The sequence below is a fragment of the Flavobacterium sp. 38 genome, assembly GCF_057799715.1.
On the sequence record NZ_JBYNWZ010000001.1, the window covers coordinates 403700 to 519042 of the forward strand.

100 protein-coding genes (2 of these 100 running past the window's edge) are annotated in these 115343 nt (G+C 34.8%); 58 read left to right on the forward strand and 42 right to left on the reverse strand.

Translation table 11 applies throughout. The features are described 5' to 3' along the window. The 12 genes from AC3E9W_RS01710 to AC3E9W_RS01765 form a co-directional block, all read left to right on the forward strand. Positions 1 to 1326, forward strand: the 3' portion of a protein-coding gene (locus AC3E9W_RS01710) for a flotillin family protein (protein ID WP_456891801.1). It extends 186 nt beyond the left edge of the window; the window shows 1326 of its 1512 coding nt (coding positions 187–1512); its start codon lies off the left edge, out of view; it ends in the stop codon at positions 1324 to 1326. Between the two features lie 152 nt (positions 1327 to 1478). Then, the gene (locus tag AC3E9W_RS01715; RefSeq protein WP_456891799.1) at positions 1479 to 2930 is read left to right on the forward strand and encodes a hypothetical protein; all 1452 of its coding nucleotides are present in this window, start codon (positions 1479 to 1481) and stop codon (positions 2928 to 2930) included. 206 nt (positions 2931 to 3136) lie between these two features. After that, positions 3137 to 4546: a hypothetical protein gene (locus AC3E9W_RS01720; RefSeq protein ID WP_488766493.1), complete on the forward strand. Its 1410-nt coding sequence runs from the start codon at positions 3137 to 3139 to the stop codon at positions 4544 to 4546. Between the two features lie 123 nt (positions 4547 to 4669). Continuing rightward, a complete protein-coding gene (locus tag AC3E9W_RS01725; RefSeq protein ID WP_488766494.1) occupies positions 4670 to 5557 on the forward strand; it encodes a DMT family transporter in 888 nt (295 codons plus the stop codon). 295 nt (positions 5558 to 5852) lie between these two features. Next, positions 5853 to 6560, forward strand: coding sequence for an HAD family hydrolase (locus AC3E9W_RS01730; RefSeq protein ID WP_111284918.1), 708 nt, complete (start codon positions 5853 to 5855; stop codon positions 6558 to 6560). Beyond that, complete coding sequence (locus tag AC3E9W_RS01735) at positions 6560 to 7189, forward strand: CatA-like O-acetyltransferase (protein ID WP_488766496.1); 630 nt, start codon at positions 6560 to 6562, stop codon at positions 7187 to 7189. The genes AC3E9W_RS01730 and AC3E9W_RS01735 overlap by 1 nt, the downstream gene beginning before the upstream one ends. A 32-nt stretch (positions 7190 to 7221) precedes the next feature. After that, positions 7222 to 8610, forward strand: coding sequence for a hypothetical protein (locus AC3E9W_RS01740; RefSeq protein ID WP_488766498.1), 1389 nt, complete (start codon positions 7222 to 7224; stop codon positions 8608 to 8610). Between the two features lie 174 nt (positions 8611 to 8784). After that, positions 8785 to 9918, forward strand: coding sequence for an OmpA family protein (locus AC3E9W_RS01745; protein ID WP_488766500.1), 1134 nt, complete (start codon positions 8785 to 8787; stop codon positions 9916 to 9918). A gap of 130 nt (positions 9919 to 10048) precedes the next feature. Continuing rightward, positions 10049 to 11500: a hypothetical protein gene (locus tag AC3E9W_RS01750; RefSeq protein WP_488766501.1), complete on the forward strand. Its 1452-nt coding sequence runs from the start codon at positions 10049 to 10051 to the stop codon at positions 11498 to 11500. A gap of 91 nt (positions 11501 to 11591) precedes the next feature. Further along, on the forward strand, positions 11592 to 12110 hold the full coding sequence (locus AC3E9W_RS01755) for a ferritin (protein ID WP_306153784.1): 519 nt from the start codon (positions 11592 to 11594) through the stop codon (positions 12108 to 12110). An 81-nt stretch (positions 12111 to 12191) separates the two neighbouring features. Continuing rightward, on the forward strand, positions 12192 to 12377 hold the full coding sequence (locus AC3E9W_RS01760) for a hypothetical protein (protein ID WP_306153786.1): 186 nt from the start codon (positions 12192 to 12194) through the stop codon (positions 12375 to 12377). 84 nt (positions 12378 to 12461) lie between these two features. Beyond that, complete coding sequence (locus tag AC3E9W_RS01765) at positions 12462 to 13154, forward strand: DUF2461 domain-containing protein (RefSeq protein ID WP_488766503.1); 693 nt, start codon at positions 12462 to 12464, stop codon at positions 13152 to 13154. A 306-nt stretch (positions 13155 to 13460) separates the two neighbouring features. Here AC3E9W_RS01765 and AC3E9W_RS01770 read toward each other — a convergent pair whose 3' ends face one another. Next, positions 13461 to 13784, reverse strand: a complete 324-nt coding sequence (locus tag AC3E9W_RS01770; RefSeq protein ID WP_488766505.1) for a single-stranded DNA-binding protein — start codon at positions 13782 to 13784, stop codon at positions 13461 to 13463. Positions 13785 to 13961: 177 nt separating this feature from the next. Here AC3E9W_RS01770 and AC3E9W_RS01775 point away from each other — a divergent pair, with 177 nt between their 5' ends. The 11 genes from AC3E9W_RS01775 (at position 13962) to AC3E9W_RS01825 (ending at position 27528) form a co-directional block, all read left to right on the forward strand. Next, positions 13962 to 15491 (forward strand): bifunctional GNAT family N-acetyltransferase/carbon-nitrogen hydrolase family protein, encoded by a 1530-nt coding sequence (locus AC3E9W_RS01775; RefSeq protein WP_306153790.1) that lies wholly within the window; start codon positions 13962 to 13964, stop codon positions 15489 to 15491. Further along, the gene (locus tag AC3E9W_RS01780) at positions 15488 to 15835 is read left to right on the forward strand and encodes a hypothetical protein (protein ID WP_306153792.1); all 348 of its coding nucleotides are present in this window, start codon (positions 15488 to 15490) and stop codon (positions 15833 to 15835) included. The genes AC3E9W_RS01775 and AC3E9W_RS01780 overlap by 4 nt, the downstream gene beginning before the upstream one ends. A 16-nt stretch (positions 15836 to 15851) precedes the next feature. Further along, the gene (locus AC3E9W_RS01785) at positions 15852 to 18242 is read left to right on the forward strand and encodes a M28 family peptidase (protein ID WP_488766506.1); all 2391 of its coding nucleotides are present in this window, start codon (positions 15852 to 15854) and stop codon (positions 18240 to 18242) included. A gap of 370 nt (positions 18243 to 18612) precedes the next feature. After that, complete coding sequence (locus AC3E9W_RS01790; RefSeq protein WP_488766508.1) at positions 18613 to 19428, forward strand: SDR family oxidoreductase; 816 nt, start codon at positions 18613 to 18615, stop codon at positions 19426 to 19428. A gap of 90 nt (positions 19429 to 19518) precedes the next feature. Continuing rightward, complete coding sequence (locus tag AC3E9W_RS01795; protein ID WP_488766510.1) at positions 19519 to 19995, forward strand: methylated-DNA--[protein]-cysteine S-methyltransferase; 477 nt, start codon at positions 19519 to 19521, stop codon at positions 19993 to 19995. A 221-nt stretch (positions 19996 to 20216) separates the two neighbouring features. Then, the gene (locus AC3E9W_RS01800; RefSeq protein ID WP_488766511.1) at positions 20217 to 20930 is read left to right on the forward strand and encodes a 3'-5' exonuclease; all 714 of its coding nucleotides are present in this window, start codon (positions 20217 to 20219) and stop codon (positions 20928 to 20930) included. A gap of 492 nt (positions 20931 to 21422) precedes the next feature. Further along, positions 21423 to 22496, forward strand: coding sequence for a winged helix DNA-binding domain-containing protein (locus tag AC3E9W_RS01805; protein WP_488766513.1), 1074 nt, complete (start codon positions 21423 to 21425; stop codon positions 22494 to 22496). 292 nt (positions 22497 to 22788) lie between these two features. Further along, entirely contained in the window at positions 22789 to 24228 is a 1440-nt protein-coding gene (locus AC3E9W_RS01810) for a nucleoside recognition domain-containing protein (protein WP_488766515.1), read from the forward strand. 411 nt (positions 24229 to 24639) lie between these two features. Further along, positions 24640 to 25101 carry an IS200/IS605 family transposase gene (gene tnpA / locus AC3E9W_RS01815; RefSeq protein WP_488766516.1) on the forward strand — a complete coding sequence of 154 codons (462 nt, stop codon included), beginning with the start codon at positions 24640 to 24642 and terminating at the stop codon, positions 25099 to 25101. A 5-nt stretch (positions 25102 to 25106) separates the two neighbouring features. After that, on the forward strand, positions 25107 to 25850 hold the full coding sequence (locus tag AC3E9W_RS01820) for a hypothetical protein (RefSeq protein ID WP_306153809.1): 744 nt from the start codon (positions 25107 to 25109) through the stop codon (positions 25848 to 25850). Positions 25851 to 25923: 73 nt separating this feature from the next. After that, positions 25924 to 27528: a fumarate hydratase gene (locus tag AC3E9W_RS01825; RefSeq protein WP_306153811.1), complete on the forward strand. Its 1605-nt coding sequence runs from the start codon at positions 25924 to 25926 to the stop codon at positions 27526 to 27528. Positions 27529 to 27657: 129 nt separating this feature from the next. On the opposite strand, the gene AC3E9W_RS01830 is transcribed toward AC3E9W_RS01825, so the two are convergent. Both AC3E9W_RS01830 and dinB read right to left on the reverse strand, forming a co-directional pair. Further along, positions 27658 to 28158, reverse strand: coding sequence for a PAS domain-containing protein (locus AC3E9W_RS01830; RefSeq protein ID WP_306153813.1), 501 nt, complete (start codon positions 28156 to 28158; stop codon positions 27658 to 27660). A 98-nt stretch (positions 28159 to 28256) separates the two neighbouring features. Continuing rightward, positions 28257 to 29339 (reverse strand): DNA polymerase IV, encoded by a 1083-nt coding sequence (dinB, locus tag AC3E9W_RS01835; protein ID WP_488766519.1) that lies wholly within the window; start codon positions 29337 to 29339, stop codon positions 28257 to 28259. A gap of 140 nt (positions 29340 to 29479) precedes the next feature. On the opposite strand from dinB, the gene AC3E9W_RS01840 reads away from it, so the two are divergent. Next, the gene (locus AC3E9W_RS01840; RefSeq protein ID WP_306153817.1) at positions 29480 to 30214 is read left to right on the forward strand and encodes a metallophosphoesterase family protein; all 735 of its coding nucleotides are present in this window, start codon (positions 29480 to 29482) and stop codon (positions 30212 to 30214) included. 49 nt (positions 30215 to 30263) lie between these two features. After that, positions 30264 to 30794 carry a DUF6646 family protein gene (locus AC3E9W_RS01845; RefSeq protein ID WP_488766521.1) on the forward strand — a complete coding sequence of 177 codons (531 nt, stop codon included), beginning with the start codon at positions 30264 to 30266 and terminating at the stop codon, positions 30792 to 30794. Between the two features lie 133 nt (positions 30795 to 30927). Here the strand turns inward: AC3E9W_RS01845 and AC3E9W_RS01850 are convergent, their stop codons facing one another. The 6 genes from AC3E9W_RS01850 to AC3E9W_RS01875 form a co-directional block, all read right to left on the reverse strand. Beyond that, a complete protein-coding gene (locus tag AC3E9W_RS01850) occupies positions 30928 to 31584 on the reverse strand; it encodes a 3-oxoacid CoA-transferase subunit B (protein ID WP_488766523.1) in 657 nt (218 codons plus the stop codon). A 108-nt stretch (positions 31585 to 31692) separates the two neighbouring features. Further along, the gene (gene bla / locus AC3E9W_RS01855; protein WP_488766524.1) at positions 31693 to 32583 is read right to left on the reverse strand and encodes a class A beta-lactamase, subclass A2; all 891 of its coding nucleotides are present in this window, start codon (positions 32581 to 32583) and stop codon (positions 31693 to 31695) included. A 187-nt stretch (positions 32584 to 32770) separates the two neighbouring features. Further along, complete coding sequence (locus AC3E9W_RS01860; protein ID WP_488766525.1) at positions 32771 to 33472, reverse strand: CoA transferase subunit A; 702 nt, start codon at positions 33470 to 33472, stop codon at positions 32771 to 32773. Positions 33473 to 33780: 308 nt separating this feature from the next. Further along, entirely contained in the window at positions 33781 to 36087 is a 2307-nt protein-coding gene (locus AC3E9W_RS01865) for a penicillin-binding protein 1A (protein WP_306153829.1), read from the reverse strand. Positions 36088 to 36097: 10 nt separating this feature from the next. Next, entirely contained in the window at positions 36098 to 36577 is a 480-nt protein-coding gene (locus tag AC3E9W_RS01870; protein ID WP_125718313.1) for a gliding motility lipoprotein GldH, read from the reverse strand. Next, the gene (locus tag AC3E9W_RS01875) at positions 36561 to 37958 is read right to left on the reverse strand and encodes a PSP1 domain-containing protein (protein ID WP_488766527.1); all 1398 of its coding nucleotides are present in this window, start codon (positions 37956 to 37958) and stop codon (positions 36561 to 36563) included. Before AC3E9W_RS01875 ends, AC3E9W_RS01870 begins: the two co-directional genes overlap by 17 nt. 302 nt (positions 37959 to 38260) lie before the next feature. Between AC3E9W_RS01875 and AC3E9W_RS01880 the strand changes: the two genes are divergently transcribed. Both AC3E9W_RS01880 and AC3E9W_RS01885 read left to right on the forward strand, forming a co-directional pair. Beyond that, positions 38261 to 39634 (forward strand): hypothetical protein, encoded by a 1374-nt coding sequence (locus AC3E9W_RS01880; protein WP_488766529.1) that lies wholly within the window; start codon positions 38261 to 38263, stop codon positions 39632 to 39634. A gap of 7 nt (positions 39635 to 39641) precedes the next feature. Continuing rightward, positions 39642 to 40205 carry a hypothetical protein gene (locus AC3E9W_RS01885; RefSeq protein WP_306153837.1) on the forward strand — a complete coding sequence of 188 codons (564 nt, stop codon included), beginning with the start codon at positions 39642 to 39644 and terminating at the stop codon, positions 40203 to 40205. 95 nt (positions 40206 to 40300) lie between these two features. Here AC3E9W_RS01885 and AC3E9W_RS01890 read toward each other — a convergent pair whose 3' ends face one another. Further along, positions 40301 to 40444 carry a hypothetical protein gene (locus AC3E9W_RS01890; protein WP_488766531.1) on the reverse strand — a complete coding sequence of 48 codons (144 nt, stop codon included), beginning with the start codon at positions 40442 to 40444 and terminating at the stop codon, positions 40301 to 40303. Between the two features lie 15 nt (positions 40445 to 40459). Here AC3E9W_RS01890 and AC3E9W_RS01895 point away from each other — a divergent pair, with 15 nt between their 5' ends. The 4 genes from AC3E9W_RS01895 to AC3E9W_RS01910 all read left to right on the forward strand — a co-directional run bounded on the left by AC3E9W_RS01895 (position 40460) and on the right by AC3E9W_RS01910 (position 44532). After that, positions 40460 to 41641, forward strand: coding sequence for an ankyrin repeat domain-containing protein (locus AC3E9W_RS01895; protein ID WP_488766532.1), 1182 nt, complete (start codon positions 40460 to 40462; stop codon positions 41639 to 41641). A 28-nt stretch (positions 41642 to 41669) separates the two neighbouring features. Then, complete coding sequence (locus AC3E9W_RS01900) at positions 41670 to 43007, forward strand: ankyrin repeat domain-containing protein (protein WP_488766534.1); 1338 nt, start codon at positions 41670 to 41672, stop codon at positions 43005 to 43007. 20 nt (positions 43008 to 43027) lie between these two features. Beyond that, complete coding sequence (locus AC3E9W_RS01905; RefSeq protein WP_488766536.1) at positions 43028 to 43570, forward strand: hypothetical protein; 543 nt, start codon at positions 43028 to 43030, stop codon at positions 43568 to 43570. A 92-nt stretch (positions 43571 to 43662) separates the two neighbouring features. After that, positions 43663 to 44532 carry a hypothetical protein gene (locus AC3E9W_RS01910; RefSeq protein WP_488766537.1) on the forward strand — a complete coding sequence of 290 codons (870 nt, stop codon included), beginning with the start codon at positions 43663 to 43665 and terminating at the stop codon, positions 44530 to 44532. A 151-nt stretch (positions 44533 to 44683) separates the two neighbouring features. On the opposite strand, the gene AC3E9W_RS01915 is transcribed toward AC3E9W_RS01910, so the two are convergent. The 3 genes from AC3E9W_RS01915 to trhO form a co-directional block, all read right to left on the reverse strand. Then, positions 44684 to 44914, reverse strand: coding sequence for a ferredoxin (locus AC3E9W_RS01915; RefSeq protein ID WP_488766539.1), 231 nt, complete (start codon positions 44912 to 44914; stop codon positions 44684 to 44686). After that, a complete protein-coding gene (locus AC3E9W_RS01920) occupies positions 44914 to 46155 on the reverse strand; it encodes a peptidase U32 family protein (protein ID WP_488766541.1) in 1242 nt (413 codons plus the stop codon). Before AC3E9W_RS01920 ends, AC3E9W_RS01915 begins: the two co-directional genes overlap by 1 nt. Positions 46156 to 46367: 212 nt before the next feature. Next, complete coding sequence (gene trhO / locus AC3E9W_RS01925) at positions 46368 to 47726, reverse strand: oxygen-dependent tRNA uridine(34) hydroxylase TrhO (RefSeq protein ID WP_488766542.1); 1359 nt, start codon at positions 47724 to 47726, stop codon at positions 46368 to 46370. 465 nt (positions 47727 to 48191) lie between these two features. Here trhO and AC3E9W_RS01930 point away from each other — a divergent pair, with 465 nt between their 5' ends. Genes AC3E9W_RS01930 through AC3E9W_RS01940 form a run of 3 tightly spaced genes read left to right on the forward strand, consistent with a single transcriptional unit; the run spans position 48192 to position 53889 of the window. Beyond that, positions 48192 to 49337 (forward strand): efflux RND transporter periplasmic adaptor subunit, encoded by a 1146-nt coding sequence (locus AC3E9W_RS01930; RefSeq protein WP_488766544.1) that lies wholly within the window; start codon positions 48192 to 48194, stop codon positions 49335 to 49337. Positions 49338 to 49355: 18 nt separating this feature from the next. Next, positions 49356 to 52529 carry an efflux RND transporter permease subunit gene (locus tag AC3E9W_RS01935; RefSeq protein WP_488766545.1) on the forward strand — a complete coding sequence of 1058 codons (3174 nt, stop codon included), beginning with the start codon at positions 49356 to 49358 and terminating at the stop codon, positions 52527 to 52529. Next, on the forward strand, positions 52522 to 53889 hold the full coding sequence (locus AC3E9W_RS01940; RefSeq protein WP_488766546.1) for an efflux transporter outer membrane subunit: 1368 nt from the start codon (positions 52522 to 52524) through the stop codon (positions 53887 to 53889). Before AC3E9W_RS01935 ends, AC3E9W_RS01940 begins: the two co-directional genes overlap by 8 nt. A gap of 152 nt (positions 53890 to 54041) precedes the next feature. On the opposite strand, the gene AC3E9W_RS01945 is transcribed toward AC3E9W_RS01940, so the two are convergent. From AC3E9W_RS01945 to AC3E9W_RS01980, 8 genes are all read right to left on the reverse strand, one after another. After that, complete coding sequence (locus AC3E9W_RS01945; RefSeq protein WP_179003802.1) at positions 54042 to 54452, reverse strand: BrxA/BrxB family bacilliredoxin; 411 nt, start codon at positions 54450 to 54452, stop codon at positions 54042 to 54044. 131 nt (positions 54453 to 54583) lie between these two features. Then, positions 54584 to 55024, reverse strand: coding sequence for an ArsR/SmtB family transcription factor (locus AC3E9W_RS01950; protein WP_488766548.1), 441 nt, complete (start codon positions 55022 to 55024; stop codon positions 54584 to 54586). A 210-nt stretch (positions 55025 to 55234) separates the two neighbouring features. Further along, the gene (locus AC3E9W_RS01955; protein WP_488766549.1) at positions 55235 to 56032 is read right to left on the reverse strand and encodes a tetratricopeptide repeat protein; all 798 of its coding nucleotides are present in this window, start codon (positions 56030 to 56032) and stop codon (positions 55235 to 55237) included. Positions 56033 to 56043: 11 nt separating this feature from the next. Beyond that, positions 56044 to 57228, reverse strand: coding sequence for a lycopene cyclase family protein (locus AC3E9W_RS01960; protein ID WP_488766550.1), 1185 nt, complete (start codon positions 57226 to 57228; stop codon positions 56044 to 56046). Positions 57229 to 57246: 18 nt separating this feature from the next. After that, positions 57247 to 57711, reverse strand: coding sequence for a thioredoxin family protein (locus AC3E9W_RS01965; protein ID WP_488766552.1), 465 nt, complete (start codon positions 57709 to 57711; stop codon positions 57247 to 57249). Positions 57712 to 58018: 307 nt separating this feature from the next. After that, the gene (locus AC3E9W_RS01970; RefSeq protein ID WP_488766553.1) at positions 58019 to 60271 is read right to left on the reverse strand and encodes a TonB-dependent receptor; all 2253 of its coding nucleotides are present in this window, start codon (positions 60269 to 60271) and stop codon (positions 58019 to 58021) included. Between the two features lie 183 nt (positions 60272 to 60454). Next, a complete protein-coding gene (locus tag AC3E9W_RS01975; protein WP_488766554.1) occupies positions 60455 to 61363 on the reverse strand; it encodes an NAD(P)/FAD-dependent oxidoreductase in 909 nt (302 codons plus the stop codon). A 206-nt stretch (positions 61364 to 61569) separates the two neighbouring features. Next, positions 61570 to 61923 carry a MerC domain-containing protein gene (locus AC3E9W_RS01980; protein ID WP_488766555.1) on the reverse strand — a complete coding sequence of 118 codons (354 nt, stop codon included), beginning with the start codon at positions 61921 to 61923 and terminating at the stop codon, positions 61570 to 61572. Positions 61924 to 62016: 93 nt separating this feature from the next. Between AC3E9W_RS01980 and AC3E9W_RS01985 the strand changes: the two genes are divergently transcribed. From AC3E9W_RS01985 to AC3E9W_RS01995, 3 genes are all read left to right on the forward strand, one after another. Beyond that, positions 62017 to 62409 (forward strand): Fur family transcriptional regulator, encoded by a 393-nt coding sequence (locus AC3E9W_RS01985; protein ID WP_306153878.1) that lies wholly within the window; start codon positions 62017 to 62019, stop codon positions 62407 to 62409. Positions 62410 to 62483: 74 nt separating this feature from the next. Continuing rightward, complete coding sequence (locus AC3E9W_RS01990; protein ID WP_306153880.1) at positions 62484 to 64352, forward strand: Nramp family divalent metal transporter; 1869 nt, start codon at positions 62484 to 62486, stop codon at positions 64350 to 64352. Between the two features lie 165 nt (positions 64353 to 64517). Beyond that, positions 64518 to 65171, forward strand: coding sequence for a metal-dependent transcriptional regulator (locus tag AC3E9W_RS01995; RefSeq protein ID WP_488766556.1), 654 nt, complete (start codon positions 64518 to 64520; stop codon positions 65169 to 65171). A gap of 248 nt (positions 65172 to 65419) precedes the next feature. Here the strand turns inward: AC3E9W_RS01995 and AC3E9W_RS02000 are convergent, their stop codons facing one another. The 8 genes from AC3E9W_RS02000 to AC3E9W_RS02035 form a co-directional block, all read right to left on the reverse strand. Continuing rightward, positions 65420 to 65818 (reverse strand): hypothetical protein, encoded by a 399-nt coding sequence (locus AC3E9W_RS02000; RefSeq protein ID WP_488766557.1) that lies wholly within the window; start codon positions 65816 to 65818, stop codon positions 65420 to 65422. Between the two features lie 189 nt (positions 65819 to 66007). Beyond that, positions 66008 to 66790 (reverse strand): enoyl-CoA hydratase/isomerase family protein, encoded by a 783-nt coding sequence (locus AC3E9W_RS02005; RefSeq protein ID WP_488766558.1) that lies wholly within the window; start codon positions 66788 to 66790, stop codon positions 66008 to 66010. A gap of 11 nt (positions 66791 to 66801) precedes the next feature. Next, a complete protein-coding gene (locus AC3E9W_RS02010) occupies positions 66802 to 68217 on the reverse strand; it encodes an ATP-binding protein (protein ID WP_488767291.1) in 1416 nt (471 codons plus the stop codon). 233 nt (positions 68218 to 68450) lie between these two features. Then, entirely contained in the window at positions 68451 to 68999 is a 549-nt protein-coding gene (locus AC3E9W_RS02015) for a CopD family protein (protein ID WP_488766559.1), read from the reverse strand. Next, positions 69000 to 69566, reverse strand: a complete 567-nt coding sequence (locus tag AC3E9W_RS02020; protein ID WP_488766560.1) for a hypothetical protein — start codon at positions 69564 to 69566, stop codon at positions 69000 to 69002. It abuts the gene before it with no gap. A gap of 14 nt (positions 69567 to 69580) precedes the next feature. After that, positions 69581 to 70594, reverse strand: coding sequence for a ferrochelatase (hemH, locus tag AC3E9W_RS02025; protein WP_306153891.1), 1014 nt, complete (start codon positions 70592 to 70594; stop codon positions 69581 to 69583). Positions 70595 to 70747: 153 nt separating this feature from the next. Continuing rightward, a complete protein-coding gene (locus tag AC3E9W_RS02030; protein ID WP_306153893.1) occupies positions 70748 to 71212 on the reverse strand; it encodes a hypothetical protein in 465 nt (154 codons plus the stop codon). 68 nt (positions 71213 to 71280) lie between these two features. Then, the gene (locus AC3E9W_RS02035) at positions 71281 to 72156 is read right to left on the reverse strand and encodes an AraC family transcriptional regulator (RefSeq protein WP_306153895.1); all 876 of its coding nucleotides are present in this window, start codon (positions 72154 to 72156) and stop codon (positions 71281 to 71283) included. Positions 72157 to 72383: 227 nt separating this feature from the next. Here AC3E9W_RS02035 and hemA point away from each other — a divergent pair, with 227 nt between their 5' ends. The 10 genes from hemA to AC3E9W_RS02085 all read left to right on the forward strand — a co-directional run bounded on the left by hemA (position 72384) and on the right by AC3E9W_RS02085 (position 80942). Next, positions 72384 to 73634: a glutamyl-tRNA reductase gene (gene hemA, locus AC3E9W_RS02040; RefSeq protein WP_488766562.1), complete on the forward strand. Its 1251-nt coding sequence runs from the start codon at positions 72384 to 72386 to the stop codon at positions 73632 to 73634. 179 nt (positions 73635 to 73813) lie between these two features. Beyond that, on the forward strand, positions 73814 to 74737 hold the full coding sequence (gene hemC, locus AC3E9W_RS02045; protein ID WP_488766564.1) for a hydroxymethylbilane synthase: 924 nt from the start codon (positions 73814 to 73816) through the stop codon (positions 74735 to 74737). Then, entirely contained in the window at positions 74737 to 75402 is a 666-nt protein-coding gene (locus tag AC3E9W_RS02050) for a uroporphyrinogen-III synthase (protein ID WP_488766565.1), read from the forward strand. The genes hemC and AC3E9W_RS02050 overlap by 1 nt, the downstream gene beginning before the upstream one ends. 50 nt (positions 75403 to 75452) lie before the next feature. Continuing rightward, positions 75453 to 76478, forward strand: a complete 1026-nt coding sequence (gene hemE / locus AC3E9W_RS02055) for a uroporphyrinogen decarboxylase (RefSeq protein WP_125718373.1) — start codon at positions 75453 to 75455, stop codon at positions 76476 to 76478. Between the two features lie 144 nt (positions 76479 to 76622). After that, positions 76623 to 76997 carry a hypothetical protein gene (locus AC3E9W_RS02060; protein WP_488766567.1) on the forward strand — a complete coding sequence of 125 codons (375 nt, stop codon included), beginning with the start codon at positions 76623 to 76625 and terminating at the stop codon, positions 76995 to 76997. A 1-nt stretch (position 76998) separates the two neighbouring features. After that, positions 76999 to 77559, forward strand: coding sequence for a GNAT family N-acetyltransferase (locus AC3E9W_RS02065; protein ID WP_488766568.1), 561 nt, complete (start codon positions 76999 to 77001; stop codon positions 77557 to 77559). Position 77560: 1 nt separating this feature from the next. Next, on the forward strand, positions 77561 to 77974 hold the full coding sequence (locus AC3E9W_RS02070; RefSeq protein WP_488766569.1) for a hypothetical protein: 414 nt from the start codon (positions 77561 to 77563) through the stop codon (positions 77972 to 77974). 3 nt (positions 77975 to 77977) lie between these two features. Beyond that, the gene (gene hemF, locus AC3E9W_RS02075) at positions 77978 to 78880 is read left to right on the forward strand and encodes an oxygen-dependent coproporphyrinogen oxidase (protein ID WP_488766571.1); all 903 of its coding nucleotides are present in this window, start codon (positions 77978 to 77980) and stop codon (positions 78878 to 78880) included. A 150-nt stretch (positions 78881 to 79030) separates the two neighbouring features. Beyond that, positions 79031 to 79969, forward strand: a complete 939-nt coding sequence (locus tag AC3E9W_RS02080) for a DUF4421 family protein (RefSeq protein ID WP_488766573.1) — start codon at positions 79031 to 79033, stop codon at positions 79967 to 79969. 82 nt (positions 79970 to 80051) lie between these two features. Beyond that, positions 80052 to 80942: a fructose bisphosphate aldolase gene (locus tag AC3E9W_RS02085; RefSeq protein ID WP_488766574.1), complete on the forward strand. Its 891-nt coding sequence runs from the start codon at positions 80052 to 80054 to the stop codon at positions 80940 to 80942. A 51-nt stretch (positions 80943 to 80993) separates the two neighbouring features. On the opposite strand, the gene AC3E9W_RS02090 is transcribed toward AC3E9W_RS02085, so the two are convergent. Together AC3E9W_RS02090 and AC3E9W_RS02095 are read right to left on the reverse strand one after the other, a co-directional pair. Beyond that, positions 80994 to 82853 (reverse strand): hypothetical protein, encoded by a 1860-nt coding sequence (locus AC3E9W_RS02090; RefSeq protein WP_488766576.1) that lies wholly within the window; start codon positions 82851 to 82853, stop codon positions 80994 to 80996. A gap of 2 nt (positions 82854 to 82855) precedes the next feature. Further along, on the reverse strand, positions 82856 to 83488 hold the full coding sequence (locus AC3E9W_RS02095; RefSeq protein WP_488766577.1) for a hypothetical protein: 633 nt from the start codon (positions 83486 to 83488) through the stop codon (positions 82856 to 82858). Positions 83489 to 83697: 209 nt separating this feature from the next. Here AC3E9W_RS02095 and hemB point away from each other — a divergent pair, with 209 nt between their 5' ends. Both hemB and AC3E9W_RS02105 read left to right on the forward strand, forming a co-directional pair. Continuing rightward, positions 83698 to 84696, forward strand: coding sequence for a porphobilinogen synthase (gene hemB / locus AC3E9W_RS02100; RefSeq protein ID WP_306153916.1), 999 nt, complete (start codon positions 83698 to 83700; stop codon positions 84694 to 84696). After that, positions 84696 to 85094, forward strand: a complete 399-nt coding sequence (locus AC3E9W_RS02105) for a c-type cytochrome (RefSeq protein WP_488766579.1) — start codon at positions 84696 to 84698, stop codon at positions 85092 to 85094. The genes hemB and AC3E9W_RS02105 overlap by 1 nt, the downstream gene beginning before the upstream one ends. A gap of 67 nt (positions 85095 to 85161) precedes the next feature. On the opposite strand, the gene AC3E9W_RS02110 is transcribed toward AC3E9W_RS02105, so the two are convergent. Then, positions 85162 to 87219: a M13 family metallopeptidase gene (locus AC3E9W_RS02110; RefSeq protein ID WP_306153918.1), complete on the reverse strand. Its 2058-nt coding sequence runs from the start codon at positions 87217 to 87219 to the stop codon at positions 85162 to 85164. Between the two features lie 228 nt (positions 87220 to 87447). Here AC3E9W_RS02110 and AC3E9W_RS02115 point away from each other — a divergent pair, with 228 nt between their 5' ends. The 5 genes from AC3E9W_RS02115 (at position 87448) to AC3E9W_RS02135 (ending at position 91807) form a co-directional block, all read left to right on the forward strand. Beyond that, positions 87448 to 88113: an SCO family protein gene (locus tag AC3E9W_RS02115; protein ID WP_456891666.1), complete on the forward strand. Its 666-nt coding sequence runs from the start codon at positions 87448 to 87450 to the stop codon at positions 88111 to 88113. Between the two features lie 104 nt (positions 88114 to 88217). Continuing rightward, the gene (locus AC3E9W_RS02120; protein ID WP_008465698.1) at positions 88218 to 88457 is read left to right on the forward strand and encodes a FeoA family protein; all 240 of its coding nucleotides are present in this window, start codon (positions 88218 to 88220) and stop codon (positions 88455 to 88457) included. Next, complete coding sequence (gene feoB / locus AC3E9W_RS02125; protein ID WP_488766580.1) at positions 88457 to 90556, forward strand: ferrous iron transport protein B; 2100 nt, start codon at positions 88457 to 88459, stop codon at positions 90554 to 90556. The genes AC3E9W_RS02120 and feoB overlap by 1 nt, the downstream gene beginning before the upstream one ends. A gap of 551 nt (positions 90557 to 91107) precedes the next feature. Next, positions 91108 to 91560, forward strand: a complete 453-nt coding sequence (tnpA, locus tag AC3E9W_RS02130) for an IS200/IS605 family transposase (protein WP_488766581.1) — start codon at positions 91108 to 91110, stop codon at positions 91558 to 91560. A 124-nt stretch (positions 91561 to 91684) separates the two neighbouring features. Next, positions 91685 to 91807: a hypothetical protein gene (locus AC3E9W_RS02135; RefSeq protein ID WP_488766583.1), complete on the forward strand. Its 123-nt coding sequence runs from the start codon at positions 91685 to 91687 to the stop codon at positions 91805 to 91807. A gap of 33 nt (positions 91808 to 91840) precedes the next feature. Here AC3E9W_RS02135 and AC3E9W_RS02140 read toward each other — a convergent pair whose 3' ends face one another. The 3 genes from AC3E9W_RS02140 to AC3E9W_RS02150 all read right to left on the reverse strand — a co-directional run bounded on the left by AC3E9W_RS02140 (position 91841) and on the right by AC3E9W_RS02150 (position 94443). Further along, the gene (locus AC3E9W_RS02140) at positions 91841 to 92494 is read right to left on the reverse strand and encodes an HD domain-containing protein (RefSeq protein ID WP_488766584.1); all 654 of its coding nucleotides are present in this window, start codon (positions 92492 to 92494) and stop codon (positions 91841 to 91843) included. 170 nt (positions 92495 to 92664) lie between these two features. Beyond that, a complete protein-coding gene (locus tag AC3E9W_RS02145) occupies positions 92665 to 93657 on the reverse strand; it encodes an acyl-ACP desaturase (RefSeq protein WP_306153931.1) in 993 nt (330 codons plus the stop codon). A 45-nt stretch (positions 93658 to 93702) separates the two neighbouring features. Further along, on the reverse strand, positions 93703 to 94443 hold the full coding sequence (locus tag AC3E9W_RS02150) for a lysophospholipid acyltransferase family protein (RefSeq protein ID WP_306153933.1): 741 nt from the start codon (positions 94441 to 94443) through the stop codon (positions 93703 to 93705). Positions 94444 to 94568: 125 nt separating this feature from the next. On the opposite strand from AC3E9W_RS02150, the gene rnpA reads away from it, so the two are divergent. The 4 genes from rnpA to AC3E9W_RS02170 all read left to right on the forward strand — a co-directional run bounded on the left by rnpA (position 94569) and on the right by AC3E9W_RS02170 (position 98291). Next, positions 94569 to 94973: a ribonuclease P protein component gene (gene rnpA / locus AC3E9W_RS02155; protein WP_488766587.1), complete on the forward strand. Its 405-nt coding sequence runs from the start codon at positions 94569 to 94571 to the stop codon at positions 94971 to 94973. A gap of 70 nt (positions 94974 to 95043) precedes the next feature. Further along, on the forward strand, positions 95044 to 95844 hold the full coding sequence (locus AC3E9W_RS02160; protein WP_488766589.1) for a DUF4349 domain-containing protein: 801 nt from the start codon (positions 95044 to 95046) through the stop codon (positions 95842 to 95844). 2 nt (positions 95845 to 95846) lie between these two features. Further along, complete coding sequence (locus tag AC3E9W_RS02165; protein WP_488766591.1) at positions 95847 to 97484, forward strand: S41 family peptidase; 1638 nt, start codon at positions 95847 to 95849, stop codon at positions 97482 to 97484. 3 nt (positions 97485 to 97487) lie between these two features. Next, a complete protein-coding gene (locus tag AC3E9W_RS02170) occupies positions 97488 to 98291 on the forward strand; it encodes an OmpA family protein (protein WP_488766592.1) in 804 nt (267 codons plus the stop codon). An 81-nt stretch (positions 98292 to 98372) separates the two neighbouring features. Here AC3E9W_RS02170 and AC3E9W_RS02175 read toward each other — a convergent pair whose 3' ends face one another. The 7 genes from AC3E9W_RS02175 to AC3E9W_RS02205 form a co-directional block, all read right to left on the reverse strand. Beyond that, positions 98373 to 98819, reverse strand: a complete 447-nt coding sequence (locus AC3E9W_RS02175; protein WP_488766594.1) for a GNAT family N-acetyltransferase — start codon at positions 98817 to 98819, stop codon at positions 98373 to 98375. A gap of 209 nt (positions 98820 to 99028) precedes the next feature. Next, a complete protein-coding gene (locus AC3E9W_RS02180; protein ID WP_488766596.1) occupies positions 99029 to 99670 on the reverse strand; it encodes a DUF1579 domain-containing protein in 642 nt (213 codons plus the stop codon). A gap of 705 nt (positions 99671 to 100375) precedes the next feature. After that, positions 100376 to 101344: a DUF4837 family protein gene (locus tag AC3E9W_RS02185; RefSeq protein WP_488766597.1), complete on the reverse strand. Its 969-nt coding sequence runs from the start codon at positions 101342 to 101344 to the stop codon at positions 100376 to 100378. A 46-nt stretch (positions 101345 to 101390) separates the two neighbouring features. After that, positions 101391 to 103214 (reverse strand): LysM peptidoglycan-binding domain-containing protein, encoded by a 1824-nt coding sequence (locus AC3E9W_RS02190; protein WP_488766598.1) that lies wholly within the window; start codon positions 103212 to 103214, stop codon positions 101391 to 101393. Between the two features lie 110 nt (positions 103215 to 103324). After that, the gene (locus AC3E9W_RS02195) at positions 103325 to 104512 is read right to left on the reverse strand and encodes a phosphoglycerate kinase (RefSeq protein WP_456891642.1); all 1188 of its coding nucleotides are present in this window, start codon (positions 104510 to 104512) and stop codon (positions 103325 to 103327) included. A 158-nt stretch (positions 104513 to 104670) separates the two neighbouring features. Then, on the reverse strand, positions 104671 to 105651 hold the full coding sequence (locus AC3E9W_RS02200; protein WP_306153950.1) for a PorP/SprF family type IX secretion system membrane protein: 981 nt from the start codon (positions 105649 to 105651) through the stop codon (positions 104671 to 104673). A 43-nt stretch (positions 105652 to 105694) separates the two neighbouring features. After that, positions 105695 to 115343, reverse strand: the 3' portion of a protein-coding gene (locus AC3E9W_RS02205; protein ID WP_488766600.1) for a T9SS type B sorting domain-containing protein. Its footprint extends 6593 nt past the window's final position; only the last 9649 of its 16242 coding nucleotides appear in the window; its start codon lies off the right edge, out of view — the gene reads right to left on this strand; it ends in the stop codon at positions 105695 to 105697.

Genomic DNA, 115343 nt, shown 5'->3' on the forward strand with positions numbered 1-115343 from the left:
TCTTTTCTGGATTTAAAACCGCTTTCTATCGAAGCCAATTTAACTAATGCATTGAGCCGTCAGAACATTCGAGTTGATGTACCTTGTCGTTTTACAATTGCAATTTCTACAGAATCAGATAGTATGAATACTGCTGCTGAAAGGTTATTAGGTTTATCATCAGAACAGGTTCAGGAACTGGCAAAAGACATTTTATTTGGTCAGTTACGTCTGGTTATTGCAACAATGACTATTGAAGAAATTAACTCTGATCGTGATAAATTCTTAGACAATATTTCTAAAAACGTAGACAGCGAATTGAAAAAGATTGGTTTAAAGTTAATCAACGTAAACGTTACCGATATTAGAGATGAATCGGGTTATATCGAAGCTTTAGGAAAAGAAGCGGCTGCAAAAGCGATTAACGAAGCAAAAATTAGTGTTGCCGAGCAGGAAAAAATCGGAGAAATTGGTAAAGCTCTTGCCGATAGAGAAAAAGACACTCAAATTGCAGAAACGCACAGAGATCGTGACGTAAAAATTGCGATTACTCAGAAAGATAAAGAAATTAGTATCGCAACTGCTTCTAAAGACGAAACAATTGGTAAAGCAGAAGCAGAAAGAGATACAAGGGTAAAAACTTCTGAAGCCAATGCCATTGCTATTCAAGGAGAAAATGAGGCAAAAATTGCTATTGCCAATTCAGAAGCACTTCGTAGAGAAAAAGAAGCAGAATCATTACGTGTTGCAATAGCCGCAGAAAAAGTACAACAAGCAAAAGCATTAGAAGAATCTTATATTGCAGAACAGAAAGCCGAGCTGGCTCGTTCTGAAAGAGAGCGTTCAACACAAATTGCCAACATTGTCGTTCCAGCTGAAATTGCAAAACAAAGAGCAATTATTGAGGCACAAGCTGCAGCCGAAACCATTAGAGAAAATGCAAAAGGAGAAGCTGATGCCATCTTCGCTAAAATGGAAGCGGAAGCAAAAGGTTTATTTGAAATATTAACGAAACAAGCTGAAGGTTACAAAGATGTTGTAGCAGCTGCAGGTGGTGACCCAAGCAAAGCATTCCAGCTTTTATTATTGGAAAAACTTCCAGAGTTGGTTAAAACTCAGGTTGAAGCTGTTAAAAATATCAAAATTGATAAAATTACGGTTTGGGATTCGGGTAATGGTCAGGGCGAAAATGGATCAACAGCCAATTTTGTTTCTGGTATGATGAAAACTGTTCCGCCATTAAATGATTTATTCAATATGGCTGGATTAAATTTACCGACTTACCTAAAAGGTGAAGACACTCCAGAAGTTCCTCCAACTATCCAAGTAGAAGAGACAAAAGAGTAAAAATCTTCATTTTAGAAAATAAAAAAGCGTGAATCGATTAATTAATCGATTCACGCTTTTTGCTTTTAAAAAATATTATTTGATAAATTCTCCATATCCAAAAAATTAAGATATTAGCCCAAAAATTATCTAACCAAAAACAAATTAGCTGTATGAAGAAAAAAATATTTGGCTTCTGCTTAATATTAAGCGCTTTGACATCATTTTCGCAAGAAATTGTAAGCTCTGTGCCTATCGAATTAAAAAAGAATCGTGATATATTTCAGGTTGTAAATAATGAGAAGAAAGATGTTACTTTATTTGTTAGTGATAAAATAAAAGTAAAAGCGATTCATCTTGACGGAAACATGAAAATAGTGGACAGTATTTCTGCCGAAAGACCAAATACTAAAACATACGACATGATGATTGGCTATAACAGCAATAATAACAATCCGCGTTTGTTTTGGGCGTCTAACGATTACGAAAACATCTTTTCTCAATTGTATGATGTTTCGAACAAAAAAGTTACAACACAGCAATATACTCTTGATCTTAAAGAAGAAAAAGTGCTTCAGAAATTCAGCGAAAGCGAGAAATTTTACATTTTAACTGTTCCCAAAAAAGGCAATTCTTTAAAATTACATGTTTTCGACAAAAATGGTGTTTATTCAGCAAAAATTATCAATTTGGACGGATTCCATTTCTTCAAATCTAATTATACAAAATCAGATATCTATGGAATTTTAGGAGAAAATCTGCTTCCGTTTGAAGCTCCATTTTCATTAAAAAACATCAATGTTGAAAATCCGACTTCATTAACAGACGCTGCTAGAAAAAGAAAATGTTATTTTGATGGCAAAACGCTTGTTTTAACTATTGATACAAATTCAGATTACACACAGGCAATTATAATTGATACACAGAATTTTTCGGCTACTGAAAAGATAATCCGATCTCCAGGTATTTCTAATGTAACTTCTACAGGATATAAAATCGCTATAACTTCAAATTCATTTTATTTTGACAATAAATTTTACATCTTAAAATCGTCTGAAGATCAATTTTTCTTTACTGTAAAAGACTTAGAAGATAATACGTTAAAAGAATTTTCAGCCACATCTGACACTCCAATTGATTTTAAAAACTCAGACATTTATCTTGAAGGCGGAGATTTTGGAGGAAAAAGAACCTTAACAAACAGCTCTCAATTTTTAAGAAAAATTGTCAATTTAAATGCTGGTCTTTCTTGCTATCATATTGGCCAAAATACGCTTATTACTTTTGGAGGTATTTCTTCTACAGGACCATCTACAGGACAAACTGTTGCAAATCAATTTGGCTTAATTGGAGCTTTGGTAAGTGTTGCATTCTTAAGCCCTACGATGGAGAATTTTAATTCTTATGCGAATAGAAAAGTAGTTAAAATTGAAGGTCTTTTTGATAATCAAGACAATCATATAAAAGGCGATTTACAGCCTTTGGCATTTGATAAAATACGCACTTTCTTTGATGACTACAAAGATGTGTCGTCTCAAATCTTGTTTAATATTGAGGCGGTATATTATTTAGGTTATTACGATAATAAAACAAAAGAATATACAATTCGAAAGTTTGCAGATTAATGTGAATCTAAGAGCTTTTAAATAAATTAAACAAGCGTGAAATCTTTAGTTCTACGCTTGTTTAATTTAATAAAGAAAAGTATTCAAACCTTTATACAGAAAAAATTAGATCTTCACCCAACCAAAAACTGCCAACTTAATCTATGCTAAAAAAATCACTCCTTGCCTGCTTTCTTTTTCTGACTATTAACACCTTTGCACAGGAAATGATAAAAGAATTTGATCTCAAATTAGAAAGAAAAAGAGATTTCTATCAGGTAACTAATAAGACCAAAAATGAAATTGTGTTATTTTCAAACGATAAGGAAAAAGTTTCTTCAATAAGATTTGATTCCACTTTTAATATTAAAGATTCGATTTCTGCTGTAAGGCCAGAAAGCACTTACGAAGAAATTATTGGATATACTCAGAAAGATGAAAGTTATAGCATTTTCTGGGGTTCAAAAGACAGAAAAAAAATATTTGCACAATCTTTTGATTTTGCAACAAAGCAAATCAATATTAAATTTTTTGATTTAGAACTGAAAAAAGAAAAGATTGTTAAAGAACTTACTATCAACAATGTTTTTTATATAATTACTCTTGTCAAAAATATCGGAAATTTAAAATTTTATGTTTTTGATCCTTCAGGTGAATTAGACACTAAAACGGTCGATTTGTCGAAGTTTGAATTCAACAACAAAGAAGGAAATCCTGTAAATTTACATACTGCATTAACTTGGGAATCTTCCAATTTCTTTTTTCAAAATATTAATAACGAAAGCCCTCCTTCACTGGCTTTGAGTACAAAGAAGAATAAAATCTATACTTATAAAAATGACGAGATTATTTTCACACTAGATACTGGTCCACATGCTACAGATATTTTAAGAATAAATCTAAACGACTTTACTGCTTTTTTAAAGGCAATTAAACAGCAACGCACAATAAGTCATGAATATGATGGATTTTTATTTGAATCCAATTCTTTTTTAATCGATGACAAACTCATTCAGATTAAAACAAATCCTGAAGTTCTATATTTAACCATAAGCGATTTAGATGGCATGAGAATTAATACTTACAAAGCATTGCGAGATGAAGAAATCCCTTTTAAAAATACGGATGTTTTTCAGGAATCAGGCACATTTTCTAATAAAAAAATATTAGAAAAACCAAAACAATTTATACGCAAGATTAATAACTCTACTCCTGGCATATCGTGTTATAAATTAGATGGTTTATATTATACCGTTATTGGAAGTTCGCAAGATATTGTGCGCAGTGGAAGTATGGGAATGGGAATGGGAATGAGTGGCGGATTTTCAAGTGCTCCACTTGGAATGTCTTATGGATACACTATAGAAAACCTGATTTCCTATAAAGATAAAAACGTGGTTTACACAACATGTTTGTTTGATTCTAATTTTAATCATTTGAAAGAACCAGTCAAAATCTCTGCATTTGAAAAAATAAGAATGTTTTTGGAAGAAAATGAAAACATAAAAGATGGCCGTACTCTTTTTAATAAAACCTTATATAAAGATTTAATTCTCTTTAAATTAAACACTTCTTTGTATTTAGGAAATTATAATAAAGACAACCAAAAGTATCAATTTTTTAGTTTTAGCGAATAATTTTCAAAAGTCAGAATTATAAAGCGTGAATGGATTAAAATTTTTAATCGATTCACGCTTTTTGCTTTTAAACTATTGACTTTCTAGACTATCTTTGAAAATTAATCCAAGAATATAATACGCATGAAAATTACCAAACCAAGATTAGCCCTTATCGCTGGAATACTTTGCATTTCTATCTTTCCAATCTTGGTAAAATTACGCTTAACTCCAGGCTTGATTTCGGCATTTTACCGAATGTTTTTTGCTGTGGCCCTGCTTTTACCTTACGTTATCATTTCAGGAAATTTTAAATTCCCGAAAACAAAATTCCTTCTACTAGCGGCACTTTGTGGTATTTTATTTGCTTCAGATGTTGCCGTTTGGAATATCGCCATTCAGGAATCAAGCGCGACTCAGGCTTCTTTGCTGACAAATTTATCTCCTGTTTGGGTCGGGGTCGGTTCTTTTTTCTTTTTGAAAACAAAACCAGCCACAAACTTCTGGATTGGTACGTTGGTCGCTTTACTCGGAATGATCACTCTAGTCGGTTTTGAGTTTTTTATCGATTTAAACTTCGATCAGGCATTTCTATTTGCAGTTTTATCAGGAATACTATATTCGATCTATCTTTTGGTCAGCAAAAATGTGCTTTCGCAGGTTGATGTGCTTTCGTTTATGACCATCAGCTTAACCGCTTCGAGCATTTATTTGGGCATTTTATGCTATTCGCTAGACGAACCTTTCACAGGATTTTCAGACGCAGGCTGGTTTGTTTTGGTTTTGCAGGCTGTAATTTGCCAATTGTGCGCTTGGCTTTCGATCAGTTACGCGACACAGCACATGCGCGCCACAAGAGTTTCATTGAGTTTATTAAGTCAAGCTGTAATTACCTCTATTTTGGCTTGGCTGTTTTTGGAAGAAAAAATAACTTTACAAATGATTTTCGGAGGAATCATTCTGCTTTGTGGAATCCGAATTACGTTTTATGATAAGACGATTTCTTTGAAAAGGCTTTTTTCTAAGGGTTGAGATTTGGTTTCACGCAGATTCCAAATGATTTAAGCAGATCAAACAGATTTTACTTTTATAATTTTTTTAATTTTTTTAATTTTTTTAATCTTTATAATCCTTTAAATCTGTGGCAAAATATCTCTCGCAGATTCTGCAGATTGAGCAGATTTATTTTTTATCTTAACTGAAATTAATCTGAAGCAAAAAAATTAGTGCAATTGCTTCTACAGTTTTCGAAATTATTTATCTCAAATAATTATTTGATATAAAATTCGTGAATTCGTGGCTAACAAAACTTTGAAACAAAAACATTATGTTACATAAAACTAAAATTCCAAACTTAAAAGTAATCGCCTTTGATGCCGATGACACTTTGTTTGTCAACGAACCTTATTTTCAGGAAACCGAACATAAATTTTGTGCTTTGATGGAAGATTATCTTTCGCATCAAGGCATTTCGCAGGAATTATTCAAAATTGAAATTGCCAATCTTCCTCTGTACGGTTACGGAATTAAAGGCTACATTCTTTCGATGATCGAAGCGGCTATGAACATTTCGAACAATACCATTCCGATTGAAGTCATTGAAAAAATCATTCAATACGGAAAAGAATTACTCGAAAAACCAATCGAATTGCTGGACGGAATCGAAGAAACGCTCCAAGCCTTAAAAGGAAAATACAAATTGGTCGTTGCCACAAAAGGCGATTTGAAAGACCAGCACAGCAAATTGCACCGTTCTGGTTTGGGTCATTATTTTCATCATATTGAAGTAATGTCAGACAAACAAGAAATTGATTATCAAAAACTTTTAGGCCGTTTAGACATTCAAGCGCATGAGTTCTTGATGATCGGAAACTCATTAAAATCAGATGTGCTACCAGTTTTAGGAATTGGCGGTTATGCCGTACATATTCCGTTTCACACAACCTGGGAACACGAAAAAATCAATCACACTATAGAACACGAGCATTTTAGTTCTTTTGAAACTATTGCAGAAGTGGTTCCGAATTTATTATAATGAAAACACTTTTAGACTTAGAAAATTGGAATAGAAAAGAGCATTTTGCGCATTTCAAACAGATGGAAGAACCTTTTTTTGGCGCTAATGTAGAAATCGATTGTACCAAAGCCTATCAAACCGCAAAAAGTATAAATGCTTCTTTTTTCATTTTCTACTTACATAAAACGCTGGCGGCGGTAAACGCCATTGAAAATTTTAAATACCGAATTTCAGAAGACCAAATATGCATTAACGACCGTATCGATGCTTCGGCAACAATTGGGCGTGAAGATGGCACTTTTGGTTTTTCTTTAATTGAATACGATCCGGATTTTAAAACATTCGAACAAATAGCATTAACGGAAATCGAACGCATTCAAAACACAACCGGACTTTTTACCCGATCTTTTGATGATGACAATCTGATTCATTTCTCGGCAATTCCGTGGTTGAATTTTAGTTCCATAACCCACGCACGCAGTTTTACCTATCCTGACAGCTGTCCGAAAATTTCATTCGGGAAAATGATAGTTTCCGAAACAGGAAAAAGAACAATGTCTATGGCAGTCTATGTGCATCACGGTTTAATGGACGGAATGCATGTTGGTCAGTTTGTAGATCTTTTTCAAGAGCTTATGAATCAGTAAATAAGCGGAATGATTTTTGCGCCCAAAAACACATGAAACGAATTTTTCTTTTTTTGTTTTTAATCTCCTCCACCGCTTTGCTTAGTCAAACGGTGCTGACTACTTATGCAATCGATTTAAAAAACAAAATTGGCCAGTCGGAAATTGTAGCTGGCGAAAATACCGTTACTCATGACGTGTTTGTTTTTGCCGCAAGCGCAGACAGTCTTTCGATATTAAAATACAATAGCGCTTTATTTTTAAGAGATAAATTGGTCACCAACCGTCAGTATACCGAAAACAGATCTCTGATGGGATATAGTTTTAGCGAAGACGGAAATCCTACTTTGTATTGGTTTTCGAAAGAAGAAAAAACCATCATTCTGATTAAATATTATCTGGAAAACAAAACTTCTAGAGCACTAAAATTTCAGGTTCCGCTTGACGATAAAGCTATTTTGGCGCATTACCAAAAAGATAATAATTTCTATCTACTGATGCAGGAAAAAACAAAAGAAGCACTAACGGCTTTTATCTTTAAAAACGGAATGGCACAAGAAAAGTTTCTAGATTTTAGTTCTTTCAAATTTATAGATAGAAAAACCCAGCCTAGGACATTCAATCAAATTTTGAATGAAAACCCGATTGAAAAAATGGATGCTGGAGAATACAATCCGTTGTATAAAGTTTCGGCCAAAAGTAAAATTTATACGCTTCCAAACCGTTTGATTCTGACTTTAGACCAAAGCTTTAGAAAAACGCAATTATTTGATATTGATTTAGAAAGTTTGGAAATAAAAGAAAAGACATTTTCGAAACCAGTTGGAGAAAAAAATCCAAAAACGTCCAACTCTTTTTACCACGAAAACAAGCTATATCAAATCAATGTCAACGCAGACGAACTTTTGTTTGATATTAAAAACTATGAATCTGGCCAATCGATAAAAACATTTTCGGTTTCCAAAAAAGATACCATCCTTTTTAGCAATTCGCCTTTGCTAATGCAGATTGAGGATCGCGAACCTAGAAAATTAAAGAATACCGCTAAATTTTTAAAAGCATTATCTGCTCTTGATGCTGGACTTTCGGTATATAAAAACCAAAAGAATCTCTTCATTACCTTAGGCGGAACGGGAAGTAATTTCAAAACAATATCTATAAACGCTTTTAATGATCCGTTTGGAGATTTCCCTTCCAACAATTATTATAATATTGAAAGCAATTATTCCGTGTTTTTTGAAAGTATTTGGACCAAAAAGCTGGAATTGACGCAAGAAACGCATGAGCCATTTGCTAGCGATAAAATCTTCTATTTTTTAGATACACATAAAGAAGCCGTTCTCTATAATACTCTTAAGCTAAATAACTACACAATTTTAAGCTATTACGACATTATTGCCAGACAATTTGTTCTCCGAAAATTTACCGACGGATTGGATTAAGAATTCGTAATCAGCAACTTAAACAAATTCAGCACATTTTTTAATTTTTCTTTTTAGCATTATCTGTTTTTAAATTTTGAAAGTGACCTTATTCTAATACTTTTTTGACTTTTAAAGAAGGTTTTTACTTACGTTTTTTTGTTGTTTTGGGCAAAAATTTAAAAATAAGAAATAATGAAAAAAGTTGTAATGACTCTTGCATTTGCCCTGGCGTTAACTGGAGTACATGCGCAAACAGAAAACAATAACAGTTTTAATAAATGGTCTATCGATTTAGGCGCGGGAGTTAATAAACCTCAACGCCCATTTAGTAATGGATATGCTACTAACACCTTAAGTCCTTGGACTGGAGATTTAGGTGTTCGTTATATGTTAAACAATAAATTTGGTTTGAAGGCAGACTTTGGATACAACAGTTTTACTGCAAAAGGCAGCTCTATCGACTTTGATTCAAAATACTACAGAGTAGATTTACAAGCTGTTGCCAACTTAGGGCGCATCATGAATTTTGAAACTTGGACCAACACTTTTGGCTTATTAGGACATGCTGGTTTTGGTTATGCTCAACTAAGAGCAGATAATATTAAGAAAACAGATGAAATAGGAAACTTCATTGCTGGTGTAACTGGACAGATAAGATTATCAAACAGAATTGCTTTAACAGGTGATTTCTCTACCATTTTAAATGCAACACAAGATCATACGTTTGATGGAGCTTATGTTCCTGGAAACAGAGGTTTCTCTGGATTAATTTTTAACGGAACAGTTGGTTTAAACGTTTACTTAGGTAAAAACGCAAAACATGCTGACTGGGTTGTAACAGAAAACAACGGCTATACTGATATTTCTGCTTTAGAAAATAAAGTAACAGATCTTGAAGCGCAAATCAAGAAAATACCTGCAACGAAAGAAGTTGTCGTAGAGAAGCAAACAAACAATGCACAGTTGACAGATAATGATTTGATAAGAAAAATGATCAATGACAAATATTACAGTGTGTATTTTGATTTCAACAAAACTACTCCAATTGAAAACTCTACTGCAGCGATTGATGTAGTATTAACTTACTTAAGAAAAAATCCTTCTGCTACACTTGATCTTGTTGGCTATGCTGATCAAGTTGGAAAAGCGGACTATAACGATAAACTATCTTACGCTAGAGCAACAAACGTTAAAACTATTTTTGAAAAAGCTGGAATTGCTTCTTCTCGTTTAAATGTTATTGCAAATGGTGCAGATACAACAATTCAAAAAGATTCTGATGAAGCTAGAAGATTAGCTAGAAGAGTTACTTTCATTGTTAAATAATTCCTTTTTTTAAATGTAAATTGAAGTCCTTAAGGCAATTGTCTTAAGGACTTTTTTATTTTATAATTAAAATGATAAGAAGACGGCATAAAATTTGAAACAAATCTGTGATATCTCAAGAAACACATTTATGAAGAAACTACTACTCCTTTTTCTTTTGTTTTCTAAAACAGTTTTGTTCAGTCAAACAGTCTTAAATTCTTTACCACTAGATCTAAACTTTCTAGGAAAAACTCAGGTTTTAAATGCCAAAGATGAAAACACCAATGATATTTATGTTTTTACTTGGGATGACAAGAATATTAATATTCTTAAATACAATGCTTCTTTATTTCTTTCGAATCAATTTACAGATTCGCTGAAACACGAAAGAAGCCGAAATTTAATTGGCTACAGCATCAGTAAGGATAAAAAACCAGCCCTATATTGGGCTTCAAATAATTATAGAGACGTCCTAATTACGGTCTATAATCCAGATGACAAAACTTCGGAATTATTAAACTTCGATTTTCCGCAAAATCATGAATACGTAATCAGCAGTTTCCAGCAACAAAATACTTTTTATATTCTTGCCAAAGAGAAAGATTTAGACCACCTTCTGCTTTACAAATTTGAAAACGAAAAATGCAGCATTAGAACATTTGATTTTTCCAACTTTACATTCAAGAATAAAAAAAATGTACAAATCTCTTTTGATAAGTTTATTAAGCAAAACCTAATAAATCAAGTAGATCCCGATATTTATACCCCAATAGATTTGGCTTCAGGCACAAGTAAAATGTTTGTGGTTCGTGATCATATTATTCTAACATTCGATACTGATTTTATAAAAACACAAGCATTCGATCTTAATATTAAAACGGGCGGTGTAAAAGAAAAAACATTTAACTTCCCAGCTCATGAAACTCCGTCCAGAACATCAAATTCTTTTTATAGCGATAATAAACTATTCCAAATAAAAGCAAGTAGAGAGTCTTTTTTGTTTGAAATTAAAGATTTTGATTCGGGTGAAATCATTAAGAATTATTCGTTTTCAAAAAATGATACCATCCCATTTAAAAACTCTCCCTTCCTTATGCAAATTGACAACGGCAAACCGCGTCAATTAAAAACGACTGAAAAATTTATAAAAAATATAAACGGCCTTACGGCTGGCATATCCGTTTTTCAAAACAACAAAGACAGCTTTATTACCTTTAGCGGCCTTGGAGAATACTCCGATTTTTATTTTTCTTTTGATAGTGATTCTGATTTTGGAGAACGCCTTTCCTACTCATTAAGCAAAGTAGTTTATTTTGATGCGATGTTAAATGAGAAATTAAATTTTACGCCAGACTATCAGACAAGACCATTGGCAATTGAAAATCTATTTTATTATCTAAACAATAATAAAACAATCAAACTATACGATGCGCTAAGATTAAAGGATTATTACATCTTAAGCTATTATGATAGTGTTTCCAAACAATTTATAATACGCAAATTTACCGACGGTTTTATGATGGGAGACAATGAAAATCCTATTATGAGTAAATCTAACTTCTCAAAGCCGTTTTCTTTTGGCACAATTGCGCCTCGATAAGTTTATTGAGTGTTGGACAAATCCAATGTTTTCAAGGTTTAGAAAAATGAAATGAATAATTTTTCTTAATTTTACAAAAAAGACATCTATTATGCTATCAAAAAATATTGAATCGGCTTTAAACAAGCAAATCCGCATAGAAGCAGAATCTTCGCAAACGTATCTTTCTATGGCTTGTTGGGCAGAAGTACAAGGTTTAGAGGGAATTGCTCAATTTATGTACACACAGTCAGATGAAGAGCGTGCGCACATGCTTAAATTGGTTAAGTATGTAAACGAACGCGGAGGTCACGCTCAGGTTACAGATTTAAAAGCGCCAAAAACGACTTATACTACATTTAAAGAAATGTTTGAGGAGCTTTATAATCATGAACTTTTTGTTTCGAAATCTATTAACGAGTTGGTACACATTACTTTTGAAGACAGAGATTATGCTACACACAATTTCTTACAATGGTATGTTTCTGAACAAATCGAAGAAGAAGCTACAGCTAAATCTATTTTAGATAAAATCAACTTAATTGGTGATGATAAAGGCGGACTTTACTTGTTCGACCGTGATATTCAGCAGTTAACAGTTACAAGTTCAATCGCCATCAATCCAAAATAAAAAAGTTAAAGTTTATTTAGAACATTTAAAAATAACTTTTTTCGATTATATTTGTCTTTGTTTTTATAATACAGAGGAAAATTGGGCAAGAAAGAAAAAGACAAGGAAAAGAAAAAGGATAAAAAGAAAAAGAAAAATTCGGCTATCCTTGATAAGATTAAGAAGATTGAAAACTGTAAATCTTCTTGCTGTGAGAAATATAAAAAGAGTGAAAAGAAACGCTGCTCACGCTGTCCTATGTTTGATTTATTCAAAAAAACTGCTTAACAACATATAGAAAGACCCATCAGATTTCTCTGGTGGGTTTTTTAGTTTTAAATTGCAGTCCACTTTCGATTTTTAAATTCCATTATGAAAAACGATTTTACAATACCTAAATCTAGTCTTGATTTTTTGGTCGAGCTAAAAGAAAACAACAACAAACCTTGGTTTGAAGCCAATAAAGCACAATATTTAATCGAACTCAATCATATCGAAAATTTTGCTGGCGCTTTACTGAAAGAACTCTCCAAAACTGATGTTTTAGAAAATGCTTCAGGAAAAAAAAGCGTTTACAGAATCTATCGTGATATTCGTTTTTCTAAAGATAAAACTCCTTTTAAAACATTTTGGGGCGGCAGTTACACGCGTGCCACAGCAGCAAGACGCGGTGGTTATTATTTTCACTTAGAAAAAGGAAACAGCTTTTTCGCAGGCGGTTTTTGGGGACCAAATGCGGCAGATTTAAAACGAATAAGAACCGAATTTGCCAACGATCCAGAGACTTTTCAGAAAATCTTAAATTCAAAATCATTCGTTACCAATTTTGGAACTTTGCAAGGAGAACAGCTCAAAACTAAACCAAAAGGTTTCGATATTGATCATCCTGCTATTGATTTGCTTCGTTTCAAACAATTTTTGGTTATAAAACGTTTTACAGACAAAGAAGTTTTGAGTCCGCAATTTTTAGAACTCGCTTTGGACGCTTTCAAAAACATGCGTCCATTTTTTGACTATATGAGCGAAGTGCTCACAACAGATACTAATGGGGTTTCGGTTCTATAAAAACATTAACCCGACAGATTTTTTCACGAGGCTTCGGAACTGTCGGGTTTCTGTCGAAATTAGCTTTGTCAAAGTTTAAAACTTTGACAAAGCTTCTAAATGAATCAATATGTTTATGACGAAGATTAGGGACTATTTGTTCTTAAAATCCGGTTGCGTGAGGGATAGAAGCAATCCACCGCGGTGGAGCGGATAGCCCGACAGCATCCCGGTAAAAGGGCGAATAAGCTTAAGCAAATTTGGCCCTTTTATCGGGATGGTGGCACGCCCAATATATTGGAATTTGGGATTTTGAAACTTAAAACATTATTTTCCCAACAATAAAACTTCATTTGCCACCACTTCGGTTATATAGCGTTTTTCACCGTTTTTATCATCGTAGCTTCGATGCGTCAGTTTTCCTTCAATCCCGATTTCTTTTCCTTTTACAACAAACTTTTCGATAATTTCTGCCGTTTTGCCCCAAGCAGTAATGCGATGCCATTCGGTTTGTTCTACACGTTCACCTTTGTCATTTTTGTAATAATCTTTTGTTGCGATTGTGATGTGCGCTAGTTTTCTTCCGTTTTCTAATGTTTTAACTTCTGGATCGTTTCCTACATTCCCAATTAGCTGTACTCTGTTTTTCATGGCGTATATTATTTTAGTGTTATTAATAAATTGAATTGTTCTTCAAATTCAACAGTGCAAAGATGAGAAACCTCAGCATCGGCAGTCGGTTGTTAACTGTTTACTATCGACTGTAACTATTTGTAAGCGTTTGTAAATGGAAATTGTTTTTTGTATATTTGAGATAAATCTTACGATATGCAGACAAAAATTAAAAAAGTAGAGTTAAGAAATCTTGAAATTGAGGACTATAAACAATTAAAAAAATCAATGATTGAATCGTATCCAGAAATGGCCGATTCGTATTGGGGATCTGATGATATAGAAAGATTGCTTTCTATTTTTCCAGAAGGCCAGTTGGTGATTTTAGTTGACGGAAAGGTGGTGGGCTCTGCATTATCGCTTATTGTCGATGAAAAATTAGTAGAAAAAAGACACAATTACCAGCAGATTAGTGGTGACTATACCTTCTCTACTCATAATCCGAATGCTGAAATTTTATACGGAATAGATGTTTTTATTCATCCAAATTATCGCGGTCTGCGTTTAGGCCGCCGATTATACGATGCCAGAAAAGAACTTTGCGAACAGCTGAATTTAAAAGCAATTGTTTTTGCAGGAAGAATTCCGAATTACAGGGAACATGCCAAAAAAATGTCTCCAAAAGCCTATATCGAAAAAGTTCGTACTAAGGAATTGTACGATCCTGTGCTTTCTTTCCAGTTAAGCAATGATTTTCACGTTTTAAGAGTCATCAAAAATTATTTGGAAGGCGATGAAGAATCGAAAGAATTCGCAGTTTTGCTCGAATGGAATAATATTTATTACGATGATAGTCCGAAACTGATAAATCTGAAGAAAAACATCATTCGTTTAGGATTAATTCAATGGCAAATGCGTCCGCTGAATAATGTCGAAGCACTTTTTGAACAAGCCGAATTTTTCATCGATGCCGTTTCGGGTTACGGATCTGATTTTGCACTTTTTCCCGAATTGTTTATCGCGCCGCTAATGGCCGATTATAATCATTTATCTGAAGCAGAAGCTATTCGTGAACTGGCCCGTCACTCTGATCCTATCAGAAAGAAGTTTCAAGAATTTGCTATTTCATACAATATCAACATTATCACCGGAAGTATGCCATACATGGAAAGTGGAAATCTTTACAATGTTGGCTTCTTGTGCAAAAGAGACGGAACTTCAGAAATGTATACCAAAATTCATATCACGCCAAACGAGGTTATTCATTGGGGAATGAAAGGCGGATCGCAATTTAAAACCTTTGACACCGATTGCGGTAAAATTGGAATTTTAATCTGTTACGATGTGGAGTTTCCAGAACTTTCCAGGCTTTTGGCCGATGAAGGAATGAATATTCTCTTCGTGCCATTTTTAACAGATACTCAAAATGGATATACACGTGTGAAACATTGTTCGCAAGCACGCGCCATCGAAAACGAATGTTATGTAGCCATAGCAGGTTGCGTTGGAAATCTTCCAAAAGTGAACAATATGGACATTCAATATGCGCAGTCTTCTGTATTTACGCCTTCAGATTTTGCTTTTCCAAGTAATGGAATTAAAGCGGAAGCTACTCCAAACACCGAAATGACATTAATTGTGGATGTTGATCTGAATCTATTGAAAGAGCTTCATGAACATGGAAGCGTAAAAACATTAAAAGACCGTAGATCTGACCTTTATGAAATTAAAAAATTGAATTCATGAAAACATGCCTGGAATGTTCCGCTAAAATTTTCGGACGTGAAGACAAAAAATTCTGTTCCGACAGTTGTCGAAATGCGTACAATAACAAAATAAATAAAGATAGTACGAATTTCATGCGAAATATAAACAACAAGTTACGCAAAAATTACCGTATTTTGGCAGAGCTAAATGTAGAAGGAAAATCGAAAGCTTCACGAGATAAATTATTAACAAAAGGTTTTGATTTTGAGTTCTTTACAAACATTTTGCAAACCAAGACAGGAAATACATATTACTTCTTGTACGATCAGGGCTATCGTTCCTTGGACAATGATTATTTTATGCTTGTTAAAAAAGAAATATAGTTAGTATTATTTTACCATGAGAAAAAACCAAACCTCAATTCTAGCCATAACCTGCGTTTTAGCTTTGCTTGGCATTATATACGCCACGATGATGCCGCAAGGAATTTCTAAAGACGACGAAGCACTTGCGGAGTTTTCTACTGAAAGAGCCTTCCATCAGGTTGAGATTATTGCGCAGAAACCGCACTATGTCGGATCGACAAATCACGAACTTGTTGCCAATTATCTAAAACTGGAATTAAACAGAATTGGTTTGGAAACGAGTGTTCAGGAAGGTTTTACTCTAAATGATAAAGGTCTTTTGGTTAAGTCAAAAAATATTTTGGCTCGAATTAAAGGAACAAACAATACCAAAGCGCTTTTACTTCTTTCTCATTATGACAGTGCACCGCATTCTTTCTCAAAAGGTGCTAGCGACGATGCTTCGGGAATTGCCACAATTTTAGAAGGTGTACGTGCTTTTTTATATTCCAAAAATCCTCAAAAAAACGATATTATCATCTTATTCTCTGATGCAGAAGAATTAGGATTAAACGGAGCTGCTTTATTCGTAAACCAACACCCATGGGCAAAAGACGTTGGTCTGGTTTTAAACTTTGAAGCAAGAGGAACTTCTGGCCCAAGCTACATGCTGATGGAAACCAATAAAGGAAATGAAGCTTTGGTTAAGGAATTTACAAAAGCAAAACCTTCTCACCCAGTTTCAAATTCTTTGATGTATAGTATTTACAAAATGCTTCCTAATGATACTGATTTGACCGTTTTTAGAGAGCAAGCTAACATTCAGGGATTCAATTTCGCGTTTATCGATGGTCACTTCAACTATCACACACAGCAAGACGATATTCAGCATTTAAACAAAACGACATTAGCGCACCAGGGCACTTACATTATGCCTTTGCTAAAGTATTTTTCTAATATTGATTTAAACCAAACGGAATCTACTGAAGACGATGTTTATTTCAGCGCTCCTTTTTCATTCATCAGTTATCCGTTTACTTGGGTAATGCCAATGACGCTAATTGCTTTTGGTTTATTATTTATCTTCATTTTTGTTGGAAAAGTAAAGAGAATCATCACTTTCACAGAAATTTTCAAAGGTTTTATTCCTCTTTTAGGATCTATTATAATTGCTGGATTGGTAACATTTTTAGGATGGAAACTTATTCTTGAAATTTATCCGCAATATTCTGATCTTCTAAACGGATTTACGTATAACGGACATGCATATATTGGCGCGTTTGTCACTTTAAGCATTGCTATTTGCTTTGCTTTCTACCATCATTTTTCTGAAGCTAAAATTACAATGAACCATTTTGTGGCTCCTTTATTGCTTTGGATTATCATCAACGCATTTTTAGCCAATAGTTTAACAGGAGCTGGTTTCTTAATTATCCCAGTTTATTTCGGAATTCTATTATTCGGAATCTTTGTTTTCACACAGCATTACAGCTTAGGAATGAATTTACTTTTCAGTATTCCGGCTCTAGCAATTGTTGCGCCTTTTATTGTAATGTTCCCAATCGGATTAGGACTTAAAATACTTTTTGGAAGCGCAATTTTAACCGTTTTACTATTCGGATTATTATTGCCAATATTCGGTGCCTTTGCCAAAAAAGGAGCTTGGATTATTGTTTTCTTTATTGCTTCTATTTCATTTTTCATTTACGCTGGCTATCATTCTGGCTACGAATATGGCAAAGCCAAATCCAATAGTTTATTATACGTTTACAATGCCGACAACAATTCTGCTGTTTGGACAACGTATGATACTAATTTGGACGAATGGACCAAATCTTATTTAGGCGAAAGCAATCAAAAAGCCGTTGGTTTAAATACGTTGCCGCTGTCAAGCAAATATAACACGACATTTACGTATAGCGCTATTGCTCCTGTTGTTGAAGTTCCAAAACCGACAATTCAGTTTTTAAGAGACAGTGTTATTGGAAATAATAGATATTTAAAAATTAAAATCACTCCAAACAGAAAAGTAAACCGTTACGACGTTTATGCTAATCCGAAAATGACGTTTTACAACTTTAAAGCAAATGGAGTGGCAACTTCTGGCGAAAAAGGAAATCGTCTTCAAAGAGAGGACAGTAAAATTTTATGTTACTATGTTGTAGGAAATGAACCGCTTGAAATGGAATTCTACATCAATAAATCATCTATTTTTGATATGGATTTAATCGAAAGTTCATTCGATTTAATGAGCAATCCATTATTAAACGTCAAACCAAGACAAAACTGGATGATGCCGACACCTTTTGTTTTAAATGACGCCGTTCTAATTCAGCAGAAAATCAAAAGATATACTCCTCCAGTAAAACCTCTTGAGCCAGTTGTGGTAAAAGATAGTTTGGCTGTATCAAAAGACACTATAAAACCTGCACCTATTCAAGAATAAATACAATAATAGAAATATTAGAAAAGCAGACTTTAATTAGAAAGTCTGCTTTTTTTATTTTTAGCAGGCACATTCAAATTTTAAACCTTCTACCTTTCCTTTTATGCTTTCAGTTGCATAACCACCAAACTTACAACACTCTATTTCTCAAATTAGGCATAAAAAGAAAAGACAAAGTGTGATTTACTTTAACTTTGTGAGAAATTTAATCTCGCAAAGTCGCTATTTTATTTCACGCAGATTTAAAAAATTTAAGCTGATAGACGCAGATAATAATTTAAATAAATCTGCAAAAATCTTTTTAAATCTGCGTGAAACAAAAGACTTTGAACCTCTGTCCCTTTGTATCTTTGCACCTCAAAACAAAAAAATGAAACAAATAAGCATATTAGGCTGTGGCTGGCTCGGTCTTCCTTTAGCAAAAAACTTAATTGCAAAAGGATATTCTGTTAACGGCTCTACAACTTCAGAAAATAAACTTTCGCTTTTAAAAGATGCTGGAATAAATCCATTTTTGGTAACCGTTGAAAGTGATTCAGTTTCTGAAAATATCAACGTTTTTTTAGCGGAAAGCGAAATTCTAATTATCGACATTCCGCCAAAATTAAGAGCGGCCGATCCTAACTCTGAGAAGAAAGCTTTTGTAGAAAAAATCAAGAATCTAATTCCATTTATAGAAAAATCAACGGTTAAGAAAGTACTATTTGTAAGTTCAACGTCTGTTTATGGCGATGATAACGGTTTTGTAACCGAAGAAACGATTCCGAATCCAGATACTGAAAGTGGCAAACAATTAGTTGTAGCAGAAAAGCTTCTTCAAGAAAATCAAAACTTCGAGACCACAATTCTACGTTTCGGCGGACTAATTGGTGAAGACAGGCATCCTGTAAAGTTTCTCGCTGGAAAAGAAAATCTGGAAAACCCAGATGCACCGATCAATTTGATTCATCACAATGATTGCATCGAAATCATAAAAGAAATTATAAATCAATCCAAATGGAATGAGATTTTTAATGCTGTTGCTCCGTTTCATCCCACAAGAGAGGAGTATTATACTCAAAAGTCGATTGAAATGAATCTATCAGCTCCAAAATTCAATTCTGAAAAATCAAATATTAAAAAGGAAATTTCAAGTGAAAAAATTGAAACACTCTTAAATCATAAATTTAAGCTGGATCAATATTAAACCATATAAGTCATGTAAGTTTATGAAAAGAGTTTAGAAAAACTTAAATTTGCTTATATAACTTATATGGTTTTGGAAACCGAGAAATTTATGGAAACAGCATTCATCAACTCGCCTTTAGGAATCACCAAAATTGTTGGAGATGAAAATGGTATTGCTGTAATTTCTGTTTCTGACGTTGGCACGAATGAAGTTTCAGAAACTATTCCTGAAGTTTTACAAGATGCCGTTTCACAGTTAAACGAATATTTTGAAGGCAAAAGAACCGATTTTGATCTTAAACTGAATCCGCAGGGAACCGAGTTTCAGCAAAAAGTATGGAAAGCATTGTTAGAAATTCCGTACGGAAAAACGGTGAGTTATATGGATCAAACCAAAAAATTGGGCGATGTAAAAGCCATTCGTGCTGTAGCATCGGCAAATGGTAAAAATCCGCTTTGGATTGTGGTTCCTTGCCATCGCGTTATTGGCACAAACGGATCATTAACGGGTTATGCCGGTGGACTGTCGCGCAAAAAATGGCTTTTGGAACATGAAAGTCCTTCTCAACAGCAAAGTTTATTTTAGTTTTATTGGCCACGACCCGAGCGATAGCGAATAGGCGAAAGCAATTCACGAATTTTCTTTTTAATCATCGCGTATTAATTACTGTTCTAAAAATTTATAAATAAGAAAATACATTCAATTTGTACTTTCAAAAAATATTGAGATCAAATTTGTGTACATTTATATCAAATAAAAAATAGTATAATTTTCGTGAATTCGTGGCGAAAACCCACAGCAAAATTATGATTGAAAAAATAAACCTCAATAACATTTTATTTCTTGATATAGAAACCGTTCCTGAAGAAGAGAATTTCAATTCGCTTGACGCGGAAATGCAATCGCTTTGGGATTTGAAAACGCAATATCAGCGTAAAGATGAATTTACTCCAGAAGAATTTTACGAACGCGCCGGAATTTGGGCTGAATTTGGAAAGATAATCTGTATTTCTGTTGGATTTTTTACCATCAAAGGTGATGTTCGAAATTTTAGAGTGACGTCGTTTTTTGGTGAAGAAAAGAAAATCCTAAAAGATTTCAGCAATTTGGTTAATAATCATTTCAATCAGCCGCAGCATTTGCTTTGCGGACATAATTCGAAAGAATTTGATATTCCGTTTATTGCCCGAAGAATGATCATCAATCAATTGCCAATTCCAGACAAACTGAATTTATTCGGAAAAAAGCCTTGGGAGATTCCACATCTGGATACTTTAGAGTTATGGAAGTTTGGAGATTATAAACATTTTACTTCTTTAAAACTGCTCACCAAGATTTTAGGCGTACCATCGCCAAAAGGCGATATTGACGGAAGCCAGGTTGCACATGTCTATTATGTCGAAAAAGACATTGACCGAATTATTACGTATTGCGAAAAAGATACGATTGCTGTTGCCCAGATATTCTTACGTCTACGCCGAGAAGATTTATTGATTGAGGATGAAATTATTCATGTCTAATTGGAGGGACAAAGGGACAGAGAAACAAAGGGACAAAGTCGTCAATGAACTTATATAACTTAATAATCGTTTAAAAAAGGACAAAAATGAAAAATCTATTGATTTATATTTTATTAATATCTGCAATTGGAATTTTGTTTTTCCCATTTCTTAACAACTCTACAACACACACTTCTTACTCATATTCAACAAATTATTTTGAATATATGAAAGGAATTAGTGAAAATATCATTTACCTTATGAGATATCCTTATTTGGAAACAATAGATCTTATTATCATTTTTTTACTTCCCATTTCTATTTTATTTGAAATAATTTCTTTTCATTTCAAAAAGCATAAATTAACATATGTATTGATTAGCTTGTGTTTACTTTCTTCTGTTTATTTTATCTATTTTAATCAAAGTCAATTAAAATATGGCATTTACATATTAGTTATTCAGCAACTGGCATTGTCTTCTTTTTTAATTTTCTATTCTAAAAAATCAAATTGTGGTACATTCTGAAATTTCACATTATCGTCTGGTTTCTCAAAAACTTTATAAATCAAGTTCTTGTTTGCCACAGGAAATTGTAAAGCACTTTGGCGCTATGCAAGCTCAGGATTACGCCATGGCAAAATGGGCAATTGGTTCGCGTTGTGATTCCTCAGAAAGAGAGATTCAAGAAGCTATAGATTCGGCTAAAATTATTCGAACCCATATTCTGCGTCCGACTTGGCATTTTGTTTCTCCAGATGACATTTATTGGATGCTGGATCTTTCTGCTCCACAAGTAAAACGTTTTACGGCTTCTGGAGCTAAAAAATTTGGCTATGATGAGAAAAAGTTGAATCAGGCGAATGCTTCTATCGAAAAACTATTAGCAGGAAACAATCATTTGACTCGAGATGAAATTATGCAGGAACTTGGAATCAAGAAAACTTCCAGCGACGATTTCCTGAGTGCTGCGATTATGATGAATGCCGAACTGGATGGATTGGTCTGCAATGGCAAAATGAAAGGCAAACAAATGACTTATGCTTTACTTGAAGAAAGAGTTCCGAAAACAAAAATTAAATTGACAAAAGAAGAAGCCTTAGCAAAACTCGCCCAACGTTATTTTGAAAGTCACGGCCCAGCAACAGTGCTTGATTTTTCGTGGTGGTCAGGTTTTCCACCTACAATTTGCCAAAAAGCCATTAGTGCAATTGAGTTACAATTAAGTAAAGTCACCATTGATAATCAGCAATATTGGTTTAAAAAGGACATTACAGACGAGGATAACTTTCGCGAAAGCGTACATTTTCTTCCCTCTTTTGATGAGATTCTAATTTCGTATAAAACACGCGAAGCTTCATTTAATACAGAACATCAATCGAAAGTTTTTACTAATAATGGGATTTTCAAACCTATTATTTTAGAAAACGGAAAAGTAATTGGCATCTGGAAAAGAACCATCAAAAAGGATCATGTCAAAATAGAAACAGATTTTTTCAATGAAATAGAAGTAAACAAAAAACAGGTTCTTTTGGAAGGAATTAAATCTTTTGAAACATATTTAGAAACTAAAGCTGTTATTTCTTGATTTGAAAGCAGTGCTAAATGTGTCGCTCCGCTGGAGCTTTTTATTCTGTGACTAAGCCTTTTCTATAAATATGTCGCTCTTCCAGAGCTATTTATATTCTGAAACTAAGCTCTGGAAGAGCGACATATTTATAGAAATTAAATCCGTTCTCTAACAGAAGCTCCAGCGGAGCGACACCAAAATTCAAGTTTTTAAATCAATTATTTCAAATCCAAAGCATCAAATATTCTTCTGAAACAGAATCTTTATGCTTATTATTGCTAAATAATTACATTTACAAAAAATTACAATTATGGTATTAAGCAGATTTTGGTTAGCGATTTTTATTTCTTCGATTGTTTTTATTGTAGTCAGTTTGTTTACTGCCAATACGTATACTATTGATTCTATTTTAAATGGAAAGAAAGACGATCCTATTTTAGTTTCTGAAAAATACGTCGAAGAACTTCCTGCTTTCTTAAAAGACAGCATAAAAAAGGCGCCAGATCAGACCATGATTATCAATCGTGATACGCTAAATGCCGACACTACTTATGTTTACAAAAACAAAACGGTAAAAATTTACAGCGGACTTCAAAAATCTGACGGTTTATTGCCAACTTGTAAAAGCACTTTGGTCGATTTAATTCTGCCTCTTATTGCATATTTAGCCTTTTTCTGTGGCTTAATGGAACTTTTAATTGTTTCTGGAGCTTCAGGAAAATTAGCTAAAGCTTTAAGTCCGGTGTTTGTAAAAGTGTTTCCAAGCATTCCGAAAAATCACCCTTCAATATCCTATATGACCTTGAACTTTGCTGCCAATTTCTTGGGATTGGATTCGGCTGCAACGCCATTTGGACTGAAAGCTATGGAAAGTTTACAGGAAATAAACCCCGAAAAAGACAAAGCGAGCGATGCGCAAATTATGTTTATGTGCCTTCACGCTTCTGGATTAACTTTAATTGCGACTTCAATTATTGGTTATCGCGCGGCGGCAAACGCAAGTAATCCGGCCGATGTGATGCTGCCTTGTATCATAACTTCATTTATCGGAACTATTGCAGCATTTTTAATTGTTGGAATAAAACAAAAAATCAATTTCAAAAGTGCTTCACTTCTTATTGGTTTAATGGTTTTGATTGCGGCTATTGTGAGTCTGCTGATGTATGTGAATCATTTAGATCTGATCGGAAAAAATTACTTTACTTCTAACCTTTCTGGATTAATCTTAATTGCGATTATTGCATTTACTTTAATTTTTTCATTTGTACATGAGAAAAAATTTAAGGAAGCAGAAACAACGGTTTTTGACACTTTTGTAGTGGGTGCCAATAACGGCGTGAAAACTGGAGTTACTATTTTTCCTTATGTTTTAGGAATGTTGGTGGCGATTTCGTTGTTTAGAAATAGTGGATTATTTGAAATTATCAGTGACGCCATCGGATTTATCTTTTCAAATTTAGGCGTAAGCAAAGAAATTACGAATGCGCTTCCTGTTGCCATGCTTCGTCCGTTCAGTTCTGCAGGTTCAAGAGGATTCTTGATCGATTCGATGAATACTTTTGGAGCCGATTCTTTAACCGCTAGATTGAGCAGTATTTTCCAATGCAGCGCCGAAAGCACTTTTTATGTAATTGCGGTTTATTTTGGTTCTGTTAATATCAAAAACACGCGTTATGCACTAGGAACAATGCTTTTGGTAGATTTGATCTGCGTGATTACGGCGATTTTTGTGGCGACTTGGTTTTTTTAGCATTTTAGCATTGTCAAATTTTAATTTTGGGAATATAAATCATTTCGTCATACCAGATTAAAATCCAGATTACAAAATTTTTCTAACGTTTCCCGAATTAAAATCCAGATTTAAAGATTGTTGGAACGCTTCCCCGGATTAAAATCCGGGGCTACAAAATTGTTCGAGCCGACGGCTCTTTTCTTTGCGCAAACAATTTGCAAAAGTTCCATCGGAACGTTTAAATATTGTAGCAACGGATTTTAATCCGTTGATCATAAATGACAGCAATTCAAGAGTTCCGTAGGAACGTTACATATTGTAGCCACGGATTTTAATCCGTGGAGATAACGAAATATGTCAATCAACAAAAAAAGAAAGTTAAATATTACAAAATAATGTTTATTGCATTTATTTTTGCCAGAAAAAAACATGGCAAATACCTATCATCAAGTCTACATTCAAGTAGTTTTTGCAGTTAAATATAGAAATGCTTTAATTGAAGAAAGCTGGAGATCTGAATTACTTGGCGTAATTGGCAATTTAATTAACGAAAATGGTTGCAAAAGCATTATTGTAAATGGTGTTGAAGATCATGTACATTGTTTAGTTGCCCTAAAACCAACAATTACCATATCTGATCTCATTAAAAATGTCAAAGCAAAATCTTCAAAATACATCAATGACAATAAACTAACGAAATCTCAATTTTCGTGGCAGGTCGGTTACGGTGTTTTCTCTTATAGTCAATCTCAAATTGATTCTGTTTACAAATACATTAAAAATCAAAAAGAACATCACAAGAAACAAAGTTTTAATGATGAATATCTAAATTTTCTAAATAAATTTAATGTTGATTACGATGAAAAATTTATATTTGAAAATCTAACGTAAACATTATGAAAATAGCCCCCCTCTTCTTCGTATTGCTCTTAATCGGATGCCAGAAAACAAAACCTACAGATGCTGCACCACCAATTGCAGAAATACTTGAAAATCACGAAACCTTGCCGGTTACAAATGATGAGAAAATCATTAAAACTGATACCGTTGCCATTTATATGGACGGGACAGAATCTGCCACAGATTATATTCTAGCACATTTGGTAGAACAGCAGGCAGATAAAGACAGTATCGTTTCTGTAAAATACCGATTAGATTTTTATCAGAATAAAACCAAAACAGCTTCTTCAAAAATTGCAATTAAAGGTTTCGAAAAAGGTTCTGAATGGATTGCTTCTTACGGATTAACATCGGAAAATTTTACAAATTCTCCTTTTTTACAGATTTCTGTCGGCTACCCGGCATGTGGCTATTCGCATGAAAATTATTTATATTATATCAAAAACAAAAATCTTCAATTAGTGCATCAATGGAATACGATGTCGGACAGTGGTTGGGGTAATTGGCTGGAAATCATTAATCCAGAAAAGAATTCTGAACCAAAATCTTTTTATTGCAAAACTGTTGCATTTGTTCCAGATGATGAAAACGAAAATCAAGACATGGGAATTCTAAGATATTCTGATTCTATTGCTTTCGAATTAAAAGACAACAAATGGAAAAAGATGCTTCTTTCTGCGAAGGATAAACCTTACTTCGAAAAAAAGATGACGTTTGATCAATTTAACACCATAGAATAAAAACTAGCTACAGAGTCCTTATTCAAATTCTTTCTTAGTAAATAATTTCTAAATTTGTAAAAAAACAAAACTAATGATTGATTTTATATACCAAGATCCTTATCCGATCTTAAAGGATGATACGCAGTACCGCAAAATCACTTCTGATTTTGTAAAAGTGGAGCAATTTGGAGAACGTGAAGTTTTAACCGTTGACCCAAAAGGTTTAGAACTATTGGCTGAAGAAGCTTTGACTGATGTTTCGTTTATGTTGAGAACGACGCATTTGCAAAAACTGAGAAAAATTCTAGACGATCCAGAAGCGACAGACAATGATCGTTTTGTGGCTTACAATTTACTTCAAAATGCATCTGTAGCTGCCGAAGGTCAGTTACCAAGCTGCCAGGATACTGGAACTGCAATTGTAATGGCTAAAAAAGGCGAAAGCATTTTTACTGGTGTTGATGATGCAGAATGGTTAAGCCGCGGAATTTTTAATACTTATCAAAAAAGAAACTTACGTTATTCGCAGATCGTTCCGATTTCGATGTTTGAAGAGAAAAATTCAGGATCAAATCTTCCGGCGCAAATTGATATTTATGCTAAAAAAGGAACTTCTTACGACTTTTTGTTCATGGCAAAAGGTGGTGGATCTGCAAATAAAACTTATTTATACCAACAAACTAAATCGCTTTTGAATGAAAAATCTTTAGATGAATTCATTCGCACTAAAATCAAAGATTTAGGAACTTCGGCTTGTCCTCCTTACCACTTAGCTTTGGTAATTGGCGGAACTTCTGCTGAAGCCAACTTAAGCGCTGTCAAAAAAGCTTCTGCTGGATATTATGACAATCTTCCAACAACTGGAAATATGGCTGGTCAAGCTTTCCGCGATCACGAATGGGAAGAAAGAGTTCAGAAAATCTGCCAAGAAAGTGCAATTGGAGCGCAGTTTGGAGGAAAATATTTCACGCACGACGTTCGTGTAATCCGTCTGCCTCGTCACGCGGCTTCTTGTCCAGTTGGATTAGGAGTTTCTTGTTCTGCAGATAGAAACATCAAAGGAAAAATTACGAAAGACGGAATCTTTGTTGAGCAGTTAGAAGTAAATCCAAAACAATTTTTACCAGAAACAGCTCCACATTTAGAAGCTCCTGTAGAAATTGATCTAAATCAGCCAATGGCAGATATGTTGGCTCAGCTTTCTAAATATCCAGTTAAAACGCGTTTAAAACTAAACGGAACTGTAATTGTGGCGAGAGATATCGCTCACGCAAAAATTAAAGAAATGTTAGACGCAGGAAAACCAATGCCAGAATATTTCAAAAATCACCCAGTATACTACGCCGGTCCTGCAAAAACTCCAGATGGAATGGCTTCTGGAAGTTTCGGCCCTACAACTGCGGGACGTATGGATGTTTATGTTGATGAATTTCAGAAAAATGGCGGAAGTATGATTATGCTGGCAAAAGGAAACCGTACCAAACAAGTTACTGATGCCTGCAACAAATACGGCGGATTCTACTTGGGTTCTATCGGAGGTCCTGCTGCAATTCTGGCGCAAGACAACATTCTTAAAGTTGAAGTGGTTGATTTTGAAGAATTAGGAATGGAAGCGGTTCGTAAAATCACTGTTAAAGATTTCCCAGCCTTCATTATCACTGATGATAAAGGAAATGATTTCTTTGCCAATCTATAAGCATTTGCCACAAAGGCACAAAGTCACAAAGTTTTTATAAAAAAGCAAAACCGCCCAAAAGGCGGTTTTTGCTTTTTTATAGCATATCTTTAAAAAATTCTTTGCGTCTTAGTGCCTTTGTGGCAAAACTTATGCGCTCATGTCCTGTTTTTCGAAGGCTATAAAATGCGAAATTTCTCCTTTGAGATTGTAAACTGGGGAGGCATCAATTTTACATTTGTACGTATTGCCGTTTTTTCTATAGTTTTCGAGTGTTTTTTCAAAGGGGATTTTCTTTTTTAACGCTTCTCTAATTTCCTTTAAATCCTTTTGTGAAGTTGCCGGGCCCTGAAACATTTTTGGGGTTTTGCCTAAGATTTCTTCTTCTCTATAACCTGTCATTTTTTTTATTCCGCTTGACGCGAAAACTATTTTCAAATTCAAATCGGTTACTACAACTACTTCATTTTTAATTCTTTCTTGAATGTTAAGCTTCTTTTCATCCCAAGTAAATTCGTCAGAGATTTTACTTACTCTTTTCAAATCAGCGTTTAGGGCTTTTAGTTCATTAAGGTATTCGTAATGAAAATCCCAAGCTAGAATTGGAACTGAATTTCGCTGCTGCACATCATCAGAATTTTTACTTTTCATATAAAACAATGAGATAGATAAATCTTTTTTCTCAAAGATAGGAGAAAAATCTTGCTATTCACAGTCAACATCTTATTTTGAATTTTTAAAAATTGTTATTAAAACGTAAACTTTAACTGTACTACAACTGCCTTTTTTACTTCGGTATTCAAATTACTCAATGAAATTCCAAGCAGCCGAACGGAATCTTTCATTTTTTCCTGATACAATAATTCCTCCACATTTTCCATAATCAAACTTTTATCAGAAATAAAATAAGGCAAGGTTTTGCTTCTTGTCTGTTGCGAAAAATCGCTGTATTTAATCTTGAGTGTAATGGTTTTTCCAGAGATATTATGCCTTTGCAACCGTTTTTCAAGCGAAGTTGCAATACGCTCCAATTGCTCCATCATAAAAATTTCAGAAGACAAATTCACATTAAACGTATGTTCTGCGGCCACCGATTTAGTAATTCGGGAAGGTTTTACTTCACTGTTGTGAATGCCTCGAACGACGTGATAATAAAACGTTCCCGATTTTCCGAAATGCTTTTCTAAAAACTCCAAAGACTTGCTTTTCAAATCGGTTCCAGTAAAAATTCCGAGCTGATACATTTTTTCTGTAGTCACTTTCCCAACTCCATAAAACTTTCGAATCGGAAGATCTTCTAAAAAAGCTTCTACTTCATCCGGATTTACCGTTTTCTGTCCGTTTGGTTTGTTGTAATCGCTGGCAATTTTAGCCACAAATTTATTGATCGAAATTCCTGCAGATGCCGTCAGCCCTACTTCATTCAAAATTCTTGCTCGAATTTCCTGCGCCAAAAGACTTGCGCTCGGATTTCCTTTTTTATTCTGAGTTACATCCAAATAAGCTTCGTCAAGCGAAAGAGGCTCGACCAAATCGGTATAATCGTGAAAAATTTTATGGATTTTGGATGAAATCTCTTTATAACGATCAAATCTTGGTCGAACGAAGATAATTTCAGGACAATATTTTTTGGCTAAAGCTCCGCTGAGAGCACTTCGAACGCCAAACTTTCTGGCTTCGTAACTTGCCGCCGAAACCACGCCCCGATTCTCTGAACCGCCAACGGCTACTGGTTTTCCTCTTAATTCTGGATTGTCCATCTGCTCTACCGACGCATAAAATGCATCCATATCAATATGAATAATTTTACGATATGTTGGTGTTTCAGACATATTGCAAATTTACAGAGTAAAAACAATAAAAAAGCGCTGTAAACAGTTATAAATCATATCAATTTTTAAAGAATATGAATTCGATGAGTTCAAACCAATTATTCTTTTTATTTTTGTTCTTCTACTCGAAAAATTAAATAATGCGAACATTTGTTATAGGTGACATACACGGCGGATTACTTGCACTTGAGCAAGTTTTAACTAGAGCCAAAGTTACTACTGAAGATACTCTAATTTTTTTGGGCGATTACGTTGACGGCTGGAGTCAGTCTGTTGAAGTAATTGACTATTTGATTGATTTAAAAAGCAAACAAAACTGCATCTGCATAAGAGGAAACCACGACCAGCTTGCTTTGGACTGGCTAGAAGAAAGAAACGATGATTTTGATGAAGAAATGTGGTACAAACATGGCGGTAAAGCCACTGTTGAAGGCTACGCCAAAATTTCTGAAGACAAAAAAAGAGCTCATATCGAATTTCTGGAAAATCTTCAGGATTATTATCTTGACGATCAAAATCGTTTGTTTGTTCATGCTGGTTTTACCAATTTGAATGGTGTAAAATGGGAATATTTCTCGAAGCTATTTTATTGGGATAGAACACTTTGGGAAACGGCTCTATCATTAGACCCAAAATTAAAGGAAGACGACTTACACTATCCTAAAAGATTTACCGTTTATAAGGAAGTTTATATTGGCCACACTCCAGTTACTCGAATCGGCGAAACGGTTCCTGTAAATAGAGCTTGTGTCTGGAATGTAGATACGGGTGCCGCATTTAGAGGTCCGCTTACAATTTTAGACGTCGACACCAAGGAATACTGGCAAAGTGAGCCGTTAAACGAATTGTATTTTAATGAAAAAGGTAGGAATTAATTTATTTAATTCTAAATTTGCAACGCAAAATAATTAATATTAAATTTTTATGAAAAAGGTTTTTACACTCCTGTTTTTGGTATCATTCGGATTTATTAATGCGCAAAGTGCGTTTACAGGAAAAGGTGACATGAGAGTAAACGTAGGTGCAAATTTACAAGATGGCGGATCTGGAATTCAAGGCTCTATTGATTTTGGTTTAGGAGAAAATTTCTCTTTCGGATTTGTTGCCAATTATTTATTAGGAGTTGACAATTTTACAGGTTTTTACCACGGAAGCAATGTTGCTTATAATAACGCTGATCCAGATTTTGGAGATCGTTTTGATGCAAAAGCAAGAATCAATGCTAACTTATCTAGCGTAATTGGTGTTCAGCAATTAGACATTTACCCTGGTTTAAGCTTAGGTTTACACAATTTTGGCGGTCACGTTGGTGGTCGTTATTTCTTTACTGACGGATTCGGTGTTTTCACAGAAATCGGTTTTCCAATCGCAAAATATGGTTCAAACAATGATCCTTTTTATCATTTAAACAATCAGGCTACTTTCAGTTTAGGAGCTTCGTTTAATTTACAATAAGATTTTGAGTGACAAAGGTGCAAAGTCACAAAGTCACAAAGAACCTTACTGCATAAAAAAACCGCTATAATAGCGGTTTTTATTTTTTATATATAAAACTTTGCCTCTTTGTCACTTTGCAACTCTGCCACTCTTAAATCACCATTTCAGGAATTTCACCTTCAATAATCAAATCGGCTTCGGTTGAGGCTATAATGTGTTCGACTGAGACGCCTGGCGCTCGTTCTAAGAGCTTAAAACCTTTTTCTGTTACTTCGAGAACCGCGAGCTCTGTTACAACCTTCTTAACGCATCCTACGCCTGTAAGTGGCAAAGTACATTTTTTTAAGATTTTTGATTCTCCTGCTTTATTGACGTGCATCATGGCAACGATAATATTTTCGGCGGAAGCCACCAAATCCATTGCGCCTCCCATTCCTTTTACCATTTTTCCCGGAATCTTCCAGTTCGAAATGTCTCCATTTTCAGAAACTTCCATTGCGCCCAAAATCGTTAAATCTACTTTCTGACTACGAATCATTCCGAAACTGAAAGCCGAATCAAAGAAGCTCGCGCCTGGAAGCGTTGTAATGGTTTGTTTTCCAGCATTAATAATATCGGCGTCTTCTTCTCCTGCAAACGGAAAAGGTCCCATTCCGAGAACGCCATTTTCACTTTGAAATTCAACCGCTATATCTTCACGCACATAATTCGCAACCAAAGTAGGAATCCCGATTCCTAAGTTTACGAAATATCGGTCTTTAACCTCTTTTGCAATTCGTTTTGCTATATCTTCTTTATTCAGTGCCATAGTTTTTAATGTGTCAATTTTTTAAAATATGTCAATTAGTCCATTTGATAATTAGATAATTTTCCCTTCCGTTGAAGGCATTATCTAATTGACAAATTATCTCATTATCTAATTCTTTGCAACGAAATAATCCCAAGTTGCTTTAGCAATATCTGCGATTATCTTTTCTGTATCTTTTTGATTTTCTGTGATTTCTTTTAAATAAACCGAAAGAATAAAATGTTTTCCGTTTGGAAGTTTTGCAATTCCGATATCATTCATGGCAACTCTCAGATTAGCATCGTTTGTTCCAGAAATCCCTGTTCTGTGTGCCAATTCGGTATTTTCAGGAAGTCCGGCTTTCATCCAGGTTAATCCTCTTGATGTTTCTACCATGATTTGATACAGATACTTTGTTGTTGTTTCTTTTAAAACTTGCCCGTTATAGAATTTCTCTAGCAAATCTGTTGTTGCTAAAGGGGTTGTGGTGTTTACATACAAGTTTTTCCAAGTTTTCATTTGATCTTCATTCACTTTAATAACGAAGTCTTTGATTCCTTGTTTGTTTATAAATTTCTGAACCTCTTTAGCACCGCCAACTAAATCGATCAAAATATCGCATCCGTTATTATCACTATGAGAAACAGTATATCTAAGCAATTTATCCAGAGTTAAATACATATTTCCTTCAGGATAATCTTCTCTCATCGGACTCCATGTATCTTCCTTTAGCTCTTTCTTTTTGATGAATATTTTTTGCTCTAATGAAAGTTTGCCTTCATCAACTTTATTCAAAACCGTTAAAGCGATATGAAATTTAAAAACACTCATCATTGGCGCTTTCAAATTTCCATTAATGCTTAATGTATCTTTATCTTCAATTCCCTTAATAGAAATACCGACTGTCGCATTTTTTGTTTTTATTAGCTGGTTTAATTCCTGCCTAAGTTCATTTATCGTTTGAGCAAATGTCTGAAACGAAACCAATGAAAATAATGTCGCATAAAAAAGTTTTCTCATTTTTTCCTAATGTGTCAATTAGTCAATTTGATAATTAGATAATTTTGTAAACTGCTCAAAGCATTATCTAATTGTCACATTTTCAAATTATCTCAATTATTTCAATGTGCCAATTAGTCAATTTGATAGTTAGATAATTTTCTACTCCGTTGAAGACATTATCTAATTTACAAATTATCTCAATTATCTAATTTTTTTGACGTACAGTTCGTTGCTCAATTCGTTTCTCAAACTTTTCTCCTTGAAAGATACGCTGCACCATAATTCCTGGAATATGAATGTGATTAGGATCTAAACTTCCAACTGGAACTAATTCTTCGACTTCGGCAATGGTGATTTTTCCGGCACCCGCCATACACGCATTGAAGTTTTTGGCTGTTCCTTTAAAAATAAGATTTCCAGCTTCGTCACCTTTCCAAGCTTTTACAATAGCAAAGTCAGCTTTGAAAGCTTCTTCCATGATGTGCATTTTTCCATTGAATTCGCGTGCTTCTTTTCCTTCTGCAACTTCAGTTCCGTAACCTGCTGGCGTAAAGAAAGCCGGAATTCCAGCTTGAGCCGCACGACAGCGCTCTGCTAAAGTTCCCTGAGGCGTTAATTCAACTTCCAATTCCCCAGAAAGCATCTGACGCTCAAATTCGGCATTTTCTCCCACATAAGAAGAAATCATTTTCTTAATCTGCTTTTTTTGCAACAATAATCCCAAACCAAAATCATCTACACCTGCATTGTTAGAAATACAAGTTAAATCTGAAATTGATGTGTTTACCAAAGCCGCAATGGTGTTTTCAGGAATACCGCATAATCCGAAACCTCCAAACATGACGGTCATACCGCTTTCAATTCCGATGATGGCTTCCTGAACGTTATTTACTTTTTTTGTTATCATAACAAACTATCTTTATTGCTGAATATTTTTGATAAAAATAAGATTTTTAGATGAAATTATAACGATTTCGTAAAATAATATATTCATCAAATATTAAGTAACCGCAGAGCACGCTAAGATTTTTAATATGTAAGTTTCTATAAAAACGCAAAGTTCGCAAAGCTTTGTGTTATTGTTCTTTGTGTAAATCTTTGCGCTCTTTTTTTGTAAAATCTATATCTAAAAACAAAAAGTCCGGAAAGTTTAAATTAAACTTTGCGGACTTTGCATATATCTTAGCGCTCTTTGCGGTAAAATTTTTATCTAGACTACAACTCGAACTCGTCTGTATTTTGTTCGGTCTGTGTAGTATCTTTTACCACAGCTGGCCTTTGATAGCAATCTACTTTAATAGAAAGGTTTGCTGGACGCTCAAATTCTGCTTTAGAAACCTGAAGATCTTTATCTGCATAACACAATTTCATGAAATAACCCCAAACTGGAAGTGCTGCAGTTGCTCCTTGACCGTAAGTCAAACTTTTGAAACGAGCCGAACGGTCTTCACATCCAACCCAAACTCCAGTTACTAAATTCGGAACCATTCCCATAAACCAACCATCAGACTGGTTTTGTGTTGTTCCTGTTTTACCAGCAATCGGGTTTCTAAACATATATGGATATCCTGTCCAACGGTTATCTCCGCTACCACCACCTTCGGTACGTAAACGTGATCCAGAACCACTTTCTGTAACCCCTTGAAGCAATTTGATTACCGCAAAGGCAATATCTTTATTTAAAACATCGTGAGACTCTGGAATTGGCTCATAGATAACTTCTCCACTTTTGTTCTCAATTCGGCTTAAAAACTGTGGTTTTACATAAACTCCTTGGTTGGCAAATGTGCTATACGCCGCAACCATGTCTTCAACTGTAATATCTACGGCTCCTAAAGCAATAGAAGGCTGAACTGGAATTTCTGTTTTTACTCCTAATTTCTTAGTCAATTCAACAACAGCTTCTGGACCTGTTCTGTCAATCAATTTAGCCGAAACGGTGTTGATCGAACCAGCCAAAGCTTGTTTTAAAGTAACCATTCCGCGGTAAGTATGGTTGGAGTTTCTTGGTTCCCAGTCTTCTGTAACGTGATGGCGTCCTTTATGAATCATAAAAGGTCCGTCTAGAATAGAATCGCAAGGAGACATGTTTAATTCTTCAATCGCAGTTGCGTAAACGAAAGGTTTAAAAGTAGAACCTACTTGTCTAGCTCCTTGTCCTACGTGGTCGTATTGGAAGTATTTGTAATTGATTCCTCCAACCCAAGCTTTAATTGCTCCGGTCTGAGGCTCCATTGCCATTAAACCAGATTGTAAAAAGTGTTTGTAATAACGAATAGAATCTAAAGGTGTCATTACCGTATCGCGTTCTCCTTTCCAAGTAAAGACGCGCATTTTTGTTTTTACTTTGAATGAAGCAATGATATCATCTTCGCTTTTATCCATTTCTTTCATCTGAGCCCAACGAACTGAATTTTTCATCGCTTGCATCATGATGCGGTCTGTTTCTTGCTGTGTAATATTTACGAAAGGCGCATTTTTATTGGTTTTCATTTCAATAAAAAACTGTTCCTGCAAATTTTTCATGTGTGCAGCAACTGCTTCTTCAGCATAACCCTGCATTCTTGAATCGATTGTAGTGTAGATCTTTAAACCATCTTTATAAATATCGTAATCAGAACCATCTGGTTTTTTATTATCTGCTACCCATTTTTTCATGTAATCACGAAGATATTCTCTAAAATAAGTTGCCATACCTTCACGGTGGCTTTCCAGCTTAAACTTCAACGTAATTGGTAATTTCTGAAGTCTTTCCTTTTCAGATTCAGAAATCATTTTTGCTTTTGCCATTTGAGACAAAACCACATTACGGCGGTTTTTTACTCCTTCTGGATTTCTTACTGGATTATATAATCCTGAGTTTTTGAACATTCCAACCAAAATAGCTGATTCGTCAACTGTCAAATCTTTTGGTTCTTTAGAAAAATACGTTTGTGCCGCAGAACTTACTCCAACAGAATAATTTCCGAAATCATAAACGTTGCAATACATTGCTAAGATTTCATTTTTGGTATATTGCCTTTCCAAACGAATAGCAATAATCCATTCTTTTATTTTTTGTACAATCCTGAAAGGAAGGAATTTAGACCCTTCACCATGAAACAATTGTTTAGCTAATTGCTGTGTCAATGTACTCGCTCCACCATTTGTTCCAAGACTAAAAACAGCTCTTAAAGTTCCGCGTCCGTCAATTCCTGAATGTTCGTAAAAACGTGCATCTTCAGTTGCAACAAGCGCCTCAACTAAATTTTTAGGCAAATCAGAATATTTAAGCTGTGATCTATTGGTTTTGAAATATTTACCAATTACAACTCCATCAGAAGAGATAATTTCTGTAGCAAGATTTGAGTCTGGATTTTCTAAATCTTCAAATGAAGGCATAGAACCAAAAAGTCCCCATGAAGCAAATAAAAAGAAAGCCAAAATTCCTACTAGAAAATAGGCAAATATTCTCCAGAATTTCTTTTTGTAATAATTAATATCCTTAACGCTATTGGATTGATTGTTTTTTTTAGCAGCCATAATTATTTATCTAATCTTTTTGTTCTATTCTAAAACCTACGTCTGTAATTCCTTGTAAAGCTTCAACACCTGGAATTTTACCCGACTGTCTCACAGCCTGTTTGATGTGAACTTTGTACTTTCCTGTAAACTTTACATCTTCTTTGTAATAAAGTTTGCTTTCTTTTATGTCAGAAAAACCGTTTCCTAGCAATGTTCCGTCTGGCTCTGCCATTTGGTATTCTAATGTATCTACTTTTGTAAATCCGCTTGGCGTTTCAATAGCAACAATCAAAAACAAATTATTAAACGGATAATTGTCGTTGTCTCTTATGTTTACAAAAAGATTGTATTTTTTCGTAGAATCTAAAACCGGCAGATCGAAGCTTATAATACTGTCTTTGTGCCAAGCACTTCCAACAGATTTATACTCATCAAATACTCTTTTTTTATCGCAAGAAAAAAGAAGTATTGCTGCCAAAAGAAGAATTCCGCTATTTTTTATTCTCATTTTTAGTATTCGTTATTGGTTTTCTAGGTTCAGCAGGTTTATTTTCATTTGAATTTTGCTTATTCGGATTGTTTTTATTCGAATTAGGCTTTTTCTTATGATTTGGCTTATTTGGGTTGTTCGGCTTATTTGGATTGCCATTATTCGCATTACCATTGTTCGGATTGTTATTATTTCCTGCTGGCTTAATGCTGTTTGTATTTTTATCCTGCTGTGGTTTTACAGGAGCTGCAACACCAGCCGCTTCTGCATTTGGCTTACGCTTGCGATTTGGTTTTTTCTTTCTTTTTGGCTGGTCAAAACGAGTTAAACTTTCTTGCCCCATTGCGTTATTGAAGTCTTTTTCTGGTTCTGCAACCACCTCAACAGCAAAATCTTCTAAAGAAGAAACTTTATTTTTCTGCTTATTTTCGGCAATAATTTCTTTTACCTGATCAATTTTTAAAACATGCCAGTTTGCGAAGTTATTCGTGTAAGCAAACCACATTAATCCTTTAAAAATATCCTGTTTCTGACAAACTGCATCGCCTTTTTCGGTGATCAGTTTGGTATCATAATCTGGAAAATCTTTTAAAGCGTCCATGTAAGTGTCTAACTCATAGTTCAGACAGCACTTTAATTTTCCGCATTGTCCCGCTAATTTCTGCGGATTCAATGATAACTGCTGATAACGCGCCGCAGATGTATTGACACTTCTAAAATCTGTCAACCAAGTTGAGCAGCAAAGTTCGCGTCCGCAAGAACCAACTCCACCCAAACGAGCCGCTTCCTGACGGAAACCTACTTGTTTCATTTCAACTCTGGTGCTGAATTCTTTAGCAAAATCCTTAATCAGCATTCTAAAATCGACACGATCATTTGCGGTATAATAAAACGTCGCTTTAGATCCGTCACCTTGAAATTCGATATCCGAAATTTTCATTTCCAATTTATGCTGAATCGCCAATTCACGCGCACGAACTTTCATTGGTTCTTCACGATCACGGGCCACAGACCAGATATCGATATCTTTTTGAGATGCTTTTCTGTAAATTTTTAGAACATCATTACTTTCGTAATTCACTCCTTTTTTCTTCATTTGAATCTTTACCAACTCTCCAGTAAGAGTCACAATTCCAATATCATGTCCTGGCGAAGCAACAGTTGCTACAATATCACCAATACTTAAAGTTAATTTTTCTGAATTTCTAAAAAATTCCTTGCGTCCGTTCTTAAAACGAACCTCAACACAATCAAAAATCGCCTCTCCATTAGACGGACTCATGTTAGAAAGCCAGTCAAAAACCGTCAATTTATTGCAGCTATCGGTGCCGCAAGTCCCATTATTTTTACAACCTTTTGGTGCGCCACCATCTGAGGTTGAACAACTTGTACATGCCATAATTATATATGTAGTGCTGCCAGAATGCAGCTTAAGTTCATAAACGTTCGATCGGTAAAGATAGTATTTTTTATTTTTCTTTATAAAGTATTAAAAGTTAAGGCATGTTAAAAGCAGAATAAAGAAATTTTCTGTTACATCTATTTTTTACGGCATACAACTTTCATCAATTATACTTCTGCACAAGTTTTAAAAGTTTTTCCTTACAATATTATTTTGAAATTCCCAATTTATATTTTTTTCTTATAGAAAAAATTCTTTCTAATTTTGGTTTATATTAATTCAGTTTTAATAAAAATTATATGCAAAAGAAATACAAATTCAATTTAATCGTAATTATCATTATTAGTATTCTATTTTTCAATTGTTCCAAAGAAGATGACTATTTGAACATACAAGATCAAGAATCCAATCTTTTATCAAAAACCCAAGAATGGTTAAAATCAAAGCAAGTAGTGGACGAAGAAAACGTAATGTGGTATTCTGCTAAATTTTATCAGCAAAGTAACTCATCGTCATTTATAGCTATTATCCCTGTAAAGTCTTCAGATCAACTTTTATTACAAAAAATTGTTGTTGACATTAATGACTATAACATAACTGGAAAATTATGGTCTTTTTATTTTAAGAATCCTCAAGAAACAGAAGAATTACTAACGGCTTCAACACATCAAATATTACAATCTTTTACTGGACAGCTGAAAATTATTAATTTAGAGACGATGGAAGCTAGAAATGACACATACGATCAAGGTATCTCACATAATAATCTATTTTCAAAAACTAATGGGGCTGGAGTTTGTGACAGATGCCACTTAGTTGGAGATGAAGGGGCTATCAAACTAGACGAAGTTGTAGTAACTGGCCCTGGAGGAAATCCATGGCTAGATCCTATTACAACGCCAACTTTCCCTACTATGCCTACAATAATAGGCGGTGGCGGATCTAGTGGTTCAGCAAACTGGAATAGGGTTGAACAAATTAATGATGGTAATTTAGATCCTTGTGGAAAATCTGCACTTGACAAACTTAAAAATCTGCAACAGAATGATATCAAAAAAATGCTACAACGCTTTGGAGGTCCGATATCACAGTATGATGTTACAATACAAAAAGGCCCTGTATTGGGTGGGCCGTCTGTTTTTGGTCAAACAATTAAGTTATCTAATAACAATTACCAAATCACCATTAACCAAGATTATCTTAACGGAATAATCGATTCAGAGCCAAATTCACCTCCTACCAGTTTGTCTGTTGCAACAACACTATCCCATGAAATTATACATGCGTACTTTTTAAGCCTTATTGATCAATATGCAAACACTGGAAGTTCTTCATTGACAGATTTCCCAACGCTTTTTGAAGCTTATGTTAGAAGCACAAACCCTGGAGGAACTTCAAATGATCTTGCAGATGCTCATCATGCAGAAATAGCAAATCAATATGTTGATATTATGGCTTCGGTATTACAAGAATTCAATACTGGAACACCTGTTGCTTCTGGAGCTGCACAACAACTTTACAAAGATTTAGCTTGGAGTACTTTACAAGGTACACCTATTTATGACGCAAAACTTTCTTCAGCTGATAAAGACAGAATAGCTCAAAGAAAAACTGTTGAGGCTCGAAATAAGCCTAGAGGCAATCAAAATCCAGAAGGAAAACCATGTAACTAAATTATTTATGAAAAACAGAATAGTAATTCTTCTTTTAATTCAAATGATAGTAGCGTCATGTGGTTCTTATCAAAAATATGAGCCACTAAACGTCTTTTTAGAAACTGAATTAAAAAAAGATCAGAAAGCAATACTTGTAAAAGATAAATCTAGTAACAAAAACACTTTGCGTATTTTTTTTAGAGGAGATGGTAACATGGAAATTGAAGAAAAATACAGAAGTCGTCTTTTTAACCAGAAAGATTATGAGACAATGTATAATCAATATGCCACTGATTCAATTCAAAAACCATGGACTCCAAATGATTTCCCCAAGCTGAATTTGATCTTCGAAAACAAATTAGGATTGTGGAACACCAGTTTTCTAGACAAATATGAAGCTTCACCGCTCGATGTTTATTTTTTATCTGAGCCTCTATTTTATAAAAATAAAGAATACATTATGTTTTATTTTGACCGTGGCAATACAAATGACATTAGCGGCACCTATGTACATCAAGTCATAGTAATGAAAAAAGTAGATGGAAAATGGCAGGTTATAGAAAGAATAGCCGATTATGTTTATTACTAAATCTTCGAACTTTTAAAATCCTGTTTAAAGACAGGATTTTTTTTTGATTTTTTTGTTTTGGCTGTTTTTGGAAGAATATTGCTTTACAAGTTTCTCTATTGATGATCTGCGAAAATTTCTGTGGGTTTTGTTTTGTCAAAAGCAATTTTAAATTTTCGTTCTAAAATATATTTGTCATTTTTATGTTTTATCTTACACATAATTTCAAAAGCCTTACCAAATAAGGCATTATTTCTCATCTTAAAACATTTCAAATGCAAACACAAAACCAGATTGAAAATTTCCTTTTTCAGGGAAAATTTGACGAGGCCAGAGAATGCCTAAATAACGGAGAAAAATTTAATGAACAATATCTGAAAAACAATTTTTCTCAAATAGCAGCAAAAATTATTGAAGCCAAAGAAGTTGATTTCATAGAAAAACTGATAAAAGCAGGTTTTATCGAAACGGATATTTATGAATTGGACAGTTTTGACCAATCGATTTTTAAACCGCTGACTTTATATTTGAAAGATGATGACGAATCGATTGCTTTCTTCAAAGAATTGATCTCGAAGATGGATAATCTTAACGACGAAATCAGCGATAAAACTTTACTGGGCTATTTTCTTGAAAAAGGGATTTCGCCAAAAATAATTAAAGTTTTAGTTGAGGATTTTAATGCTAACACCCAGTATAAGAACAATGCAGGAGAAAATTTTATTTATACTATTTTAAATACTTACGGCTTAGATGCCGAAAAAGTAAAAGAATATATTAGCATTTTGATTGATAATGGCGTTGATATCAACGAGAAAAACATTGTCGGAACTACTCCATTAATATGTGCGGTTAAGAGAAATCGAAAAGACATTTTGCCATTTTTATTAGAAAATGGAGCAGACCCAAATGAAACCGACAATCAGGAAAACAATGCTTTTTATTACGCTGCGGCGGAACAATTTTCTATTCCGATGTACGAACTTTTAGCAGAATCATCGTCAGCCAATTTCAATAGTATCAATAAAAATGGAAAAACTTTGCTTACAGAGTTCATCCGAATGATGTCTGATTCTGAATATGATCTGAATTCGTTGCAAAGATTGTTATCGGATGGAGCCGATTTAAATCACTGCGCTGAATATTATGGAAATCCGAAATCGGGATTTGATTTTATTGTCGAAAAGAAATCAGGCATTTTAAAGTCAGTTTTGGACAGCGGATCCGTTGATGTTAACGAACAAGACAATCATGGAAATACTATTTTGCATAAAGTCTGCGAGTACAATATCAATTATGATGCTGAAATGGCAAAGGAAACATACCGAAAAGTAAAATTGCTTCTTGAAAATGGTGCTGATAAAGAAATCACCAACGATAAAGACGAAACGGCTTTAATGCTTGCCTCTGGAGATAATCTGAAAATCAAAACAGTCGAGCTTTTGATGAAACAATAAATAATCATTAAAAAATAGAAACATGTCAATGTCATTTATAGTTGCCTGTGAAAACGGCAACAGAAAAATAGCCGAATTACTGCTTCAAAATAAAGAAGTTGATGTAAAATATACCGATGAAAAAGGAAGAACCGCACTTCACTACGCAGCACACAGAGGATATTTGGATATCGTTAAAATATTGACCGAAGATGGAGCCGACATCAATTACGAAGACCATAAAGGTGAAACTCCTTTGTACTTTGCCTGTCTTCAAAAACAGAAACAAACAGCGTTATATCTTTTAGAAAATGATGCAGAAATTACTAAAAACGATAAGTACGGAAATAGTCTTTTACATTTAGTGGCTCAGACGGCTCAAACCGAAATTGCAACAAAGTTGCTGCAAGACGGAATTGATGTTAATTTACTGAATAACAATGGAGAAACGCCGTTGTTATTGGCCTCTGCAAAACTAAACAGAGAAATTATTCAGTTGCTTTTAGACAAAGGAGCCGATATTAATGTGACCGATAAACAAGGAAATACGTCTCTATTGTATGCTTGTTATACCAAGTCGATTCCGATGGTGACCTTGCTTTTGGATAATGGTGCCGATGTAAATCACGTAAATCATTCTGGTGAAACTGCCCTTTTGATTGCCTGTTACGAAACCAACCGAATGCTGGCTAAATTATTGGTCGAAAGAGGTGCTAATGTATTTACTTCAAACAATAATGGATATTCTCCAATTTGGTATGCCTGCGCGAATAATCAAAAGGAGATTGTGTCTTTATTTTTAGAAAATGGAGTTGACGTTAATTACAGTAAACCTCTAGCACAAGATACTTCATCAATGAATGATTATCTGGATTGGATTGTGAGCGCGACGAATATTTCTAATGAATCGAGCTTTACTTTAAACAATTCTTATACCTATGGTGGTGAAAGTCTTTTGCACGTTGCTACTAAAAAAGGAAATCTAAGCATGGTAAAGCTTTTGATCGACTCTGGAGCAAATATTAACATTCAAGACGAATCTGGAAACACGCCTTTGCATTACAGCGCTGCCAACGGAAGAAAAGATGTCGTAAAATATTTATTGGACAACAAAGCCGATGCTTCTATCGTAAACGTAAAAGAACAAAAAGCGATTGATTACTCAAACGTAAAAGGCTATAATGAGATTACAGAACTGATTCTTCAATATGCGCCTTCAGGAACAGTTGTAACTCCAATTCAGAAAAGTGAACCTCAACCAACAGATTCAGGAAATTCTATGGAAACAAAAAAGAAAGCACTTTTGGATTTAAAAGAACTTCTAGATGCTGGCATTTTAACTTCAGAGGAATTTGATATCGAGAAAAGTAAAATCTTAAAAGGATAAATAATAAATAGACTTAAAAAATGAAAAGAATCTTAAATACCACTACTCTATTTTTACTATTAATCGCTGGAAGTTTGATTTCTACGTCTTGCACCAACCTTTCGCCAGAAAAAACCTTTGAAGTAGCAGCTTTAAATTCAAATTTGCTATCGCGTTTTGGAAGTAAAGAAATCAATGAAAAATTGCAATCTGAAGCGATGGTTTATGATGAAAGCCAAAAAAAGATGGTTCCTTCTTCTTATCAGGATGCTTTCAAATATGATATCTCCAATTTAGAAACACGTTTTCAAACTATTAAAGATATACCAGAAGATGACGACAACAAAGAACTTCTTCAAGCATCTAAAGACTTGTTTTCTTATGCGATTGCAAAACAAAAAGAAGGCTACTTACCTATTGCTAAATTGAAAGACGAAAAAGCTTCACCTGAACAAATAGAAAAAGCAATTGCCGATTTTGATGCCTCAACTCAAAGCGAAATAGATGCAAAATTCACCAAATTGATGAATGTTGCACAAGCATATGTAGACAAGCATAATATTAATGCTAAAATTGGGATTTAATAAACGTATCTTTTTGAATGAATAATAAGAATTCTATTCCCTAACAACCAATAGGATTTCTATTTTTTTAAACCATTATAGAAAACAAAAAAATGAATCAGAAAGCATTAGAGGAAAGACATCCATTATTTAAAGAATTATATAATAGCGTTGATGATTTAATATATATCAGTAATCATACAACTTTTAGGTTACTTTCTGATTTTCGTAGAGATGATGGTTCCCCAACCATTTTAGAAATGTATGGAGAATTGCTAAATACTTACCCTGATTTAAAAGATATACCTTTTGCAGAAGAGTTTAATTTTAATGATAACGACAAAGTATTACTTCTATCTCCTGACAATTCTATTACCTATATTAACCAAAACAAAGACAATAGTTATAAGACAATCGCGATGTCGATTGAGCACTTGTTAGAAAAGGACACTGTTTCTAAAATTCCATACAGCAATGATGATATAAAGCATGTGGAGGCTATGGGATATAAATATCAAATTATAACGAATAATGAGGTAACAATAGAAGACATTTTACCGTCAGACAGATACATTGAATTAGCTGACAATGGATATTATACTATTGATGACTACAAAGAGTTAATATCAAAGATTTTTCTTCTTGATACAGTTTCGGAAGATCGCTATAGAATAAAAGTAAATACATTAAAAACTGAAAATGATGTTAGGCATGAGATTATTTTTCAGAAAAACCTTAAAATTGACAAATTTGATTTAAATGAATCGGATGAGCCAAACACTTTCAATAGTGATGATGGATTTCTGAGCTATGATTTTCTCAAAAAAATCACAGATTATTTTTCCAGTAATAATAACGGAAACTTCTTTTTTAAGTTCACCGAAGTTCCTAAAGCTTTTAGCAAACACAAAGAATATTTTGCATTTATAAATGAAGTAGAATTTGAACAGTTGGTAAAATACAATTTTCGATTTAGATTTTAATCTGCCCTCATAGGAAACAAAGTTCGACCACGTCAATCCTTTCTAAAATGGAAATTAAAATCTAAAAGCAAATATAAATGCGAAAAGGAATAGTCTTTTAAACTAATGAAAAAGAGCCGCAAATTGCGGCTCTTTTTCATTTTATTCATTTCTAAGTTTCCTTAACTGTGATAATCTTAACTGGACAAGCTTTCGCCGCCAACTCACAACTTTCTACAATGGCATGATTTGACGATTTTAAAGTAAAAAAGCCTTTTGAATTCTGTGAATGAAGCAATACCGATTTTCCATCTTTTTTTGACATTTGGAAATGTACAGGATCCATTTCGACGCAATAATTACAGCCAATGCATTTGTCTCTTTGTAAAGTAATGATAACCATTATGCGTCAACAATTTTATATAGTTTGTCCGACATTCTAATTCTGAATGGAAGTTTTAAACTGCAATCGTCTCCTTTTGTTGCTTTTTCTCCTGCAATATCATTTACAAACATTTCGTTGATAATCATTTCTTGAGCACCTGTACTTGGACCTGTTACCAAAATTTTATCTCCAATTTTAATATCATAAGCTTCAATTTTGAATTGCCCAACCTCTGCTTTTGGAAAATAATGCATTCCTTTCCCCACATAAACCTTTTTCTGAGTAGCCGCAGATCCTGGAATATCGCTCCACTCGCCTAGTTCTTGTCCTAAATAATATCCTGACCAAAAACCACGATTGTAAACGGTATTTAGCGCTTCCATCCAAACTGCGGTTTTTTCTTTTGAAAAAGTGCCATCATAATACGCATCGATTGCTTCTCGGTAAGTTTTGGTTACCGTTGCCACATATTCTGGCGAACGGCCGCGTCCTTCGATTTTTAAAACCTGAATTCCAGAATCAATTACCTGATCTAAGAAATCTAGCGTACACAAATCTTTTGGCGACATCATGTATTCGTTATCCAATTCGATTTCAAAACCTGTTTCCTGATCGATAACGGTATATTTTTTTCGGCAGTTCTGTTTGCACGCACCGCGATTGGCCGAGGAATTATGCGAATGTAGACTCAAATAACATTTTCCAGAAACGGCCATACATAAAGCGCCATGTCCAAAGATTTCAATTTCTACTAAATTCCCGTTCGGACCTTTGATCTGCTCTTTTTCTATCTGCTCTGTGATTTTCTTTACTTGACGTAAACTTAATTCACGGCTTAAAACCATCGTATCAGCAAACAAACTGTAGAATTTAATGGTTTCAATATTGGTAACATTCAATTGGGTTGAAATATGAACTTCCATTGCAATAGACCTTGCCATCGCAATTACAGCCTGGTCAGAAGCAATTACGGCTGTAATATTGGCTTCTTTGGCTTTATTCAAAAGTGTTTTTACTACTGATAAATCATGATCGTAAATAATCGTGTTCAAAGTCAAATAGCTTCGAACATTTTTGGCTTCGCAACGATTCGCAATTTCTTTTAAATCTTCAATTGTAAAATTCACCGTCGAACGCGCACGCATGTTAAGCTGTTCAACTCCAAAATATACAGAATCACAGCCATTATCAAGTGCTGCTTGCAATGAGTCAAAGCTTCCTGCTGGAGCCATGAGTTCGATTTTGTTTGTAAGTGTCATTGTTTTTGCTTTTTGTTTCCAATGGCTAAACCATTGGTTATGTTTGTTTTCGAATCTAGTCTCAACAATCGGCAAAAATAATGTGGAGATGTATTACATTTCTATGATTAAAATCATAGTTTATATTTTAAAAACTATTCATAGCAATTTATTTAAAAAAAATAACCCACAGTTTAAACCGTGGGTTATGTATTATTCAGTAACGTCGAACGCTAATTTACAATTTTATACAATTTATCTGACAAACGAACACGAAAAGGAACTTCAAAAGTAACCTTATCGTCAATTTTAGCAGTAGTGGTCTCTGCTCCGTTTACAATGAATTTTTCTAAAACCAATTCCTGTTCTCCAGTTGTTGGTCCAGAAATTAAGATTTTGTCTCCCACATTAAGTTCGTGGTTTTCTATAGTAAATTGTGCCACTTGCGCTTTCACATAATAATGTTCCGCTTTTCCAAGTAGCACTTTTTTGATTTTTATTTTCTGACGAATATCAGCTGGCTTTTGAGCTGTTGCCAAAGCCGTTTCTGGCAATTCACCTGAATGTTTGAATTTCAAGTTTTCAGATTTTCCTTTTCGGAACACTTTGTTTCCTACTTGTTTTCCTGTTCTCAAACGAACTTGGTCAACCAAAGGCATGTGAATAATCTCTAAACATTCGGTAGAACAGCAGTTTTCCATTGCCGCTTTACAGTCATCGCATTGTATAAACAATAAGTGGCAACCATCATTTTCACAATTTGTGTGATTGTCGCAAGGTTTTCCACATTGGTGGCATTGCGAAATAATATCATCTGTAATTCTTTCACCCAGACGATTATCAAATACGAAGTTTTTCCCAATGAATTTGCTTTCTAAACCTTCTTCTTTCAGTTGTTTAGCGTAGTTAATAATTCCGCCTTCTAATTGATAAACATTTTTAAAACCTTGATGCTTGAAGTATGCGCTCGCTTTTTCACAACGAATTCCGCCTGTACAATACATCACAAGGTTTTTATCATCTTTATGATCTTTCAGCTGTTCGTTAATGATTGGCAAACTTTCTCTAAAAGTCTCAACATCTGGAGTAATAGCTCCTTTAAAATGTCCTACTTCACTTTCGTAGTGATTTCTAAAATCAACCACAATTGTATTTGGATCGTCAAGGATTTCATTGAATTCTTTGGCTTTTAAGTGAACGCCTATATTGGTAACATCAAAAGTATCATCATTTAAACCGTCGGCAACGATTTTGTGGCGCACTTTGATGGTCAATTTTAAAAAGGAGTGGTCGTCTTGTTCTATAGCAACATTCAATCGTATGCCTTTCATGAAATCATAAGCTTCAAGAGTTTCTCTAAAAGCTTCAAAATTTTCGGCAGGAACACTCATTTGAGCATTTATTCCTTCGCTGGCAACGTAAATTCTACCTAAAGCATCGAGTGCATTCCAGGCTAAGAATAAATCATTACGAAATTTTTGTGGATCTTGAATTTTGGCATACGCATAGAAAGACAACGTAAGTCGTTGTTTACCTGCATCATCGATCATGATGGCTCTTTCTTCTGCGCTTAAAGTGTTATACAGTTGCATGCTATAAACAGTTTTAAGTTAAGAATATATATGTTTTTTAGATTTTATTTAAAATCTGCGGCAAATTTAGGGTTTATTTTGAGATTAAAAATGATCTTGACCTAATTATCTGTTTTTTTTAACAAGTTTGGAATATCAGATTATAAAATTACTGGCTTTCTAAAATTCTCCAACTCCTTTATCTACAAATGGGATTTGATTTAAAACATCAATTATGGAAGAAGCTAAATGTATATTCGCATCGAATAAATTATTCTTACAAAAACGCAGTTCATCATGATTAAATATCATTTCATCCCATTTTATATTACAAGCTGATATTCAGATAAATAAATTTTTAACTGAAATTAACAAAATATAGACAATATATATTCATATAATTAAAAAAACGCTAACTTAGCGATTGCACTTTACTGATTTTTAATTAGTTGTATTCAATAAATTTCACCTAAAAGAATTTTAACAATGAACAAAATCTACTCCTCAGCAATTTTACTAAGTTTTTTATTTTTTTCTTGCAAAAAAGAAACACCACCTAGTCCCAAACCGTTAGAAATTTCAGTCACCTCGGTTTTACAGCAAGATGTAAAATTAGAATCTGAATATACTGGACAGACTTTTGGTCAATCGGATATACAGATTAACCCACGAGTTGATGGTACCATTGAAAGTATGAATTTCAAAGAAGGGAGTTTTGTTAAGAAAGGCCAGGTGCTTTACACCATCGACCCTTTACCATACAAGGCCAAACTTAATGAAGCGCAAGGAGGTGCAGCAGAATCGCAGGCACGATTATCTAAAACCAAATCAGATTTGGACATGATAGCTCCATTGGCCAAAATGAATGCAGTTAGCCAGCGTGAATTGATTTCGGCAAAAGCGGCTTATAATGCTTCGTTAGCACAAATTAAAGCTTCAGATGCTTCAGTTCAAAACGCAAAAATCGAACTGGGTTATTGCCAAATCATAGCGCCAATTTCAGGATTAATCGGCATATCTAAAGTCAGAGTCGGCGATTATGTAAGACCGGGACCAGCCTCTATTTTAAACACAATTTCGGATCTCGGAGATGTCAGGGTTCGATTCACCATAAGTGAACAGGAATTTTTACGTCTCTTTAGAGAATTTAATAAACCCAACTCTTCCCTAAAAGGTTCTGCTGCAACTGTTACTATAAAATTATCTGATGGTTCTCTTTATCCACAGACTGGAAAAATAAGTTTTGCGGACCGACAGATCGATCCTTCTACAGGCGCAATTACCTTTGAGGCCGCTTTTCCAAATCCAGATAAATTACTTCGTCCTGGCCAATACGTAAAAGTAGCACTGCTTACAGACGTTCGTAAAGAAGCTCTTGTAATTCCACAACGCGCCGTCATAGAAGTTCAGGGTATTTATCAAGTTTATGTAGTAGGCAATGATAATAAAGTGCAAATGCAAATTGTAAAACCAGGTCCAGCCGTTAAAAACGGTTATATCATTGAGGAAGGTCTAAAACCTGGTGATAAGATAGCCATGGGAGGTACTTCTTTATTGAAAAACGGAAGTGTTATTACTCCTAAAATCGTTCAATGGCAATTGGGCGATGCCGAAACCGTAGCTACAAAGTAATCTAAATCACATACTATTATGGGAGAATTTTTCGTCCGAAGACCGATTGTTGCCATTGTAATTAGTATTATTATTGTGATACTTGGATTACTGGCACTGCAAAAAACACCTATTTCGCAATATCCAGATATCAACCCGCCTGTTGTAAAAATTACGACCTCTTTTACAGGAGCAAATGCACTCAATGTAGAGCAAGCAGTTGCCACTCCTATTGAGCAAAAGGTAAATGGTGTTGAAAATATGTTATACATGAAATCTGTCAACACTTCTGATGGCGCTTGTACCATTGAAGTTACTTTCGATGTAGGAACTAATCTGGATAATGCTAACATGCTTACCCAAAACAGACAAAACCAATCCGCTCCGTTTATGCCCTCGAGTGTTAAACAGCAAGGTGTTGTGGTAAAAAAATCTTTATCGTTCCCGATGATGTTATTCACAATTACATCTTCAAATCCGAAATATGATGCTAAGTTTTTAAATAACTATGCGAGTATCAATGTTGTCGACCAGCTGGCCCGTATAAAAGGAGTTGGCGAAGTAACTCTTTTTGGAGGAAGTGACTATGCCATGCGCATCTGGCTAAAAGCGGATATAATGAATAAACTCGGCGTAACTGTCGACGATGTAAAAAATGCGCTTAACGCACAGAATATGATTAGTCCGGGAGGAAAATTTGGAGCAGAACCGGCACCACCTAATACTGAATTCACTTATGGAGTAACGCTTCAAGATCGATTAGTCACCGAAAAAGAATTTGGAAATATTGTGGTTCGAAGTAAAGAAGATGGGGCTCAGGTTTTATTGGCCGATATTTCGCGTATTGAATTGGGAACAGAAAATTACAGCTCAACCGCCAGAAGAAACAGCTCTCCGAGTGCTGTTATGGCATTGTATCAAATGCCTGGAAGTAACGCTCTTGATGTAGCCGAAACCGCCAAAGCCACTATGAAACAGATGTCTGAAAAGTTTCCGCAAGACATTGTATACCAAGAATCTTTAGACACAACACTGGCTATTACTGCTGGAGTCGATGATATTGTTCACACCCTTTTCGAAGCCATTTTATTAGTTATTTTAGTGGTTTTTATATTTCTTCAAAACTGGCGCGCTACATTAATTCCGTTAATTACCGTTCCAGTTTCGCTCATTGGAACCATAGCCGTTTTCCCGCTGTTAGGATTTTCAATCAATACCCTTTCTCTTTTAGGATTAGTATTGGCAATTGGTATTGTGGTCGATGATGCCATTGTGGTTGTAGAAGCCGTAATACATCATATCGAACATGGGAAAAATCCGCGAGAAGCAACTATTCAAGCTATGAAAGAAGTTTCTGGACCTGTAATTGCCATTGCTTTAATTCTATGTGCTGTTTTTATTCCTGTTGCCATGACACCCGGAATTACGGGACGTTTTTATCAGCAGTTTGCCATAACCATTGCCGTCTCGGTCGCCTTCTCAGCATTCAGTGCTTTATCTTTAAGTCCCGCGCTCTGTGCCATGCTGTTAAAACCCACAAAACCTCTTGACCAGCAAAAAGGTTGGCTTGCTAAATTCTTTTCTGGATTCAATAGAGTTTTTGAAAAAGTGACAGGAAAATATATTGGCGGAGCAACATTCTTTGCAAAAAAAGCCATTCGCATTATTGTTTTACTCGCAGTTATATTAACCGCAGTTGTTCTTTTAGGCAAAAAGATTCCGTTAGGATTTATTCCAGAAGAAGATCAAGGTTATGTATTAGTAAATATCGCCCTGCCTCCAGCGTCGTCCTTACAACGTACCGACGAAATCTCTAGAAAAGTGGACAGTTTCCTTAAAGAAGAAAAATCTATTCTATCCTACACCACAATAAACGGATTTAGTATGCTTACTAACTCTTATCAGCCTAATAATGCTTTTGTTTTCATTTCTTTAAAACCTTGGGAAGAAAGAGCAGAAACGGCTAAGCAGTTTGTAGACCGATTCAATAAAAAACTGGCTACTCAAATTACAACTGCAACCTGCTTTTCATTTGGCCCGCCAGCGATTCAAGGATTGGGTGCGTCAGCTGGTTTTAGTTTAATGCTGCAAGACCGAGGAGGAAACACACCGCAATATTTAGCCGAACAAACACAGAACTTTATCGCAGCGGCACAGCAGCGCCCAGAAATAAAACGAATTTACACCACTTTTAATGCTGGAACTCCGCAAATTAAATTGGATATCGACAACGATAAAGCAATGAAATTAGGAATTCCAGTTTCTAAAGTCACCGAAGCGCTCGGAGCATTTTTGGGAGGAAGTTATGTAAATGATTTTAACCGATTCGGACGCCAATACAAAGTTTATGTACAAGGAGAAGCTGCCAATCGTGTTAGACCAGAAGATTTAAACTTGATTTATGTAAAAAACAATAAAGGCGATATGCTTCCAGTATCTACTTTAGTTACGGCAACCAAAGTGTCAGGACCCGATTTTACGAATCGTTTAAACTTATTCCGATCTGCAGAAATTGGAGGAAGTCCAAACGATGGCTATAGTAGTGCACAAGCTTTAACAGCATTAGAAGAAGTGGCCAAACAGACCTTGCCTGCAGATATGAGTTACGATTACATCAACCTTTCCTATCAAGAAAAGCATTCCCCTGGCGGATCATCCGTTTTTGTTATGGCATTGGTTTTTGTATTCTTAATCCTAGCCGCACAATACGAAAGCTGGAAATTACCCTTTAGTGTACTTCTCGGAGCGCCATTCGCTGTATTTGGAGCTCTTTTAGGACTTTTTCTAGCGCGATTTGGAAGTGATGCTTATGTCAATAACGTTTTTGCGCAAATCGGATTCGTTCTTCTTATCGGATTAGTGGCTAAAAATGCTATTCTTATTGTTGAATTTGCGAAGGAAGAATATGAGCGAGGAAAACCTCTTTACGAATCGGCGATGTATGCTGCAAAACTTCGCTTCCGCCCTATTTTGATGACTGCTTTTGCTTTCATTCTTGGAGTTGTTCCGCTACTAACCGCTACAGGTGCAGGATCTCAAGCGCGTATTGTAATGGGAATGGCAGTATTTAGCGGTATGTTAATCGCCACAGTATTAGGTGTATTAATTGTACCTGGTCTATTTGTTATGATTGAAAACATCGGGAAGAAAAAAGATGAAACAATCGCAACATCAGAAAATAATGTAGAACCAAACACTACAGACCATGAGTAAGGAATATAAAATAATCGTTATTATATTGGTTCTTTCCTTATTTCCCGCAGGATGTATGGTTGGACCAAAATACAAAAGACCTGAACAGCTGAAATCAGATTCTTATATAAACGAAAGAAATTTAGACAGTCTTGCTTCGGTAACCAATGTAAAATGGTTTGATTTGTTTAATGATGATGTATTAAAAGATCTTATACGAAAAGGTCTCGAGAATAATTATGATCTTAAAATTGCCGTTTCACGAATTGATCAGCTTCGTGCTGAGTTAGGCTATACAAAAGCAGATTTATTTCCTTCTGTCCAATATGGCGCCACAATCAACAGCAATGAGAAATATATCAGTCCTTCTACGGCAACCGCCAGCATGTCTTGGGAACTTGATTTCTGGGGAAAATTTCGCCATGAAAATAATGCTGTTAAAAATGAACTTCTTGCAACCGAAGAAGCCCGTAAAGTAGTATTGTCTGAAATCGTTGCTAATATTGCGACTGCTTATTTTCAGATGCGAAATTTGGATGATCAGCTGGAAATAACCAAACAGACACTCGAAACCAGAGAAAGCTACTATAAAATTATAAGCGAGAGATTTGAGAAGGGTTATATTTCTGAAGTTGACAAAGTGCAGATTGAACAGCAGGTCGCTATTGCCGAAGCCGCAATTCCTAACATTCAAAGACAAATAACCTATCAAGAAAACACAATTGCATTGCTTACTGGTCAGCTTCCATCTCAAATTCCGAGAGGAAAAAGCAATACCGAATTGCAGATTGTCAGCCAAATTCCTTTATCGATTCCTTCTGCTCTTTTAGAAAACAGACCCGATGTAAAAGCGGCCGAGTTGAGATATGTTGCGGCAAATGAAAGAATTGGAGTTGCTCAAGCCATGCGTTTTCCTTCTATTAATCTAGCCGCCATTGCCGGATTTGCAAGTGCCGATGTGAGCAATCTGTTTAAAGGAGGCTCTTATATTCAAAACGCGTCTGGCGGAATCGCAGGACCTATTTTTGCATTCGGAAAAAACAAAAGAAGAGTTGAAATCAACAGACAGCTTGCTGAACAAGATAAATTAAGTTATCAAAAAACATACATCACCGCAGTAGGCGAAGTAGAACAATCCATTCAAAATATTAAAACCTATAAGGAAGAATGGAAAGCACGCAACAGACAAGTTCAAGCTGCTTTAATCAATTTTAAACTATCTCGCGAAAGATATGACAGTGGTTATGTTTCTTACTTAGAAGTTTTAGATGTAGAAACCAATCTTTTTAATGCCCAATTAAGCCTCGCGCAATTATCTGAAAGACAACTAAGTTCGATGGTTGAGCTGTATAAAGCACTGGGCGGGGGATGGAGTCTCTAAGCTTCTAAGGTGCTGAGGTACTAAGCTACTAAGAAGGTATAACTTTAAAAAAGCAAAAAGCACTATGTTACCATAGTGCTTTTTTGTTTTTATTATCTGCTTTTAAAAGCTTAGTCGCTTAGTACCTCAGCACCTTAGAAGCTTAAAAAAAATTAACAAAACTCGTTGAACGCGTCTTGTAAATTCTCAGCGATTAATTCAGCTGGACGTCCTTCAATGTGGTGACGCTCTAACATGTGAACCAATTCTCCGTTTTTGAACAAAGCCATAGACGGCGATGATGGAGGAAAAGGAAACATGTGCTGTCTTGCAGCATCTACAGCTTCTTTGTCAACACCTGCAAAAACAGTAATTAAGTGATCTGGTTTTTTAGCGCCTTCTAAACTCATTTTTGCTCCCGGACGTGCATTTCTAGCAGCGCACCCGCAAACAGAGTTTACAACAACTAAAGTGGTACCTTCAGCTTTGATAGCATTCTCAACAGCTTCAGCACTATGTAAATCTTGAAAACCAGCAGCTGTTAATTCAGCCTCCATTGGTTTTACCATGTCTAGTGGATACATATTTTATGTTTTTAAATTTTACTTTTGATTTGCAAAGTTACAAAGATTACTCGCAACTAGTTAATTTGAGGTATAAAGTTTTGTTATAGTTTGATAAGAAATTTTATATCGAATGAATTATTTCTCAGTAATCAAATTTCAATCATATCCAAAGTTTCCAGTTTTGATTTTTTATGGGTAAACTGATAGTTATATTGCTTCAAATAGCTGTTTCTATTTCTCACCTTATGTTTGGTTGTTAAAACCGTTTCTTTATTTTCTTCAGAAATTTCAATTGTTGAAAGATAATGGGTCAAATACTTCTTAAGTATCTCTATACTATTAATATCAACCGAATAAATTACTTTTTTGCCGACGTTTTTTATACTAACCAAATTTGCTTTTTTCAATTCCAATAAATGTTTTGAAATTGTAGATTGTGCCAGCGGAATTAAATCGACAATTTCGCCACACGTTCTTTTATCTCGTTTCCAGAGAAGTGTCATAATTTGGACTCTAGTAGGATGACCAAGAGCTTTGCAGATATCGCCAACTACTTCAGTTTCCTCATCAAATTTTAGAAGCTTGCTCATTCTTATTCATTTACAAATTCATCATCGTTAATTGTCTATCATAATAGACAAATCATGTCTTTTGACAGTGCACAAATCTAAATGTTGCGTAAATCTATAAGTACCCCTAAAAGTCGTTAGAATAAAAAAATAAGGTGTTTTTTTTATTCAGCTTATCAATAATAAACCCCATAACTTGGGCTATCAACTATTTTTGACGATGATAAAATTCTATTTGCCAAATTTCTTTTGATACGGATACGTTTCATAAACCGTATTATCTTCATTTATAGAAAATCCTTTTGCCGCATCTGCCCTTGCAATTTCAACCAAGGCAATAGCTTCTTCTCTCGGTTTTCCTTGTTTAAGCCAGCAAACGGCTTTATAATATTTAGCATCTGAGAATTCTGGATATATTTTTAATGCTTTATCAAAAATAGCAATTGCCTCATCCCATTTTTTAAGTTCATACTTTGCGATTCCCTGATAAAAATAAGCCGTCGGATGTTCCAATTGCTGTCTGTTTTTATAAATGTCGTTCACATAATCATCCAGAAGCTTTTCAGCTTTTTCATATTCATTTAACTGAAGATAACAGAGTGCCTTATAAAAATTAAAAGAATGATCCATAACGTAACTATTACCATACAATTTTATAGCTTCATCAAAATCAACAATAGCGTCTTTGTAACTATGTGAAAAAATGCATTTCATAAAAGCGCGATAAGGAAGCCATCTTGCTTTGTCATAAAGTACTGCTTTGTCCAAAAATGGCATTCCGACTTCATACTTTTTGCACTTAAAATACGGCATCGCTTTTTGCTGCCATAAGTAAGCAACAGTACTATCCTTCTGCAAACCTTGATCCAGGCAAGCCTGCCATTCGCTCATTTCTATAATGTAATTATGTTTTTCAGCACAATTAGTCAAAAATTCTTCAACAATTGCATCGTGCGCTTTGTTGGTTGAAACTTGTCCGAACAAAAAGATTGTAAAAAAGAAACTGAATAGTAAAGTAATTTTTTTCAATGGTTACGTTTTTAGTTAGATTTATTTGAAAGAAAAATCACTCTAAATAACGCTTTAATAAATGGAATTTTGGGACACTTTAAAATAACTTTAACATCTTCAAAAAAAGTCGTTTCTTCGTCTAAAAACTTAAAAATCAGTTTCGGATTTCCTGTTTTGAATAAGGAAGAGAAAATCGAACTTCCCAATTCGTTATTTCGATGAAGAATATCCAGAAGCAATAAATCATAAAACCAAAATCTTGATTTTTTATGAAACAATGTCATACTGAGCGGAGTCGAAGTATCATTCTGAAGAAACTGAATCAATTCAGAGGATTTTTTATCTGAGTTTTTAAACGTATAACCCGTACTTGCTTTTGTCCAACCACCAGCAGTTCCAATATTCAGAACTCGTTTAGTATTCTTTTCCCAAAACGGATAACAGGTCATTGGTATACTTCCCTCCTCTTTTTCGAGAATTTCGTAATTTCCAGCACCTAATTTCGTCAGATAGCTTTCAATCTCATTTTCATATTCTTCTTTTTGAAGAAGCTTTTCAGAAAACAAAGTATATTCAATCAAAGCTTCTGTTTTAGAAATGGGCAAAACATACATAAATCTTGTATTTCCCCTTTGCTCTACCGAAAAATCCATGAAAGTCACTTGTTCTGGATTGAAAACTTCATTTTCCATTTTCACAAACCAACCCACAAAATGCTGCTGCAAAACGGGATATTTGTTTTGCCTTTCGGCGAAAGCCTTAGTGTAAATGCTATTGAAAAGATAAACGCAAGTGTATCGGTTTTCTTCTGTACCGACAAAAACATGCGTTTCGAGTTCGTTAATGTCAGTTACTTTTTCGTTTAAGAAAGTAATATTCTGATGTTTCGAAATTTCATCAAAAACAAAATTGTAGAAATCCAATCCGCGAATTTGATTGTATTGGTAAGGCTTCAACGCCAAATCACGATTAAAGTCGGCATTGGCAAAAAGTGCAGAATCCCATTTTTTAGAAACAATCGAATCCCAAATGCTTTCCTCTTTTTCCCAAAAACACCAAGTCCTGTCATTGGTTTTCTTTGCATCTTTATCCAGAAGTAAAATAGATTTATCTGCGAATTTTCCAGACAAAATCATTTTATAAGCCGTCATCAGAGATGCGAGTCCAGTTCCTGTAAAAATGTAATCGAAATGTGGGATTTGCGAAGAATTCATTCTCAAAAATAAGAAAATTTATTCTTTCAATTTTTCCAAAAGAACTTTAAAATCCTTTTGACTAAGATAATAATTATATTGAAAGATAATCTCGTTCTTCTCATTCAAAACACATAAAATTGGATAAGTGATTTGGTTATTGATAGTTCCCAACTGCAAAGCCAGTTCGTGAACACCAACATTGTTTCCCGTTGGCTGAAATTTAAATGTTTGGTTTTGAAAAGTGATCTCTCGTTTTTCTTGTGCATTGAAATCAATAAAGTAAAAATCAACATTTAGTTTTTCAATAATTTCTTGATTTTTGAAAGTCGTTGCTTTCATTCGCTGGCAAAACTGGCACCAATCGGTATGGATGAAAATGACGGTTTTTCGTTTTTGAATTTGTTGTAAGCTATCTACTTCTTCAAAAGTGCTACTTTTTAATTGGCAGAATCCCGTTGAAGTTATTCCGAAGAAAAGAATAAGTAGAAATAGCTTTTTCATATTGTAGTTGTTTGTTTTGCCACAGATTAAAAGGATTAGAAAAGATTTTTTTGTTTGCCACAAATTGCACAAATTTCCACGAATTAATTTTATGAAACGGATTAAAATGAATTTTATTTATTGCTGTGTCACCCTGAGCGGAGTCGAAGGGCGCTCCAATTGGACGTGGGCTTCGACTCCGCTCAGCCTGACAAAAGGCAACAAACAAATCTTTTCTAATCCTTTTAATCTGTGGCAAAAAAATTTAGCGGAAATTCTTGAATTGCTTCGCCAGTTCGCTATCGCTCGGGTCGTGGCAAACAAAAAATCACCTAAACGTATATCTCAATCCCAAAAAACCTCGAATAGTCTGATTCTGCCCGTAAACATAAGTCGTATCAAACGTCAAACCGTACGGATTATCAGGCGTAACTAAAACTTTCCCAGCCGAATCATACTGCACATTTTTATCAAAAGGATCATTCGTTCTTGAAATCAAAAACGGATTATTTTGTTTTGGCGTAAAGTTAAGCAGATTCTTAATTCCGCCGTAAACTTCAAAATCTTTCCAACCCGAATACGTAAACTGAATGTTCTGAATGCTATACCACGGCGACTTCGGACTTCTCGGATCGGTTTCGCTCAACAAAGGCAATTTCATCGGACTGTAAACATTTCCGGTATAATCTAATGACAAATCCCAAGGTTGGATTTTATAAGATATACTCCAAGTTCCAGTAAAATTCTCCGTCAAATAGGGTCTTTCCGAAATTCCGTTTTCCACATTTTTATTGTCTAAAACCGTTGCTCCAACAATAAATTTTAATCCCGACGGAAAATTAAGATCAACATTCGTGCTGATTCCTTGACTTATCGCATAACCATCAATATTGCTGTAGATAATTTCGTTTGGATTGGTCTCATAATCAGAAATGATTTTATTGCTAAATCTCGTGTAGAAAGCCGTAGTTTCGATTCCCATAAAAGTCCCGTTTCCGAAATTGATTTTCTGGATATAATTTAAATTGACGTTTACCGATTTCTCTGGTTTCAAGTCGCTTTCAATAATAACATCTCTAGAACCTGTCAATGCCGCATGATCTTCGGTAAATAAATTCACAACTCTGAATCCAGTTCCAGCATTTAAGCGGAAAATCGTATTTTCATTTGCTTTAAATCTATAGGCAAATCGCGGTGTAAAAATCGATCCGTGAATTGAATTGTAATCATAGCGCATTCCCAATAAAACCTGACTTTTTGGAGAAAAGGTAATTTCGTCCTGAACAAAAATACCAGGAAGCCAAGTGTTTTCAGCTTCTTTGGTTGCTGGCGTATTGTCGTCGTAATACGTATATCGGCTTGCGATTCCAGCCAAGAGATCATTTCTTCCGACCTTTTTATCCCAAGTCAATTGCAAAAAACCAATTTTCTGATTGGCGATATACGATGTTGTTCCGTATCGGCTATCCTGATAATGCACATTTCCAGAAAAAGAAAGCATCAATTTTTCTTCAAACGGCAGTTGATAACTTCCTATTAATTCTGCTCTTTTGGTATAAATACTTTCACCGTAGATTTCATCGCCTCCACGGTATTTCTTTTCCCAGCGAACATCTCCACCCCAGCGATCTTCATACATTCCGCGGGCTGCAATCGTAAAAAGGCGATTATAATTTCGTTTAAAACTCCATTTATTAAAAACCGAAATACGTTCAGAAAGCGTGACATCTGTAAAATTATCATGGTCTTTATCGATAACCTGATCATAATTAAAGTAATTGACTCCTATTATGGAAGTAGCCTTTTTACCGACATTAAACTTAGCGCCTAAATCCAGATTACTTTCAAAATAAGAAGTCGTAAAATAATCGGCAGAAAATGTCGGCGCATTCGTTGGATTTTTAGTAATAATATTAATCAAACCGCCAACGGCTTCACTTCCGTAAAGTGACGAAGCTGGGCCTTTTACAATTTCGATTCTTTCCACTAAAGAATTCGGAATTCCAGACAAACCGTAAACTGTCGAAAGACTGCTTACAATTGGCATACCATCGATCATAACCAAAGTGTACGGACCTTCGAGTCCGTTTATGTGAATATCTCCAGTGTTACAAACCCCGCAATTGAGCTGCGGACGAACGCCATTTATGTTTTGAAGCGCATCGTAAATACTTGGAGTTGGGTTTTTCTTGAAAAAGGTTGGCGAATATACCTCAACAGGAACGGCACTTTCTAATCGTTTTACAGGTTTTAAAGTTCCAGAGACTACGACTTCGTTCAATTCGTTATTGTCTTCTTCCAATTCAAAATCCAAATTCAGATTTTCGTCTTCTAAAACTGAAATTTTCTGGGTTTGAGGTTTGAATCCTTCTGCGATTACCTGAATTCTGTAATTCCCCTTTGGGACATTTTCTAGTTTATAAAATCCTAAAGAATCGGTTTGAGTTTTAAAGTTGGTATTTAACAAAGAGACTTTAATTTCTTGAAGATTAGGAACTCCTGTTTCTACTTTTCCAGAAATATTTTGAGAGTAAATGTTTTTAGCAGTTAATATTAATATTGTCAAAAATAAATATTTCATTATTTTAAAATTAAATTTAGACAAATCTAAAAATTAAATTCGACAAATGATTATTCTTGAGACAAATTTTTAAAACATTTCAATTTCAATCCGTTAAAAAATTTTTTGAACCATATAAGTCATATAAGTAAATTTTAAGTTTAGTCTAAATGAACTTATATGACTTATATGGTTCAAAAAAAACTACAAAAAATCTTCGTCGATAAGTTCTTTGTTGATTACCGCGCCTGCGAAAGAACCCGTAGAAACTGCCAAAGCCACGGAACGCATTTGAGTTGTGGCATCTCCACTGGCATAAATTCCTGGGATATTGGTTTTCTGCATGAAGTCGACTTTTAGATATCCCATTTCATTAATTTCACAGCCTAGATCTTTTGGCAAAGAACAATGTTGCTCAAATGGCACTCGGGCGTAAATTGCTTTCACCTCAATCTTTTCTCCATTTTTGAAAACGATATTCGAAATATATCCTGAATTATGTTCCAAAGAAGCTATTTCTTCTTCTAAAATTAAAACACCTTTTTTCTTAAGGATTTCCGTTTGTTCTAAAGTCAGTTCTGATTTTGCATTTGTACATAAACGAAGATCTTTTGTCCAATTCGAAATTAGTTTGGCAAATTCGAAACCCATTTCTCCATTGGCAATAATCGCGGTTTTTTCGTTTTTAACTTCATAACCGTGACAATACGGACAATGTAAAACCGAGATTCCCCAACATTCTGCAAAGCCTTCAATTTTTGGAAGCAAATCTTTAACGCCCGTAGCAAATAGTACTTTTCTAGCGGTAAAGACATCTCCAGTTTCTGTTGTAATTTCAAAACCCTTTTCCGCTTTTGAAGCTTTCACTGCAAGTCCATTGTAGAATTCAACTGTTTTGTAAAATTCAACTTGAAGTTTGGCTTTCGCCGAAATAACTGCAGGCTTTTCACCATCTTGCGTAATAAAATTATGAGAATGCGGGGTCCGTTTATTGCAAGGCAATCCGCTGTCAATAACCAAAACTTGACGCAAAGCACGTCCCAAACTCATTGCAGCCGATAATCCGCTGTAGCTTCCGCCAATGATAATCACTTCAAAATTCTTCTTTTCCATATTGCTAATTTTTAAATCTATTGGACGAAATTATTTTAAACACATAGAGACATAGCTTTTAGGATTTGAAAAAGGCGTTTCACTTAGAATAATTAGACATAGAACTATGTGTTAAAGCTAGCTTTTTCTATACTCTTAAAACGAAACAATAAAATCTATGTTTCTATGTGTTTAAATCAAGTTTTATTTTCACGCAATGGGTTATTTTAATGATTTTGCTTTCTGTGTAATCTATAATTAATTAAATGTCCGATAACCATTCCGATTCCTCCGAAATAAATCAAATCCAAATGAATTTCGAAAAAGAGATCAGCCAAAACACTGATCCAAATTAGCGCCATTGAAACAACTAAAATAGACGACACCAAAAGAGCTGATTTTTTTATAATTTTGAGAATTGCAAATAAACCTATCGAAGCAAATAGCAAATCTATAACAGGATTGTGACTCATCCCTAAAGGAAGAATCGTTAAAAGAGGAAAAATCAAACAATGAACTAGACAAATGGTCGCGCTCGAAATTCCTAAAATATCGTAAAAAGGTGTGCTTATTTTCATCATTCTGTGTACTTTTGCTTTAATGCAATTTTGTTGCAAATATACATATTTTTATCAATTGCAACATTGTTGCGTTTAATTTTTAATGCTGTACAAATGAAAACAACACGTAATACCGCCGCAAAGACCGCTGTTTTAGAAGTGTTTGAAAAATCTAAAACCGCTCTTTCGCACACCGAAATCCATAAACAATTAAATGATTTATGCGATCGCGTTACTATTTATAGAATCCTAGACCGATTAATAAATGAAGATGTTATTCATAAAATTTCGAATCTGGACGGAACGGTAAAGTATGCTAAGTGCAATCATTCGCACCAACGCGTACACATTCACAATCATGCTCACTTTAGCTGTGAAAACTGCCATGAAATTACTTGTCTGGAAAGTGTAAAACCTAGCTATATTATGCCACACAATTACAAAGTAAACGAAATCAACTTTACGCTTTCAGGATTGTGTCCAAAATGTTTAAATTCTAACATTTAACATTTAGACTCGTCTAAAAATATTGTTTCGCGAATATAATTTTTCTCTATATTTGTGAAAACAATACTTTTACAATGGGTAAATCTTTAGAAGAGGTACACGAATCTGTCTCTACAGAACATAAAAAAACAGGTTTCAGAAAAATTTTAGCCTTTTTAGGTCCAGCATATTTAGTCAGCGTAGGATATATGGATCCAGGAAACTGGGCAACCGATATCGCTGGCGGAAGCCAATTTGGTTACACTTTGGTTTGGGTTTTACTAATGAGTAATTTAATGGCTTTGCTGCTGCAGAGTCTAAGTGCCCGCCTCGGAATTGTAACCCAGCGCGACCTTGCGCAGGCTTCGAGAGAAACGTACTCTAAATACATTAACTACATTTTATATTTTCTAGCCGAAATTGCGATTGCCGCCTGCGATTTAGCAGAAGTTCTCGGAATGGCGATTGGTATTAATCTTTTATTCGGGATTCCACTTCTGGAAGGGGTTTTGATTACCGTATTGGATACTTTTATTCTTTTGTTTTTAATTAATAAAGGAATTCGAAAAATGGAAGCTTTCATTATTGCTCTGGTGGCAATTATTGGTTTTTCTTTCATTTTCGAAATGATTTTTGCCGAACCAGAAATTCATAAAATCATTGGCGGACTGGTTCCTTCTATTCCAAATTCTGCCGCTTTATACATCGCTATCGGAATTATTGGGGCGACGGTGATGCCACACAACCTTTACCTGCATTCGTCTTTAGTGCAAACTAGAAAATTTGACAGAACGCCAGCGGGAATCAAACAGGCTTTAAAATACAACTTTATCGATTCGACAATTGCGCTAAATCTTGCCTTTTTTGTAAATGCCGCGATATTGATTCTGGCTGCGGCAACTTTCCACAAAAACGGAATGTTTGAAGTAGCCGAAATTCAGGATGCTCATAAATTTCTGGAACCGCTTTTAGGAAACAAATGGGCGCCAATCTTATTTGCCGTTGCACTGATTGCCGCTGGACAAAGTTCTACCGTAACGGGAACGCTGGCAGGACAAATTGTAATGGAAGGTTATCTTCATTTAAGAATTCAGCCTTGGGTTCGTAGAATTATTACGCGATTGATTGCAATTGTTCCCGCTTTAATCGTGATTTACATTTACGGAGAAGACGTCACAGGGAAATTACTGATTTTGAGTCAGGTGATCTTGAGTCTCCAATTGGGATTTGCAATAATTCCGCTAATCCATTTTGTGAGCGATAAATCGAAAATGAATGGTTTTCATATCTCTAAAACGACTCAAGTTGTTTCTTGGATTATTGCATTGATTATTGTCTCGCTTAACGCTAAATTAGTTTATGATGAAATCTCTTCTTGGTTAGAAAGTTCAAATCATCCAGCAGTTCTATGGTTTACCGTTGTACCTCTTGCTTTCGGTTTCTTAGGCTTGTTGCTTTACATCGTTTTCAAACCATTTATTGCTAAAGCAAAGGCAAAAGCGATCAATCATTCTCCTCACAATTTACAGCTTCGCTTTTCTCCTAAACAAAGTCAAAGCATTCAAAACATTGCCATTTCTGTAGATTTTTCAAATGCCGACGAAGCCGCTTTAAACAAAGCATTCGAATTAGGAGGAGCCGAAACCAATTACACTTTAATTCACGTCGTAGAAACAGTCGGAGCCTTAATGTACGGCGTTCATGTACATGATCATGAAACCACAATCGATGAAAAGCTTTTACTTCAGTATAAAGACATGTTAACGGAGAAAGGTTTCAAAATCGAAACGGAACTTGGTTTTGGAAAACCAAACAAAGTAATTCCAGAAATTATAAACGGTGGAGATTTTGACATTCTCGTTATGGGAACCCACGGCCACACTGGATTAAAAGATATTCTTTTTGGCACAACGGTAGACAAATTGAGACATAAAATTTCGATACCTTTGTTGATTGTTAAATAAGAGGTTCAAAGGTGCAGAGTGACAAAGTTGCAAAGCTTTTCTCCGAACTTTATGATTTCTTTATTTTTATCTTTATTTATTGTCTAAAAAATAAGCAAAGCTCAAACTGACAAAACATAAAACTTTGTCTCTTTGTCACTTTGCACCTTTGAAACTTAAAAGAGAATGACCTTTTCAGAAGAAAACTACTTAAAATCTATATATCATCTGACTGCTGCTTTGGAGACGGAAGTGAGCACTAATGCTATTGCTGAAATTATGGAAACGAAAGCTTCCTCTGTAACCGATATGCTTAAAAAATTGGCAGAGAAAGATTTAGTAAATTATAAAAAATACCAAGGCGTTTCTTTAACCGAAAACGGAAAGCTTGCCGCGAAAATGATTGTGAGAAAACATCGTTTATGGGAAGTATTCTTGTTAGAAAAGCTAAATTTCAGCTGGGATGAGGTTCATGATATTGCCGAACAATTGGAACACATCAAATCGGAACAATTGATTAACCGTTTGGATGATTTTCTAGGAAATCCAACTGAAGATCCGCACGGCGATCCGATTCCAGATGCAAACGGACGAATTATAAAAATTGAAAAACAGCTTTTATCTGAATTAGAGGAAAACCAAATCGGCGTTTGTGTGGGTGTTAAAGATACCTCATCGGAATTTCTTAAATACTTAGACAAACAAGGAATCGCTTTAGGTTCTAAAATCGAATTTCTTTCTAAAGAATCGTTCGATTTATCGGTTCGAATTAAAGTAAATGGAACCGAATTATCTATTTCGAATAAAATTGCTTCTAATTTGTTTGTAAAGCTGGTTTAAGAGACTGTTTCACGGAGATTCGCGGAGGAGTTTCACAAAGATTCACGAAGAATTTTATTCTCTTGTCAGACTGAGCGAAGTCGAAGTCCCGCAAAGCAATTACCTCAATTTTTCGGACGGATTAAAATCCGTCCCTACAAAATGTATCGAGCCTATGGCTCTTTTATAATTCAAAATAAAGTTTCGTAGAAACGGTCATATTGTAGCAACGGATTTTAATCCGTTGAAAACATAGGAAGGATTCCTATTTAAACAATTCCCTTCTCAATCATTTCTAACATTACTGGCGACGCATTTTTAAATGTTGGTGCTTGCTCGATAATGCTTCCTGCATTTTTTTTATTTACTTTAAAAGTTACGTCATCGTTGGTTGTAAATAACAGTGCCGTTAGAAATGGGTTTTTAATGTGTGAGCCCAAAACTAATAAAGCTTCGTCTAAAGTATGAATGCTTTCTATTTCTTCGGTTTTATAGCGAAAAGTAAGCGAGATCGAATACGTATTGTCTTCGTTTAAAACCAAGCGGAAATAAACGTTTTTTAAGTCGGTATCGCCCATTGTTTTGGCCAAAGTCAATTTAGCGAAAGTTCCGCTTTGGATGCTTTCTTTAACTCGTTCACAAAAAAGGGCAAATATTGGTTCGTACATTTTTTTTTTTAAGGTGCTAAGGTTTTTTTATAGCTACTAAGGTTCTGAGAGGCTGAGATTCTAAGTTTTTCTCTCTTTGTGTTTATTTTACCGCAAAGTTGCACAAAGATTTCGCAAAGTCACACAAAGTTTAATAAAATCTTCTTGGTGTATCTCTGTGGAATCTTTGTGCAACTCTGCGGTATAACTTTATTTTCCTGTAAATTCAGCTTTTCTTTTTTCTAAAAATGCAGTTGTTCCTTCTTTAAAATCGGCAGTTCCGAAGCATTTTCCGAATGATTTTATTTCGACATCAAAACCGTTTTTACCGTCTGTAAAATTAGCATTGATTGCTTTTATTGCTTTTCCGATAGCGAAAGGAGCATTTTTAATTATTTTCTGCGCAATTACATTTGTAAAAGACAAAAGTTCAGCTTGTGGCACTACGTGATTTACCAAACCGTATTGTTTAGCTTCTTCGGCAGAAATCATAGCTGCGGTCATGATCATTTCCATTGCACGGCCTTTTCCAACCAATTGAGGCAAACGCTGCGTTCCGCCATAACCTGGAATTAATCCTAAAGTAACTTCAGGAAGTCCCATTTTGGCATTATCAGAGGCTACTCTAAAATGACAAGCCATTGCCAATTCTAATCCGCCGCCAAGAGCAAATCCGTTAACTACAGCAATAACTGGTTTTTTAAGTCCTTCGATTAAATCGAAAAGAGATTCTTGGCCTTCAGCGGCCAATTGTGCGCCTTCAACAATAGTATAATTGGCAAATTCTGAAATGTCAGCTCCCGCAACAAATGCTTTTTCGCCGCTTCCTGTTAAAATAATAACACGGATATCATCATTTTTACCCAATAATTTAATCGCTTTACTCAGATCGCTAATTGTATCTTTGTTTAAAGCATTCAATTTTGCTGGTCTGTTTATGGTTACTGTCGCGATATTTTCTTCAATAGAAATTAAAAGATTTTCGTAGTTCATGACGCTTTATTTTATGAGTTGGTGATAGGGAGAGAAACCGTAAATGTGGTTCCTTTACCGTAAGTTGACTCAAAGGTAATTGTTCCTTTGTAATTTTCGATAATGTTTTTGATAATTCCGAGTCCGAGCCCCATTCCGCTGGTTTTGGTGGTAAATTTAGGTTCGAAGATTCGTCCGATATCTTGTTTCTGTATACCAATTCCGTTATCTTTTACAGCAATTTCAACATTGTCATCAAGACGTTTTACTGTAACCACAATGGCTTTCTGAAACTGGCTTTCTGGAATGGCTTGCGTTGCATTTTTAACCAAGTTGGTAATGACACGAATTAATTGCGTGCGGTCCATTTTGGAAATGATTTCTCGTTCTTCGCTTTCAAAAACAATATAATCTTCGTTGAAAATATCTAACGCCAGTTCGACAACCTCAACGACATTCAGCGTTTCATTCTGCTGTGCCGGCATCGAAGCAAAATTCGAAAACGCCGATGCCACAGCTGTCATCGTATCAATCTGCTGAATTAAGGTTTCGGAATAGTCATTCATTTTCTGCTTTACATTTGGATCGTTCGGGTCAAATTTTCGCTGAAAACTCTGTACCGTCAGACGCATTGGCGTCAATGGATTTTTGATTTCGTGTGCGACTTGTTTCGCCATTTCGCGCCAAGCTTCTTCACGTTCGCTTTGCGCTAATTTAATGGCACTAGTTTCCAATTTGTCGACCATTCCGTTATACGCTTTAATCAAAAAGTTGACTTCTTTGCTATTTGCTTCCAGAACAATTTTCTCGTTTTTCTGATCCAAGTTGGTTTCTTCTAAACGATCTGAAATGGTTTTAAGTGATTTTGTAATGTAAGTCGAAAGGAAATAAGCCAACGCGAAAGCCACGATCAACATAAAAGAATATACCTGACTCAAACGAATCAAGAAAGTATTCAGCTCGTTATCATAATAACCGTCGTCTTCTAAATACGGAAGATTCAGAATTCCGAGCGGTTTGAATTTTTCGTCTTTTATTAAACTGTACGAAGATCTGTTTTTAACGCCGTCAATAGTTTTGATGTCAACAAATCGCTTTTCGATAGAAGAACGAACGAGTTTTAGAATATATTCTGGAATTGGCGGAGCGACTTTATCTACTGCAAAAGTCTCTTTAGAAGATTTGAGCAGTTTTCCGTCAAGACTATAAATATTGATTTCGATTTTGTGAATTTGCGCCAGTTCGTGGATTTTATCTTTAAAAATCAAATCCAAATTCTGAGTTTTTAACGGATAAGTAGTCGTTGCCAGAACATAATTGATATGTTCTTTTACGGCATTTTCTTTTCGTTCAAGTCGTTCCTGATGGTATTCTTTTGCTTCGGTTTTAAATTGAATAATCGAAATCGAAGCCAATAAAAAAGATGCTACCACAATCAATACAATCATCGACAGGAAAATCCTGGTACGAAGTGAAAGCATTGACATTTTGAAGTTTAGCATCTGAGTTTTGTTTTTTGTTGCCACGAATTACACGAATGGCGCGAATTTCTATTTAAAGTTTTGCCACAGATTAAAAGGATTCGATGGATTTTCAAATTATACTTAAAAAAAATCATTAAAATCCTTTAATCTGTGGCTAAAAAATTCGTGCCATTCGTGTAATTCGTGGCAACTCTTTTTTATTTCTTCTCGCGGATTCTCTTGTAAAATCGGAATCCTAGCATGATTAAAACGGAGAATAAAATAATTCCGATTACGCCGAAAATCCAGTTGATGGCACTTTTTAAAACTACTAAAAAAACGACAGCAAACAAAATAATCGTAGCACCTTCATTCCATAAACGCATGAAGTTGCTAGTATATTTTACCTCATCATTTTGCAGCTGTTTAAAAATCTGATGGCATTTTCCGTGATACAAATACAAAAGGAAAACGAAACACAGTTTTACGTGCATCCACGGCATTTTCATCCAAACATGACCGGCTTCTGTAAAAAATAGCATCCAAAAAGCAAATATACTTGCCAAAACCGCCGACGGCCACGTAATAATATACCACAAACGATAAGCCATGATTTTGTATTGCTCCTGCAGAATCTCTTTTTCTGGCGAAGGTTTGTCGTTGGCTTCAATTTGGTATACAAACAAACGAACGATATAAAACAAACCTGCAAACCAAGTGATTACAAAAATTAAATGCAGTGATTTTAAATAGTTATAGTATTCCATTTATTGCTTAAATGTTGATTTTTGAAACAGATTTATCATAGCATTGCCATACTCTTCGTCTTCATAAACTATTGAAGCTGTAAAAACTTTATCAATAAAAATGCTAGAGAAAATTACAACTGTCGCAACAGTCTTGCCATTTTCTGTAACAGCAATTTTTGATTTTCTAAATTTTAAACCTGAAATATTCTCACTCGTTACAGCATAATCTCCCATTTTACCTTTTGGATAGAGTTGACCGATTTTCTTTAAAAATAAAAAATCTTTCAATCTTAAATTGAGGTCAACCGATCTGTTGTCTCCAGTAACATCTTCATAATTAGCAGAAAAATAATTCTTATTATCTCTTTTAAAGGCAACAATAGAATTTTTAGCCTCAATCAAAAGCGGCTTTCCTTTTTCATTTTGCTCCTTCTGATTCACTTTTTCATAATCATCTGGAATTGCAATTTCCCAGTTAAATGTTTTATCAAAAAAAACGTTGTTCTCAAAAGTTTCTCTTTTTTTGCATCCCGATAAAATTATAGAAGTTAAAAAAAGAATAGACAGATATTTTAGTTTACTCATTTCAACAATTTCAATTACTTAGCCCAATCATTAATCCAATTCGAAACGGTTTCACACCATTCGTCGTCGTCATTTAGACACGGAATTGCTAAAAATTCTTCTCCGCCGTTTGCTTCAAAATCTTCTTTTGCTCGCATTGCGATTTCTTCCAGAGTTTCTAAACAATCTGAAACGAAAGCCGGAGTTACAACCGCTAATTTCTTGATTCCTTTTGCTGGCATATTGTCAATTTCAACATCAGTATAAGGTTCTAACCATTTGTCTCCCGCTAAACGAGATTGGAAAGTTAAACTGTACTTATCTTCAGGAAGCCCCAATAATTTAACGACTTGTCTTGTAGTTTCGTAACATTGATGGCGGTAGCAAAACTCATGTGCTGGCGATGGCGTGTTGCAACAAGAGCCGTCAATTTTACAATGCGATTTCGTTACATCAGTTTTACGGATATGACGCTCCGGGATTCCGTGATATGAAAATAATAAATGATCATAATCAAATCCAACCAAATGTTTCTGGATAGAATCTGCTAAGTTTTTGATATAATCAGGCTTGTTGTAAAATGCAGGAACATCGGTAAATTTCATGTGAGGAAATTTCTTTTTGCGAATTTCCTCGGCTTTAACCAAAATAGTCAAAGTCGAAGCCATTGCATATTGCGGATATAAAGGAAAAAGCATTACATCTGTAACTCCTTTATCGTGCAATTCCTGAAGACCTTTTTCTATTGTCATACTTCCGTAACGCATTGCCAATGCAACTGGAACGTTTACTAATGGCTGTACTTTTTGCTGCATTCTTTCAGAAAGAACAACAAGCGGAGAACCTTCTTCCCACCAAATTTTTGCGTAAGCATGAGCCGATTCTTCTGGTCTTTTTCTTAAAATAATACCGCGAACCAATAATGCTCTCAATAAATACGGAACGTCAATTACGTATTTATCCATTAAAAATTCATCTAAATATGGTTTTACATCTTTTGGTTGTGGACTGTCTGGAGAACCTAAGTTTACTAATAATACGCCTTTCATGTTTTTTGCTTTAGGCTTTAAGCTCTAGGCTTTAAGCTTTTATTTGTTTTTAAAAATTTCTGCAAAAGTAAGTTGTGTACTTTATTAGAAATATGATAATTATTATTTTTTGTTTATGTTTTGATTTATAAAATTGATGCTTTGAAACATCTTTTACTTTTTATATTTTTTAAATAATTTTTCTAATGATTTATATTCTCCATCTGTTCCAAAATCTTCAGTTTTAATTTCTTTTTTAGAACTAATGAAATAAAACTGATGGCAAGAAAGACAAATCTTAGCTATACCAGAAATTTGATTTTTCTTTTTAAAAACTAAAATATCTCTGTATTGAGGAGAACAAGCATATACAGTTTGCAAAGTCTTTATAGAGGTTTTCTCTGAAAAAATATTTCCTTTTAAATATTCAGCATCTTTTTGAGATACTGCAAACTTTGAAAATCCCTCAGAGTTAATTGTTTTATAAAAAATGTCATTATTTAGTTTCTCTGGATAATTATCAAAAAAGATTTTATCAAAAATACCATTATCAATACTTTTACTATTGTTCTTTCCCATTTCTTCTTCTTTATTTTTATTCAAAGAATAATATTCAACAGTATCAAAATCAAAAAACATTTTTTCTTCTTTCGATTTGCAGGATAGAGTTGATAAAACCAGTAAAATTATTGAATACCTATACATCATCAAACATTCGCATTAATCGACATCAAATATTTTTTTGGTGTTGTTCCGAATTTCTTTTTGAATGCAGCTATAAAATGACTTCCGGTGCTGTAACCGATTTTCAATCCCACTTCATTCACATTATACGATCCGCTGTCTAAAAGTTTTCGGGCGAAATCCATTTTGTAATCGAAAAGGAAACCATAAACCGTATCTCCATAAATTTGTTTGAAACCCATTTTGAGCTTTTTCAAATTCAATCCAATTTCATCTGCCAATTCTTGCAATCCTGGCGGTTCGGCCATATTTGCAATTACAATTTCTTTGGCTTTTCTGATTTTCAAAACATTGTCTTCATCAATCAAAAACGGGCATTGTTCTGCATTTGGATCTTCGGTTCTGTTAAAATACAAACTCAACAATTCATATCCTTTTCCTTTATAATAAAGATTTTTTATCGAAGGATGAAGATTGTAATGAAACAACTGACTCAGCACAATTGCCATTGATGGACTGATATTTCCTTCGTTATAATATTTCTTATCCTTATTATCTGGACTTAAGAAAGTAATATAATTGGCTTCCGCCGAAAATAACGCGTGAAATTTCTTTATTGAAACAATTACAGAGATTGCCCACGAGTTTGGAGCCAACTCTAAATGAAGCGGTAATTCTTTCTGAGGATTGTATAAAAGCAGCGATTTTTCTTCTTTCAACTCCAAAGCATAAGTACCTTGATTGAACAAGAATTTGGCATTGCCTTTTATTCCGAAGTGAAACTGTATCAGGCCAGTACCTACAATTTCGTGCTGTGCAAAAAAAGGCTCGGAACTGTCGTTTTGAAAACGGATCAGCGTAAAGTCGTCTTCAATTTTTATAATTTCTTGAGAACCCATAGCGATATTTTTTTGAAACGAAAATCAAAACAAAGTTCAAATGTTATTTAGAACGACTCTAAACTAATCACTTCAAATGAGTTGATTTTGCTACAAAAGTAGTCCTTTTTACTCAAAAACACCTATTTAGGATCAAAAAAACATACAGCGACATAAAAAGTACTTTTAGCGTTATTTTTATCGATGGTATAGTAATAATTTTGTTGCACTTTTATGAAAGTGAATTTATGGAAAACAATAACGTACCGAAACATCTTTATTTTTACTCAGTTGGTCTGAGTTATAAAAAAGCTGATGCTGAGGTCAGAGGTCAATTTAGTTTGGATGCCGTTGCGAAAACGCGATTACTGGAACAAGCTAAAAACGATGGAATAGAAAGCTTAATTGTAACTTCAACCTGCAACAGAACCGAAATCTACGGTTTTGCAGAACACCCATTTCAATTAATAAAATTGATTTGCGATAATAGTAACGGATCTGTTGACGCTTTTCAAAAAGTGGGATTCGTTTACAAAAATCAAGAAGCTATCAATCATATTTTTCGTGTAGGAACTGGTTTAGACAGTCAGATCTTGGGTGACTTCGAAATTATCTCTCAAATAAAAACTTCTTTTATTCATTCAAAATCAATGAATTTAGCCAATGCTTTTATGGAAAGATTGGTTAATGCAGTGATTCAGGCAAGCAAAAGAATTAAAAATGAAACCGAAATTAGTTCTGGAGCGACTTCAGTTTCTTTTGCATCCGTACAATACATTATGAAAAATGTTGAGAATATCAGCAATAAAAACATCTTATTGTTCGGAACTGGAAAAATCGGAAGAAATACTTGCGAGAATCTGGTAAAACATACTAAAAACGAACATATCACTTTAATCAACAGAACAAAAGACAAAGCCGAGAAACTGGCTGGAAAATTAAATCTGATTGTTAAAGATTATTCTGAATTACATTTAGAACTTCAAAAAGCCGATGTTGTCGTTGTGGCAACAGGCGCGCAAAACCCAACGGTTGACAAAGCGATTTTAAATCTTAAAAAACCTTTATTAATTCTGGATTTATCGATTCCGAAAAACGTAAATGAAAATGTAGAGGAATTAGAAGGTGTAACTTTAATTCACATGGATTATTTGTCTCAATTGACAGATGAAACTTTGGAAAACAGAAAATTACACATTCCAGCAGCCGAAGCCATCATTGAAGAAGTTAAGGAAGAATTCACAACCTGGATGAAAGGCAGAAAATTTGCTCCTACAATCAACGCGTTAAAAGAAAAACTAAACGCCATCAAAATGTCGGAACTGGATTTTCAAAGCAGAAAAATTGCTGATTTTAATGAAGAGCAAGCTGAAATCATCAGCAACAGAATCATCCAGAAAATCACTACTCATTTTGCAAATCATTTAAAAGACGACGACACCATGGTTGACGAAAGCATCGAATGGATCGAAAAAGTCTTCAAAATAAAAGCATCTTAAATTAGTTTTAAACCATATAAGTTATATAAGTTCATTTAAAAACTGTTTCACAAAAACTGCTTAAATTACTTATATAACTTATATGGTGCATAAAAACAACGGTTATATAAATCATTAATGCGTTTTAATCAAACCGCTTAATTTTACTTATATAACTTATATGGTTCAAAAAACAAAAAATGGCAGAAAAAACAATCAGGATAGGAACGCGTGATAGCGAATTAGCACTTTGGCAAGCACATACTGTTGAGAAACAACTTAATGATTTAGGTTATAAAACCTCAATTGTGGCGGTAAAATCTCAGGGCGATATTATTCTGGACAAACCGCTTTATGAACTTGGCATTACAGGGATTTTCACCAAAACCTTAGATATTGCTATGATCAACGGTGATATTGATATTGCGGTGCATTCGATGAAAGATGTTCCGACTGCTTTACCAAAAGGAATTGTTCAGGCAGCGGTTTTAGAAAGAGCTAATGTTTTGGACATTTTAGTTCATAAAGGAAATCCTGATTTTGCTAATCCAAGTACCATTGCAACCGGAAGTCTGCGTCGCCAGGCACAATGGTTCAATAAATACCCAAATCATACCGTCGTAGATTTACGTGGAAACGTAAACACGCGCATGCAGAAATTGAGCGATAATGATTGGGATGGTGCTGTTTTTGCTGCTGCAGGTCTAGAACGCATCAACTTAAAACCAGAAAACGTTATTAATCTGGATTGGATGATTCCAGCGCCGGCACAAGGAGCGATGTTGGTTGTGGCAATGGAAAATGATAATTATACTCTTGATGCCCTTTCGCAGTTAAATGATATCGAAACTGAAATCTGTACACACATCGAGCGCCAGTTTTTAAGAACTCTGGAAGGCGGATGTACAGCACCAATCGGGGCTTTGGTTCGCTATAACGAAGATGAAGATACTTTGCATTTTCAAGGTGTTTTACTTTCTGTTGACGGAAAACAAAAATTGGAAATCGACAAAACAGTTGATATTTCAGAATGGAAGAAATTAGGTTTTAATTCCGCTCAAGAAATTTTGAATAATGGCGGCGCAGAATTGATGGCGTCTATTAAAGAATCTTTGAAGAAATAATGGCGAAACCAATTCAAATAGTATCCACTAAAATATTACATCCGCTTTTAAAACAAGAGCTGGTAAAAATTGGTCTCGAAGTTATTGAAGCCGACTTCATTAAAACCGAAAACAAATATTTCAAATTAGAAAACCTCAACGAAAGTCTGATTTTTACAAGTCAGAATGCCGTTCACAGTGTTTTGTCTCATCCGGAATCTGAAAAGCTCAAGACAAAAAACGTTTACTGCGTTGGCTTAAAAACCAAATCGCTTTTAAGCGATAATGGCTTTAATGTCATGGCATATACGGGTTACGCAGCAGATTTAGCCGAAATTATTGCTTTGATTTACAACAAAGAAAGCTATACTTTTTTCAGTGGGAATTTAAGACGAGATACGCTTCCAGAAGCTTTACAAGAAGCTGGAATACAATTCAACGAAATTCAAGTTTACGATACTTCGTTAACGCCACAAAAAATAAAAGTACAACCAGAAGCTTTATTGTTTTTTAGTCCGTCTGGGGTAAAAAGTTATCTGAAAGAAAATACAATTAATAAAGAAATTTGTTTTTGCATTGGAGAAACCACTGCCGAAGCATTACAAAAAATTACCAAAAACATCATTATCGCTAATCAGCCAACAGTTGAAGATGTGATTGAAGATGTAATTAACGAATATAAATAAAAACCTTTGCAACTCTGTCACTTTGCGACTTTGCAACTAAAATAAAAAACATGTTAAAAAACGACCTATTTTTAAAAGCATTAAAAGGAGAAACAGTTCAGCGTCCGCCGGTATGGATGATGCGTCAGGCAGGAAGATATTTACCAGAATTTAGAGAACTGCGTGATAAATATGATTTTTTTACACGTTGTGAAACTCCTGAATTAGCTGCTGAAATCACGGTTCAGCCAATTCGCAGAATTGCTCCAGATGCGGCGATTTTGTTCTCAGATATTTTGGTTGTCCCACGTGCAATGGGAATTCACGTAGAATTAAAAGACAATTTAGGTCCGATTATTCCAAATCCAATTCGTTCTTTGGCAGATGTTCATAAAGTTTATGTTCCAGATGTAAATGAAACTTTAGGTTATGTTTTCGACGCTGTAAAACTGACTAAAGAAATGTTGAATGATGAAGTTCCGTTAATCGGTTTCGCTGGTTCGCCTTGGACAATTTTCTGTTATGCCGTTGAAGGAAAAGGTTCTAAAAGTTTTGATACTGCTAAAGGTTTCTGTTTTTCTAATCCAGCTGCAGCGCATACTTTATTACAAAAAATTACAGACACCACTATTTTATACTTAAAAGAAAAAGTAAAATCAGGCGTAAATGCCGTTCAGATTTTTGATTCTTGGGGAGGAATGCTTTCTCCAGTTGATTATCAGGAATTTTCATGGAAATACATCAACCAGATTGTTGATGCTTTGGCTGACATTACTCCGGTAATTGTTTTCGGAAAAGGTTGTTGGTTTGCACTTGGCGATATGGGTAAAAGCCGCGCGTCTGCATTAGGTGTTGACTGGACTTGTTCGGCTAGAAATGCTCGTTACCTTTCTGGAGGAAATATTACATTACAAGGAAACTTTGATCCGTCAAGATTGCTTTCTCCGATTCCGACGATTAAGAAAATGGTTCACCAAATGATCGACGAATTCGGAAAAGACAAATATATCGTAAACTTAGGTCACGGAATTTTACCAAATATTCCTGTTGATCATGCTAAGGCGTTTATTGATGCTGTAAAGGAATACGGTCAATAGTATTCAGTGTTCAGTTTTTAGTAATCAGTTTGCACTACTACTTTTAAAATCATATAAAGTTCCGTAGGAACGATTTATTTTGTAGCCACGGATTTTAATCCGTGGAGACGAAATGAAAACATTCAGAATAAATTAAATCTACAAATGCTCAACAAAGGCCTAAGAGACGAAGAAAAAATAAGAATCGATAACGTCCTCAAGACGTTACGAACGCTTATTTTTGTACCTTACCCTTTGGACAGTTCACAATTAGCAAATATTGAAGAACAACTAAAAGATTTCGGATTAAATCTTGAAACCTTAGTTGATTATTCAAATGAAGAATTAATTTCGTTATTAATGCGTCTTCATTTTGATTGGGATCATTTAGAACAATTTGCCGATTTACTTTTAGAGTTTTCTAAATCAGAATACGATTTTCAAGAAAAAGTTTTGGCTATTTATCAATACATTCAGCAGAAAAGCAATGTTTTTTCTTTTGGAATAAATACTAAAATCGCTTCACTCAAAAACCAATAAAATGAGTTTTACAAATTGGAAAACAGACCGAATTGAAAATATTCTTCCTGAAGAGTTTTATAAACTAATTGAAAAGAATACGAATCATATTGCAAAAACTTTCCCTGTAACACTCGCTAATTCTGATTCTTTATCGAAAGCAAAAGATTTTATTGCGGTCAATTCAGATAAAGAGAAAAACAACGAGGGATTTTTCTTTTTTGCCAGAAACACAAATACCAACGAACTGATTGGTTATTTGTGTGTAAAAACAATCGATTATCGCATTTCTAAATGTGAATTAGGCTATTTTATTGACGAAGATTATCAAGGAAAGGGAATAACATCTAAAATGGTTTCTGAAGCGCTTAATTTCTGTTTTAATGAATTATTGATGAATAAGGTTTTTATCTGCACATCGGAAGTTAATTTGGCCAGTCAGCGAATTGCATTGAAACACAATTTTAAACAAGAAGGAATTTTACGAGATGAATTTAGAAATGGTGATGGAGAATTGCAAAACTCGGTTTATTTCGGATTGCTTAAATCAGAATACGAAGAAAATTTATTAGATAAGCAATAATATGATTTCACTTGAAGAAATATCTGAGTTTGAGTTTAAAAATTTAAACCCAATATATCAAGGTTTTTTTGTGATGCTTTTTTTTGCAATATTCGTCAGTACTTGTTCCTATTATTCTAACGAAGCCAAAATGAGTAAAGATGCATATATAAACATGTTTGGTGAAAAATTTTCTGGATCACTCGAAAAAAAATATTTAGACAAACAAAACCACATGAATCAGACCTTTAAATTGAAGGATTCAGGTATAATTTATGTTTATCCTATTATTTGGGAAAATACTGAAATAGGAGATTCATTAGTAAAAAAAGCAAATTCTAGATTTGTAAAAATTATAAAAAAAGATACCACAATCGTGATTGATATGAATATTGCATTCAAATATCATGATACTTTACTGGAAAATGAAAAATAAAAAATGAAAGATAAATTTTACGCATACATACAAAACCTACAAGACCAAATCGTAGCAGGATTAGAAGCCGTTGACGGAACAGCAAAATTCCGTGAAGATCTATGGAAACGTCCAGAAGGCGGCGGCGGAAGGACACGCGTTATTGAAAACGGAGCTGTTTTTGAAAAAGGTGGTGTCAACATTTCAGCCGTTCATGGGAAACTTCCAGAAACGATGCAGAAAATGTTTGGTGTTGGCGAAGCCGATTTCTTTGCCTGCGGATTAAGTCTGGTGATTCACCCGAAAAGCCCAATGGTTCCTACCGTTCACGCCAATTGGCGATATTTCGAAATGTACGATGAAGCTGGAAATGTGATTCAACAATGGTTTGGCGGCGGACAGGATTTAACGCCTTATTATTTGTTTGAAGAAGATGCGGTTCATTTTCATCAAACTTGTAAAACGGCTTGCGATAAACACAATCCGGAGTTTTATCCAAAATATAAAAAACAATGCGATTCGTATTTCTGGAACGCTCACCGAAATGAAGCGCGCGGGCTTGGCGGTTTATTCTTTGATTATTGCAAAGCAAATGAGCAAATGTCAATGGAAGACTGGTACAATTTCGTTACTGAAGTTGGAAATAGTTTCCTTGAAGCGTACGTGCCAATTGTAGAAAGAAGAAAAAATCTTTCGTATACACCAGAACAAAGAACTTGGCAGGAAATTCGTCGCGGGCGTTATGTTGAGTTTAATTTAGTTCACGATAAAGGAACTTTATTCGGATTAAAAACCAACGGAAGAATTGAAAGCATTTTAATGAGTTTACCTCCGCATGTGCAATGGGTTTACGATCATCATCCAGAAGTGGGAAGCGAAGAAGAGAAATTGATCAATGTTTTAGAAAATCCCCGTGAATGGATTTGATAATCGTTATTTAATTTTTTTAACACATAGGAACATAGATATAAAGACATATCTTAGAGGTGATTTTAGAAAATCGTAATTTTTTCACATAGCTTATGTGATTTATTATTAGTGAAACGTCTTTGCAGACTTCTAAAAAACTATGTCTCTATGTGTTTAAAACCAATTTACATCTTGTTTTTCACCAGCATTTTCAGCTGCTTCGCTCAAAACGACACCCTACAAAATCGGTATTTTAAATCGTACAATGATAAAATTACCGCCAGTGTTTATTATTTAGATACTTCGAATAGCTTTCAGATTACTTCAGATATTGAAGAACCAAAATTCTATGTTGATCTTATTCCGAATCGGCGCGAACAGATTGGTTTTAGCTTAAGCTACAGAATTATTGACATTTCGATTGGTTTTGCGCCTAAATTCCTGAGCGGCAATACGGGCGATTCAAAATCTAAGAACTTCAATTTTCATACTCGTTTTTATTACAAAAAATGGATGCAGTCCTTTACTTTTATCAATCAAAAAGGATTTTATATTAGTGATGATAATATAACGGCTCAGTTGCCAAACATGCGAACCACCAAAATCGGCGGATCGACTTCTTATATTTTCAATGATAAATTTTCTTTTAAAACCCTTACGAGCCAAAACGAATGGCAGACTAAAAGTTCAGGAAGTTTTATTCCGTCCTTCTCTTTTTATTATACCAATTTGGATTTAAACACTCCCGATTCATCACCTGGTGATTTGTATGTCTTTACCCTTGCTCCTGCTTATTACTACAATTTTGTAATTAGCGATCGGGTTTTAATTGGTGCGGGATTAGCTTTAGGCGCAGGAGTTAACGACATTGACGGAGACACCTCAGCTTTGTATCAAGCCGATTTTAATTTAAAATTAGCTTACAATAACGATCGTTTCTTTGGCTTTGCAAGTCTTAATACGGTAAGTTTTGCCCAAGACGACAAAGTTGATCCGAGGTTAAATGACAATATTGCTACCGTTAAACTTTCTGTTGGTTACCGATTTGATCCTCCAAAAAAGGTAAAAGAAGTTTATGACAAAGTCAATGAGAAAATGGGATTGTAAGAAATTTTACAGTTCATTAAAGAATTAGGCACGAAAAAATTCTTAATTTAGAGAGATTTAGAAAAAACTAAAATTCATTATTATGAAAAATATAGAACAATTAAATCTCATGCATACCGGAAAAGGATTCATTGCTGCATTAGATCAAAGCGGTGGTAGTACACCAAAGGCATTATCGCAATATGGCGTTCAAGAAAACCAGTATAAAAATGAAGAAGAAATGTACACGCTTGTACATGAAATGCGAACCCGAATTATAAAAAGTCCAGCTTTTGACAGTAAATATATTCTAGGCGCTATTTTGTTTGAAAACACTATGGATCGCAAAATCGACGGACAATGGACGGCTGAATATCTTTGGGAGAAAAAACACATTATACCGTTTCTAAAAGTTGACAAAGGTCTTACCGATCTTGCGAACGGCGTACAATTGATGAAACCTATTGAGAATCTGAACGAATTATTGGATCGCGCTGTGGAGCGAAAAATCTTCGGAACTAAAATGCGTTCTGTTATAAAAGAGGCAAATGCAATTGGAATTCAAGAAGTTGTTGGACAGCAATTTGCAGTTGGTTTACAAATTTTCCAAAAAGGATTAGTTCCTATAATTGAACCTGAAATTGATATTTACAGTGCTGACAAACAAAAATCTGAAGAAATACTGAAAGAAGAAATTCAGAAACAGCTTAATTTACTGGACGAAAATGTAAAAGTGATTCTGAAACTTTCTATTCCAACAGTAAATAATTTTTATAGCGATTTAATGAAAGATCCGCACGTGGTGCGTGTTGTGGCGCTTTCAGGTGGATATTCTCGCGAAGAAGCCAATAAAAAACTAGCAGAAAACCACGGCTTGATTGCAAGTTTCTCCAGAGCTTTGTCTGAAGGACTTACGGCTCAGCAACTCGATTCGGAATTTAACGCTCGATTAGAAAGCTCCATTAAGGAAATTTACGAAGCTTCGATTCAATAAAATCATAAAAAAACCCTGAAGCAATTCGTTTCAGGGTTTTCGATTTTTAGATTATTTCGTAGTCATTTCGTCGGCTAAATCTAATGTCTGCAAAATGATGTTTTTGTCCGACTTAAAAGAGTTTAGTTTAAAAACGAATTTCAATTTATTATCAATTAGCTTTTTAGGCGATTCAATAGAAACATCTGAAAATTGAGCTGCAATTTTTGCCATTCGATCCAATTCAGAATCTTTGGCTTTTTTACCAAATGTTTTCACTGTTTGCGCAATATCCAGCTTTCCAGAAATGTAATTTTTACTCAAATCTTTCTTTGTGTCTTTTGCAAAAGATCCTTTTCCTGTACCAAAGTAATCTTTTGTATTGGCAACAATTACAACGTCTTTGTCTTTTATAATAAATACATTATCGTATTCTTGAGTTCCAACAATGGTATAAACATTTCCATTTTGAACCAATACTTTTTTACGAACGCCCAACTGCAATAATTTATCTCCAAAAGTTGGATGCGTCGAAGTGAAAACAAAACCAAACAGCGGAATTTCTTTTTTCACTTTCTCTTCCGTTATTTTTTCTTCATAATTTTCATCATAGCCATATTGCTTGGTCATTACCTCAACTTCTTTCACATCATATAAAAAAGCACTCAAATCGCCATCAAAAAGCTTGGCTGTAGCTTCTTCATCGACAATTGTCGATATTAAATCTGTCACGATGCTGATATCTTCTTTGCTCATTTTCGGATTTTGAAATAAGTCTGTCATTAATGACGGGAAGTTTTCAAGTGCCGCTTTTGTATTGGCATGATACGAAATATATCCTAAAGGCTTTTCAGCTGGAAAATAGTTATAAATGTTTTTGTTGATTTTTCGATTACTGATTTTGCTCACCACATCGGCAATTTGCGGAGAATATTCTACAATCTCTTCCATTCTGGCATTATCATTATCAAAATAAAAATCCAAATTGATGCCTTTTATAAAATTTCCAAAGTTATTCTGCATTGGCAAATATTTGTCATAACCGCCAAATAATGAAAGTGGATAATTATAAAGCGAATAAAAACTTGAAATAAATCCGCCATAATTTACCCAAGACGAAATATCTGCCGCAATATTTATTTTGGCAGAACTTGGCGGAGTAAATCCGTTTTCGAATAATGCCTTTATAATTTTGCGCTGTTTCTCAGCTAAGTTTTTATCAAATTCGGCTTGTTCTGCAGTATATTCTTCATACGGATTTCCGTCATACAAAGAATCTGTTTCGGTCGTCGCAGGTTCTTCAATTATTACAGCATCATTATATTGTGGTTCCGCGATTTTTGGCGGATTTTCCATATTTGGGACATCGTAAACCGCAGGAGCTTCTACAACCACTGTAGTTTCTTCGTAAGGTTCTACAACCGAAACTGAATCCATTGCTACAGCAGTTTCTGCTACATCATAAAATTTAGACGGAAGTCTTTTTGTCAATTCGATTATCACCAAATGCGTATCATTCCAAACAAATGATCTTTTTACTCCGCTTGGTGTAAAAACCGCATATTTTCCGAAATCTTCTATTGTGCCATTTTTATCATTTGCACCTTGTTTTTCAATCAAATATTGTCTAACTGCTTCCTTGCTTTTTACAGGAATTGTTACCTGATAAAAAGGAACTGAATCTAAGAAATTGCCATGAACCGTAATTTTATCGTCCAATTTTATAATTGAAGTATATTGGCGAAGATCAAAATCAGGTTTTTTACTCGTATATTTTGTAATAATCGGATGATTTAAAACTTCGTCAAGGCTTACTTTTTTAGAAAGCTGGTTTCCGTTAAACTGCACAAAATAATCGTATTTATCTGGAGCAGTTTGCCCAAAAGTAAAATACGCGGCGAATAGGAAAATTAAGGTGTAAAAATGCTTCATAATTATGGCGTTAATTGGATTGTATTATTCATTAAGGTCGATTTTTTAAATACGCTGTACATACTTTGCTTCAAAAAAACCGTTTTCTTATTTTTTGATATTTTACTGTTCGGATTATCTGCAGCAGTAATATCTTTATCAAAAGTATAAATCGAAGTAATGCTGGCTTCTTCAAGATCTTTCTTTTTCTTTGGATCATTTACCACTTTTTCGGGAACCGGATACGAGGCAATTCTTTCGAAAGTTTTGCCGCTTCCGCTAAAGTGAATCTGATCGCGCTGATTGTTTATCGTATTGACAACGGCATTTAGCGCTTTCAAGTTTGCGTAATTGAGTTTGATAATGAAAACGTAATTTTGAAAATCGGTTTTTGTCGTTACGTTTGAGATTCCATCAATCTTTAAAGCCTTTTCTTTAAAATCGCCAAGTTTAGCGCTAATTTCCTGTTCGCTCGGAATCTTAACGCCGTCCACTTCTTCTAGAAATATAGCCGATTTAGTCTTAAACCAAGATCGTGAAAAGTCGATCATAAGAGTATATTCGCCACTTTGATCGTCATGGTGTTTGATTCTTTCTGTTATTTCAAAACAGCTTGTCAATAACAGACAACAGCATAAAATGAGAATTTTCTTCATTTTACAAATTTAGCTCAAAAATGTCAGAAATTTTTAGATAATATTAACGGTTTCTGCAAAAGGCTAAAAGTCTAGTTTTGTTCCTTTTTGTTTAACTTTGCAACGCTGTTTTAAAGACAGTTATTCTTCAAAAAAACAAAACAATAACAGTTTTAGAAATTACTATTTCAACAGAAATCTAAAATCTAAAATCTAAAATCTAAATTTATATGTTCCCATTACACAGAGGCAGAAGATTAAGAGTAAATGAATCTATTCGTTCTTTAGTTCGAGAAACCAGTTTAAGTCCATCCGATTTTATGTTCCCGATGTTTATTGCAGAAGGCGAAAATTATAAAGCTGAAATTCCGTCAATGCCAGGAATTTTTCGCAGATCTATCGATTTAACGGTTGAAGAAGTAAAAGAAATCTATGCTTTGGGAATTCGCGCTGTGAACATCTATGTAAAAGTCAGTGAAAATTTAAAAGACAATACCGGAAAAGAAGCTTGGAACAAAGACGGTTTAATGCAACAAGCGATTCGCGCAATTAAAGCCGCTTGTCCAGAAATGATTGTTATGCCGGACGTTGCTTTAGATCCGTATTCAATTTACGGTCACGACGGAATCATAAAAGATGGCGATGTTGAAAATGACAGTACCGTTGAAGCTTTGGTAAAAATGGCCGTTTCGCACGCAGAAGCTGGTGCCGATTTTGTTGCGCCAAGCGATATGATGGACGGAAGAGTGTTACGCCTTCGCGAAGGTTTGGACGCTGCCGGATTCCAGAATGTTGGTATTATGAGTTATTCTGCTAAATATGCTTCTGCTTTTTACGGGCCTTTTAGAGACGCTTTAGATTCGGCTCCAAGAGAAGCTGATGTTGTGGTTCCGAAAGATAAAAAAACATACCAAATGGATTATGCCAACCGTATCGAAGCCATCAAAGAAGCTTTGTACGATGTTGAAGAAGGTGCCGATATGGTTATGGTAAAACCTGGAATTGCTTATTTGGATATTGTTCGCGAAGTTAAAAATGCCGTAAATGTTCCGGTAACGGTTTATCACGTTTCTGGAGAATATGCCATGATCAAAGCTGCTGCAGAAAGAGGATGGCTGGATAATGATAAAATTATGATGGAGCAGTTAATGTGCATCAAACGCGCAGGTGCAAGTTTAATTTCGACTTATTTTGCTAAAGAAGCAGCGATACTTTTAAACAATAAATAATGAAAAAAGTATTGTTTTTATCTGCTGTTCTGGCGTTTGCTTCCTGTAAAAAAGAAGGTTCAGAAAACACCAATTCGGCAACCGAATCTGTTTCTGAAGGAGAATCGGCGAAAGCCAAAACACCCGAAGAATTAGGAAAAGAAATCTTTGAAGGAAGAGGAAATTGCACCGCTTGCCATCAGCCAGATCAAAAGGTAATTGGACCAAGCATTAAAGAAATTGCCAAAATCTACAAAGACAAAAATGGTGATATGGTTACTTTCTTAAAAGGAAACGCAGAACCAATTGTAGATCCGAGTCAGTTTGAGGTTATGAAAACCAATTTTTCGATTACTCAGTCTATGTCTGATGAAGAATTAAAAGCAATTGAAACTTACATCTACAGTCATTTAAAATAATTGACTTTTATTCCATAAAAAAACGGCGCTTTTATCAAGCGCCGTTTTTAGTATCATATCATTTTGATTACCAGATTTTAACTCGTTTTTCTGGTTCAACATACATTTTATCTCCTTTTTTAATATCGAAAGCTTTGTAGAAAGCATCCACATTCTGAATTGGCACATACGCTCTGTACATTCCCGGCGAGTGTGGATCTGTTTTTACTTGATTTTTGATCGCTTCGTCTCTAGTTTTTGTTCTCCAAACCGTAGCCCAAGAAATAAAGAAACGCTGTTCTGGTGTAAATCCGTCGATTAAACCTGGATTTCCATGTGCTTTCAAATACAATTGCAATCCATCATAAGCAGCATTGATTCCGCCTAAATCTCCGATGTTCTCACCTAAAGTAAAATGACCATCTACGTGAATTCCAGGAAGAGGCTCAAGAGCACTGTATTGATTTGCTAAGTCTGTTCCTAGAGCAGTAAATTGTTTCAAATCCTCTTCTGTCCACCAGTCAACCAAATTTCCTTCTGCATTGTAGCGCGCACCAGAATCATCAAATCCATGAGAAATCTCATGTCCGATTACAGCACCAATTCCACCATAATTAACTGCTTCGTCAGCTTGGTAATTGTAGAATGGCGGCTGTAAAATAGCAGCTGGGAATACAATTTCGTTATAAGACGGATTGTAATATGCATTTACTGTCTGAGGAGACATATGCCACTCTGTTTTATCAACTGGTTTGTTTAGTTTTTCAATACCTTTTTGGAAATTCCATGTTGCAACGTTCTTACTATTATCAAAGTACGTTCCTCCTTCGGCAATACTTTTAATTGTTAAAGCAGAATAATCTTTCCACTTATCTGGATATCCAACTTTTATGGTAATCTTATTCAGCTTTTCAATTGCTTTTACTTTTGTGTCTTTAGACATCCAAGTTAAATTGTTAATACGGTTTTGGTAAGCCGTAATAACATTATGAATCATATCAAGAGCTTTGGTTTTTGCTTCAGCAGGAAAAACTTTCTCCACATACAATTTACCAAGCGCTTCTCCAACACTACGGTTTACAACACCAAGTGCTCTTTCATCTGCAGGAAGCTGTTTAACTGCTCCTCTTAATGTTTTGCTGTAGAAATCGAAATTAGCATCATCAATTGCTGTGGTCAATTTAGTTGCAGCATTGTTTAATAGATCCCATTTTAGATATTCTTTCCACTGTGCCACTTTGTTTTCTTTGAAAACCGTTTCTAAAGCTGTCATGTATTTAGGCTCAGAAACAATTACAGTCTCTAATTTAGTAATTCCTAAACCTGCAAAATATTCATTCCATTTAATGGCTGGGGTTAATTTTTGAAGCTCAGCGATTGTCATTGGGTTATATTGCAAACGGCTGTCTCTTCTTTCAACTCTATTAAACCTTGGTTTAGACAATTCTGTTTCAAGAGCTAAAATTTCAGCAGCACTTTGTTTTGCTTTTTCTGGAGATTCTCCAATGAATTGAAGCATTCTCGCAACATGCAATTCATATTTTGCACGTTTATCTTTAGAGTCTTTGTCGTCAGAAGTGTAATAATCTTTATCAGGAAGTCCTAATTGGCTTGGGCCGATATTTACAGAGTTTTTAGAACTGTCTTTATCATCAGCTCCAATGTAAATTCCGAAAAAGCCAGCATTTCCTTCTTTTTCCATTTCAACCAAATATTTCTGAAGATCAGCAACACTTTTGATTGCATCGATTTTTTTCAAATAAGGCTTTAATGGCTCGATTCCTTTTTTATTTCTTCCAATAGAATCTAAGTACGTATTGTACAGATTAATAGCTTTTCCTTGATCGGTATTCGATTTGTACTTCGGATTTTTTGAAGCTTCTTGCAAAACTGCCGTAACATCTTTGTCAGTTTTCTTAATCAGTTCATTAAAACTTCCCCATGTCGTACGATCACTCGGAATTTCTGTTTTTTCTAGCCAAGTTCCATTTACATATTTGAAAAAATCCTGACTTGGGCTAATCTTCGTATCCATATACGAAACGTTGATACCTGGTTCCTTTGGGGCATTTTGAGCTTGGGCTGCAGTGATTGCAAACATTGCAGATATCACACCAAACACAGGTTTAGCAAATTGTTTTTTCATAAAAAATTATAGTTTAAGGGAAAATACAAACATATTGTTATTATTTCAAAAATTGTGTTAAAATTCTAACTGGAAAACTCAAAAAGTGAATAAATTTCACAGATCAAAATTTTACACTTGAGGTATTTGTCTATAACTGCCTAGTAAATGTTACAAAAGCCTGTTAAAAAAATATTTCAGTAAAGCTTTTAAAACCTGCTTTTTGTATTTTTGCGCCAAATTATTTTTATGAAATCGCTTTTATATAAATACCGCAAATTCTTTATTGTTCTAATAGTGTTTTCGGTTGTCACAATATCTTTGTTTTATTCTGCTTTAAAACCCAAAAAGACACTTCCAATTTACAATCCCGCTGATGTCAATCCAGAATTGGTAGACAGTACGATTCAATATAAAAGTAAATACCACACCATTGCCGATTTTTCTTTCGTTAACCAAAATGGCGATACTATTACCCAGAAAAACTACGAAGGAAAAATTTATGTTGCCGATTTCTTCTTTACCACCTGCGGATCAATCTGCCCAAAAATGTCAACGAATTTGGTTGATGTTCAAAAAGCAGTTTTAAATAATCCGAAAGTAATGCTGCTTTCTCATACTGTTTTTCCAGAAGTAGACAGTGTTTCGGTTTTAAAAGCTTACGCTATAAAATACGGAGTTGTAGACAGCAAATGGAATCTGGTTACTGGCGATAAAAAAGAAATCTACACCATGGCCAGAAAATCGTATTTGGCTGTCAAACTAGGAAGACCAGATCAGCTTTATGATATGGTGCATACAGAAAATTTTGTTTTGGTCGATCAAAAACGACGCGTTAGAGGTTTTTATGACGGAACAAATAAAGAAGATGTAAAACGTCTTTTAGAAGACATCGAATTTCTCTCAAACGAGTAAAAATCCCTTATTTTTAGAAACATTTAGCATTTGTGGAAGTGTTAAATGCCTTGAAATAAAGAATAATTGCCTACTTTTGCAATCTAAATTCAATCTAAATAAGCTTGCAAAATACAATACACACTCTGAAAAAAGGCGAAAAAGCCATTATCAAAGATTTTGATATCGATCTTATTCCACTTAAATTATTAGAAATGGGTTGTCTGCCTGGCAGCTTAGTTGAATTACTGCAGGTTGCTCCTTTTGGCGATCCTTTATATTTGGATATAAACGGTTCTCATGTTGCAATTCGTATTGAAACCGCTCGTGAAATTGAAGTTGAACTTATCAAAACCAATTTGTAATGAGTGTTCAGAATATCAATGTTGCCCTTATCGGAAATCCAAATACCGGAAAAACTTCTGTTTTTAATCAGTTAACAGGTCTTAATCAGCAAGTCGGGAATTATCCCGGAATTACGGTTGAGAAAAAAATAGGTTTCTGCAAATTACCTAATAACGTAAAAGCAAATATTCTAGATTTACCAGGAACGTACAGTTTGAACGCAAGTTCTATGGACGAAAGTGTGGTAATTGAACTTTTACTGAATAAAAACGACAAATTATACCCAGATGTAGCAGTAGTTGTAACAGATGTTGAAAATCTGAAACGAAATTTACTGATTTACACACAAATAAAAGATTTAGAAATTCCGACGATTTTGGTCATCAATATGTCAGATCGTATGGAACGTAAAGGAATTTCTTTGGATATTCCATATTTAGAAGAAAAATTAAAAACAAAGATTGCTTTAGTTAGTTCGCGCAAAGGTTTAGGAATTGATGAATTAAAAGAACTAATTGTTTCTTATAAAAACATCACGCACGAACCATGTTTAAACGCTTCTGTAATTGATCCTGAATATTTCGAAAAGCTACAACATGCTTTTCCAAATCAATTAATGTACAAATTGTGGTTGGTAATTACGCAAGATGTCAATTTCTCGAATTTAGACCGAAATGAAGTTCGAAGCACTTTTACCAAATCGCATTCAGAATTAAAGCGTTTACAGCAGAAAGAAACCATTAAAAGATATCAGTTTATTAATGATGTTTTAAAAGAAGGTTTAAAAGTCGATGCTTCAATGGCGAAAGATATTCGCGCCAAATTGGACCGCGTTTTAACGCATAAAGTTTGGGGTTATTTTATCTTTTTTGCGATTTTATTTTTGATTTTCCAATCGATTTTCAGCTGGTCAACCATTCCGATGGACTTCATTGACAGCACTTTTGCTTCTTTGAGCAGCTGGGTTGCAGCAGAATTGCCAAGCGGTATTTTAACCGATTTACTTTCGCAGGGAATTATTCCGGGTATTGGCGGTGTTATTATTTTCATTCCGCAGATTGCTTTCCTGTTCTTATTCATTTCTATTTTGGAAGAAAGCGGTTATATGAGCCGTGTGGTATTCTTAATGGATAAAATCATGCGTAAGTTTGGACTTTCGGGAAAAAGTGTAGTGCCTTTGATTTCAGGAACTGCCTGTGCGATTCCGGCAATTATGGCAACCAGAAATATTGAAAACTGGAAAGAACGTTTGATCACCATTTTAGTAACGCCATTTACAACTTGTTCGGCAAGGTTACCCGTTTATGCGATTATTATTTCATTGGTAATTCCGAGCAAACGTATTTTTGGATTTCTAAATGTTCAAGGATTAACGCTAATGGCGCTTTATGTTTTAGGATTTTTTGCTGCAATATTATCGGCATATATTTTAAATAAAGTTTTAAAACTAGAATCGAAAACGTATTTCGTTGTTGAAATGCCAAGCTACAAAATGCCTCTTCTTAAAAATGTTGGTATTAATGTGGTAGAAAAAACAAAAGCATTTATTGTTGGAGCAGGTAAAATTATTTTAGCCATTTCAATTATCTTATGGTTTTTGGCTTCATACGGACCTGGAAAAGAATTTAATGATGCTGAAACTATCGTAAAAGAAAGATTTGCCAATACCACTTTGGATGAAACGCAGTTTGAAAATGAGGTTAATTCTCAAAAACTAGAGAATTCTTATATCGGTTTAATGGGACGCGCAATCGAGCCAGCAATTCAGCCCTTAGGTTACGATTGGAAAATCGGAATTGCCTTAATCAGTTCGTTTGCAGCGCGTGAGGTTTTTGTTGGAACGTTGGCAACTATTTACAGCGTTGGAGATACCGACAACGAATCGACCATAAAAAGTAAAATGCAGGCAGAAGTCCGCCCAGATACTGGCAAGAAAGTATTTGACTTTGCAACGGGTATTTCTTTACTTTTGTTTTATGCTTTTGCCATGCAGTGTGCCAGTACATTAGCGATTACAAAAAAAGAAACCAATTCGTGGAAATGGCCTGCAATGCAGTTAATTTTCATGAGCGGATTAGCTTATTTTACTGCTTTAATCGCTTATCAACTATTAAAATAAAAAGTCATGATTCAAGAGATAATTGCCTTTACAATATTAGGATTGGCCGTCGCTTTTTTAGTCAAAAAGTATTTCTTTAAATCGAAAAAGAAAAAAGACTGCGGCGATGGAAATTGCGGTTGCAGTTAGGGGTTTTATTTCACGGAGATTCGCAAAATAAACACAAAAGCTTCACAGAGATTTTTTAATTCTTTGTGAAGCTTTTTTCTTGAATTTTGTTTTTAAAATTTGTCTTTTATTATTACTCAAAAGTTTTTTCTTGCCAATATCTATGTTTTCAATCTCATATTTTTGAATTGGTAATCTTATAAAGATAATCTTTCGTGGGTGTGACCCTTTCAGGGTCAATATGTCGCGCTAATCATTCTTTTTCTATAAACATATAATCCCTTCGGGATTTTTTGATAAATAAAAAATACAGTATCATGTATTTCTAGAAATCAAACTCCGAAGGAGTTAAATGTTTATAGAAAAAGAATAATCTCCATGATGCAATGACCCTGAAAGGGTCACACAACCACATTTTTACTTACATAACAATTCAAAATAAAATGGCAGGAACATTTTCTCAAATTTATGTGCATGTTGTATTTGCAGTTAAAAACAGAAATTCACTAATTGAAAAATCGTGGAAAGAAGAATTATACAAATATATTACTGGCATAGTCCAAAATAAAGGTCAAAAAATGTTGGCTATAAATGGAACATCAGATCACATTCATTTTTTGTTCGGAATGAAACCAACTTGCATATTATCAGATTTAATTCGAGAAATAAAAAAATCTTCGAATGCATTTGTAAAAGAGAAACAATATTCAAAATATGTATTTCAATGGCAAGAAGGATATGGAGCTTTTTCTTGCAGTCATTCAACATTAGAAAATGTTATTCGCTATATTGAAAATCAAGAAGAACATCATCGAAAGAAAAGTTTTAAAGAAGAATATCGAGATTTTTTAATCAAACATAATATCGAATTCAAAGAGGAATTTCTATTTGACTAAATCAATGAGCAAAAGTTTTTTAAGTTTTCAATACTAAAAATGTCCTATTATGCCATTTAAAAAACATAAAGTATCTTATTAATATATTTTCTAAAACTATTTTTGATTTTTAAAATTTATCAAAATGACACCAGAAGATAGAATGGAAATTATACGAGACAATAGAGTCGCTCGATTATTGTGGTTTGCGATTGGTTTTTTCTGCGCTACAATTATTACGTATTTAATAATGAAAAATAATCATTAAAGACTGAATACTAAAATCTGAAAACTCAACACTCTATTTCAGCCCTTCCCACTCGGCATAAAACTGAGCGAGGAATGTTTCCATAAAACGATGTCTTTCGGCAGCGATTTCTTTTCCTTTTTGGGTATTCATTTTGTCTTTTAGCAATAAAAGCTTTTCGTAGAAATGATTTATCGTTGGGGCGTTGTTCTTTTTATACTCCTCTTTTGTCATATTAGTTATGGGAGCAATTTCCGGATTATACAACGCTCGGTTTTTGAATCCGCCATAATTGAACGCTCTTGCAACGCCAATTGCTCCAATTGCATCTAGGCGGTCTGCATCTTGCACAACATCTAATTCAACAGAAGAGAACTTTCTTTCGAAATTTCCGCCTTTATAAGAGATATTTTCAATGATATTGACAACATGAACAATGATGTCCTCAGAAACATTTTCGGTTTCTAAAAACGCTCTTGCTGTTTTTGGTCCGATGGTTTCATCTCCGTTATGAAATTTACTATCGGCAATGTCGTGCAATAAAGCGCCCAATTGTACCACTGTAAGATCACAATCTGTTTCTTTCGCAATCAGAATAGCATTTTTATAAACGCGTTCTATGTGAAACCAATCGTGTCCGCCTTCGGCATCGTTTAGTTTTTCTTTTACAAAAGCAATGGTTTTAATAATCAATTGTGAAGCGTTCATACAGAAGTTTTTACAGTTTATAAAAAATGTTGATTGCTAAAGTTTTAAAAACCTCAACAATCAACAAATATGTTTTTAATTCTATCTAAAGCAACTTTGTTGCTTTAGAAGAAATTCCAAAATTTAAATTCCAAATTCCAAAAAATCTGAAATCAATAATCTAAAATTAATTAAAGTCTAGCAGGCTCAACCCATTTAAAGATATGAGATTCTTTAGGAATTACAATTCTCTCAGAGATTTTAGCCATACGCGCTGGTAATTTCATTAAGTAATCACGTGCTTTTTCTGCTTCGTCCGTTAGGTTTGTTACTTTATCAATTTCCCATTTGTTGATTAATTTCTGCATGATATCTACATAGTCATTTGCCGTGTAAACACCAATACGCTGAGCAGAGTCAGAGAACTGTTCGAATGCTGTACTGATTTTTTGTCCAGATTCTCTTAAAAAATGAGCCGGCATAACGATTTTCTGTTTCATCATGTATTGAAACGCCAACATCATTTCGCTTGGATCCACTTGGAAAATTCTAGTAACAAATTCGCTATAAGCATGGTGGTGACGCATTTCATCACCAGCAATCATTTTACACATTTTAGACAACTTGTTATCGCCAAATTTTTTAGCCATTTGTGCTACTCTATTGTGCGAAACATAAGTTGCTAATTCTTGGAAACTAGTGTATACAAAGTTTTTGTATGGGTCAGATCCAGTTCCAATATCAAAACCGTCGTTGATCAAGTGTTGTGTTGTCATTTCGATTTCACGCATATTCACACGACCAGACAAATACAAGTATTTATTCAAAAGATCTCCGTGGCGGTTTTCTTCTCCTGTCCATTGGCGAATCCATTTTGACCAGCCATTGCCGCCATTTTCTACTTGGTTTACACCTTCTACATCCATTAACCAAGACTCATATGTTGGCAACGCTTCTTCTGTGATGGTATCACCGACAAGCGTAACCCAGAAATCGTATGGAAGTTCTTTAGCAATCTCGCGTAATTCTTTTACCTCTTCAAAGAAGTTTTCTCCTTCAGAATTAGGTAAGAAATCAGACGGCTGCCAAATTTTTTCCACCGGAATTAAATACTGTTCAACGAAGCTATCCACGTTTTTTTCCAAAAACTGCATTACTTCTAATCTAATGTTTTTTATAGACATTACTCTTTTCTAATTTGGGACCTTTGCTTTCGCGAAAGCAAAAATCTATTTATACTCGTTTATTCCTTCTTTAACTGCTTTTTCAGTAATCTCCATCAGCTCTTCAAATTTGTAATCTTTAACAGCCAAAGCTGGATGAGCTGTAAACTTCAGATGATTTCCTAAACCAACAGGAAAAAAACCAAATTTTACCATTTTCCAAGAATTATTGATACTTACGGGTACAACGTATGCAGATGGTGCATATTTGCATAAAATTTTTAAACCGCTTTGCGCAAATTCTTTTGGTACTCCCGTTTTACTTCTTGTTCCCTCTGGGAAAATAACGGCCGATCTTGTGTTTTTTTCGATATATTCAGACAAGCCTTTGATAACTGGTATCGCTTGTTTAGGGTCTTTTCGGTCAATTAAGACAGATCCTCCATGTTTCAAATTATAAGAAACACTCGGAATTCCGCTTCCTAACTCCTTCTTACTTACAAATTTACAATGAAAACGTCTAAAGTACCAAATCATTGTAACGATATCGTACATACTTTGGTGGTTTGCCACAAAAATAATCGGCACTCCTTTCGGAACCGTGTCTACGTTTTCTATGGTATATCTTGTTCCAACCAGCCTAGTGCAGGTTAAAAGGCAGAAGTTTAAATAATCAACACTTTTTTTGTGAGCCTGGTAACCAAAAACATTTAAACAAATCCACTGAATTGGATGAAAAACAACCAAACACAAACCAAATAATAAGTAGTAAATTACCGATATGGGATAAGAAATAATTTTTTCCATGCTTCAAAAATTAATGCGCAAAAGTAGTAAATATATTTTTAGGCTTATAAAAATTGAAAACAATAACCGTTTTTCTGGTTTAATTGTACCTTTGCACTAAAATTTGCAAATTTTTTCTGAATTAAATGAACTTTACTTACCCTAAAAACGAGCGTTTAAAAAGCAAAACCACCATCGGATTATTATTTTCTGAAGGGAAATCGGTATCTAAATATCCGCTTCGTTTGGTTTACCGTCAAGCGGAAGCAAATTCAGAACAACAAACCAAGATTGGCGTTTCGGTTTCTAAGAAATATTTCAAAAAAGCAGTTGATCGAAATTACTTCAAAAGAGTTTTGAGAGAAACCTATCGATTAAACAAACATTTACTTTTGGATAATCTGGATCAACCGTATTCGATTATGCTTTTTTATCAAACCAAAGAGCGTTTATCTTACGGAGAAATCAACACCAAAATGATTCAGCTGTTTGAGAAATTTTCGGTTCAAATCAATAAACCGCTAGATTCTGAAACAAAAACCGAATCGTAAATTTCAAAACGTAAGATTATTAATCAAGTTAGGCAAAAAAATCGTAGTTTTAGCTCTAAATTGAAATTTTATGCGATATATCTTTTCTTTATTTCTGTTTTTAGTTATTACATTATCTGCTTGCAGCAAAGCATCTGATGAAAAAGTATATAACAGCGAGGTTTCTGCCATTACAATGTCAGCACCAGCATCAGTAGACGGTCCGCAAACAATTCCTCAAAAAATTATTAAATCTGCTAATCTAAAATTTGAGACAGCTGATATTGAAGAAACATTTCAGCAAATTCAAAAAGCAGTTAAAGAAAATAACGCCACTATACAATCTGACTCTGAAGGCAAAAACAATATTTCGCTTTACAGAACTATAACTGTAAAAGTTCCGAGTCAGAATTTTGATGTTTTTTTACAATCAATTACAAAAGGTGTTTCTTATTTTGATGAAAAAGAAATTTCATCAGAAGATGTTACCGATCAATATATCGATCTTGATTCGAGATTAAAAACAAAACGCAAATTAGAAGAACGTTATATAGAGATTTTAAAAAAGGCAACTAAAGTAAGCGAGATTTTAGAAATTGAAAAACAGATTTCTGAGATAAGAGAAGAAATTGAATCAAAACAGGGCCAGTTAAAATATTTAGAAAGCAGGATTTCAGAGAGCAGAGTTTTTATCAATTTTTACAAACCTATTGCAGAAAAACAAAGCGTAAAAGTTTCGTACGGATCAAAATTGTTAACCGCTGTAAATTCTGGATTTAATGAATTGTCTGGCTTTTTTATTTGGTTAATTAGCGTTTGGCCGTTTATTATCATATTTTGTGTATTTGCCTATTTTATTAGAAAAAGATTAAAAAGAAGAAAAAAAGAATAATCATGTATCCGTATTTCAAAAAGAAATTTATTATACCAGTCGCTGCGGCGGGAATGTTGTTTGTTGGAACCAGTTTTAAAGAAGATTTTTTTGAAATTGCCAAACAGATCGAGATTTTTACGACTTTGTTTAAAGCTGTAAATACCAATTATGTTGACGAAACCAATCCGGGTGATTTGATGGATAAAGCAATCAAAAGTATGTTGGGAAGTTTGGATCCGTATACTGTTTATTTTAACGAACAAGATGTTGTCAACTTTAAAATCAATAATACGGGAGAATATACTGGAATCGGTGCTTTGATTTCTAGAAAAAAAGACCGCTTGATTGTTCGCGAACCTTATAAAGATTATCCTGCCGACAAAGCCGGACTTAAAGCGGGTGACGAAATTATTCAGATTGGAGACATTCTGATTGCCGATTTTAAAGATGATGCTTCGTCTTTATTGAAGGGAACCAAAAACACCAAAATCAACATTAAATATCTTCGCCAAGGAAAACCTTTTACTACTGTTTTGGTTTTGGATGAAGTAGATATTAAATCGGTTCCGTTTTACGGAAAAATTGATGATAAAACGGGTTATATCGTTTTGGCGCATTTTAGCAGAAAAGCTTCTGCGGAAGTAAAAGACGCATTAGAAAAACTAAAAGCTGACGGTGCGAAACAAATTGTTTTGGATTTGAGAGGAAATCCTGGTGGTTTACTAAACGAAGCTATTGATATCTGTAATTTGTTTGTTCCAAAGAATGAAGTAATTGTAACGACTAAATCACGAATTGAAAAACACAACAATACTTATAAAACGCAAAAAGAACCGATTGATACTGAAATTCCGCTAGCGATTTTAGTAAACGGAAGAAGTGCTTCGGCTTCAGAAATTGTTTCTGGTGCGTTGCAAGATTTGGACCGTGCTGTTGTTTTAGGAAGCAGAAGTTTCGGAAAAGGTTTAGTACAGCGTTCTGTTGATCTTACTTATGGCACTCAATTGAAAGTGACCATTTCGAGATATTATACTCCATCTGGCCGATGCATTCAGGCTTTAGATTATGCGCACAAAGACAAAAATGGCGTGGCGCAGAAAACAGATGCTAAAAACTATAATGCCTTTAAAACCAGAAAAGGAAGAACAGTTTATGATGGCGGAGGTGTTTTGCCAGATATCGAATTGGAAGAAGCAAAAACAAGCGCCATAGCAACGGCATTGATAAAAAATGATGGGGTTTTTGATTATGCAACAACTTATTATTATAAAAATCCAAATCTGGGAGACAAGATTCCAACACTTACTGATGCGGATTATGCAGCCTTCAAACAATATTTAAAAACGAATAAAATCACTTTTGATACTGAAACTGAAGTGGCTTTGAAAAATACTTTAGCTGCAGCTAAAAAAGAAAAAATAGACGAGACGATTACTGCCGAATATCAGCAATTACTGAATGCTTTAGAAAAAAGCGAAACTACTTTACTGGATAAAAACCAAAAAGAAATCAAAAACATGATTTTGGAAGAATTGATTAAAAGATATCAATATCAAGAAGGTTTGTATCAGTATTATTTAAAAAACAATTCAGAAATTAAAAGGGCAGTTAGTGTATTAAATAACCAAACAGAATATAAGACGATTTTAAAAATGTAGTGAATGAAGATAACTCTAGCCTTGATTCTTTTTTCATTTTATACAGCAGAAGCACAGCAAAAACCTGTTGAAACGATTTATTTTGAATTTGACAGATATGATTTGACCAATCAGCAAATCAATGTGGTTTCTAACTTTATAAAGAACATAGACACTGCTAAAATAGAGTCTATACAGATTTATGGCTATTGTGATGATCGCGGAAATGATGAGTATAACTTTAGATTATCTAATAATCGGGCGAATACAATTCAGAATCTGCTGGTCAAAAAAGGATTCAATCAGAGTAAAATTGTCATTTTGGAAGGAAAAGGGCGTGTTGTCGTAAAACCAGATACGGTAGAAAATCTTTACGAAACGCGTCTACGGAATCGGCGGGTTGACTTGATCGCCGTTAAGAAAAATAGTTTCGGAAAAGGAATACATACTTCTTTCAAAGACAATCTAAAAGTCGGTGATAAGGTTTGCATGGAGTCTATTCTGTTTGACATTGGAAGTGCAAAACTTACTGGAACTTCTAAAAAAGAACTCGATAAAATTGCCATAACGCTTCAAAATCACAGAAATCTAAATTTTGAAATACGTGGGCATGTCTGTTGCACGCCCGAAATTTATAGCGACGGAATTGATCGGGCGACTAGAGAAAGAAGACTTTCGTGGAATCGCGCCAAAACTGTTTTTCATTATTTAATGTCCAAAAAAATATCCAAAAGCCGCATGACTTATGTCGGCTGCGGCAATAAATATCCTTTGGGAAAAGGTGATAATTTTGATCGGCGGGTGGAGTTTGTAATTACTAAGATATAGCTTTATTTGGAGCTTCTAAGGTTCTGAGACGCTAAGCTCCTGAGATAATGCTGAGTCTGTCTATGACTGCGTCATAAGCTTTTATTCTCTAATCATTTCTATGTGCGGAATATCGTCTTCTAAATACATTTCGCTGGTTTGAACGAAACCGTGGCTTTCGTAAAATTTCTTCAGATACAATTGTGCTCCAATGGTTATTTTCTCTTTTCCGAAATTGGATTTAATTTGGGCAATTGCTTCACGCATTAAGTCATGTCCAAATTTTCTATCACGATAATTGGCGTCTACAGTAACTCTTCCGATTGAGGCGTTATCAAAACTAATTCCTGCATCAAATAAACGTGAATAGGCTACAATTTTGCCTTCAAACTCGCCGATAAGATGCAATGCTTTCTTGTCTTTATCGTCAAGATCCAAATAAACGCAGTTTTGCTCTACTACAAAGATCTCGCTTCGCAATCTGAGCACATCATATAACTCAAACACCGTTAATGCCTCAAAAGGCTTAATTTTCCATTTTAATTCCATTCTACTTTAAATTTTGCCACGAAGGCACAAAGGTTTTTTGCCACGAAGACACAAAGGCACAAAGATTATTAAAAAAATGCAAAGGTGCAATTGCGATTGCACCTTTGCATTTTTTATCTTAGTAATAAAAACTTAAAAAGACCTTTGCGCCTTTGTGTCTTCGTGGCAAAACCCTTTGCAACTTTGTCACCTTGTCCCTTTTAGAAAAACTACTTTTTCGTCATAACAATTTCCATGCTTTTATATTCTGATCCGTTTTTGACATCGTACATTTCCATTTTTCTGGTTTTCGGATCTACAATCGTATACACTTCTCTGTAAGGTGTTTTTTTACCGTTCATTGGGTTTACCATATCTCCTTTTAGCTCCATGCTTTTTGTAGCTTCGTCATATTTACCAACGGCAACCATCATTCCGGTTCCCATATTGTCTATAAATGTTGTGGTGTATTCTTTGCTGGCATTATTATAGGCTAGAGTACTTTTGCCTTCAAATGGCTGTCCCATCATGGTTCCTTTGTAATTTGCTTCTTGGTAACGTCCTCCTAAAATCATTTTGATATCTGCTGTTGAAGTTGCTTTTTCTGGTTTTCCATTTGGTTCTGACCAAAAAGTCATATCGCAGTTCCATGTTCCAACCTCATCGGCCATTAATTTATGCGGATTTCCAGGAGTTGCATATTCCTGCCAAGCTTTCATTTGTGCAGCAGAATCTAGTGGTGCTTCTGCAACAGGTTCTTCGGTTTTAATAGAGTCTGTTGCTGGTGGAGTTGCTGTTTCGTCTTTTACTTCTTTTTTGCAAGAAACAAAACACATGGTTATTATTACTAATGCTGTGGTTAATTTTTTCATAACTATTTGTTTTAATGTTTGTTATGAATAAAAGTACGAAATTTTTTGGTTTGTTTCAGGTTTGAGGTTTCATGTTTCAAGTTTGATATGCATTGTGTGCATTTTAACGCAAAGTTCGCAAAGGATTATTCGCAAAGGGCGCTGAGTCTTTTTTGAGAAGACGAAGTTCGCAAAGCTGTGTGTGTATTTGACCCGATGCTTTTAATAAATTGGAATCTTGATATGCTTTGTCCTGTTTTTTAACGCAGAGGGCGCAGAGGATTATTCGCAAAGAGCGCTGAGTCTTTTTTGACAAGGCGAAGTTCGCAAAGCTGTGTGTATTTGACCCGATGCTTTTAATAAATTGGAATCTTGATATGCTTTGTCCTGTTTTTTAACGCAGAGGGCGCAGAGGATTATTCGCAAAGAGCGCTGAGTGTTTTTGAGAAGGCGAAGTTCGCAAAGCTGTATGTGTATTTGACTCCGAAGCTTTTGATAACTTGAAAGCTTTGTGTTTTTTTTAACGCCAAGCGCACAAAGGAATTTCGCAAAGGACCGCTAAGTTTTTTTGAGGGTATCATTAAAATGATAAGTTCACAAAGCTTTGCGAACTCAATATATAGAACCTACTTAATCTCGCAATTAAAATATCTTTGCGAACTCTGCGGTAAAACACATAAAGCATATCAAACTTGAAACGTTAGACATGAAACCTGAAACAAAAAACTATCTCTTGTCGATTTTTACTGTTTTTATGATGGCTTCTAGGTTTAGCATTAAATCTCGTTCTTGGTGTGAAGGGGAATAGGAGAATCCTTCTATTACTAAAACGCGATTAAAGTTTTCGTCTATTATGGCGTAATTGATAAATGGACCCGTCATAAAATCGTTTTTCAATTCCCAAGTTCCTTTGGTTTCGAATGCGTTTTTATTGTCCAACATTACTTTAGAGAAATATGGCGCGTATGCTTCGCTGGTAATCATTTGTGTATTGGGTTCTCTTCCTTGAATGTATTTACCGATTGAGTCGCGCATTTTTACGATGGCATTTACGACATCTTTTTTCTTTTTGAAATTGCGAAGTGGAATCTGGTAAATTAATAAACTGGTATTACCGCTTATGATTTCTTTTTTGAGCCAGATAAATTTCTTTTTGTGCAGCATATATTCATATCCTGTCGGAATTTGAATATTGATATGAAATTTATTTTTGATAATGGCTTTATTTAGCAATGAAGCACTATTATCTTCCTGAATTTTCTGAATTTCGGCATCACGAATAATTTTTATTATTTGCGGGGCATTCAATTCTAGACTGCAGGTAATATCGTCTACAGATTTGCCGTAAATGCGAAAAGTATTGTGAGGTAAAGTTTTGCTTCGAATGATTTCGAACTTTTCTGTGGCGGCTTTTTTAACCACAATAATGCTTCTACTATCGGTCACAAAACCTTCAAGCAATCTTGCAGGGTACTGATTTATGGTAAAAAGCGGTTCTTCTTGGGTAAGTCCAAGAACAGGTGAAGCAAATTTATTTCTGATGCTGTCGCCTACTTCTCCATACCACAACTGGTCGTCAACAATGACTGAAATGGTATTGGTTTTTCCTGAAACAGTTTCGCTTTGCTTTTCGCTTTTGAAACAAGAAGTCAGGAAAAATGGGACTAATAGCAATAAAAAATGGGTTTTATTCATTTTTTTAATTTATGAAATAAAACCCAAATTTAATAAGATTATTCTATTATCCGTTTATTTTAAGTTTCATTCCCGGTTTAATATCTTCATCTTTAATACCATTCCATTTTTTAATATCTGAAATTGTTACTCCAGGATATTTTTTAGAAATGCTGTATAAAGAATCTCCTTTCTTAACGTAATAATCTTCACTAACGTTTTTAGAAGCTGCTTTTTTCTTGAATGAATCAACCGAGTTTGATGCAATTGCTGTTGAAGTTGGCTCTTCTATAACTATCGCTGCTTTAGAAATAATCAATGTTTTTCCTAAACCAATGTTATTTGAAGTTAAATTGTTAAGTTCTTTTAACTCCGCAATAGTCGTACCGAATTTCTTTGCAATGCTTCCTAAATTGTCTCCAGCTACTACAATATAGTCCATATCAACAGCTGCTGGCTTATCTTTTTCATCAGCAGATGCAATTGCTTCTTCCTTTTTATCTATAGATGCATTTGCTTTAATAGCCGAAGGTTCATCAGATTTAATCTTTAAACTTCTGCCTATTGCAACAACATTTGTTTTTAGATTATTCCATTTTTTAATTTCGCTAATGCTTACATCATACTTTGCAGCAATTGCTCCTAAATTGTCTCCTTTTCTAACTTTATAAAATTCGAAATCGCCATTATCAATTGTTGCAGGTTTTGCTACAGCAGGTTTAGCCACTTTCGCTTTTGGAGCATATTTAACTGCTAATCTAGATGAAGTCGATCTGAAATTTGTATCATAATTAACGTAAGCATAAATCTGCTCTTCGTTTGAAACGAATGTCGCTACTTTGTCTTTTGGAAGTCTAATAAAATGCTGCTCTCCTTGATAGAAAGGCACAACCTCTCTTTTATAAGAAGGATTTAAAAGTTTTATTTGAGATTGTGGCATGTCTAACAAATCAGCAATCTGTTTGAAAGACATTTGATTTTTTACACAAACTGTATCGGTTTCAAAGTTTTTCACAACCGCTCTTTCTGGGTTAATTCCGTGTTCTTTATGATATTCAAAAAGATACATTGTTGCTAAGAAAGCTGGAACGTAACCTTGTGTTTCTTTTGGAAGATAATTTCTGATGTCCCAGTATTTTGTTTTTCCGCCAGAACGACGAATAGCTTTGGTAACATTTCCTGGACCTGAGTTGTAAGAAGCTAAAACCAGCTCCCAGTCGCCAAAAATATTGAACATTTTGCTCATGTATTCTGAAGCTGCGGCTGTAGCTTTAAGAGGGTCACTTCTTTCGTCGATATAAGAATCGATTTTTAAAGCGTATTGTTTTCCGGTTCCGTACATAAACTGCCAAAGACCCGTGGCGCCCATTTTAGAAACTGCTTTAGGATTTAAAGCAGATTCTACAACGGCTAAATATTTTATTTCCAAAGGAACGTTTTGTTTGGCAAAAGCATCCTCGAATATTGGGAAATAATATTCTGATAAAGCCATTAATCGAGAAAACGATTTTTTACGGTTCTTAAGAAATGACTTTATTACATTTTCTAATCCTTGATTGTATTCTATCTCAAATGGTGATTTCTGATTCATCGCCGCCAAACGCTGTTTTAGCAATTCGGTTGGAAGTTCTTCATCAACAGTAACGTCCTTGTTAATGGTTTGAATGTCTTTGGTCAGATCATCATAAATATCTAGACTTACTAATTCGTTCATCCAAAGACTGTCAACTTTTGAAGCTAAATGATCTTTTTTGAATGTGCTTTTAATAGAATCTAAATACGACAACTTAATGTCTTGCTTTATTTCTTTCGAGAACTCTGCAGATTCCTGCGCGAACATCGACATAGAAAACAAAGCGGTCACCACTAAGGATATTTTCTTTACAATCATATAACATTATTTTAAAATTCTGTAATTCAAACAATTACAAGAGTTGTATTTTTGCAAATCTAAGCCCTTTACTGAAGAAAAGTGTTTAAAAAAATGTTAATTGTGATATTTTAGTCTAAAATCGCTGCAATTCCAGGTAAAACTCTTCCTTCTAACATTTCAAGCATTGCCCCACCACCAGTAGAAACATAGCTCATTTTGTCTTCAAATCCGAACTGTTTTACTGCTGCAACAGAATCACCACCACCTACTAATGAAAATGCTCCATTTTCTGTAGCTTCTGCGATATAATCTCCTAATGCAATTGTTCCTTTAGAGAAAGTTTCCATTTCAAAAACTCCTAATGGACCATTCCAAAGAATCGTTTTTGAACCTAAAATTACTTTTTTGAAGTTCTCTAAAGATTTTGGACCTGCATCTAAACCTTGCCATCCATCAGGAATTGCAGTTACATCTACAACCTGAGTATTAGCAGTATTTGAGAAATCGTCTGCAGCAATAACATCAACAGGAATATGAACCTGAACATTTTTTTCTTTAGCTAATCTTAAAATCTCAAGAGCTAAATCTAATTTGTCATCTTCGCAGATAGACTCACCGATTTTTCCGCCTTGTGCTTTAATGAAAGTAAAAGTCATACCTCCTCCAATAATCATGTGATCTACTTTATCTAAGATATTTTCGATAACCGTGATTTTAGAAGAAACTTTAGATCCTCCAAGAACTGCTGTTACAGGTTTTTCACTGTTTTTAAGAACTTTATTTAAACTGTCAATTTCTTTTGCCAATAATGTTCCGAAAGTTTTATCGTTTGGAAAAAATTGTGCAATAATTGTAGTAGATGCGTGCGCTCTGTGAGCTGTACCAAATGCATCGTTTACATAAATATCTCCAAGAGAAGCTAATTCTTTAGCGAAAGCTACATCTCCAGCTTCTTCTTCAGCATGAAAACGTAAATTTTCTAATAAAAGAACTTCGCCTGGTTTTAAATCTTTTGCTGCAGTTTGAGCTGGTTCTCCAACACAGTTTTCAGCAAATTTTACTTGAACTCCTAAAATATCAGAAGCTGTTTTTAAGATATGTTTTAGAGAGTATTTCTCTTCTGCTCCTTTTGGTCTTCCTAAGTGAGACATTAAAATCACACTTCCGCCTTGTGCTAAAATAGCATCAATAGTTGGCTTAGCTGCTTCAATACGTGTAGTATCTGTTACATTAAAATTTTCATCCAATGGCACGTTGAAGTCAACACGGATAATTGCTTTTTTATTTTTAAAATCGAAATCGTTTAAAGTTTTCATCTGCTAAATTTTTTAATTTTTTGAAAGAATAACAAATATAGAACTTTTACAGTAGTCTAAATTTCAAAAAAGCAAAAATAATCGAGCAATAAAAACGAAAACGTTGTAAATTATGAAAACAAACAAATTAATTCTTAAAAATGATAAAAATTAATTGCTTAATCGTGAACCGGACTTTGCGTACAAGGACAGTTACTGATTGATTGCAAGAAGTCGAATCCGATTGTGATGGAGTGTGTTCCTGAATTATAAGATCCAAGACCATTAAACATAAGCTGATAAGAGTATGCAAAATAGAATTTAGATTTCATAAAACCAGCCATTGGCCCCATAGCCAAAGGTTTTGGGAACTGGTCGTTTAAGAAACGGTAAGAAACTCCAATCCAATAGTAATCTTCGTAACGGTTATAACGTCTGTATTTGAAGTTAAAATCGGTTGTAGAACGCTGGTCACTTGCAAAGTATTGTAAGAAAACCGATGGTTCGTATTCTATACGTCTATTTTCTCCATCTTTAAAAGTGAATCCTGAATACACTTGAAAGTTGGATAAAAGATCTGGTTCGTTTACTCTTTCCAAACTGATATTCTTTTTCAATACGTTGTTGGCATTGAAACTAAAGTAAAAGCCTCTGTTACGATATAAAGCACTGACATCAAAGTTATTGTTAGCACTGTAACGGTTATCTGTTGGCTGTTGTCCTCCAATTGGCGGATTTCCATTGCTTCCGTCATTAAAGTTTCCAGTTTCAATTCGGAAACTATTAAAGTTGTACGAGATACCAAAAGATAAATATTGTTCTGTACGATAATCTAAAATCAAGTGGTGAGCAAAAGAGATTTTGGCTCCTGTCTGTCTTGTATTTCCGTTGCTGTCATTATACAATGACAATCCAACTCCTGAACGATCAAGAACACGAAAATCTGCATACAATGATTGGTTATCTGGCGCATCTTTAATTCCGACCCACTGCGTTAAACCATTGGCTCTAATACGGAGGTTATCTCCGATACCAGCATAAGCAGGGGAAAGAATAAAAGGGTTATCAGCTAAATACTGGGTAAACACTGGTAGGTTTAACTCTTGGCTGTAACTTGTTGTTACAGCCATGAGTACTAAGGATAAAATAAACTTTTTCATTGTAATAATTTTTTTAGACAACATCATTGGGGCTATAATTTTGTTATCTGTATAATGTGAAATGTCCAACAAATTCTCTCGGATCTTTCGGATCATTTAGTTTAAGAACGTACCAGTAGTCACCTGTTGGCAATTCACTTCCGTGGTATATACCATCCCATTTTCCACCTACACGGTATTTCGCTACTACTCTACCGTATCTGTCATAAATATCGAACGTTAATTCTTTGTATGCTAATGCTCCACAGTCTGGACCAATTGTAGTGTTTGTAGCACCATTTGGCGTAAAGTAGTTTGGCATACAGAAATCGTAGAATGTACCTTCAACATCAATTGTTGCCTCACAACCATTTTTATCTCTCACGATCACTTTATAAACTCCAGTTTTGTAGATTCTATAGCTATTAGATGATGAGAATGGTTCACCATTGAAGCTGTACTCGTAAGGAGCAACTCCACCAGAAGCTTGAACAACAATTGTATTGATGTCTTTGCTTTGGTTAGTGATATCTATTAAACCAAGTTCTGCAACTGCATTAACAGTAAAGATTGGCGTTGGTACTTCACATCCGTTAGTGTGTCTCGCAACGATGAAGTGATCACCAGCAGGAACATTTGTAAAGATGTTACTTGTCTGGTATACTCCACTATTGTCTAGAGAGTAATCTACATCTGTTGGACTATTAGAATCATCAACTTTTACAATTACCATATTTGCCTGAGCATTGTTCACACAATCGTATGTTACTTCTGCAGTAGGTTTAAGAATTACGGCATTATCCATTCTTACTTCTAACATCGTAATACAGCTTGCATCTTTGATGTACACATTATGGATTCCTCCTTTTAGAGCACTAAAAGTGTGCTGGTTACCAGTAACTGCTACATATACTCCGTTCTCATTATCTAGACTTACAGTATATGGAGGCGTTCCACCAGAAATTTCAATACTGAATTCTCCATCTTTATCACCGTCACAGATTTCCTGAACAATTGGACCAAGAACTTTTCCTCCTAATACATTTGGTTCTTTAATTTCATGCTCTAGAATTGTGAAGCAAGAATTTTCATCTTGTACTAAAATTGTATACTTACCTGGAGCTAAACGATCAAATACTGATTTCTCATCGAATAAACCTAAGTTAGGTGAAATTGCATATTTAATTACGCCTGTACCACCAGATGCAGTAACTGTAATTTTTCCATCATTTGCACCGAAACATGTTGCGTCTGTTGCACTAGAAGTAACTGCAAGTCCTTCTGCTGGTTCATTAATAACTATCGCAGCAGAATCATATTGGCAATCTCCACTGTCAACGCGTACTATATAAGTTCCTTGAGGAAGCAAATCAAAATATCCTTCAGATTGTGCTGGTCTTACAAGAACCCCATTACCATCATATAAAGTATAGATATAATTTGTTAAACCTCCTTTTGCTACAGCATCAATTGCTGCTGTTGAATCTCCTTTACAATAAACAATAGCGTTGCTTAAGTCTAAGTCTAACGTTAGAGGCGTTAGCTCGTCTATTGTAACATTGTTAGAAATAGATGACGTACATCCGTTAGAATCTCTAACAAAATATTGGTGGTCTCCTACACTTACAGGGAACGTTGCTGGCAATGTACCTAATACTGTAGTGAAGTTTTTATCAGCACTATATTCGTATGTTCCTGTTCCTCCAACTGCTGTTAATGTTAAAGTAGCATCTGTTTTACAAGTAATACCTGTTGCTAACTCTAATGTAGGAACAATCTCAGCTGGTTGATCAATTGTAACTTCTACAGTAGTTCCTTCGCAATTAAGCTGGTCTACAATAGTTACTGAGTATCTTCCTGCTCCTAATCCTGTAAAGATTGGAGAATCTTGAGCCGCAGTAGAGATAACTGGAGTAACTGATAACATGTTTAAGATGTAAGCATAGTTACTGCCTTGGCCTCCTGTTACATTAGTAACTGTAATTACTCCATCAGTACCGCCGTAACAAGACAATGTTGTTGCTGTTGCTGTAGCAGTTGCTGTAATTGGCAGCGGATTAGCTAATTCTACTGTAGTTGTTGCCACACATCCTCCAAGATCTTTTACATTTAATGTATAAGTTCCTGCTGGTAAATCTGTAAACTCAAATTTATCAGAGTATGCAGAACTAACTGGTCCAACCAATTCGTATTGGTAAACTCCTGGCCATCCGCCATCAGCAGAGATCGTGATTTTTCCGTCATTACCTGGTGTACAAGAAATTGGAGCATGATTTTCAAATATCTCCAATGCTTTTACTGGCTGCTGTATTGTAAAGTTTGTTTCTACTTCACAGAATGGTGTGCCTCTTAGAACTGCTTTTACATTATAATTTCCAGCTACTAAACCACCTATAGTCACTTTTCCAGTTGCATCACTTCTACCCGTAGATATGTTTCCTAAACCATCAGTCATTGTATAATCAAACTCTCCAGCATCATCTGTTGGCACTGTTAAATTATCAACTAGAACTAAATCTACGCTTCCGTTTGCTGCTCCGTAACATATAACGTTGCTATAGCTTTGTGCAATTAAATCGAATGTATTTGGATCATTAACAAAGTAATCTCTCTTAATTACACATCCAGTTGCTGGGTTTCTTACCGAGATTAGGTAGTGTCCTATTGCTAATCCTGTAAATGAACCATTTGTGTTTGTCTCGTTAAATACTGTTCCGTTTACTCCATCAAGTGTGTACTCTAAAGGTGTAATTGTGCTACCGTCAAATGCTTTTACAGTAACTACTACACTTTCGTTTACAGCACAAGTTATTGGAGTAATCGCTAGATCAATTCTATCCATTGCAACGAATGGTAATACTTCTCTTTCTAGAGATGTTCCCATACATCCTTTATTATCAAATACATTTACAGTATATTTTCCGCCTAGGAAATCTGTTTCTGTATACACATTAGAAGGTCCTTCATAAGCAATATCTACTACACCATTTCTATCTCTAACAAATTGGAAATAGTTGTATGTGCCAGAACCACCTTTAATAGTAGTTTTATCTATTGTAACTGTAGCATAATTAGTCGTATTGTCTGTTGTACAACCATATGGGGTTACCACTGGAGGGTCTACAGTAATAAGATTTGGCTCAGTTACTTTAAATGGCAATGATGTTGTACAGCCTCTTCCAGAAACTACAACTACTGTATAATCTCCTGGTTTAAGATTAGTGAAAGAACCACTGTCTTGTGCTGGTAGATTAACATCTGGTACTGGGCTTCCTTTTGATGTACCCCATAATGAGTACTTGTAAATAGGATCGTCATTTGCTGATCCAGCAGTAATTGAAGCTGTTATAGTTCCATTTGTACTTCCAAAACATGTAACTCCTGTACCTTTTACAGCAAATCCATCAATTGGTGTTGCTGCTTTAATGTCAAATTCTACTCTGTCTTTACATCCTGTTGCAGTATCTAACACTTCAATAAAGTGGGATCCTGAAGAAACTTTTATAAATTTAAACGTCGGTCCTGTTTGTGGGAAACCATTATTATCTAATGTAAATACATAGTTTGCACTAGATGAACCTCCGGTTGCAGTACCATTAATTTCTCCATCATTTTCATCACAGCTAGGTAATATATCAAGACTATAGCTTAATACTAATTCGTCTGAAATAGCTACCTGAGTTGGTGCTGTAACTGGACAACCATTAGCATCTTTTACCGTAATTGTGTAATTACCTGGATTATCAACTACAAATGTTTCGCTATCTTGGAAATCTACACCATTTATACTGTATTTAAATGGAGCAATACCTGTAGCTACTTTTACCGTGAAAGTATACTTACCAGTGATTTCATCTCTACACTGGCTATAAGGATCAATTGTAATACCTCCTGGCAATGGAGCTGTTGAAATATTTTGAACTTTTGTAATTGAACAATTGTTCAAATCTTTAACATAAACATCCCATGCTAAGTCTGTACCATTATTAGTATCTACTTCAAGCTTGTTACTGTCTCCGTATACTGGAGCAGATGTATCTCCTGATTTCAATACTGCATATTTATAACCTGGTGTACCTTCAGTAGCTGTTACCGTAATGATAGCTGTTTTCTTGATACAGTTAATATCTGTAGCAACTGCTGTAAAATCAAGAGGATTAGCTGGCTGATCAATTAAGAAATTAGCCACCTCAGCTGTACAGCCTGATGTGTCATCTGTAACTGTGAAAGTATAAGTTCCTGAACCTAAACCTGAATATGTAACTACATCACCTACCTGAACTGGCACTATTGCTAACGGATTAGGAGATAAGTTATAACTATAAGCTCCTGCTGTTATATAGTTGCTAATTTCGAATGTTATTGCTCCGGTAGTTTCTCCGTTACAGAAAACATCATTTGATGATTGTTCTTTTACACTAATTTCTGAAGCTTTCTCAATTTTGATTGAGCCTGTTGCATAACATTTAGAAGCATCGTCTGTTACTTTAAATTCGTATACGTTACCTGCTACTAGATTAGGGAAAATTCCAGTATTATTAGAAGCTACAAAAGCAGCTGGGCTTGTAATCTCATACGTATATGCTGTTCCTGCTGGTGGGCCTTTTACCTCTGTAACAGTTACCGTTGCGAAACCTCCAGGTGTATTACAGTAAATAGGTGTTGCCTCTAATTTAATTTCAGTTGGAGGGTTGTATGGATCAACATCCACAGTACCAGCAACTCTACATCCATTTTTATCTACTACAACATATCTAATAGTTCTTGCAGTATTAACTGTTATACTATCTTCAGTATCTGAGAATTTCACTCCATTATCAAAACTATAGCTATATGGAGATGTACCAAATGTTGCGTCAAGTCTTACCTGAGCATCAACAATATTGTTTGTTGTACTACATCCAAATGGAGTTACAACTGGAGTTACCACTAATTGAGCTGGCTCAATGATTTCGATATCATGATCTACCACACATTCTTTTGCATCTTTAACATAAACGTGGTAAGTACCTGGTGTTAATCCAATATATTCACTTTGTGAATTATATGCTAATCCATCAAGACTGTATTGGTATGGTTCAACTCCGTCACGAGGAGTAATTGCAAAACTTCCGTTATCTGCTCCAAAACAGCTAATATCAACTTTCTTATATGAAAACTCAGGAGTTGTTTTATCAGAAACAATTACTTCTTTAGAAACTGCCTGACAACCAGCCGCATCTTCTACTCTAAAAGTATAAGTCCCTGCTATGTTTGTCGTAAATGGTACAGATGGAACATCATTAAATGTAACACCGTCTGTAGAGTACTGAATAGTTTTGTATGGTAATGTAATTTCACCTTGAGTCGCCACTAAATCTATAACTGCATCTCCAGCGGTACCTGGTTTACAAGTAATATCATCTACTAAATCAGCCGTTAATAATAATTGTTGGTTTAATGTGTATTCAAATTTGTTTACTGAAGTACAGCCATTACCATCCATAATAGAAAATTCATATTTTCCAGGAGCATACAATGTAAAAGTATCATCATAAGTCCATCCATTTCCTATATTATATCTAGGTACACCTGTTCCAGTTGCTACAGTACCAGAAAGAGTAACTTTTATTGGTCCGCCCGTATAACATACATTGCTAACACTATTAATAACTGGGTCAGCATCTACAGTAATTGGAATATCTATTTCTGCAACACAATTATTTGCATCTTGTACATAAGCTTTCCAAGTTTTTGTTGGATCTAAAACGCTGCTTGCACTAGCAACAAATACTGGTAATGCTCCATCAGCAGCAAATGCATATTTGTATCCTGTACCAATTGTACCACCTTCACCTTTTACGGTAACTATTGCACCAGTTTTACAGTTAGCATGTGTATTGCTCACAATTGAGATACCAACTGGGTTCAATGGTTGGCTAACTTCTGCCTCTGCAAAAGTCGTACAACCAGTTACTGTATCTTCAATATCAATTCTATAAGTTCCTACAGGAAGTCCTGTAACAGTAATTACATCATAACCGGTATAACTAACTTTTGTACCTGTAACTGTTGGAGTTATATTGTACGTATAACCACCTTTAAAGTTAGCCACTGTAAATGCAACCGAACCATTGGCTTGTGCTGGTGTTTCATTACAATCTACATTTTTTATGTTTGCACCAGAAGCCGTAATATTTACTACACGATCAACTGTGTGTTCAGCTTCAAATGAACATCCGTTGTTGTCTGTTACTTTGAATCTATACGTATCTGGATCAAGATCTGTAAAGATTCCTGATGTCTGACCTGTTATATTACCTGTAGCAGATGCCGGAGAAACAATCTCGTAAGTGTAATTTGGATAACCGCCTTGAGCAACAACTGTCACATCTGATTGTGTATTAATACAAGTTACATCTGTTCCTGTAATTGCTAATCCAGTAAGTCCTTGGTAAGGATCTACATTTACTGTTCCGTTAAATACACATAAGTTAGCATCCTGAACAGAATAATTGATTGTCTTAATTCCAGTAAAATTACCATCAACACTTAATGTATTTTTATCATCGTATGTCGTAGCAGTTCCAAATTTATATTTGTATGGTCCTGTACCTGTACCTACTGTAACCGTAACTGTAACAGTTGTTGGACGAGCTGTATTAGTATCTGGCTCACAACTGTAAGCCGCTGCCGAAGCGGTTGCTGTAAGAGCTAAAGGCTGTGTAATTACAATATTATTTTCTTGTAATGTACATGAAGTACCATCTTGTACTGTAACAGTATAAGTTGTTCCTGCTGCTAAACCTGTAAACTCGCTTTCGTCTTGAGGTCCCCAAGTAGTTGTACCATCTGTCAATGTGAACTTGAAAGGTCCAACACCTGAAGTAACATTAACTGTTATAGCACCGTTACCGCTGTTTTCACAAGTTAAGTTTGTTTCAATTGTATCAAATGTAATTGCAGGAATTGACTCTATCTTTAACTCCTCTGTTACAAAACAAGACGGAGTTGCAGGGTTTCCTGTATCTGTCAATCTGAAAATATAATCACCTGCTGCAGTAGCTTCAAAAATATTTCCTGCTAATAGTGTTACTGGCAAATATCCAGCACCATTTAATGAATACTCCAAAACATAAGAAGATCCTTCTCCGCCTGAAGCTATAAGTTCTATCTGAGCATTTGGCGTTGGAGTACAATCTAAACCTTTTTTCTTCTCAACTTTTAGTTTCAATTGAGGGTAAACTACAAAACGTTTTGTGTCTATACAACCGTTACCATCTTTAATTGATATATCATAATTTCCTGCCGCATTGTACTGGAAATCTGGATCTGTTTGCCAACCACTTCCGTTAATACTATATGTTGGTCCATCTGCAATTGATGGATCTGTCGTACCTGTAACCGTTATTGTAAATGCCGTAGAACCGTCATAACAGAATGGTGCAGGTAGATCAACAACAGGATCGTCATCTTTTGTTAAAGTAATGTCATACTCTGCGATACATCCGTAAGCATCTAATGCATAAACCGTATAGTTATCTGCATTTGCATTGAATGTATTTTTAGAGTCCCAACGCACATCTTTTGGATCTGTTGGTGCTGCATCTGTTTGTAATAACAGCATGTATTTAAAATATGCTGGCCCAGTAAGCGGAAGAATTGGAACAAAAGGAGTTCCACCAAGTGCACTAGCCGTAATTATTCCTGATAAATTTTTACAATTTGCATCTTTAGCAACAGAAGCCGTAACTGTCAATAATACAGTCGATTCTTTAATATTGAAATTAGCAGTAGAAACACCACAACCTGCATTTGCTCCAGAAGTCTCAGAAACTAAAATATAATACGTTCCTACTGGCAATGGCACTGTAGATGCTTGATTTACCGTTATTGTACCTCCAGCTGGAATTGACTGATTTCCAGTACTAATTAAATTATTGGTGAAGGCAGTGAATACTTCATACTTAATATTTACAGGAGTAGCATAAGGATTTGTAATCTCAAAACTAACATTTCCGTTATTCGCTCCCTTACATGTAATGTTTTCAGGAGTAAAACTTTCTATTACTAATGTTGATGTACTAGGAATAGGATCTTCCGATGTTTGGAAATAATAACATTCTGTACTTTCATCATAAATAATGAAAGTATATGTTTTACCTGGGGTAAGACCTGTAAATACACCTACTTTACTTCCTGGGAAAGTTTCATCAATCCATCCGTTTGCAAGATTGGTTGCTGCATTAGCTGGATCTAGAGCTGGATCAAGCCATACCTGAGGTGTACCATTATAAATATTAAAATGAAAATCACCACTTCCTGTAAAAGCTCCTAAAATTTTAACTGTCGCACTACCACCATTTGTACAATCTGCCGCTGTAGAAACTTCTATACCTAATTCAGTTACTGGTGCCGCAATTAAAACATCATCTATAATAAAAGGCGCACAACCATTTTTATCTTCAACTCTAATTTGGTATAAACCGAAATCTACGATTTCAAAGCGTGCACTACCCGTTTGATTGTCAAATCTTTTGTAATAATTATTAATACCAGTTACAATATAACTATAATTTGGCGATCCACCAGTTACCTGTTGAATAGTAATACTACCTTGGGTAATTCCTTTACCAGTACATTTAAGCGGTTCAGTAGTATAAACAACCTTAATTGGGTCTGGTTCCGTTATTTGTGCAGATGCAGTAATAGAACAATCGTTATTGTCTGTTAAAGTTACCACATAATAACCTGCTGGCAATCCTGTCGTTTGAGAACCAAAATCGTTAAGTAAATTAGTATGCGCCGCATCATCATATTGTCTTACAATAATTTCAAATGGACCAACTCCTTTAGTATTGTCATAAACTATTGTAAGCGCTCCTGTTGTGCTTCCGTTACATAGAATATTTGTAGGCGTTACAGAAGTGATTACTGGAGTTGTTGGGTTTTTAATAATTACAGCAGCAGGGATAGTTGCAGAACAACCATTTGCATCTGTTACTGTAAACATATAATTTCCTTGTGCCGTAGTTTCAAACACTCCCGCACTAGTAAATGTTCCTGTAGTAAGATTACTTGTATAGGTATATCCAGGGTTTCCTCCACTAGCTGTTAATGTTATTTTAGCCGCTTCGCTACCTGGAGTACAAGTAATATTCTTGTCTATTTTAGCGCTTAACGTTACTTTGTCATATACATGAATTGGAGTAGTTGTAGTTGCAGTACAACCATTTCCGTCTCTAACTGTAATAGTGTAATCTTTAGCAACTGTTACGATAAACGTATTACCTGTTTTGAAATTTGTACCGTCAATGCTATACTCTAAAGTTCCTACACCTGTTCCGTTAGCTGTTATGGTGTAATCTCCATCTCCTAAACATTGTCCAGCAGCCGAAGCAGTAACAGTAGGAGCCGCATCTGTTTTAACATTAACATCTATTTTAAATGTACATCCGTTTGCATCTTTTACCCAAACATCCCAATCTGGGCTTGGAGTTGCCGCAAGATCTGCCACATTACTAGATCTATAGCTTGTTGCAGGATCAACACCATCTTGTACGAATGCATAGGTATAAGTACCTGATCCTCCATCAGGAGTTACCGTAATTTTAGAAGTCGACACTTTACAATTCGCATTTTTCTGATCTATTATAGCAGTCAATTCTTTTGCAGGTTCTGTAATTGTTAAATCAGCCTCATCTGTACATCCAGTTTCTTCGTCAGTAGCAATA

Coding starts and splice junctions, on each gene's coding strand:
- AC3E9W_RS01740 (WP_488766498.1), top strand. CDS start 7,222: ATGAAACGAATTTTTCTTTTTTTGTTTTTAATCTCCTCCACCGCTTTG.
- AC3E9W_RS01970 (WP_488766553.1), bottom strand. CDS start 60,271: ATGAAATATTTATTTTTGACAATATTAATATTAACTGCTAAAAACATT.
- AC3E9W_RS02050 (WP_488766565.1), top strand. CDS start 74,737: ATGGCGAAACCAATTCAAATAGTATCCACTAAAATATTACATCCGCTT.
- bla (WP_488766524.1), bottom strand. CDS start 32,583: ATGAGAAAACTTTTTTATGCGACATTATTTTCATTGGTTTCGTTTCAG.
- AC3E9W_RS01775 (WP_306153790.1), top strand. CDS start 13,962: ATGCAGACAAAAATTAAAAAAGTAGAGTTAAGAAATCTTGAAATTGAG.
- AC3E9W_RS02010 (WP_488767291.1), bottom strand. CDS start 68,217: ATGATTGTATTGATTGTGGTAGCATCTTTTTTATTGGCTTCGATTTCG.
- AC3E9W_RS02190 (WP_488766598.1), bottom strand. CDS start 103,214: ATGATTGTAAAGAAAATATCCTTAGTGGTGACCGCTTTGTTTTCTATG.
- AC3E9W_RS01780 (WP_306153792.1), top strand. CDS start 15,488: ATGAAAACATGCCTGGAATGTTCCGCTAAAATTTTCGGACGTGAAGAC.
- AC3E9W_RS01850 (WP_488766523.1), bottom strand. CDS start 31,584: ATGGCACTGAATAAAGAAGATATAGCAAAACGAATTGCAAAAGAGGTT.
- AC3E9W_RS02070 (WP_488766569.1), top strand. CDS start 77,561: ATGATTTCACTTGAAGAAATATCTGAGTTTGAGTTTAAAAATTTAAAC.
- AC3E9W_RS02200 (WP_306153950.1), bottom strand. CDS start 105,651: ATGAAAAAGTTTATTTTATCCTTAGTACTCATGGCTGTAACAACAAGT.
- AC3E9W_RS01975 (WP_488766554.1), bottom strand. CDS start 61,363: ATGGAAAAGAAGAATTTTGAAGTGATTATCATTGGCGGAAGCTACAGC.
- AC3E9W_RS01845 (WP_488766521.1), top strand. CDS start 30,264: ATGAAAAAGGTTTTTACACTCCTGTTTTTGGTATCATTCGGATTTATT.
- AC3E9W_RS01765 (WP_488766503.1), top strand. CDS start 12,462: ATGAAAAACGATTTTACAATACCTAAATCTAGTCTTGATTTTTTGGTC.
- AC3E9W_RS02160 (WP_488766589.1), top strand. CDS start 95,044: ATGCGATATATCTTTTCTTTATTTCTGTTTTTAGTTATTACATTATCT.
- AC3E9W_RS01790 (WP_488766508.1), top strand. CDS start 18,613: ATGAAACAAATAAGCATATTAGGCTGTGGCTGGCTCGGTCTTCCTTTA.
- rnpA (WP_488766587.1), top strand. CDS start 94,569: ATGAACTTTACTTACCCTAAAAACGAGCGTTTAAAAAGCAAAACCACC.
- AC3E9W_RS01985 (WP_306153878.1), top strand. CDS start 62,017: ATGAAAACAACACGTAATACCGCCGCAAAGACCGCTGTTTTAGAAGTG.
- AC3E9W_RS01905 (WP_488766536.1), top strand. CDS start 43,028: ATGAAAAGAATCTTAAATACCACTACTCTATTTTTACTATTAATCGCT.
- AC3E9W_RS01960 (WP_488766550.1), bottom strand. CDS start 57,228: ATGAATTCTTCGCAAATCCCACATTTCGATTACATTTTTACAGGAACT.
- AC3E9W_RS01990 (WP_306153880.1), top strand. CDS start 62,484: ATGGGTAAATCTTTAGAAGAGGTACACGAATCTGTCTCTACAGAACAT.
- AC3E9W_RS01920 (WP_488766541.1), bottom strand. CDS start 46,155: ATGACACTTACAAACAAAATCGAACTCATGGCTCCAGCAGGAAGCTTT.
- AC3E9W_RS02080 (WP_488766573.1), top strand. CDS start 79,031: ATGTGTTTAAAACCAATTTACATCTTGTTTTTCACCAGCATTTTCAGC.
- trhO (WP_488766542.1), bottom strand. CDS start 47,726: ATGCAACTGTATAACACTTTAAGCGCAGAAGAAAGAGCCATCATGATC.
- AC3E9W_RS02095 (WP_488766577.1), bottom strand. CDS start 83,488: ATGAAGAAAATTCTCATTTTATGCTGTTGTCTGTTATTGACAAGCTGT.
- feoB (WP_488766580.1), top strand. CDS start 88,457: ATGAGTGTTCAGAATATCAATGTTGCCCTTATCGGAAATCCAAATACC.
- AC3E9W_RS01825 (WP_306153811.1), top strand. CDS start 25,924: ATGATTGATTTTATATACCAAGATCCTTATCCGATCTTAAAGGATGAT.
- AC3E9W_RS02110 (WP_306153918.1), bottom strand. CDS start 87,219: ATGAAAAAACAATTTGCTAAACCTGTGTTTGGTGTGATATCTGCAATG.
- tnpA (WP_488766581.1), top strand. CDS start 91,108: ATGGCAGGAACATTTTCTCAAATTTATGTGCATGTTGTATTTGCAGTT.
- AC3E9W_RS01980 (WP_488766555.1), bottom strand. CDS start 61,923: ATGATGAAAATAAGCACACCTTTTTACGATATTTTAGGAATTTCGAGC.
- AC3E9W_RS01830 (WP_306153813.1), bottom strand. CDS start 28,158: ATGAAAAGTAAAAATTCTGATGATGTGCAGCAGCGAAATTCAGTTCCA.
- AC3E9W_RS02015 (WP_488766559.1), bottom strand. CDS start 68,999: ATGGAATACTATAACTATTTAAAATCACTGCATTTAATTTTTGTAATC.
- AC3E9W_RS02115 (WP_456891666.1), top strand. CDS start 87,448: ATGAAATCGCTTTTATATAAATACCGCAAATTCTTTATTGTTCTAATA.
- hemH (WP_306153891.1), bottom strand. CDS start 70,594: ATGAAAGGCGTATTATTAGTAAACTTAGGTTCTCCAGACAGTCCACAA.
- AC3E9W_RS01900 (WP_488766534.1), top strand. CDS start 41,670: ATGTCATTTATAGTTGCCTGTGAAAACGGCAACAGAAAAATAGCCGAA.
- AC3E9W_RS01885 (WP_306153837.1), top strand. CDS start 39,642: ATGAAAAACAGAATAGTAATTCTTCTTTTAATTCAAATGATAGTAGCG.
- AC3E9W_RS02150 (WP_306153933.1), bottom strand. CDS start 94,443: ATGGAAAAAATTATTTCTTATCCCATATCGGTAATTTACTACTTATTA.
- AC3E9W_RS02105 (WP_488766579.1), top strand. CDS start 84,696: ATGAAAAAAGTATTGTTTTTATCTGCTGTTCTGGCGTTTGCTTCCTGT.
- AC3E9W_RS02000 (WP_488766557.1), bottom strand. CDS start 65,818: ATGTACGAACCAATATTTGCCCTTTTTTGTGAACGAGTTAAAGAAAGC.
- AC3E9W_RS02145 (WP_306153931.1), bottom strand. CDS start 93,657: ATGTCTATAAAAAACATTAGATTAGAAGTAATGCAGTTTTTGGAAAAA.
- AC3E9W_RS01870 (WP_125718313.1), bottom strand. CDS start 36,577: ATGAGAATAAAAAATAGCGGAATTCTTCTTTTGGCAGCAATACTTCTT.
- AC3E9W_RS02165 (WP_488766591.1), top strand. CDS start 95,847: ATGTATCCGTATTTCAAAAAGAAATTTATTATACCAGTCGCTGCGGCG.
- AC3E9W_RS02140 (WP_488766584.1), bottom strand. CDS start 92,494: ATGAACGCTTCACAATTGATTATTAAAACCATTGCTTTTGTAAAAGAA.
- AC3E9W_RS02065 (WP_488766568.1), top strand. CDS start 76,999: ATGAGTTTTACAAATTGGAAAACAGACCGAATTGAAAATATTCTTCCT.
- AC3E9W_RS01880 (WP_488766529.1), top strand. CDS start 38,261: ATGCAAAAGAAATACAAATTCAATTTAATCGTAATTATCATTATTAGT.
- AC3E9W_RS01995 (WP_488766556.1), top strand. CDS start 64,518: ATGACCTTTTCAGAAGAAAACTACTTAAAATCTATATATCATCTGACT.
- AC3E9W_RS01945 (WP_179003802.1), bottom strand. CDS start 54,452: ATGTATCCACTAGACATGGTAAAACCAATGGAGGCTGAATTAACAGCT.
- AC3E9W_RS01935 (WP_488766545.1), top strand. CDS start 49,356: ATGGGAGAATTTTTCGTCCGAAGACCGATTGTTGCCATTGTAATTAGT.
- AC3E9W_RS01800 (WP_488766511.1), top strand. CDS start 20,217: ATGATTGAAAAAATAAACCTCAATAACATTTTATTTCTTGATATAGAA.
- AC3E9W_RS02090 (WP_488766576.1), bottom strand. CDS start 82,853: ATGAAGCATTTTTACACCTTAATTTTCCTATTCGCCGCGTATTTTACT.
- hemE (WP_125718373.1), top strand. CDS start 75,453: ATGTTAAAAAACGACCTATTTTTAAAAGCATTAAAAGGAGAAACAGTT.
- AC3E9W_RS01865 (WP_306153829.1), bottom strand. CDS start 36,087: ATGGCTGCTAAAAAAAACAATCAATCCAATAGCGTTAAGGATATTAAT.
- tnpA (WP_488766516.1), top strand. CDS start 24,640: ATGGCAAATACCTATCATCAAGTCTACATTCAAGTAGTTTTTGCAGTT.
- AC3E9W_RS01810 (WP_488766515.1), top strand. CDS start 22,789: ATGGTATTAAGCAGATTTTGGTTAGCGATTTTTATTTCTTCGATTGTT.
- AC3E9W_RS01755 (WP_306153784.1), top strand. CDS start 11,592: ATGCTATCAAAAAATATTGAATCGGCTTTAAACAAGCAAATCCGCATA.
- AC3E9W_RS01785 (WP_488766506.1), top strand. CDS start 15,852: ATGAGAAAAAACCAAACCTCAATTCTAGCCATAACCTGCGTTTTAGCT.
- hemC (WP_488766564.1), top strand. CDS start 73,814: ATGGCAGAAAAAACAATCAGGATAGGAACGCGTGATAGCGAATTAGCA.
- AC3E9W_RS02185 (WP_488766597.1), bottom strand. CDS start 101,344: ATGAATAAAACCCATTTTTTATTGCTATTAGTCCCATTTTTCCTGACT.
- AC3E9W_RS01950 (WP_488766548.1), bottom strand. CDS start 55,024: ATGAGCAAGCTTCTAAAATTTGATGAGGAAACTGAAGTAGTTGGCGAT.
- AC3E9W_RS02030 (WP_306153893.1), bottom strand. CDS start 71,212: ATGTTTTTTGATTTTGATACTGTTGAATATTATTCTTTGAATAAAAAT.
- AC3E9W_RS01860 (WP_488766525.1), bottom strand. CDS start 33,472: ATGATAACAAAAAAAGTAAATAACGTTCAGGAAGCCATCATCGGAATT.
- AC3E9W_RS02060 (WP_488766567.1), top strand. CDS start 76,623: ATGCTCAACAAAGGCCTAAGAGACGAAGAAAAAATAAGAATCGATAAC.
- hemB (WP_306153916.1), top strand. CDS start 83,698: ATGTTCCCATTACACAGAGGCAGAAGATTAAGAGTAAATGAATCTATT.
- AC3E9W_RS01940 (WP_488766546.1), top strand. CDS start 52,522: ATGAGTAAGGAATATAAAATAATCGTTATTATATTGGTTCTTTCCTTA.
- AC3E9W_RS01875 (WP_488766527.1), bottom strand. CDS start 37,958: ATGGCATGTACAAGTTGTTCAACCTCAGATGGTGGCGCACCAAAAGGT.
- AC3E9W_RS01930 (WP_488766544.1), top strand. CDS start 48,192: ATGAACAAAATCTACTCCTCAGCAATTTTACTAAGTTTTTTATTTTTT.
- AC3E9W_RS01910 (WP_488766537.1), top strand. CDS start 43,663: ATGAATCAGAAAGCATTAGAGGAAAGACATCCATTATTTAAAGAATTA.
- hemF (WP_488766571.1), top strand. CDS start 77,978: ATGAAAGATAAATTTTACGCATACATACAAAACCTACAAGACCAAATC.
- AC3E9W_RS01965 (WP_488766552.1), bottom strand. CDS start 57,711: ATGAAAAAGCTATTTCTACTTATTCTTTTCTTCGGAATAACTTCAACG.
- AC3E9W_RS01795 (WP_488766510.1), top strand. CDS start 19,519: ATGGAAACAGCATTCATCAACTCGCCTTTAGGAATCACCAAAATTGTT.
- AC3E9W_RS01745 (WP_488766500.1), top strand. CDS start 8,785: ATGAAAAAAGTTGTAATGACTCTTGCATTTGCCCTGGCGTTAACTGGA.
- AC3E9W_RS02195 (WP_456891642.1), bottom strand. CDS start 104,512: ATGAAAACTTTAAACGATTTCGATTTTAAAAATAAAAAAGCAATTATC.
- AC3E9W_RS01735 (WP_488766496.1), top strand. CDS start 6,560: ATGAAAACACTTTTAGACTTAGAAAATTGGAATAGAAAAGAGCATTTT.
- AC3E9W_RS02005 (WP_488766558.1), bottom strand. CDS start 66,790: ATGAACTACGAAAATCTTTTAATTTCTATTGAAGAAAATATCGCGACA.
- AC3E9W_RS01840 (WP_306153817.1), top strand. CDS start 29,480: ATGCGAACATTTGTTATAGGTGACATACACGGCGGATTACTTGCACTT.
- AC3E9W_RS01750 (WP_488766501.1), top strand. CDS start 10,049: ATGAAGAAACTACTACTCCTTTTTCTTTTGTTTTCTAAAACAGTTTTG.
- AC3E9W_RS01820 (WP_306153809.1), top strand. CDS start 25,107: ATGAAAATAGCCCCCCTCTTCTTCGTATTGCTCTTAATCGGATGCCAG.
- AC3E9W_RS01770 (WP_488766505.1), bottom strand. CDS start 13,784: ATGAAAAACAGAGTACAGCTAATTGGGAATGTAGGAAACGATCCAGAA.
- hemA (WP_488766562.1), top strand. CDS start 72,384: ATGGAAAACAATAACGTACCGAAACATCTTTATTTTTACTCAGTTGGT.
- AC3E9W_RS01720 (WP_488766493.1), top strand. CDS start 3,137: ATGATAAAAGAATTTGATCTCAAATTAGAAAGAAAAAGAGATTTCTAT.
- AC3E9W_RS02135 (WP_488766583.1), top strand. CDS start 91,685: ATGACACCAGAAGATAGAATGGAAATTATACGAGACAATAGAGTCGCT.
- AC3E9W_RS01890 (WP_488766531.1), bottom strand. CDS start 40,444: ATGAGAAATAATGCCTTATTTGGTAAGGCTTTTGAAATTATGTGTAAG.
- AC3E9W_RS02180 (WP_488766596.1), bottom strand. CDS start 99,670: ATGAAAAAATTAACCACAGCATTAGTAATAATAACCATGTGTTTTGTT.
- AC3E9W_RS02020 (WP_488766560.1), bottom strand. CDS start 69,566: ATGAGTAAACTAAAATATCTGTCTATTCTTTTTTTAACTTCTATAATT.
- dinB (WP_488766519.1), bottom strand. CDS start 29,339: ATGTCTGAAACACCAACATATCGTAAAATTATTCATATTGATATGGAT.
- AC3E9W_RS02170 (WP_488766592.1), top strand. CDS start 97,488: ATGAAGATAACTCTAGCCTTGATTCTTTTTTCATTTTATACAGCAGAA.
- AC3E9W_RS01730 (WP_111284918.1), top strand. CDS start 5,853: ATGTTACATAAAACTAAAATTCCAAACTTAAAAGTAATCGCCTTTGAT.
- AC3E9W_RS01725 (WP_488766494.1), top strand. CDS start 4,670: ATGAAAATTACCAAACCAAGATTAGCCCTTATCGCTGGAATACTTTGC.
- AC3E9W_RS02085 (WP_488766574.1), top strand. CDS start 80,052: ATGAAAAATATAGAACAATTAAATCTCATGCATACCGGAAAAGGATTC.
- AC3E9W_RS01715 (WP_456891799.1), top strand. CDS start 1,479: ATGAAGAAAAAAATATTTGGCTTCTGCTTAATATTAAGCGCTTTGACA.
- AC3E9W_RS01915 (WP_488766539.1), bottom strand. CDS start 44,914: ATGGTTATCATTACTTTACAAAGAGACAAATGCATTGGCTGTAATTAT.
- AC3E9W_RS02175 (WP_488766594.1), bottom strand. CDS start 98,819: ATGGAATTAAAATGGAAAATTAAGCCTTTTGAGGCATTAACGGTGTTT.
- AC3E9W_RS02035 (WP_306153895.1), bottom strand. CDS start 72,156: ATGGGTTCTCAAGAAATTATAAAAATTGAAGACGACTTTACGCTGATC.
- AC3E9W_RS01895 (WP_488766532.1), top strand. CDS start 40,460: ATGCAAACACAAAACCAGATTGAAAATTTCCTTTTTCAGGGAAAATTT.